This is a genomic window from Dickeya zeae NCPPB 2538 (genome assembly GCF_000406165.1).
Lineage (GTDB): Bacteria > Pseudomonadota > Gammaproteobacteria > Enterobacterales > Enterobacteriaceae > Dickeya > Dickeya zeae.
Genome location: NZ_CM001977.1, coordinates 402,216 through 517,558, shown reverse-complemented (window position 1 = coordinate 517,558; position 115,343 = coordinate 402,216). Strand labels below are relative to the sequence as shown.

Annotated in this window: 104 protein-coding genes, 1 tRNA gene, 3 pseudogenes and 1 CRISPR repeat array (2 of these 109 cut by a window edge); of the genes and pseudogenes, 38 read left to right on the top strand and 70 right to left on the bottom strand. The window is 54.2% G+C overall.

All coding sequences use genetic code 11. From position 1 onward, the window contains the following. A protein-coding gene (rhaS, locus tag DZE2538_RS02360) for an HTH-type transcriptional activator RhaS (protein ID WP_012883212.1) crosses the window boundary here: on the bottom strand, window positions 1–521 show its 5' portion. Its footprint begins 316 nt before the window's first position; the window shows 521 of its 837 coding nt (coding positions 1–521); its start codon is at window positions 519–521; the stop codon falls past the left edge of the window. Window positions 522–868: 347 nt separating this feature from the next. On the opposite strand from rhaS, the gene rhaB reads away from it, so the two are divergent. From rhaB to DZE2538_RS02335, 5 genes are all read left to right on the top strand, one after another. Beyond that, window positions 869–2,341 carry a rhamnulokinase gene (gene rhaB / locus DZE2538_RS02355; RefSeq protein ID WP_038915494.1) on the top strand — a complete coding sequence of 491 codons (1,473 nt, stop codon included), beginning with the start codon at window positions 869–871 and terminating at the stop codon, window positions 2,339–2,341. Beyond that, window positions 2,338–3,594, top strand: a complete 1,257-nt coding sequence (locus tag DZE2538_RS02350; protein ID WP_038915493.1) for an L-rhamnose isomerase — start codon at window positions 2,338–2,340, stop codon at window positions 3,592–3,594. Before rhaB ends, DZE2538_RS02350 begins: the two co-directional genes overlap by 4 nt. A gap of 23 nt (window positions 3,595–3,617) precedes the next feature. Beyond that, window positions 3,618–4,448 (top strand): rhamnulose-1-phosphate aldolase, encoded by an 831-nt coding sequence (gene rhaD / locus DZE2538_RS02345; protein WP_038915491.1) that lies wholly within the window; start codon window positions 3,618–3,620, stop codon window positions 4,446–4,448. A gap of 180 nt (window positions 4,449–4,628) precedes the next feature. After that, entirely contained in the window at window positions 4,629–4,943 is a 315-nt protein-coding gene (gene rhaM, locus DZE2538_RS02340) for an L-rhamnose mutarotase (RefSeq protein WP_012883208.1), read from the top strand. A 767-nt stretch (window positions 4,944–5,710) separates the two neighbouring features. Continuing rightward, on the top strand, window positions 5,711–7,306 hold the full coding sequence (locus tag DZE2538_RS02335) for a methyl-accepting chemotaxis protein (protein ID WP_038915490.1): 1,596 nt from the start codon (window positions 5,711–5,713) through the stop codon (window positions 7,304–7,306). 124 nt (window positions 7,307–7,430) lie between these two features. Here DZE2538_RS02335 and DZE2538_RS02330 read toward each other — a convergent pair whose 3' ends face one another. After that, a complete protein-coding gene (locus DZE2538_RS02330) occupies window positions 7,431–8,237 on the bottom strand; it encodes an IclR family transcriptional regulator (RefSeq protein ID WP_023638812.1) in 807 nt (268 codons plus the stop codon). Window positions 8,238–8,389: 152 nt separating this feature from the next. Beyond that, entirely contained in the window at window positions 8,390–9,100 is a 711-nt protein-coding gene (locus DZE2538_RS02325; protein ID WP_038915489.1) for a phosphohydrolase, read from the bottom strand. Between the two features lie 448 nt (window positions 9,101–9,548). Here DZE2538_RS02325 and DZE2538_RS02320 point away from each other — a divergent pair, with 448 nt between their 5' ends. The 3 genes from DZE2538_RS02320 (at window position 9,549) to DZE2538_RS02310 (ending at window position 12,429) form a co-directional block, all read left to right on the top strand. Beyond that, window positions 9,549–10,784: an MFS transporter gene (locus tag DZE2538_RS02320; protein WP_038915488.1), complete on the top strand. Its 1,236-nt coding sequence runs from the start codon at window positions 9,549–9,551 to the stop codon at window positions 10,782–10,784. A 391-nt stretch (window positions 10,785–11,175) separates the two neighbouring features. Then, window positions 11,176–11,706, top strand: coding sequence for a chorismate mutase (locus tag DZE2538_RS02315; protein ID WP_023638809.1), 531 nt, complete (start codon window positions 11,176–11,178; stop codon window positions 11,704–11,706). A gap of 222 nt (window positions 11,707–11,928) precedes the next feature. Beyond that, window positions 11,929–12,429, top strand: a complete 501-nt coding sequence (locus DZE2538_RS02310) for an Lrp/AsnC family transcriptional regulator (RefSeq protein ID WP_016943234.1) — start codon at window positions 11,929–11,931, stop codon at window positions 12,427–12,429. A 73-nt stretch (window positions 12,430–12,502) separates the two neighbouring features. On the opposite strand, the gene DZE2538_RS02305 is transcribed toward DZE2538_RS02310, so the two are convergent. The 19 genes from DZE2538_RS02305 to DZE2538_RS02215 form a co-directional block, all read right to left on the bottom strand. After that, window positions 12,503–13,519, bottom strand: a complete 1,017-nt coding sequence (locus DZE2538_RS02305) for a 1-aminocyclopropane-1-carboxylate deaminase (RefSeq protein ID WP_038903189.1) — start codon at window positions 13,517–13,519, stop codon at window positions 12,503–12,505. 243 nt (window positions 13,520–13,762) lie between these two features. Beyond that, window positions 13,763–14,695, bottom strand: coding sequence for a LysR family transcriptional regulator (locus DZE2538_RS02300; protein ID WP_038915487.1), 933 nt, complete (start codon window positions 14,693–14,695; stop codon window positions 13,763–13,765). A gap of 393 nt (window positions 14,696–15,088) precedes the next feature. Further along, window positions 15,089–16,507, bottom strand: coding sequence for a M20 family metallopeptidase (locus DZE2538_RS02295; RefSeq protein ID WP_038915486.1), 1,419 nt, complete (start codon window positions 16,505–16,507; stop codon window positions 15,089–15,091). Window positions 16,508–16,549: 42 nt separating this feature from the next. Further along, window positions 16,550–17,413, bottom strand: coding sequence for an ATP-binding cassette domain-containing protein (locus tag DZE2538_RS02290; RefSeq protein ID WP_038915485.1), 864 nt, complete (start codon window positions 17,411–17,413; stop codon window positions 16,550–16,552). Next, window positions 17,410–18,459: an ABC transporter ATP-binding protein gene (locus DZE2538_RS02285; RefSeq protein WP_038915484.1), complete on the bottom strand. Its 1,050-nt coding sequence runs from the start codon at window positions 18,457–18,459 to the stop codon at window positions 17,410–17,412. Before DZE2538_RS02285 ends, DZE2538_RS02290 begins: the two co-directional genes overlap by 4 nt. A 157-nt stretch (window positions 18,460–18,616) precedes the next feature. After that, a complete protein-coding gene (locus DZE2538_RS02280) occupies window positions 18,617–19,543 on the bottom strand; it encodes an ABC transporter permease (protein ID WP_038915483.1) in 927 nt (308 codons plus the stop codon). Window positions 19,544–19,552: 9 nt separating this feature from the next. Further along, window positions 19,553–20,470 carry an ABC transporter permease gene (locus DZE2538_RS02275; RefSeq protein ID WP_023638802.1) on the bottom strand — a complete coding sequence of 306 codons (918 nt, stop codon included), beginning with the start codon at window positions 20,468–20,470 and terminating at the stop codon, window positions 19,553–19,555. A 46-nt stretch (window positions 20,471–20,516) separates the two neighbouring features. After that, the gene (locus DZE2538_RS02270) at window positions 20,517–22,061 is read right to left on the bottom strand and encodes an ABC transporter substrate-binding protein (protein WP_038915482.1); all 1,545 of its coding nucleotides are present in this window, start codon (window positions 22,059–22,061) and stop codon (window positions 20,517–20,519) included. Between the two features lie 644 nt (window positions 22,062–22,705). Continuing rightward, window positions 22,706–23,617 carry an NgoMIV family type II restriction endonuclease gene (locus tag DZE2538_RS02265; RefSeq protein ID WP_038915481.1) on the bottom strand — a complete coding sequence of 304 codons (912 nt, stop codon included), beginning with the start codon at window positions 23,615–23,617 and terminating at the stop codon, window positions 22,706–22,708. Then, window positions 23,614–24,648, bottom strand: coding sequence for a DNA cytosine methyltransferase (locus DZE2538_RS02260; RefSeq protein ID WP_201765537.1), 1,035 nt, complete (start codon window positions 24,646–24,648; stop codon window positions 23,614–23,616). Before DZE2538_RS02260 ends, DZE2538_RS02265 begins: the two co-directional genes overlap by 4 nt. Before the next feature lie 144 nt (window positions 24,649–24,792). Further along, on the bottom strand, window positions 24,793–25,590 hold the full coding sequence (locus tag DZE2538_RS02255; protein ID WP_038915480.1) for an SDR family oxidoreductase: 798 nt from the start codon (window positions 25,588–25,590) through the stop codon (window positions 24,793–24,795). A gap of 10 nt (window positions 25,591–25,600) precedes the next feature. Continuing rightward, the gene (locus tag DZE2538_RS02250; protein WP_038915479.1) at window positions 25,601–27,112 is read right to left on the bottom strand and encodes an FGGY family carbohydrate kinase; all 1,512 of its coding nucleotides are present in this window, start codon (window positions 27,110–27,112) and stop codon (window positions 25,601–25,603) included. Continuing rightward, window positions 27,105–28,172, bottom strand: a complete 1,068-nt coding sequence (locus tag DZE2538_RS02245) for an ABC transporter permease (RefSeq protein ID WP_012883190.1) — start codon at window positions 28,170–28,172, stop codon at window positions 27,105–27,107. Before DZE2538_RS02245 ends, DZE2538_RS02250 begins: the two co-directional genes overlap by 8 nt. A gap of 16 nt (window positions 28,173–28,188) precedes the next feature. Then, window positions 28,189–29,751, bottom strand: coding sequence for a sugar ABC transporter ATP-binding protein (locus tag DZE2538_RS02240; RefSeq protein WP_050568719.1), 1,563 nt, complete (start codon window positions 29,749–29,751; stop codon window positions 28,189–28,191). A gap of 35 nt (window positions 29,752–29,786) precedes the next feature. Beyond that, on the bottom strand, window positions 29,787–30,410 hold the full coding sequence (locus DZE2538_RS02235; RefSeq protein ID WP_038915477.1) for a DUF2291 family protein: 624 nt from the start codon (window positions 30,408–30,410) through the stop codon (window positions 29,787–29,789). Window positions 30,411–30,454: 44 nt separating this feature from the next. After that, window positions 30,455–31,390, bottom strand: coding sequence for a D-ribose ABC transporter substrate-binding protein (locus DZE2538_RS02230; protein ID WP_012883187.1), 936 nt, complete (start codon window positions 31,388–31,390; stop codon window positions 30,455–30,457). Between the two features lie 119 nt (window positions 31,391–31,509). Then, window positions 31,510–32,313 carry a GolD/DthD family dehydrogenase gene (locus tag DZE2538_RS02225; RefSeq protein ID WP_038912988.1) on the bottom strand — a complete coding sequence of 268 codons (804 nt, stop codon included), beginning with the start codon at window positions 32,311–32,313 and terminating at the stop codon, window positions 31,510–31,512. Between the two features lie 13 nt (window positions 32,314–32,326). After that, window positions 32,327–33,250 (bottom strand): transketolase family protein, encoded by a 924-nt coding sequence (locus DZE2538_RS02220; RefSeq protein WP_201765536.1) that lies wholly within the window; start codon window positions 33,248–33,250, stop codon window positions 32,327–32,329. Further along, window positions 33,250–34,053 carry a transketolase gene (locus DZE2538_RS02215; protein ID WP_038915475.1) on the bottom strand — a complete coding sequence of 268 codons (804 nt, stop codon included), beginning with the start codon at window positions 34,051–34,053 and terminating at the stop codon, window positions 33,250–33,252. Before DZE2538_RS02215 ends, DZE2538_RS02220 begins: the two co-directional genes overlap by 1 nt. Before the next feature lie 334 nt (window positions 34,054–34,387). On the opposite strand from DZE2538_RS02215, the gene DZE2538_RS02210 reads away from it, so the two are divergent. Then, window positions 34,388–35,179 carry a DeoR/GlpR family DNA-binding transcription regulator gene (locus DZE2538_RS02210; protein ID WP_023638793.1) on the top strand — a complete coding sequence of 264 codons (792 nt, stop codon included), beginning with the start codon at window positions 34,388–34,390 and terminating at the stop codon, window positions 35,177–35,179. 91 nt (window positions 35,180–35,270) lie between these two features. Here DZE2538_RS02210 and DZE2538_RS02205 read toward each other — a convergent pair whose 3' ends face one another. Both DZE2538_RS02205 and DZE2538_RS02200 read right to left on the bottom strand, forming a co-directional pair. Next, window positions 35,271–35,702 carry a carboxymuconolactone decarboxylase family protein gene (locus DZE2538_RS02205; RefSeq protein ID WP_038903166.1) on the bottom strand — a complete coding sequence of 144 codons (432 nt, stop codon included), beginning with the start codon at window positions 35,700–35,702 and terminating at the stop codon, window positions 35,271–35,273. Continuing rightward, complete coding sequence (locus DZE2538_RS02200) at window positions 35,699–36,148, bottom strand: GNAT family N-acetyltransferase (protein WP_038915474.1); 450 nt, start codon at window positions 36,146–36,148, stop codon at window positions 35,699–35,701. The genes DZE2538_RS02205 and DZE2538_RS02200 overlap by 4 nt, the downstream gene beginning before the upstream one ends. A 107-nt stretch (window positions 36,149–36,255) precedes the next feature. Between DZE2538_RS02200 and pdxR the strand changes: the two genes are divergently transcribed. Beyond that, window positions 36,256–37,704, top strand: coding sequence for a MocR-like pyridoxine biosynthesis transcription factor PdxR (gene pdxR / locus DZE2538_RS02195; protein WP_050568649.1), 1,449 nt, complete (start codon window positions 36,256–36,258; stop codon window positions 37,702–37,704). Here pdxR and DZE2538_RS02190 read toward each other — a convergent pair. Next, complete coding sequence (locus DZE2538_RS02190; protein WP_019843671.1) at window positions 37,701–39,092, bottom strand: MFS transporter; 1,392 nt, start codon at window positions 39,090–39,092, stop codon at window positions 37,701–37,703. The genes pdxR and DZE2538_RS02190 overlap by 4 nt on opposite strands. A 218-nt stretch (window positions 39,093–39,310) precedes the next feature. Here DZE2538_RS02190 and DZE2538_RS02185 point away from each other — a divergent pair, with 218 nt between their 5' ends. Both DZE2538_RS02185 and DZE2538_RS02180 read left to right on the top strand, forming a co-directional pair. After that, window positions 39,311–40,096, top strand: a complete 786-nt coding sequence (locus DZE2538_RS02185) for an HNH endonuclease (RefSeq protein WP_038915473.1) — start codon at window positions 39,311–39,313, stop codon at window positions 40,094–40,096. A 147-nt stretch (window positions 40,097–40,243) separates the two neighbouring features. Beyond that, window positions 40,244–40,861 (top strand): LysE/ArgO family amino acid transporter, encoded by a 618-nt coding sequence (locus DZE2538_RS02180; protein WP_019843669.1) that lies wholly within the window; start codon window positions 40,244–40,246, stop codon window positions 40,859–40,861. A gap of 123 nt (window positions 40,862–40,984) precedes the next feature. Here DZE2538_RS02180 and DZE2538_RS21180 read toward each other — a convergent pair whose 3' ends face one another. The 4 genes from DZE2538_RS21180 to DZE2538_RS02160 all read right to left on the bottom strand — a co-directional run bounded on the left by DZE2538_RS21180 (window position 40,985) and on the right by DZE2538_RS02160 (window position 43,378). Continuing rightward, window positions 40,985–41,179 (bottom strand): hypothetical protein, encoded by a 195-nt coding sequence (locus tag DZE2538_RS21180; protein WP_236616990.1) that lies wholly within the window; start codon window positions 41,177–41,179, stop codon window positions 40,985–40,987. Between the two features lie 17 nt (window positions 41,180–41,196). After that, window positions 41,197–41,775 carry a type 2 periplasmic-binding domain-containing protein gene (locus DZE2538_RS02170; protein ID WP_019843667.1) on the bottom strand — a complete coding sequence of 193 codons (579 nt, stop codon included), beginning with the start codon at window positions 41,773–41,775 and terminating at the stop codon, window positions 41,197–41,199. Window positions 41,776–41,829: 54 nt separating this feature from the next. Then, window positions 41,830–42,687, bottom strand: coding sequence for a hypothetical protein (locus DZE2538_RS02165; protein WP_038915471.1), 858 nt, complete (start codon window positions 42,685–42,687; stop codon window positions 41,830–41,832). 310 nt (window positions 42,688–42,997) lie between these two features. Further along, on the bottom strand, window positions 42,998–43,378 hold the full coding sequence (locus tag DZE2538_RS02160) for a Dabb family protein (RefSeq protein ID WP_236616989.1): 381 nt from the start codon (window positions 43,376–43,378) through the stop codon (window positions 42,998–43,000). Between the two features lie 129 nt (window positions 43,379–43,507). On the opposite strand from DZE2538_RS02160, the gene DZE2538_RS02155 reads away from it, so the two are divergent. Then, complete coding sequence (locus DZE2538_RS02155) at window positions 43,508–43,990, top strand: Lrp/AsnC family transcriptional regulator (RefSeq protein ID WP_019843664.1); 483 nt, start codon at window positions 43,508–43,510, stop codon at window positions 43,988–43,990. 177 nt (window positions 43,991–44,167) lie between these two features. Here DZE2538_RS02155 and DZE2538_RS02150 read toward each other — a convergent pair whose 3' ends face one another. Beyond that, window positions 44,168–44,974, bottom strand: a complete 807-nt coding sequence (locus DZE2538_RS02150) for a hypothetical protein (protein ID WP_038915470.1) — start codon at window positions 44,972–44,974, stop codon at window positions 44,168–44,170. Between the two features lie 238 nt (window positions 44,975–45,212). After that, window positions 45,213–46,001 carry a hypothetical protein gene (locus DZE2538_RS02145; RefSeq protein WP_080638938.1) on the bottom strand — a complete coding sequence of 263 codons (789 nt, stop codon included), beginning with the start codon at window positions 45,999–46,001 and terminating at the stop codon, window positions 45,213–45,215. 379 nt (window positions 46,002–46,380) lie between these two features. On the opposite strand from DZE2538_RS02145, the gene DZE2538_RS02140 reads away from it, so the two are divergent. Together DZE2538_RS02140 and DZE2538_RS02135 are read left to right on the top strand one after the other, a co-directional pair. Continuing rightward, the gene (locus DZE2538_RS02140) at window positions 46,381–46,764 is read left to right on the top strand and encodes a hypothetical protein (RefSeq protein WP_019843661.1); all 384 of its coding nucleotides are present in this window, start codon (window positions 46,381–46,383) and stop codon (window positions 46,762–46,764) included. Window positions 46,765–47,336: 572 nt separating this feature from the next. Further along, the gene (locus DZE2538_RS02135; RefSeq protein ID WP_038915469.1) at window positions 47,337–47,675 is read left to right on the top strand and encodes a hypothetical protein; all 339 of its coding nucleotides are present in this window, start codon (window positions 47,337–47,339) and stop codon (window positions 47,673–47,675) included. A gap of 196 nt (window positions 47,676–47,871) precedes the next feature. On the opposite strand, the gene DZE2538_RS02130 is transcribed toward DZE2538_RS02135, so the two are convergent. Next, window positions 47,872–48,726, bottom strand: coding sequence for a pirin family protein (locus DZE2538_RS02130; protein WP_038915468.1), 855 nt, complete (start codon window positions 48,724–48,726; stop codon window positions 47,872–47,874). A gap of 413 nt (window positions 48,727–49,139) precedes the next feature. Between DZE2538_RS02130 and DZE2538_RS02125 the strand changes: the two genes are divergently transcribed. Continuing rightward, window positions 49,140–49,865, top strand: a complete 726-nt coding sequence (locus DZE2538_RS02125) for an SAM-dependent methyltransferase (RefSeq protein WP_038912973.1) — start codon at window positions 49,140–49,142, stop codon at window positions 49,863–49,865. Window positions 49,866–49,984: 119 nt separating this feature from the next. Here DZE2538_RS02125 and DZE2538_RS02120 read toward each other — a convergent pair whose 3' ends face one another. The 7 genes and pseudogenes from DZE2538_RS02120 to DZE2538_RS21345 form a co-directional block, all read right to left on the bottom strand. Further along, window positions 49,985–51,424: a sensor domain-containing diguanylate cyclase gene (locus DZE2538_RS02120; RefSeq protein WP_033581181.1), complete on the bottom strand. Its 1,440-nt coding sequence runs from the start codon at window positions 51,422–51,424 to the stop codon at window positions 49,985–49,987. 286 nt (window positions 51,425–51,710) lie between these two features. Further along, window positions 51,711–52,340: pseudogene (locus DZE2538_RS02115) on the bottom strand (tyrosine-type recombinase/integrase); the annotation flags it as partial. A 466-nt stretch (window positions 52,341–52,806) separates the two neighbouring features. After that, the gene (locus tag DZE2538_RS02110) at window positions 52,807–55,419 is read right to left on the bottom strand and encodes a DEAD/DEAH box helicase (protein WP_038915467.1); all 2,613 of its coding nucleotides are present in this window, start codon (window positions 55,417–55,419) and stop codon (window positions 52,807–52,809) included. Beyond that, window positions 55,419–56,363: a HamA C-terminal domain-containing protein gene (locus tag DZE2538_RS02105; protein WP_038915466.1), complete on the bottom strand. Its 945-nt coding sequence runs from the start codon at window positions 56,361–56,363 to the stop codon at window positions 55,419–55,421. Before DZE2538_RS02105 ends, DZE2538_RS02110 begins: the two co-directional genes overlap by 1 nt. Window positions 56,364–56,613: 250 nt before the next feature. Beyond that, complete coding sequence (locus DZE2538_RS02100; protein ID WP_038915465.1) at window positions 56,614–56,937, bottom strand: helix-turn-helix domain-containing protein; 324 nt, start codon at window positions 56,935–56,937, stop codon at window positions 56,614–56,616. A 65-nt stretch (window positions 56,938–57,002) separates the two neighbouring features. Beyond that, a pseudogene (locus DZE2538_RS20095) lies at window positions 57,003–57,107 on the bottom strand (type II toxin-antitoxin system RelE/ParE family toxin); the annotation flags it as partial. Between the two features lie 619 nt (window positions 57,108–57,726). Then, window positions 57,727–57,849, bottom strand: a complete 123-nt coding sequence (locus DZE2538_RS21345; protein WP_269077912.1) for a hypothetical protein — start codon at window positions 57,847–57,849, stop codon at window positions 57,727–57,729. 343 nt (window positions 57,850–58,192) lie between these two features. Here DZE2538_RS21345 and DZE2538_RS02095 point away from each other — a divergent pair, with 343 nt between their 5' ends. The 5 genes and pseudogenes from DZE2538_RS02095 (at window position 58,193) to DZE2538_RS21160 (ending at window position 61,848) form a co-directional block, all read left to right on the top strand. Beyond that, window positions 58,193–59,074, top strand: coding sequence for an integrase domain-containing protein (locus DZE2538_RS02095; protein WP_038915464.1), 882 nt, complete (start codon window positions 58,193–58,195; stop codon window positions 59,072–59,074). A gap of 2 nt (window positions 59,075–59,076) precedes the next feature. Continuing rightward, complete coding sequence (locus DZE2538_RS02090; protein ID WP_026357784.1) at window positions 59,077–59,277, top strand: helix-turn-helix transcriptional regulator; 201 nt, start codon at window positions 59,077–59,079, stop codon at window positions 59,275–59,277. Next, window positions 59,274–59,810: an ash family protein gene (locus DZE2538_RS21400; protein ID WP_071603548.1), complete on the top strand. Its 537-nt coding sequence runs from the start codon at window positions 59,274–59,276 to the stop codon at window positions 59,808–59,810. Before DZE2538_RS02090 ends, DZE2538_RS21400 begins: the two co-directional genes overlap by 4 nt. Continuing rightward, a pseudogene (locus DZE2538_RS21165) lies at window positions 59,773–60,693 on the top strand (primase-helicase zinc-binding domain-containing protein); the annotation flags it as partial. The gene DZE2538_RS21400 and the pseudogene DZE2538_RS21165, both read left to right, overlap by 38 nt. A 75-nt stretch (window positions 60,694–60,768) precedes the next feature. Continuing rightward, window positions 60,769–61,848: a helicase RepA family protein gene (locus tag DZE2538_RS21160; RefSeq protein ID WP_236617013.1), complete on the top strand. Its 1,080-nt coding sequence runs from the start codon at window positions 60,769–60,771 to the stop codon at window positions 61,846–61,848. A 275-nt stretch (window positions 61,849–62,123) separates the two neighbouring features. Here DZE2538_RS21160 and DZE2538_RS02080 read toward each other — a convergent pair whose 3' ends face one another. From DZE2538_RS02080 to lptF, 6 genes are all read right to left on the bottom strand, one after another. After that, window positions 62,124–63,458 (bottom strand): type II toxin-antitoxin system HipA family toxin, encoded by a 1,335-nt coding sequence (locus DZE2538_RS02080; RefSeq protein ID WP_038915462.1) that lies wholly within the window; start codon window positions 63,456–63,458, stop codon window positions 62,124–62,126. A 4-nt stretch (window positions 63,459–63,462) separates the two neighbouring features. Further along, window positions 63,463–63,768, bottom strand: coding sequence for a helix-turn-helix transcriptional regulator (locus DZE2538_RS20085; RefSeq protein WP_015848020.1), 306 nt, complete (start codon window positions 63,766–63,768; stop codon window positions 63,463–63,465). Window positions 63,769–64,088: 320 nt separating this feature from the next. Beyond that, complete coding sequence (locus tag DZE2538_RS02075) at window positions 64,089–65,345, bottom strand: tyrosine-type recombinase/integrase (protein WP_038915461.1); 1,257 nt, start codon at window positions 65,343–65,345, stop codon at window positions 64,089–64,091. Between the two features lie 219 nt (window positions 65,346–65,564). Next, window positions 65,565–65,649 (bottom strand) — tRNA-Leu (locus tag DZE2538_RS02070). A gap of 222 nt (window positions 65,650–65,871) precedes the next feature. Then, window positions 65,872–66,942 (bottom strand): LPS export ABC transporter permease LptG, encoded by a 1,071-nt coding sequence (gene lptG, locus DZE2538_RS02065; RefSeq protein ID WP_023638776.1) that lies wholly within the window; start codon window positions 66,940–66,942, stop codon window positions 65,872–65,874. 1 nt (window position 66,943) lies between these two features. Then, window positions 66,944–68,062, bottom strand: a complete 1,119-nt coding sequence (gene lptF, locus DZE2538_RS02060) for an LPS export ABC transporter permease LptF (protein ID WP_023638775.1) — start codon at window positions 68,060–68,062, stop codon at window positions 66,944–66,946. Window positions 68,063–68,344: 282 nt separating this feature from the next. Here lptF and pepA point away from each other — a divergent pair, with 282 nt between their 5' ends. From pepA to DZE2538_RS02045, 3 genes are all read left to right on the top strand, one after another. Continuing rightward, complete coding sequence (gene pepA / locus DZE2538_RS02055; protein WP_016943014.1) at window positions 68,345–69,853, top strand: leucyl aminopeptidase; 1,509 nt, start codon at window positions 68,345–68,347, stop codon at window positions 69,851–69,853. 114 nt (window positions 69,854–69,967) lie between these two features. Continuing rightward, window positions 69,968–70,417 (top strand): DNA polymerase III subunit chi, encoded by a 450-nt coding sequence (locus DZE2538_RS02050; RefSeq protein WP_012883138.1) that lies wholly within the window; start codon window positions 69,968–69,970, stop codon window positions 70,415–70,417. 13 nt (window positions 70,418–70,430) lie between these two features. Next, window positions 70,431–73,286, top strand: a complete 2,856-nt coding sequence (locus tag DZE2538_RS02045; RefSeq protein WP_038915460.1) for a valine--tRNA ligase — start codon at window positions 70,431–70,433, stop codon at window positions 73,284–73,286. Window positions 73,287–73,432: 146 nt separating this feature from the next. On the opposite strand, the gene DZE2538_RS02040 is transcribed toward DZE2538_RS02045, so the two are convergent. From DZE2538_RS02040 to DZE2538_RS02025, 4 genes are all read right to left on the bottom strand, one after another. Beyond that, complete coding sequence (locus DZE2538_RS02040; RefSeq protein ID WP_038915458.1) at window positions 73,433–75,052, bottom strand: methyl-accepting chemotaxis protein; 1,620 nt, start codon at window positions 75,050–75,052, stop codon at window positions 73,433–73,435. Window positions 75,053–75,387: 335 nt separating this feature from the next. Further along, window positions 75,388–76,455 carry an alpha/beta fold hydrolase gene (locus DZE2538_RS02035; protein ID WP_019843634.1) on the bottom strand — a complete coding sequence of 356 codons (1,068 nt, stop codon included), beginning with the start codon at window positions 76,453–76,455 and terminating at the stop codon, window positions 75,388–75,390. Window positions 76,456–76,759: 304 nt separating this feature from the next. Next, the gene (locus DZE2538_RS02030) at window positions 76,760–77,242 is read right to left on the bottom strand and encodes a GNAT family N-acetyltransferase (RefSeq protein ID WP_038915456.1); all 483 of its coding nucleotides are present in this window, start codon (window positions 77,240–77,242) and stop codon (window positions 76,760–76,762) included. Between the two features lie 23 nt (window positions 77,243–77,265). Further along, window positions 77,266–77,853 carry a helix-turn-helix domain-containing protein gene (locus DZE2538_RS02025; RefSeq protein WP_038915455.1) on the bottom strand — a complete coding sequence of 196 codons (588 nt, stop codon included), beginning with the start codon at window positions 77,851–77,853 and terminating at the stop codon, window positions 77,266–77,268. A gap of 274 nt (window positions 77,854–78,127) precedes the next feature. Here DZE2538_RS02025 and DZE2538_RS02020 point away from each other — a divergent pair, with 274 nt between their 5' ends. After that, entirely contained in the window at window positions 78,128–78,631 is a 504-nt protein-coding gene (locus DZE2538_RS02020; protein WP_038915454.1) for a GNAT family N-acetyltransferase, read from the top strand. A 143-nt stretch (window positions 78,632–78,774) separates the two neighbouring features. On the opposite strand, the gene rraB is transcribed toward DZE2538_RS02020, so the two are convergent. Further along, window positions 78,775–79,206, bottom strand: coding sequence for a ribonuclease E inhibitor RraB (gene rraB, locus DZE2538_RS02015; protein WP_012883127.1), 432 nt, complete (start codon window positions 79,204–79,206; stop codon window positions 78,775–78,777). A gap of 162 nt (window positions 79,207–79,368) precedes the next feature. Here rraB and argF point away from each other — a divergent pair, with 162 nt between their 5' ends. Beyond that, window positions 79,369–80,385, top strand: a complete 1,017-nt coding sequence (gene argF, locus DZE2538_RS02010; RefSeq protein WP_019843631.1) for an ornithine carbamoyltransferase — start codon at window positions 79,369–79,371, stop codon at window positions 80,383–80,385. A 94-nt stretch (window positions 80,386–80,479) separates the two neighbouring features. Here argF and DZE2538_RS02005 read toward each other — a convergent pair whose 3' ends face one another. Together DZE2538_RS02005 and DZE2538_RS02000 are read right to left on the bottom strand one after the other, a co-directional pair. Beyond that, a complete protein-coding gene (locus DZE2538_RS02005; RefSeq protein WP_038915453.1) occupies window positions 80,480–81,916 on the bottom strand; it encodes a 6-phospho-beta-glucosidase in 1,437 nt (478 codons plus the stop codon). 262 nt (window positions 81,917–82,178) lie between these two features. Continuing rightward, window positions 82,179–82,646 carry a NanQ anomerase/TabA/YiaL family protein gene (locus DZE2538_RS02000; protein WP_016943023.1) on the bottom strand — a complete coding sequence of 156 codons (468 nt, stop codon included), beginning with the start codon at window positions 82,644–82,646 and terminating at the stop codon, window positions 82,179–82,181. A gap of 411 nt (window positions 82,647–83,057) precedes the next feature. Between DZE2538_RS02000 and pyrB the strand changes: the two genes are divergently transcribed. The 7 genes from pyrB to DZE2538_RS01965 all read left to right on the top strand — a co-directional run bounded on the left by pyrB (window position 83,058) and on the right by DZE2538_RS01965 (window position 89,241). Further along, a complete protein-coding gene (gene pyrB, locus DZE2538_RS01995; protein WP_016943024.1) occupies window positions 83,058–83,993 on the top strand; it encodes an aspartate carbamoyltransferase in 936 nt (311 codons plus the stop codon). A gap of 16 nt (window positions 83,994–84,009) precedes the next feature. After that, window positions 84,010–84,474, top strand: coding sequence for an aspartate carbamoyltransferase regulatory subunit (gene pyrI / locus DZE2538_RS01990; protein WP_012883122.1), 465 nt, complete (start codon window positions 84,010–84,012; stop codon window positions 84,472–84,474). Between the two features lie 112 nt (window positions 84,475–84,586). Then, a complete protein-coding gene (gene ridA / locus DZE2538_RS01985) occupies window positions 84,587–84,973 on the top strand; it encodes a 2-iminobutanoate/2-iminopropanoate deaminase (protein ID WP_012883121.1) in 387 nt (128 codons plus the stop codon). A gap of 299 nt (window positions 84,974–85,272) precedes the next feature. Then, the gene (locus tag DZE2538_RS01980; RefSeq protein ID WP_038912954.1) at window positions 85,273–86,712 is read left to right on the top strand and encodes a circularly permuted type 2 ATP-grasp protein; all 1,440 of its coding nucleotides are present in this window, start codon (window positions 85,273–85,275) and stop codon (window positions 86,710–86,712) included. After that, window positions 86,706–87,635: an alpha-E domain-containing protein gene (locus DZE2538_RS01975; RefSeq protein WP_016943027.1), complete on the top strand. Its 930-nt coding sequence runs from the start codon at window positions 86,706–86,708 to the stop codon at window positions 87,633–87,635. Before DZE2538_RS01980 ends, DZE2538_RS01975 begins: the two co-directional genes overlap by 7 nt. Next, entirely contained in the window at window positions 87,632–88,450 is an 819-nt protein-coding gene (locus DZE2538_RS01970; protein WP_038915452.1) for a transglutaminase family protein, read from the top strand. The genes DZE2538_RS01975 and DZE2538_RS01970 overlap by 4 nt, the downstream gene beginning before the upstream one ends. 56 nt (window positions 88,451–88,506) lie before the next feature. Continuing rightward, the gene (locus DZE2538_RS01965) at window positions 88,507–89,241 is read left to right on the top strand and encodes a proteasome-type protease (protein ID WP_038915451.1); all 735 of its coding nucleotides are present in this window, start codon (window positions 88,507–88,509) and stop codon (window positions 89,239–89,241) included. Between the two features lie 118 nt (window positions 89,242–89,359). Here DZE2538_RS01965 and DZE2538_RS01960 read toward each other — a convergent pair whose 3' ends face one another. The 9 genes from DZE2538_RS01960 to DZE2538_RS01930 form a co-directional block, all read right to left on the bottom strand. Further along, window positions 89,360–89,740, bottom strand: coding sequence for a lysozyme inhibitor LprI family protein (locus DZE2538_RS01960; RefSeq protein WP_038915450.1), 381 nt, complete (start codon window positions 89,738–89,740; stop codon window positions 89,360–89,362). Continuing rightward, window positions 89,737–90,093, bottom strand: a complete 357-nt coding sequence (locus tag DZE2538_RS20010) for a lysozyme family protein (RefSeq protein WP_050568648.1) — start codon at window positions 90,091–90,093, stop codon at window positions 89,737–89,739. Before DZE2538_RS20010 ends, DZE2538_RS01960 begins: the two co-directional genes overlap by 4 nt. Further along, window positions 90,080–90,337: a lysozyme family protein gene (locus DZE2538_RS20735; protein ID WP_152486112.1), complete on the bottom strand. Its 258-nt coding sequence runs from the start codon at window positions 90,335–90,337 to the stop codon at window positions 90,080–90,082. The genes DZE2538_RS20010 and DZE2538_RS20735 overlap by 14 nt, the downstream gene beginning before the upstream one ends. Before the next feature lie 59 nt (window positions 90,338–90,396). After that, window positions 90,397–90,876: an Hcp family type VI secretion system effector gene (locus tag DZE2538_RS20080; RefSeq protein WP_071603547.1), complete on the bottom strand. Its 480-nt coding sequence runs from the start codon at window positions 90,874–90,876 to the stop codon at window positions 90,397–90,399. A 103-nt stretch (window positions 90,877–90,979) separates the two neighbouring features. Next, window positions 90,980–92,575: an ABC transporter ATP-binding protein gene (locus DZE2538_RS01950; protein ID WP_038915448.1), complete on the bottom strand. Its 1,596-nt coding sequence runs from the start codon at window positions 92,573–92,575 to the stop codon at window positions 90,980–90,982. Then, a complete protein-coding gene (locus tag DZE2538_RS01945) occupies window positions 92,568–93,389 on the bottom strand; it encodes an ABC transporter permease (RefSeq protein WP_012883113.1) in 822 nt (273 codons plus the stop codon). The genes DZE2538_RS01950 and DZE2538_RS01945 overlap by 8 nt, the downstream gene beginning before the upstream one ends. 27 nt (window positions 93,390–93,416) lie before the next feature. Then, complete coding sequence (locus DZE2538_RS01940) at window positions 93,417–94,415, bottom strand: ABC transporter permease (protein WP_019843623.1); 999 nt, start codon at window positions 94,413–94,415, stop codon at window positions 93,417–93,419. A 49-nt stretch (window positions 94,416–94,464) separates the two neighbouring features. Continuing rightward, window positions 94,465–96,006, bottom strand: a complete 1,542-nt coding sequence (locus DZE2538_RS01935; protein WP_038915447.1) for an ABC transporter substrate-binding protein — start codon at window positions 96,004–96,006, stop codon at window positions 94,465–94,467. A gap of 132 nt (window positions 96,007–96,138) precedes the next feature. Further along, complete coding sequence (locus DZE2538_RS01930) at window positions 96,139–97,047, bottom strand: homocysteine S-methyltransferase family protein (protein ID WP_019843621.1); 909 nt, start codon at window positions 97,045–97,047, stop codon at window positions 96,139–96,141. 383 nt (window positions 97,048–97,430) lie between these two features. Between DZE2538_RS01930 and nrdD the strand changes: the two genes are divergently transcribed. Then, on the top strand, window positions 97,431–99,569 hold the full coding sequence (gene nrdD / locus DZE2538_RS01925) for an anaerobic ribonucleoside-triphosphate reductase (RefSeq protein WP_038915445.1): 2,139 nt from the start codon (window positions 97,431–97,433) through the stop codon (window positions 99,567–99,569). A 100-nt stretch (window positions 99,570–99,669) separates the two neighbouring features. Next, window positions 99,670–100,134: an anaerobic ribonucleoside-triphosphate reductase-activating protein gene (gene nrdG, locus DZE2538_RS01920; protein ID WP_023638755.1), complete on the top strand. Its 465-nt coding sequence runs from the start codon at window positions 99,670–99,672 to the stop codon at window positions 100,132–100,134. A 120-nt stretch (window positions 100,135–100,254) separates the two neighbouring features. Here the strand turns inward: nrdG and DZE2538_RS01915 are convergent, their stop codons facing one another. Next, the gene (locus tag DZE2538_RS01915; RefSeq protein WP_019843618.1) at window positions 100,255–100,707 is read right to left on the bottom strand and encodes a YhbP family protein; all 453 of its coding nucleotides are present in this window, start codon (window positions 100,705–100,707) and stop codon (window positions 100,255–100,257) included. Window positions 100,708–101,438: 731 nt separating this feature from the next. Between DZE2538_RS01915 and DZE2538_RS01910 the strand changes: the two genes are divergently transcribed. After that, entirely contained in the window at window positions 101,439–103,115 is a 1,677-nt protein-coding gene (locus DZE2538_RS01910; RefSeq protein WP_038915444.1) for a methyl-accepting chemotaxis protein, read from the top strand. Between the two features lie 60 nt (window positions 103,116–103,175). Next, a CRISPR array of direct repeats spans window positions 103,176–104,545; the repeat unit is 29 nt; unit sequence CGGTTTATCCCCGCTGGCGCGGGGAACAC. A gap of 84 nt (window positions 104,546–104,629) precedes the next feature. On the opposite strand, the gene cas2e is transcribed toward DZE2538_RS01910, so the two are convergent. From cas2e to DZE2538_RS01870, 8 genes are all read right to left on the bottom strand, one after another. Then, window positions 104,630–104,923, bottom strand: a complete 294-nt coding sequence (cas2e, locus tag DZE2538_RS01905; protein WP_038915443.1) for a type I-E CRISPR-associated endoribonuclease Cas2e — start codon at window positions 104,921–104,923, stop codon at window positions 104,630–104,632. Beyond that, entirely contained in the window at window positions 104,920–105,843 is a 924-nt protein-coding gene (gene cas1e / locus DZE2538_RS01900; protein ID WP_038912948.1) for a type I-E CRISPR-associated endonuclease Cas1e, read from the bottom strand. Before cas1e ends, cas2e begins: the two co-directional genes overlap by 4 nt. A gap of 16 nt (window positions 105,844–105,859) precedes the next feature. Further along, entirely contained in the window at window positions 105,860–106,507 is a 648-nt protein-coding gene (gene cas6e / locus DZE2538_RS01895; protein WP_038915442.1) for a type I-E CRISPR-associated protein Cas6/Cse3/CasE, read from the bottom strand. Then, window positions 106,507–107,244 carry a type I-E CRISPR-associated protein Cas5/CasD gene (gene cas5e / locus DZE2538_RS01890; RefSeq protein WP_023638750.1) on the bottom strand — a complete coding sequence of 246 codons (738 nt, stop codon included), beginning with the start codon at window positions 107,242–107,244 and terminating at the stop codon, window positions 106,507–106,509. Before cas5e ends, cas6e begins: the two co-directional genes overlap by 1 nt. Window positions 107,245–107,251: 7 nt before the next feature. Continuing rightward, window positions 107,252–108,313, bottom strand: coding sequence for a type I-E CRISPR-associated protein Cas7/Cse4/CasC (gene cas7e / locus DZE2538_RS01885; protein ID WP_038915441.1), 1,062 nt, complete (start codon window positions 108,311–108,313; stop codon window positions 107,252–107,254). Further along, complete coding sequence (gene casB, locus DZE2538_RS01880; RefSeq protein WP_038915440.1) at window positions 108,310–109,029, bottom strand: type I-E CRISPR-associated protein Cse2/CasB; 720 nt, start codon at window positions 109,027–109,029, stop codon at window positions 108,310–108,312. The genes cas7e and casB overlap by 4 nt, the downstream gene beginning before the upstream one ends. After that, entirely contained in the window at window positions 109,022–110,557 is a 1,536-nt protein-coding gene (gene casA, locus DZE2538_RS01875) for a type I-E CRISPR-associated protein Cse1/CasA (protein ID WP_038915439.1), read from the bottom strand. Before casA ends, casB begins: the two co-directional genes overlap by 8 nt. A 262-nt stretch (window positions 110,558–110,819) precedes the next feature. Then, window positions 110,820–113,573: a CRISPR-associated helicase/endonuclease Cas3 gene (locus DZE2538_RS01870; protein ID WP_038915438.1), complete on the bottom strand. Its 2,754-nt coding sequence runs from the start codon at window positions 113,571–113,573 to the stop codon at window positions 110,820–110,822. 413 nt (window positions 113,574–113,986) lie between these two features. Between DZE2538_RS01870 and DZE2538_RS01865 the strand changes: the two genes are divergently transcribed. Then, a complete protein-coding gene (locus DZE2538_RS01865) occupies window positions 113,987–114,910 on the top strand; it encodes an aminoimidazole riboside kinase (protein ID WP_038915437.1) in 924 nt (307 codons plus the stop codon). A gap of 194 nt (window positions 114,911–115,104) precedes the next feature. After that, a protein-coding gene (locus DZE2538_RS01860) for a carbohydrate porin (RefSeq protein WP_023638745.1) crosses the window boundary here: on the top strand, window positions 115,105–115,343 show its 5' end (the start). It continues 1,378 nt past the right edge of the window; only the first 239 of its 1,617 coding nucleotides appear in the window; it begins with the start codon at window positions 115,105–115,107; its stop codon lies off the right edge, out of view.

Sequence of the window (115,343 nt, the reverse complement as noted above, 5' to 3'; positions counted from 1 at the left end):
ATTCCCAGCCGCTCGCTGCCGTCCCCCTGCGTCTGAAAGCTCTTTTGCCGCAACAGCACCAGAATCTGCAGGAACAGGCTTTCACTGGTCGCAATATCTTCCGGTCGTTCATGGCGCGCCAGCGCCGCCAGCTGCAGAATCAACTGCTTGACCTGCTGCTGCGTCCCGGCATTCAGTTGCCATTGTCCCAGCCACTCGCCATTCGCGCCATACGGCAGAAACGGCGCGATGTCCGACAGAAAGCGGAACCCACGCGGCGAGCGATACAGCACATTGGTCAGGTGCAGTTCCTCCACCTGTTCAAACAGATGGCGATCGTTGTCGCGCACGAAAAACACCGCCCCGCTACAAAGCGCGAAGGGTTGATCGTTGAACACGTGCACACCGGCACCTTGCTCGACCAGCACTATCTCCCAAAAGTCGTGATAGTGCTCGGGAAAGGCGTGCTGCGGCATCCGGGGTTCTACGGCTACTGTCGCCGCGGGTGAAACAAAAAACTCCTCGCCATGAAGTTGTGTCATGTCGCATTCCCCCTTCCACCTGACTGATTCGCCTGTCGGAGAGAGTAGTCTGAAGGGAGGCCCCTGCGCCTTAAAATAGCGCCGCGACATGGCCCTCGCGAGGTCATTTTTTCAAGATTCAGCCGTTAAATCACTGAAATGTGGTCAGGATCACAGGCGCTTATCGTCAATCTGAAGCGGGCCTCTCACCGGCTATCACCGCAAATCGTGAACCGCTTCACAGCCAACTTTGCCATTTTGCCATCCCCATTTTTCAGGTGGCACTCACCCAAAGGTGCCGCCGCCGCAACTTTCCTACACTGCCAAACACAGTCACCCACACCTTATCGATAACGGAGAGAACGGCAATGGCGGTCAGGCATTATGTAGCAGTCGATCTTGGTGCATCCAGCGGACGGGTCATGCTGGCATCGCTGGGGACCGAAACCCGCCAGTTAACGCTGGAGGAAATTCACCGTTTCAGCAACCCGCTGCGTCACTGGCAGGGGCATCACCTGTGGGATCTGGACGAACTGGAACGTCAGATTAGACACGGGCTTGAAACCATCGACGCCCGCGGCATTCACCCGGTCAGCATCGGTATCGACAGCTGGGGGGTGGATATGATCGCGCTGGATAAGCAAGGAAACCGGCTGGGCCTGACCTACTCTTACCGTGACCATCGTACTGACGGCCAGATGGCGCAGGTCACCGCCGAACTGGGCCGCGAGCACCTCTACCGCCAGACCGGTATTCAGTTTTTGCCGTTCAATACCCTCTACCAACTGCGGGCGCTGCGCCAGCAGGAGCCGGATGTTTGGGGTCAAATAGCGCATCTGCTGATGATCCCAGACTATTTTCACTACCGGTTAACCGGCCAGATGGCCTGCGAATACACCAACGCCAGCACCACGCAGTTGCTGAATCTACACAGCGGTGACTGGGACCACGGTCTGCTGGATTATCTGGGCATACCGCCCAACTGGCTTGCCACCCCGCATCAACCGGGCCAGACGCTTGGGGAGTGGGTCGCACCCAGCGGCCGTGCGGTACCCATCGTGAGCGTGGCGACCCACGACACCGCCAGCGCGGTGGTCGCCACCCCGCTGACCGATGCAGACAGTGCTTATCTCAGCTCCGGTACCTGGTCGCTTATCGGCATTGAAAGCCATACGCCGCTGACCGGCCCGGCGGCGCTGGCCGCGAACCTCACCAATGAAGGCGGTGTCGGCGGCCGTTATCGGGTACTGAAAAATATTATGGGGCTCTGGCTGTTGCAGCGGGTATGTCAGGAACAACAGGTCACCGACCTGCCCGCCTTGCTTGAAGCGGCGGCAGCACAACCGGGCTTTGTCAGCCTGATAAACCCAAACGACGAACGGCTGATTAACCCGCCTTCCATGAGCGATGCCCTGCGTGAACTCTGCCGTGAACACGACCAGCCACAGCCTGTCGGCACGGTGGCGCTGGTGCGCTGCATTCTGGATAGCCTGGCGTTGTCCTACCGTCAGGGCCTGCTGACACTCGGCGCGCTGCGCGGTACGCCGTTACGCCATTTGCATGTTGTCGGCGGCGGTAGCCGCAACCACCTGCTCAACCAACTGTGCGCTGACGTCTGTCAGGTGCCGGTGCTGGCCGGTCCGGTTGAGGCCTCTACCCTCGGCAATATCGGCTGTCAGTTGATAGCCCAGGGCGACGTGGCAAACCTGGAGGCGTTTCGTCGTCTTCTCACCGACAACATCCCGCTACAACCGTTTATCCCCCGACAGGATAGTGATTTTGCTGATCACTGGCGTCGCTTTCAGGCGCTGTGTCAGATTAATGAGGAGCTCACCGTATGAATACCGCACTAGAAACAGCCTGGCGTCTGGCCCAGGAACGTTACGCCCGCCTGAATATCGATGTGGATGCCGCACTGCGCCAGCTCGATCAGATTCCGGTTTCCATCCACTGCTGGCAGGGCGATGACGTCACCGGCTTCGAGCACAACGGCGGGGCGTTGACCGGCGGTATTCAGGCAACCGGTAACTACCCCGGCAAGGCACGCAACGCCAGCGAATTACGCGCCGACCTGGAGCAAGCCTTTCGCCACATTCCCGGCCCGAAACGCCTTAATCTGCATGCGATCTATCTGGAATCGGAGACGCCGGTGGCGCGTAATGCCATCGAACCACAGCATTTCAGCAACTGGGTCGCGTGGGCCAAAGAACAGCATCTGGGGCTGGATTTTAACCCAACCTGCTTTTCGCACCCCTTTAGTAGCGATGGGTTTACCCTGTCGCACCCGGACGAAAAGATACGTCGCTTCTGGATAGAACACTGTCAGGCCAGCCGCCGCATTTCCGCCTGGTTCGGCCGCGAACTGGGGACAGCCTCGGTCATGAATATCTGGATCCCGGACGGGATGAAAGATCTGACGGTAGACAGGCTGGCATTCCGTCAGCGGTTGCTGGCATCACTGGATGAAGTGATCGCGGAAAAACTGGATCCGGCCCACCACATCGACGCCGTAGAGAGCAAGCTGTTCGGGTTAGGGGCGGAAAGTTTTACCGTCGGCTCCGGCGAGTTTTACATGGGGTACGCCACCAGTCGCCAGACGGCACTTTGTCTGGACGCCGGGCACTTCCACCCCACTGAAGTGATTTCCGACAAGATCTCCAGCGCCAGCCTGTATGTGCCACGCCTGCTGCTGCACGTCAGCCGCCCGGTACGTTGGGACAGCGACCACGTGGTGCTGCTGGACGACGAAACCCAAGCCATCGCCCATGAAATCGTGCGCCATAACCTGTTTAACCGGGTGCATATCGGGCTGGATTTCTTCGACGCCTCCATCAACCGCATCGCCGCCTGGGTTATCGGCACCCGCAACATGAAAAAAGCCTTGCTGCGCGCGTTGCTGGAACCCACTGACACCCTGCGCACGCTGGAACAAAACGGCGACTACACCGCCCGTCTGGCACTGCTGGAAGAGCAGAAATCGCTGCCGTGGCAGGCGGTGTGGGAGCACTACTGCCAGCAACATGACGTCATGCCCGGCAGCGACTGGCTGCAATCGGTACGCCACTACGAAAACACCGTTCTCTGTCAGCGTTAATCTGTCAACGTTAAGGATTCACCATGCAATCAATTCTCTCCTCCTGGTTTGTACAGGGAATGATCAAAGCCACCAGCGATATGTGGCTCAAAGGCTGGGATGAGCGCAACGGCGGCAACATCAGCCTGCGCCTGACCACAAACGATGTGACGCCATTTGAAAGCGATTTCTATCCACACCCGCGCCATGAAACGCTGTCTCAGCCCATGCCGGAACTGGCAGGCTGCTGGTTTATCGTCACTGGATCCGGCAAGTTCTTTCGCAATGTGCAACTGGACCCGGCAGACAATCTGGTGCTGTTGCAGGTGAATGGCGACGGTCGTGGTTATCGTATTTTCTGGGGGCTGACTAACGGTGGCCTGCCAACGTCGGAGCTGGCGGCCCATTTCCAGTCGCACATCGTGCGTATGAAGGTCAGCGGCGGGCGGGATCGGGTGATCATGCATTGCCACGCCACCAACCTGATCGCGCTGAGCTATGTGCTGGAACTGAACAGCGCCACCTTCACCCGTGAACTGTGGGAAGGCAGTACTGAATGTCTGGTGGTATTCCCAGACGGTATCGGCATTGTCCCGTGGATGGTGCCGGGAACGGACGCCATCGGCGATGCGACAGCGGAACAAATGCGGCACCACTCGCTGGTATTGTGGCCGTTCCACGGTATTTTTGGCACCGGCCCCTCGCTGGATGATGCCTTCGGCCTGATCGACACCGCGGAGAAATCGGCGGAAGTGATGGTCAAGGTACGTTCGATGGGCGGCAAAAAACAGACCATCTCGACCGAAGAGCTGATCGCCCTCGGACAGCGCTTTGGGGTTACGCCAATGGCGGCTGCTTTGCACCCTATCGCGTAACAGGCAGGCTCGCCTCAGTCTCCAGGACACCCGGCGGGCAGCGACAACAGCCGGGTTCACCGTCAGGTGACAGCGGGTGAAACCGGGTGATTTCGCGCTGCCCGCCTGGGACACAGGGACGTTTCCCCCGCCTCATGCGGGATAACCGTTTTAGCGATCGCTCGCCACAGGATGACCATCATGTTGAGAAAAGCCTTTGTGATGCAGGTTTTTGCGCAATGCCACGACGAATATCAGCGTCGTCACAATCCTATCTGGCCGGAACTGGAGGCCGAGTTAAAAGCCCACGGCGCGCACCATTACAGTATTTTCCTCGACCCGACTCGCCACCTGCTGTTTGCGTATGTGGAAATCGAATCAGAGGAACGCTGGAATGCCATCGCTCAGACTGACGTCTGCCAGCGCTGGTGGAAATACATGACAGAGGTGATGCCTGCTAACCCGGACAACAGCCCCGTCAGCGCAGAACTCGCACCGGTCTTTTATCTCGACTAATTGCTATCAGATCGCTGACAAACACCTTGATTATCGGTGAGTGGAGTTTTCTGGCGTCCCAAACAGTGCTGAGGTGGATGACTTCGCCGGGTGAGCCGCTGGACGCGGCGAAAGCCCGTGCCGCGTCTGACAAAAACGCGAAAAGCGTTTTTGAACAGCGTTTACGCTGGCCCGTAGGGCGAGCCACAGCATGTGGCGAGTAATCGCGTCACGGGCGGCCCGAACAGCGAAGGCGAACGCCGAAGGTAGCGCGCAGCGCCACTGTTTAGCCACCAAGCCAGTGGTCAAGGAGAGGCGGCGTTTGAGCCTCTCATTGTCGTGCGTGCGATAAAGCAGCAAAGAAATTATACCGTTTATTCCGCACGAAACTGTTCACTGACCGGGCAAACTTCACCATTCATAAAACAACATCGCTGTTTGTCAACAGCCTCCCATCTCAACTAACCCGGCGGGCGCCGCGCAATAAGGCGAAACGCCACCGGGTGCCCGCTCCGTGGCGGTCGTTATCGACACCCATTCATACTATTATTTTTTTGTATGAAATGGCGTTATTGAAATACAACACCCTCTCGCCCCATGGCTTCACGCCACAAATATTTTGCTGACTCATAAAAACGACAAAAAATCACCCATTGTTGTCACAAAAACACTGTTCCAAAAATAAAAAACAATTTACCAAAATGATGACCTGACCCTATCACGGGAATAAATTTTTGAATTACCATGCCGTTACTAAAGATACCGTCCGTTAATAAAAGAAAGCAGCGATGAAAAAACTCTCACAATTAACTGTCTTCTCCAAGCTCCTGCTCGGTTTCTCCGTGCTCATCGTTATGATGTTGTTGTTAGGGGTTGTGGCTATCTACCAGCTCAATGCCAGTGATAATAATGTTGTCTCGTTCAAAAACAGCCGTATGCCAGGAGTACGCTATACGCTGGAAATGCGCGGTATGCTGTCGGAAATTCGACTGCAGCAGGTGCAATACATCGCCTCAAAAACACCGCAGGAAGTCGAGGGCCATCGGGTTGAATTATTACAGGACCAGGATCTATTTCTTAAGGCACAAGCCAACTACGCCAGCCTGCTGAAAAATGCACCGCAGGAAAAACAAGCCTTATTCAATCAGGTAGTGGATAACTTTAAGAACTTTGTCGATGTCAACGCCAAGGTTATTGAAGCAGTTAACGGTGGAAAACTGGACGAAGCCAGCAAGATCAGCGGTGCTGTTTCCTCCAAATACCGCACCCAGTTAATGAAAGATCTGGCGCAATTGGTGGATATGGAAATTGCCTCTGGCGATCAGGCTGGGGCAGCGTCAGAAGAAGGCTATCAGCATGCGCTGTATATGCTGTCCGGTCTGTTGCTGCTGGCGCTTATCGCCACTGCGGTCATCACCACACTGATCACCCGCAGCCTGTCGCGTCAGTTGGGTGGCGAACCTGACTACGCCGCGGCCATCATGCATCAGGTGGCATCAGGCAATCTGAGCGTGCCGATTGCGCTGCGTAACGGCGACACCACCAGCTTACTGGCGACCATGAAGTTCATGAATGACAAGCTGGCGGAAATCATCCGGGGGATTGTTGACGGCAGCGAGTCTATTTCGCTGGCTGCCAGCGAAATAGCCCAGGGTAACAGTGACTTGTCACAGCGTACCGAAGAGCAGGCGGCATCGTTGGTGCAAACCTCGTCCAACATGCAACAGATTACCGAAACGGTAAAACGTAACGCCGACAACGCCCATCAGGCCAGCGAGCTGGCGCGGCAAACCTCGCAGACGGCGGTGCACGGCGGTAACGTGGTGGATGACATGCTCAAGCGGATGCATGAAATCTCCCACAGTTCACAGAAGATCGTCGATATTATCGCGGTGATTGAAGGTATCGCCTTCCAGACCAATATTCTGGCGCTCAACGCGGCGGTGGAAGCGGCACGTGCCGGTGAGCAAGGTAAAGGATTTGCCGTGGTGGCCGGTGAAGTGCGTAACCTGGCGCAAAAGAGTGCCAACGCCGCCAAAGAGATCAAAACGCTGATCGAAGGTACGGTCGAGAAAATTACCGATGGCTCCCGCCATGCTGACACGGCGAATCAGGCGATGGAAGAAATCGTCAGTTCAGTCACCAAGGTGACCGACATCGTGGCGGAAATTTCGATGGCGTCCAACGAACAGCATCAAGGGATTAAGGAAATCAGCGTCGCTATCGATCAGATGGATCGCGTCACTCAGCAGAACGCGGCGCTGGTCGAGCAAGCGGCCACTGCCGCACAGTCCATGACGGAACAAGGTGAACAGTTGCGCGACTCCGTTCGCTTCTTCCAGTTAGGTACTCACACTCAACAATCCTCACTGCGTCTTAACTAACTGATACAAACGGGCCGTCTTACGACGGCCCGTTTGGTCTGTTTGTCCGTTCCTCGCTGTTCTTCGACTCCACCCACTCTCCTTTTCTCCTGACCTTTACCCCCACAACCCGAAAGGATGCGTTTCACTGCTCATCAGGCAGGGCTTTCAGCGCCAGCGAGAGCGCCTGTGCGGTCTGGCGTAATGGCGTTAACAAAGTTTCTTCATCGATTTGACGCAACTTGGCCGAAGAGAGTGACAACGAAATGGCATACTTCACCCGCTGATTCGCATCCAATACCGGCGCAGCCATGCAGGATACGCCGACCTCATGCTCTTCCCTGTCGAACGCCACCCCACGCTGACGCACTTCTTCCAGTTCCCGCTTCATGTGGTACGGATCGGTAATGGTATACGGGGTCAACTTGCGAATAGACGACTGTTGCTTGCCCCAGTAGGCAAAGAGCGCGTCTTCAGTATCATCGGCTAAAAACAGCTTCCCCATCGCCGAGCTGAACAACGTCATCTGTTGGCCCAGATACGCGAGGGTACGCAACATACCGATCGTCGGCTCCTGCTTATGGATCAAAATGCAGTGGTCGCCTTCACGTCTTGAAAAATTGACGGTCTCGCCGGTCTCCGCGTTCAACGCCTGCAGCGGCGGGGCAATCAGCCGCAGCACCTCTGGCGGTGCCAGTGATGTCTGCCCGACGGCAATAAACCGGGTGGTCAAACGATAGCTGCCCGCCGCCGGTGCCGGGGTCACGTAGCCACATGCCTGCAACCCCTGCAACAAGCGATGCACGGTACTTTTATTCAACTGGGCCAACCCGGCCAGGTGTGCCAGCGGGCAACCATTCGGGTAATTGCTTAAAATTTCAAGCAGCAAAAATCCCCGTAACAGGCTTTGATTACCCGCCGGTTTATCATGACTGCGCGACAACGCTCCCATCCATCCGTCCCTCTGACTGAATAGTTTCGCTTATCGATAACATGATTCGACATCATATGACGTGATCCCGGCCGCTCTGCGTTACATCGCGGCCATTCTTCGTCACAGAGACAGCAAAAAACCACGGATTCCAGTACCCAAACCGACCGTTATCAAACCAGCCAGGGATGCCAGGCGTTAAAGCGTTCGCGCACCTGCGGGTCAAGCCGCGTTGGGTCGCCGTTCACTTCCCCCGACAGTTTGGCAAGAAAATCCACCAGCCAGGACGCATTCGCTTCGGCAATGCGTTTCCCCTCTGCCGTATTCATGGTTTCTGGCAGGCGCATCAGTTTGACGCGGAAGTGATCCAACGTGTAGAGGCGATCGTCCAGCTCACGTTCGCAGGCAAACAAGTCTTGCGAGTCAAATAACGGACGCCCCATCATGCCCGCCACATAAAACACCCGCGCCAGCCCCAACGCACCAAGGGAATCGAGCCGGTCGGCATCCTGCACGATTTTCGCTTCCAGGGTTTCTGCGGCGATACCGGCGCTAAAACTGTGTGCTTCAACCGCATGGAACAGTGCTGACTGCAACTCATGGGGGAAATCAGGAAAATCCCGCGACACAATACGCACCGCTTCTTCAGCCGCCATACGTGATGCCCGACTACGATCCGGATGATTTTTCGGCACCAGCACAATGTCATGCAAATAAGCAGCGGCGATAATCACCCGCAGATCGCCACCTTCTTTTTGTTGAATGTGCCGGGCATGATTCGCCACCCGCACCAGATGGTGGTGATCATGCGCACCATCGGTGGAGTCCGCCAAATGACGGGCGACGTATTGACTGAGTTCCTGCTCAAAACCGGGTAAATCCATGCTGCACTCCTGTGTTCATCTGCCTACTGTGACAGAATAGTCAGAAAGTCATGACAACAACATGACTGATACATTCAGTGTTTTTCTGCAAATTTGATAATAAGCGGTGAAATTATTTAAACAAAAAATGTTTATTACTTGTTTTGTCAATAAATAAACATTTACTTTCTCAGCAACACATTATTATATTTGTCGTCTTACACGATGCCGTAGCGTTTATTTTCCACTTCCCGCTTACGTCATTTTTTTAATTTACAAAACATGACCTGATATACCCTAAATAATTGGGTAGCAGGACGCGACGGTGCAGCCCATCCTCAGCAGCGGATAGAACAGTCGATGCTGATAGAACGATCAACGCTGATAAAGCAATCGGCAAGGATGGCGAAAAAAACCGGCGTATCCGCCACCTGAACATGACGGGGAGACTGTCAGGGGTATTTATCCCATGAGTCCGGTTTTGCTATTTTTTCTCACATTGGTGTTTATCGCCGATGGCTTGATGGTGTTCCTTATTCCGGTACTGGTCTATGCCGAAACCCAAAGCCTGACCTATTCCGGCTTGTCTTATATGTTATGGTGGCTGCCACGTATCGTGATAACCCCGGCACTTGGCGTATTGATTGACCGTTTGGGGGTGCGCCCTGTATCCATCGCTTCCGATGCACTCAAGGCATTCGGTTGCCTGCTGCTGTGCCTGGTACTGAATTTTAACGAACAACCGTTGATCCTGGCCTTAACCTGTGGGTTGCTGGGGGCGGGGGTTTCCATCGGTAACGCGCAAACCATTACTGCCGTGGAAAAGCTGATCGCCGCCCACAGCCGTCATATTGACCGCGATGCCAATGTATTGACCCGATTAGATTTACTTGGCATGGTGCTGGGGCCGCTGATCGGTATGGTGTTATACGAATACGGTTTTCTGACGCTACTGTATATTGCCGCCACACTCTATTTATGCAACGCCTATTATTTTCTGACTTCTCGCCTGTTTACTTTCACATCAGACGATGTATCAGAAAATAAAATGAATACACCACAATCTGCCAAAATAAATTCATTTCCGTTACTAACGATCATCAAAAGTCCATTTATTATTTTGATGATCGTACTGGCGCTGGGAAATAATATGTTTGATGGGTTAGTGGAGTCCAGCGGTGCGGCATTGATTGAAAACCGAATGGGATTATCAGTGAAATATTTTGGTTTCATTGATATCTGCGCCGGTGCGGCAGGATTTTTATCCACGCTAGTTTATGGTGCCGCCCTCAACCGTCTGAGCCGGGAAACGCTGCTGGCGATCGGGCTGGGCCTTATCGTCATCGCGTCGCTGCTGCTGACCACGACGCTCGACCAGTTAGGGCCCTTCCTGACCTTCTATTCACTGGGCATTGTCGGCAAGGTATTTACCGGCAATATCATGCGCACACTGCGCCTGACGCTCATCCCCTACGAGCGACTGGCCAGCGCTTCATCGCTCATTGTGCTGCTGAATCAGTCAGTGCTGCCGTTGATGGGAGTCTTTCTGTTTTTGTCCGAGCACGAGGGCTGGCCACTGACCCGATTTATGCATATCGCTATCACGCTCTCGCTACTGGCAGGCATCGGGCTGTTGATTGGCCTGCGGCGTAAAAAACGGGAAAACACGCCGCTGTCCTCTCCCCACCCCGATATATCCCGTTGATACGATGCTTCGCTTCATCGGTGGGCGACCTGTATCAATGTATGTCCAACAGTATGAAAATTTTATAAAAATGAACCGGCGTTCACGGCTCGCTCTTCTGATTGCTGCCACCAGATACCGATGATTCTGCGGCGATGAAGGGCGTGCCACCAAGGCTGGCGGGACGGACAGATAAAACGGCAACACACAGTAACGCACTGAAACTACCGCACGAAATGCAAAAGACCAGGTACGTCTGGTTACGAATCCATACCCTTCACATGACGCGGAATGTCATGTCATGCACTTAAGATAGTCAGGCGTTACCACGGTGTTCGCTGCAGGCGGGCATCGTGACGACAGAGTCGATACTGTGGCTCTGCCTTTTTACTCTCAACCACCTGGAGACAATATGTTACGGACAATGTGTCTGGTAGCCTGCCTGATCAGCACCAGTGCGCTGGCAGCGGAAAGCGCCGATTTAGCCTCACTGGTTAACCAACGCCTCGGCTACATGAAAGATGTGGCTGGCTACAAAGCGGCTCATCATCTGGCGATTGAGGACCTGCAACAAGAGGATAACGTACTGAAAGCCAGCCGACAGCAGGCCACGCAGTACGGGCTGGATGCAGATTCCGTTACCCCCTTTATTCAAGCGCAGATGGATGCCGCCAAGGCGATTCAGTATCGTTACCGCGCTGACTGGCTGGCCGTGCCGGAGAAAGACTGGCAGCCCCGTCCGTTAGACGAAGTGCGCGCGCAAATCGCTAAACTGAACGGCGTTCTGCTGCAACAACTCGCCGATACGCTGCACAAACAAGGCGGCAGCCTGAGCCAGTTGAATCACACGGCGTTTATGCACGCCGTTACGCAGAAGAACCTCAGCGAACACGACAAGGCACGTTTGTACAACGCCCTGAAACAGGCCAAATTGCAGAAATAATCTCTGGCGGCGTGCCCGTTGCGCGCGCCGCTCTCTTCCTGCTTTCCCCCTCCCACCCCCTTGTCTTTAAGCGCACACGCCACAGAAACCTGTCGCGCCATCGAATCTCTGACGATAAAGTCCCGTGCCATGTTGAATACATTGCGTCATACTCAGTTTATGCGCAATTTTACTGCGCCGCTCACCGACATTAAGACAGATTCTTACTGAGACTCGACCATCATGAAAACCAACGCGACAGCCGACAGCCCAGACGACAAAGGCCTCAATCTTGACCGCTTTGATCTGGCGATTCTGCGTTATCTCCAGTCTGATTCCTCTATTTCCAATGTGGCGCTGGCGGAAAAGGTCAAGCTCAGCGCACCGGCCTGTCTGCGACGTGTGGAACGCCTGAAGCAGATAGGGTTAATCAAAGGCTATGTCGCGCTGCTGAACCCACAGGCGTTGAATGTCGGCATGGTGGTATTGATCGGTGTCGTGCTTGATCGCTCCACCCCGAAAAGTTTTGAAGATTTTGAAGCCGCGGTGCAGAAGATCAGCGGTTGCATGGAGTGCCACGTGGTCACCGGCGAGTTCGACTACATCCTGATGATCCGCACCAAAGACAACCAGAGCTTCAATAAACTGCACGCCGAACAGTTGCTGTTCCTGCCGGGTGTGCGTCAGATCCGCTCCTTTATCGGCTTGCGGGAAGTGCTCTCGACAACACAGTTGGTGTTTTAAAAGCCAAGTGGCAAACAATAACGCCGGGCAAGCCCGGCGTTATACGCGACAACAGCAATCGCCACAGCGGCAATCAGCCATTACGGAAAATATAGCTGTAAGCGCTCAGCGCTGGTGCGCCGCCGAGGTGGGCATAGAGCACTTTGGAGCCTTTCGGGAATTCGCCGTTGCGCACCATGTCTATCATACCGTGCATGGACTTGCCTTCGTACACCGGGTCGGTCAGTACCCCTTCCAGACGGGCGCACAGGCGGATAGCTTCCAGCGTGCCGTCATTCGGCAGGCCGTATTCCGGGCCGCCGTAACGGGTATCCAGCACCACGTCCTCTTCGGTAATCTCGCGACCTAATTCAACCAGACCGGCGGTGTGCTGCGCGATACGCAGGATTTGCGCTTTGGTCTTTTCCGGTTTGGCGGACGCATCAATACCGATAACGTTACGGGCGCGGCCATCAGCGGCAAAGCCCACCACCATCCCAGCCTGAGTACTGCCGGTGACCGAGCACACCACGATATAGTCAAATTTGAAGCCCAATTCTTTTTCCTGCTGGCGTACTTCTTCGGCAAAACCGACAAACCCCAACCCACCGTACGGATGCTCAGAACACCCTGCTGGGATCGGGAACGGTTTACCGCCATTTTGTGAGGCTTCTTCCATCGCCTGCTTCCAGCTTTCGCGAATACCGATATCAAAACCGGCCGGGTCAAGACGGACATCCGCCCCCATAATGCGCGACAACTCGATATTCCCCACCCGGTCGTACACCGCGTCGGCATAGTTAACCCAGTTTTCCTGCACCAGAATACATTTCATCCCCAGGTGTGCCGCCACCGCCGCCACCTGACGAGTCTGGTTGGACTGGACGCCGCCAATCGACACCAGCGTGTCGCACCCCTGCGCCAGCGCTTCCGGGATCAGGTACTCCAGCTTACGGGTTTTGTTGCCACCGAATGCCAGCCCGCTGTTGCAGTCTTCACGCTTGGCATAAATCTCCACATCACCGCCCAGGTATTCACTCAGGCGTTTCATCGGGGTAATCGGCGACGGTCCGAAAGTTAAAGGATAACGCGGGAATTTTTCCAGATTCATGGTCAGGCTCCGGGGTAGCTAACGTAGATTGAACAGGCATCAGATGAACGTTTTTCGCAGGGAAAACACCTCATCGCTGACCTTTGATACTACAGAAAAACCACTTAATTTAAATTGCGTTTTTATCTTCATTTTTTATTAAAAATTAATATATAAATTAAAAATGAAAACTTAAATTCAAATAAAAACCAATAAAAAGAAATAAAATTTCATTCAAAAAAACACTAAAATCCCGCACAGCGTTCAACGTAACGGCAGCCCAAAATCCAGTCGACTATGCTGGTCGTGCTGCTGTAGCGTCTGTCTGAGGAACGCAAAAAAGCTCTCCAGAAGCGCGGTACGTGGCCTGCCCATCTCGGTGTGTAATTGCAAGGTGCGCTGACTCAGTTGATCCAGATTGACCGCTTTCATCGTCAGTCCATCATGTCTGGCGCGGCATAGAATGGAGAAATGGCTACACACACTGACCGCTTCCGGCGTGGTGCGCACATAGTCATACAGGCTGGAGAAGTGGTTACAGGTAAACGCCGGCTCGATAAACACATTGTTCATTCGACACGAGAGATCAAACAGTTGCCGAATGGTCGAGGAGGGATCCGGCAGTGCCACCGGCCAGGCGTTCAAATCCGCCAGTTGAAAATCCCGGTTGGCCAGCGGATGGTCTTGCGCCATAAACACCAGTACCGGTGCCGGAAACGACGCCAGCACGTCCACGCCTTGTTCCGGCGCCAGACAGAACTTGAGGGCCGCGTCGCACTCGCCGTTACGCAACCACTCCGGCACCTGCCGGGCGCTGCCGACCGTCAGATAAAAATTGACGTAGGGATGCTGCTCACGAAAACGCGCCAGCAGGGTTGGCAGCAGGTGAAGGGCCAGCCCATCGGTACAAGCCACCCGCAATGTGGTCTGGCGTGCCGACTTCATCCCTTCCATTTCCGCTATCGCCAGTTCCATGTCGGCCATACTGCGCCGCACGTGATTCGCCAGAATATGCCCGGCATGGTTGAGCACCATCCCGCGGGTACTACGTTCAAACAGCGGCATTCCCAACCGGGTCTCCAGCCGCTGAATTTGCCGACTGATGGCGGACACCGCCACAAACAACTGCTGACTGGCGGCGCTAATGGAGCCGGTATTCACCACCGCCATAAAGTAACGAATTTCACTGTTATGCATAGAGGGTCTCCGAGAGACAGAATCTATCGGAAACGTCATGCCATCACATTCAGAATCCGAGAAGGTTTCGGGCGTATTAACCTCATATTTTATCTTTACTATTTTTCGCTCCGCCCGACACAGGGAGGCTCAAACGCCGCCTCCCTGTGAACCTGGGCTTGCTGGCTAAATTTTGCCGCTAGCGCGGTACCTTCGGGATAGGTGGCCGCTTAACGGGCCTCTCGTGACGCGCTCCCGGCGCGGCACGAGTTTTCGCCGCATCCATGCGGCTCACCCTACGGCCCCCCATCCCTCAGCAAAATTTTTTACGCCAGAAGGCAACACACGCCACTATCAAGATGTGAGTAATATCGGTGGGCACACAGTCATATGTGTCCACACAGTCATATTTGTTCACGCAATCACATGTTGTTCTCTTAACGTCTTCACCCCGTGGCCCTCTTGTGCCAAATCCCAAAACAGGCCACACATGATGTGCAGTGCTTCGCGCGCGACATCCGCCAGCAGGTGTTCGTTGGGGGCGTGCTGGGAGCAGGCGGGGTACGAGTGCGGTACCCACAGCGTTGGCAAGCCAAGCGTGCGCAGGAAACAGGCATTGGGCAGACCGCCGCCGAAGTTGGGTAACACCGCCGCCTGTTTGCCGACCGAACGTTCGATAGAGGCGACACCCCAATGTACCCAAGGGTCGTCCGGGTCGATGCGGGTGGCTTCAAAACAGTTCTCCGGGTCGATGATGTCCACATCCTCAAACCCGCAGGCATCAAGATGGCGACGCAGGTGTTCGGCAAAGTGTTCCACATCGCTGCCCGGCACATAACGCATATGGCACTGGGCGCGAGCCGTCGGCGGGATGGCGTGCGCCGGTTTATCCGGATTACCGGTGACATACGCCAGCACATCCAGCGTATTCCAGCCATACACCTTTTCGGCAGCACTCAACCCCGGTTCTCCCCAGTGTGGATCGATAGCCGGGTCGCCCGGCGCACCAGCCAGTTCCAGACCGGACAAGGCGTGGCGCATCGAGGCGGACAGCGGTGGCGGCAGCAGTTCCGGCACCAGAATGCGGCCGTTGGCATCCACCAGACAGCCGATCGCGTGCGCCAGCCGGATACCAGGATTACTGAGCAACCCGCCCCAGTTGCCGGAATGGTGCGCGCCGTCACGCAGCGTCAATTGCAGGCCAAAGTTGAATACACCGCGGGAACCCAGAAACAGGGTCGGCCGTTCCGCACTGACGCGCGGGCCGTCCGAAGCGATGAATAGGTCCGCCGCCAGCCAGTCACGGTATTGTTGGCACACGGCATCCAGACCGGGCGATCCGCACTCTTCGCCCATTTCCAGAATCAGCTTCACGTTGTAGCCCAGCTGGCCTTCACAGGCGCTCAGTACCACAGCCAGCGCCGCCAGATTGATGGTGTGCTGGCCTTTGTTGTCGGCGGTGCCGCGCCCGTACCAGCGGTTACCGTCCGCCGTCAGCGTCCACGGTGATAATCCGCTGCGCCAGCGTGCCGCATCGCCCATCACCACGTCGCCGTGGCCGTAGGTCAGCACCGTCAGTGCCGCCGCTGGCTCCATGCGGCGCGCCAGCAGAAAAGGCCCGCGATCCGCCACCGGATTCGGCACAATCAGGCACTCAAACCCCATGGCTTCCAGCAACGGGATCATCTCGTCAGTCAGGTAGCCCATCAGCGCCGGGGCGCGCTCTACGTTCTGGCTTTCCGTCTGGCAGGCCACCCGGCGTGCCAGCACGTTACGAAATACGCCGGAGTCAAAATACGCCGCCGCATGTTGCATCATCTCTTCACGTGTCATCGTTGATCCTTTTTTCTGTTCACGTTCTGCGGATTGCGTGGGTTACGCCACCTCAATCGTCGGAATTCCCAGCCCCGGCTCAGGCGTCAGTACCGATGCCAGCAACGCGCGGGTATAAGGGTGCTGTGGCGCGCCAAACACCTGCTCACGGGTGCCCTGTTCAACAATCGCGCCTTTACGCATCACCGCCACGTGATCCACCAGATATTCCACCACCGACAGGTTATGGCTGATAAACAGATAGGTCAGGCCCAGCTCTTTTTTCAGCATCAACAGCAGGTTGAGGATCTGTGCCTGTACCGACACATCCAGCGCGGAGGTCGGCTCGTCGCAAATCAGGATCGCCGGTTGCAGGATTAAGGCGCGGGCAATCGCCACCCGCTGACGCTGACCACCAGAAAGCTGGCCGGGGTACTGACCGTGGGTACGCTCTGGCATCCCCACTCTGTCGAGCATCTCGCGTACCCGCTGTTTACGCTCCGCTGGTGTGCCGATGTGGTGCAGCCGTAACGCCACTTCGACGATATCCGCCACCGTGCGGCGCGGGTTGAGTGAGGAGTAAGGATCCTGAAAGATAGGCTGCATGCGGCAGGCCAACTCACGGCGATCGCCCGCGTCTATCTCACGCCCTTCAATCAACACATTGCCGGATGTGGGCGGCAGCAGGCCGAGCAGCATTTTCGCCAACGTACTCTTGCCACAGCCGGACTCACCCACCAGCCCCAGCGTTTCCCCCCGGCGAATGCGTAAAGACACATTGTCCACCGCACGGATTTCACCGGGCGCTGAAAACATCCCGCGGTTGAGTCGGAACACCCGGCTGAGTGCACACAGTTCCAGCGCAATATCATCGTTGCCGGGAATAGGTGGCAACACACGACCGCCTGCTGCGGTTATCGGGTTCATACCGCTACCTCCGTCATCACGGCGTCCACACAACGTACCGCATGGTTTTCCGTCAGCGTCACATAGGGCGGCTCCTGCGCACAATCCTGGCGACACTGCTGGCAACGGTTGCGAAACGCACAGCCTTGTTGCGGCCCGATCAAACTCGGCACCACGCCGGGGATCGCCTGCAACGGCTCACCCGGCACGGTACGTCCGGCTACCGGAATACACTCCAGCAAGCCACGGGTATACGGGTGACAAGGCTGGTGGAACAGTTCCATCACTGGCGCGGTTTCCACCACCTGCCCGGCGTACATCACCGCCACCCGGTCAGCGATACGTGCCACCACGCCAAGGTCATGGGTGATAAATACCACCGCGGTGCCAAATTCCTGTTGCAGCTCGCGCAACATCCGCAGGATCTGCGCCTGAATGGTGACGTCCAGCGCGGTGGTCGGTTCATCAGCGATGATCAACTCCGGGCCGCACATCAGCGCCATGGCGATCATGATGCGTTGCCGCAGGCCACCAGAGAGCTGATGCGGATACTGCCGTAGTCGTTCCGCCGCCATGGGAATGCCAACACGATTCATCAGGTACACCGCTCGTTCACGAGCCTCGGCTTTCGAGACCTTACGGTGCGCCAGCAGCGTTTCACACAGTTGATCTCCCAACGTGAACGACGGGTTTAACGAGGTCATCGGCTCCTGAAAGATCATCGCCATCTGGCTGCCTCGCAACGCCGCTCGCTCACGTGGGCTCAGCGCCAACAGGTCAGTGCCACGAAACTGCAACGTCTCGGCACGACGCTCGGCATTACGTGGCAGCAGGTCCATCAACGCCAGCGAGGTCATCGATTTGCCACACCCCGATTCACCAACCAGACACAGCATTTCACCGCGCCGGACCGAAAAATCGATGCCGCGCACCGCGTGCAACGTGCCGCGCGGCGTCGTCAAATCGACCCGCAGGTTTTTCACCTCCAGCACGATCTCAGCCTGCCCCTTGCTCTGCTCTCCAACCGCCAGATTGGCCCCACCGGTAGTTTCAATCGTTGTATGCATAGCGTTCTCCTCAGAGCCTATCCCAATAGGCGTCATTGGCGCAGCCAGTTTGGACACGGACAGCGCGGAGAAACCGGAACGTACACGTAGTACGTGAGGATTTCGAGCACTGCCCAGGTCCAAAATGGCAAGTAAAATAGCCTAGTGGGGTAGGCTCTCAGTTGCGGCCATCCAGCGCAGTAACATCGCGCAACCCGTCACCCACCAGATTGATGCTCAACACCAACAGCGCCAGCACCACACCTGGGATCACAATCACCCACGGCTGAAAGAACATGTAGGCTTTGCCTTCCGCCACCATCAGCCCCCAGGAGGGCATCGGTGGTTGTACGCCAAGGCCGAGGAATGACAACGTCGCTTCCAGCAAAACGGCATGGGCGATTTCCAGCGTCGCCACTACGGTCAGCGGCCCCAGCAGATTAGGCAGAATCTCCCGCAGCATGATGAACAGCGACGACGCGCCGAGTGTCTGCGCCGCAGCGATAAATTCAGCCTCGCGTAGCTGACGCGTCACCGTGCGGGAGACAATCAGAAAACGGTCCCATAACAGTAAGCCCAGCAGCATAATCACCACCTTGACCGAGCCGCCCACCAGCGAGGCCAGTGCCAGCGCCACCAGGATCACCGGCATCGACAACCGCACGGTCAGCAGATAACTCACCACCGCGTCGACCCGGCCGCCGAAGTACCCCGCCAGTACCCCCAGCGCAATGCCAATGGTGCCTGCCAGCATCACCGACACCAGCCCGATGGCGAGCGACACCCGGGCACCGAACAGCAGGCGGCTCAGGTAATCCCGCCCCAGCTTGTCGGTACCGAGCAGATGCGTCCAACTGCCTTTGTCATGCCACACCGGTGGGATCAACCGTCGGCTGACATCCTGCGCATAGGGGTCGTGCGGGCTGATGAGCGGGGCCAGTAGCGCCAGCAACACGATAGCCCCCAGAATCAACAGCCCAATCGTCATGCCGTGGTGCCCCAGAATCTTGCGCTGCCAGCGCTGCCACGGCCCAGGTTCCGGCAACAGGCCAGGCTGCGGCGCGGTTTTCATTCTCACGGCCAGTCGTGCTATTGCAGTTTTCATCACGGCTCCTTATCTGCTGCGCAGTCGTGGGTCGAGTAGCGCGTTGAGCACATCCGCCAGAAACGTCAACCCGATGTAAAACACAGCAATGATCAACACGATGGCCTGCACTACCGGGAAGTCGTTGCGGGCGATGGAATCCCACGCCAGTTGTCCCAGCCCCTGCAACGAAAACACCGATTCGATCACCACCGAACCACCGAGCATGAACCCCAGTTCCACCGTCGCCAGTGCCACCACCGGGATGATGGCGTTACGCAAACCGTGCTTGACCACCACCTTAAAGGCGCTCAGCCCTTTGGCCCGAGCGGTGCGGATGTAGTCGGAGCCGAGCACGTCGAGCATGCCGGAGCGGGTCAGACGCATCAGCGATGGCATGGCGTAATACCCCAGCGCCACTGCGGGCAGCACAAAGTGTTGCCAGCTACCGTTACCCGCTACCGGCAGCCATTTCAGCCCGACGGCAAAAATGAGGATCAACACCAGCGCGAACCAGAAATTGGGCATCGCCTGCCCCACCACCGACACCAGCATGGCGAAGCGATCGACCCAGGTATCCCGAAAGACCGCCGCCAGCACCCCAAGCGGGATAGCCACCGTTAACGCCAGCAGCAACGACACCCCACCCAGCTTGAGGGTGACCGGCATACGCTGGCCGACCAGTTCCATCACTGTGTTTTCAAAATAGAATGAGCGGCCAAAATCCAGTTGCAGCGCCGACCACATCCAGTGAGAGAACTGGCTCAGCAACGGTTTATCCAACCCATTCTGTACCCGAATCTGGGCGATGGTTTCGGCGGTCGCATCCGGCCCGGCGATGGCGGTCGCCAAATCACCAGACAGATGCAGCAGCGAAAAACTGACCGCCGCCACGGTAAACAACACCGCCAGCGCCACCAGTAACCGTTGAAAAACGTACTTCACCATAAGCCCACTCCTTACCTCTCACGTGCGGTCAGTGTCCCGGCCACCCTTACTTCCAGCTCGCTTCGGCGAAACGCGGCAGTTCATCCGGCCAGTCCTGAAAGTTCAGGTCAGCGGTAAACGCGTAATGGGTGGAATAAGAGAACAGCGGAGCCATGTAGGCTTGCGCCGAAATGTGCCCCAACAGCGCGGCATACTGTGCGCGGCGCTGCTGCGGGTCTATCACGGTATCCGCCTGTGCCAGTTCGGCCATCACGGCGGGGTCTTTCCAGATATCACTGCCTTTGCCGCCGAAATAAGGGGTGACGAACGCGGTTGCGTCATTGATAGAGAACGATCCCCAGGTGCTGAACGCCAGTGGGGCCTGCCCCGACGCCAGCGCATTCGCCATCACCGGGTACTGCACAAAATGCAGCCGAGCACGGATGCCGACTTTGCGTAAATCGCCAATAATGGCCTCAGCGTAATCGCGCTCACGGTACGCCCACAGATCGGTATCAAACCCATTGGCATAGCCCGCTTGCGCCAGCAGTTGTTTCGCTTTGGCCGGGTCATAGGGATACTGGATTACCTGGCTGGCATCGCAGGCGGTCTGGGTACGAAAACAGGCGGAGTACACCGGTTTACTGCCGCCGCGCACCAGATTATCGACCATCGCCTGACGGTTAATGGCGTAGTTGATCGCCTGACGCACGCGCAAGTCTTTGAACGGCACGCCTTCCGGGCCGGTGGCGTTGGTGTTCAGAGCCAAAAAGCCGACACGCATGGTTTCACCGCTTTTCACCGCGATATTCGGCATGGCCGATAGCGAATCGACCTGATCCGACGCCACGCGCCAGATCCAGTCCACCTGGCCGGTCATCAACTGGGCCACACGCGCTTCCGGGTCGCGGATCACCACAAACTGTATCTTGCCGATTTTGGGCTGCCCGATGGGGCTGTCTTTGAAATAGTCCGGGTTTTTCACCATCATCACGCCTTGCCCCGGCATGACCTTAACTATTTTGTACGGACCGGTGCCAACCGGTGCTTTGCTAAAGCCTTCCAGTTTCACCTGCTGAAAATAGTGGGCGGGGTAAATCGGTGTCGGGCCGGATAAATATTCCAGCGCTGCCGGAAATGGTTTTTTCAGATGCAGACGCACCGTGTAGTCGTCTACTTTTTCCACCTTATCGATCCAATCCACGCTTTGTGGAATCACCGAGGCGGTATTCGGCCCGGCGATATTGTCGAAGGTGTACACCACATCATCGGCGCTAAAGGCATCGCCATTATGGAAGGTCACCCCTTTACGCAGATGCAGCAGTAATACTGTGGGCGATTCCCATTGCCAATCGGTCGCCAGCTCACCTTTATATTCCCCGGTTTTCGGATCGCGATAAATCAGCGTATCCCAGGCGAGGTGCGCCAGAATCACCCCTTCGCGCATGTTATTGTGGTACGGACTGACGTTTTCCACCTCACTGTCGGAGGCGTAAACCAGCGTGTCATTTTGTTTGCCGGCATAGCTGGTGCAGGAAACACCTGCCAGTAACGCGGTTAATGCATATTTCCGAACAGATTTCCGAATATGTCTTGCCAGATTACGAGCCATGCTGTTCTCCACCACCAGAAGGATGAATAAAAAGGATCTCTACCCCAAAGCATTCATCGGTGATATTGCAAGAGCAGCGCCAAATAAGGATTATTCTCGTTACCGATTTTCGATACATGCTTTCTCAAAAAGAGAAAGCGCCAATAAACAGGGGATGTATTACCTCTGGCAATAATAAAAATGAATGACAAAAACAGCGGGATAAATCACGCCCGGTGCCATTTCTACAGTAACGGGTCTATTTCAGTGCAAAAAACAATCGGACTGCACCATTTGCGTGATGCGTAATAAGGAGAGGTTATTTCTATTTTTGTGAAAGCATGATGGCAAATAAAGAATGCGGGAGCGATAGACGTACGATTACACCAGATTTATACAAAAATAACTTGCGTGGCATTGGACCTTTAGAGCAAAGATCATTTGAGCCTTGTAACGCGACAAGTGAGGAATGGGCCAGGTACTGCGACTTGTCGTATGACGGATATACTCGCTCAGATGCGCAACAACCTGATACACCCTACTCACCTAACAAGTTATAGGGCAAACTCCCTAAATAACCAACGCGCAACACTCTTTAACTCCGTAACATACAGCCCTGCGACGTCTATTCTTTGGGGCATATCTCAAAAATTATCCGGCAGAGCCTAGATAGCCAGATCAAACGGCAGGTCACTGATATCTCTTAACCGTTTCCCTTCAATCATACTCATGAGCGTATCAAGATAATCGTCACGATCCAGCTCTCGACAACACTCAATTAATTCATAGAGAGCAAAATGATAAACATAATCGAGATCACCTGTACCTAGAGCTAAAGAAGCCAGTCGATTCGGCATGGGCTCAGCGGTAACAGATGTTATATGCGGTGTTCTGCCTTTCCTGGAGCGAATCAGATTCAATGCTTCTGTACGCGTATTTTGTGCACGGTCAGAACGCATAGTGAACTTACAAGAAATGCTGGCATGCAGTAAGGGTAATGCCTTATCACCGGAATGGTTGCTTCGCCTCAGCATCGTATTTCTTGCCGTTAGATCATCAACAATGGGTGTTAATTGATTAATATCTGCATCAGATTCAGGCTCTCGGGTAATGATGACATCTGGTGATACCGTATAACCATCCCCGAGAAAATTCCGTAACTCTTTATGTTTCTCAGCCAGAGAAGTCAGTTCCGACAGATGTGAATATTGCTCGAAGCGCCCAAGAGTAGCATCATTATTCCGCTGTCTTACTTGAATAATATCCCATTTCCCAGGGCGTAAATTCTCTAACCGAGGAAACGTTTGCTGAAGAAACCAGGCACAGGCTTCTTCAAATTCATTCCCTGCTGTCTGTCCTTCTTTTTTTCTCTCCGTAATATCAGGGTTAATACCTAGCTGTTGGCATACCCTATCCAGCAACAAATTAGACAACTGGACACTCGTTTTCTGACCACTGTCTGCATTACTGGCTATTTTCTTGCACCCATATTTATCAAAACGGGAAAATCCCCATGTTCCCTGCTCGATAAGCCTGCGAAGAAATGCCTCTCTCTGGCTAGTGATTAATCCCTTCATGCAGCATGACTCCGTTCAGATTTAATGGAGGCAATGACCTCGCGTAAGCATTCACCTACCGCTTGTGCAACCGGGGGAGGGAAAGCGTTTCCTACTTGTCGGTAAGCATGCGTTTTCGCACCAACAAAGGTCCATTCATCAGGAAACCCTTGTAATCGGGCAGCCATTCGTACATTCAACAAAGGCATGCCCTCAAATCCGGCCTTGATGGTACCGTCCCGCAAACGTACTCCTTTAAAATCAACCCCTGGGATTTCATCGTCATTGCCAACACGATGCGCATAAACCCCTAACGATTGCCATTGCCGTTTTGCGCGACTGGGTCCCAAATCAGGCCCTCCATGCTTTTTCGAGCCCCCCACCAGTGTTGGAGCTATCGCATTAGCGTGTAACTTCCAATGCTCAGCGCCCGGCCACCCACCAGATGCCATCAAATCATAAAGCGCCTCTCCAACCGTCACCGGCGTTTTTGTTAAGGGGATAGGCCAGCTAAAGCGCTCAAAATAAGGTGACAGGATAGCGACAAGGATCGCCCTTGGTCGTAGTTGTGGGACACCAAAATCACTGGCCTGTAGCAATCGCCATTCTGATTGATAGCCCAACTTATCGAGAGAGCACTGAATTTCAGTACGGTAAGAGGAAAATTTATCCTCCAGTAGCCCGGCAACATTTTCGATCATGACGGCTATCGGTTTTACAGCCTCAACAATGTGCAGAGCAGCGGGAAACAAATCTCTCTCATCGTCTTTTCCTAACTGTAATCCAGCTTTGCTAAAAGGTGGACAGGGAACCCCACCTGCAACCAATTCGATTTGTCCACAGTATCGATGGGCATCCTCAATGGCGAAACGGCGCAAGTCCGCTTGCAGAATCTCTCCCCAGTTTAATGCCAGATGATGGTTGTTATGACGCAGAGTTGCACATGCATGCTCATCAATTTCAATCAGTACACGGTGTTCAAACCCCGCTTTATGCAAACCAAGGGCCTGACCACCAGCGCCTGCACACATTTCGATTGTCCGCATCATCATTCCAATACCGTTGCTTTAAAACACTGGCAATCTTAACAGGTATTACCGCAGCACAACAAAATACGTGATGCATTTGGAAAATAGCACGCAATTATCCTAATCGCGTGCGTCATGATGCCTGCATAACGGTATAGCACCGCCCCCTCACGACATGATCAACCCTCCGTCCACATTGATCGTCTGGCCGGTGATGTAGCGCGCGTCGCTTGATGCGAGGAACGCCACCAGCCCGGCTACATCTTCCGGCTTACCCGCACGTTTGAGCGGGATGCCTTGCACCCACTCCGCCATCAGTTCCCCTTTGCCGTAGTGTTTTTCCTCCGTGCTGAGAATTTCACCCCATACCCGGTCGTTGTAGTCCCACATTTCACTGTCGATGATGCCGGGGCAAAACGCGTTGACGGTGATGTTCCACGGGGCCAGTTCTTGTGCCAGGCTCTGGGTAATGCCGATGACGCCCATCTTGCTGGCGGCATAGTGCGGCGTATAGATAAACCCTTTGCGCCCCTGCCCGGACGAGGTATTGATCAGGCAACCGTGCTGCTGTTTCACCATATACTTCGCCGCCTCGCGGCAGCACAGCCACACGCCGGTGGTGTTTACCGCCAGCACCCGCTCGAAATCGGCCTTCGGCATCCGGTCAAAATAATCGATGGTGATTACCCCGGCGTTTTGTACCGACACGTCAATCCGCCCGAAGCGCTCTGCCGCCTGCTGATACAGCGTCTGCACCTGTGCCTCATCGGTGACATCCACCACCAGTGGCAACACCTCTGCGCTATAACGGCGCTGTATATCCGCCGCCGTCGACATCACCCGTTCCGAGTTGGACACCATTACCAGATGAGCGCCGTCGCGGGCGAACCGTTCGGCGATGCCAGCGCCAATCCCGCGGCAGGCACCGGTAATCACCACCGTCTTCCCATGAAAATCACGTTGCATCGTCTGCTCCTCACTTAGGATGATTCGCCTGCCACAAGGTACGCTGTACCGCCTCCTGCCACCCCCGCCAGCTCGCCTGATAACGCTGATGGCGCGCCTCGTCCGGTAGCCAACTGTCGTGCGTCGGCAGTAACGGTTCCAGTTGCTGATCGCTCAACCTGCCCAGCGTGCGCCGCGCCAGTAGACCAGCCCCCAGCGCTGAAAGCTCGGTGGTGGTGCTGCGCGCCACCGGGCAACCCAGCAGGTCGGCCTGAAACTGCATCAACCAGGCGTTGCGGGTCGGCCCGCCATCGACCATTAAGTGCGCCAGATGGAAGTCCGGGTGTTGCTTCATTGCGGTCACCACATCGGCTATCTGGTAGGCGATCGCCTCCAGAGCGGCACGCACCAGATGCGCCTGACCACTGCCGCGACTGAGCCCGCACATCAGGCCACGTGCGCGATCGTTCCACCAGGGCGCACCCGCACCCGTCAGCGCCGGGACGAAATACACCCCGTCGGTAGACTCGATACTGGCGGGCAACGTCTGCAACGCTTCACTCAGTGCCGTCTCTGGCAGGGCGTTCAGCCCGGTGGCCTGTAGCATCCAGGCCACGCCGTCGCCGGTGTGAGGAATATTCCCCTCCAACGCATAGACCGCCCGCTCGCCATCGTGCCAGGCCACAGTGGTCGCCAGGGTGGTGATACGGGTATCCGGCACGCCCAGCGGGGCCATCACCGACGAGCCGGTGCCGTAAGTCGCTTTCACCCCACCCGTACGCCCCAGCCCGTGTCCGTACAGCGCGGCGTGGGAATCGCCCACCATCGCCAGAATCGGGATGCCGTCCGCCACGCCGGGCACGCCGCAGGTCACACCGAACTCACCGGCCGACGGCATCAGCTCTGGCAACGCGGCGCGTGGAATGCCGAACAACGCTAGCATCCTGTCATCCCATTGCAGGTGGTGCAGATTTAGCAACTGAGTACGGGCAGCGTTGGAGAGATCGCATCGGAACTGCCGCCCGCCGGTCAGGTGCCACAGCAGCCAGGCATCAATGGTGCCGAGGCAAATCTCACCACGCGCCGCACGGGCGTGACCATCCGGTGTGTTATCCAGTAGCCAGCGCATTTTCGAGCCGGAGAACAGCGGGGCCACCGGCAACCCGGTCGCCGCGCGGATAGCGGCCTCCTGCTGGTTGTGCCGTAACTGTTCGCAAAACGGTGCCGAGCGGGAACACTGCCAGGTCAGTGCAGGGGAGATCGGCTGGCCGTTATCACGCCGCCAGCCGATAGCGGTTTCCCGCTGGTTGCTGATAGCCAGCGCCGCGACCCGCTCAGCCCCGACCTGGGCTATCACCTCGCGCACCACCACGAATGACCCGGCCAGCAGCGCCTCACCGTCCTGCTCCACCCAACCGGCATGCGGGGTCATCAGGCCAAGCGGGCGTGACGCACGCGCCACCACCTGACCGAGCGCGTCAATCGCCACCGCCTTGACGTTACTGGTGCCTTCGTCGAGTGCGATGATCACGTCTCTAGACATGGCTCACCTCCGACAACGGGTTAACTGACTGCTTTTTTTCATGGCGACGCATCATGACCACCTTATTTTGCAGCCGTTGCTGGAACTGGTCGATCACCACGGCGGTGACGATCACCAGCCCCTTGATCACCATTTGCCAGAAGTCGCTGACACCCATCATCACCATGCCATCGGCCAGAAACACGATCACAAATGCACCGATGATCGAACCGGAAACCCGCCCGCGTCCGCCCGCCAGCGCAGTGCCGCCCAGCACGGTGGCACCGATGGCGTCCATCTCGAACATATTGCCGGTCATCGGGTGGGCGGTTTGCAGTTGCGAGGCCACCACCAGCCCCACCAGCGCGGCACACAGGCCGGAAAAGGCGTAGACGAAGATTTTGACGTTGACGATCGGCACTCCGGCGAGACGGGCGGCGGACTCATTGCCGCCGATGGCATAGATATAGCGGCCCAGCGGGGTTTTACGCGTCAGATACAGGCCGAGCAGCAAAAACGCCAGCATCAGCCAGATCGGCAGAAAAATACCGAGCAGCGTGCCGGAACCCAGGAAAGCAAAACCGGTGTTGCCCAGTTCAGGCATGCCGTTGAGATTGGCGTAGGTGCTGCCGTCATTGAACAGCAGCGCGGCACCACGGGCGACATACATCATGCCCAGCGTACAGATAAACGGTGCCACCACCAGCCGGGTGATCACCACGCCGTTGACCAGCCCAATCAGCATCCCTAGCACCGAGACGACCAGGATCACCTCCGGCACATTGAGAAACAGGATATTGCCGCCCCACAGTGGAATACCGTTAGTGAGCAGCGCACCGGCCACCATGCCACAGATACCGGCGACCGCACCGACGGAAAGATCGATACCCCCGGTGAGTATCACCAGCGTCATGCCGATAGCCAGCAGCCCGGTGATCGCCACATGTTGGGTCATGATCAGCAGGTTGGATGGGGTGAGAAAATTCGGCACCATCAGGCTGAAGAAGGCAATCACGATCAGCAAAGCGATGAAGGTACGGGCCTTCAGCAGGTACATATACAACGTGTATTTTTGACTCATGATGAACTCCGGCCGGTTAGTCGTGAGGGGTGGAAGCGCTGATGAGGATTTCGCGGGTGACCTGACTGCGCGGCAGATCGGCGGTGATGCGGCCGTCAGCCATCACCAGAATGCGGTCCGCCAGCGCCATCACTTCGTCCAGTTCGGACGACGAAAACATCACCGATAATCCCTGCTGCGCCATACGCCCGATCAGGTGGTAGACATCGGTTTTGGCTCCCACATCGATACCGCGGGTTGGCTCGTCGAGCAGTACCACCTGCGGCCGGGTCATCAGCGCCTTGCCCAGCACCACCTTCTGCTGGTTGCCGCCGGATAGCGAAGTGATCGGCAGTTCGTCGTCGCTGACTTTGATAGCCAGCTGGCGCACCATCTCATCCACCTGGCGGGCCTCATCCGGTTCACGCAGCCACGTCCAGGCGCGCCAGAAGCCGCGCAGGCTAAACGACGACAGGGTCATGTTGGCGCGAATAGACATCAACTGCACCATGCCTTCGCCCTGCCGGTCTTCCGGTACCAGCGCGATGCCTTTTTCCAGCCGCTGGCGAAATCCCAGCCCGTCGAGGCAGTCGTCGTTCAGTTGCACGCGGCCCTGCTGGCACGGCATCAGGCCAATCAGCCCTTTGAACAGCTCGGTACGCCCGGCACCCAGCAGGCCGTAAATCCCCACCACTTCCCCTTTGCGCAGGCTAAAAGAGACGTCGTTCAGGCGATAACCGCCGCTTTGGTGCAGCGCCGTCAGCCCGCTCACCGTTAGCACGATGTCGCCCTGCGGCGCAGGCTGGTAGTCAAAATGCTTTTTCTTGTCGCCGACCATCTGTTCGATGATCCAGGGTACGCTGGCGTGGCGCACTTCACGCTCGCAGATGAAACGGCCGTCGCGGAAAATGGTGATGTGGTCGCCAATCTCCATCAGCTCTTCCAGCCGGTGGGAGATGTAAATGATGGTAACGCCGCGCCGCTTGAGCTGCTCTATCACCCCAAACAGCACCTTCACCTCCGACTGGCTCAGCGCCGAGGTCGGCTCATCCATAATCAGCACCCGGGTGTCTTTGGATAACGCACGGGCGATCTCCACCAGTTGCTGATGGCCGATGCCCAGCTCGCCCAGCGGGGTGTAGGGGTCGATATCCAGCTCCAGCCGCTCCAGCAAGGTTTTCGCCAGCGCGTACTGGAATTTTTCGTTGATGACGCCGCGCTGGAAAAACTCATTGGCGATGAAAATGTTGTCCATCACGTTCATGTTGGGGAACAGGTTCAGCTCCTGAAAAATGATGCTGATACCCTGTTGTTCCGCCTGCTGGGTCGAACCCAGCGTCACCGGTTTGCCATCCAGCAGAATCTGCCCAGAGGACGGCGTTTCCACCCCGGCCAGCATCTTCATCATGGTGGATTTACCCGCGCCGTTCTCACCGATCAGCACGTTGACCTTATTGCGATACACCCGGTAGTTGACCTGATCGAGCGCGGTCACCCCCGGATAAACGCGTGACAGGTCGCGGGTTTCGATAATCACCTCCGGCGCGGTCTCAGCCTGCGTCGTCGGCGATGCCGTGGTGACCACCGGGGTTACCGGCATCATCACCGCTCTCATCGGCATGCTCATATCGGCCATCATCCCCCCTTACCGTCACGCGTTATCTGCGCCGGTGTGATATCCGGCACCGCCTGCGGGATGTCCCAGCTACTGAACACCCCCACGACATCGAGCAGGTCGCCCACTTTCGGGTGCGCCGCCTGAATCATCGTCAGGGCCTGCTGATTGATGGCGCGGCCAAAATCGCCGTACAACACCTGGTCGTTAAAGTCCTGATAACTCGCGCCTTTATAGCTGTCGCGCAGGTCAGTACCGCGCAACGTCGGCCCCAGTTGCACCGGAATGCTCTGGCCGTCGGCGTCTTTAATCAGCATTTTGCCGCTGCGTGAAGCGGTATCGAGTTGTTCCACCGTGCCGGTGATACGCACCGTGAACACACAGGCGTTTTCATCCTGCGCACGGTAACCAAACTGCTTACAGGCAGCATCCATATCGTTGCTGCTTTGCAGGTCTTTCATCAGGGCGGCAAGCGGACGTGCTTCTTTAACCAGTTGCGGCACCAGCTTCTGTTGCCAGGTTTGCCCGATATTCGCCATATGAGGATTAGGGGGATGACGCAGGTCAGCCAGTTCCTGCTGCGACACGATGCGGCATCCGCCCAACCCAAGAATGGCCAGCGCCAGCCAGACTTGTCTGGACATACTCTTCTCCTTCTGCGCCCCCGCAGGGGCGCGACAGCATGGACTCAGGATTTGAAGTTGAAGTCTTGCACCTTGCTCGCGTTACCCTGTTGGATCAGGATGCCGCGGAACATGACGCGCTGTTTGGCGGGTTTCACGCCCTTCTGGAGATAGTTGTCGAGGTCGGTCACGCCCTGCGCGGCGATAGCCTGGGCCTGTAACATCACGGTGGCCTTCAGCGAGCCCTCTTTCACGGCGTCGCGCTCATCGTTACTGCCGTCGATGCCGACCACCACCACATCATTACGACCGGCGGCTTTCAGCGCGGCAATCGCTCCCAGCGCCACCGGGCCATTGCCGCAGATCACCCCTTTCACGTCCGGGTGCGCCTGCAAGATGCTGTCCATGATACGTTTGCCGTCGATCAACGTACCTTTGGCATCCTGACGGGCAACGCTCACCATGCCGGGGTACTGATCCAACACCTGATGGAAGGATTTGGAACGGGTCACACAGTTGTTATCCGCCAGGCTACAGGTCAGCTCGGCGTACTTGCCTTTCTCGCCCATCTTTTCGACGAACACGTTGGCGACATCGGAACCCGCCTGGAAGTTATTGTGGGTAATCTGTTCCAGCGCCACGTCATCCACTGGGATTTCGCGGTTGATCAGCACCACCGGAATACCGGCGTCCTTCGCTTTTTTGATCGCCGCAACGCTGGCGGTGGAATCAGCGTTATCCAGCACGATACCCTGTACTTTCTTGCCGATGGCCGCGTCGATAAGCTCGCTTTGTTTCTTCACGTCTTCACCGTGGGAAAGCACCGTGGTTTTATACCCCAGCTCCTGTGCTTTCTTGTCCGCCCCTTTCGCCTCCGACGCGTAATAGGGGTTATCCAGTGAATTGACCAGAATCATGATGGTGCCTTTTTCCGCCGCGTGGGCGGTCAGCGATAAGGCACTGGTGATGGCAGCAGTTAACAGCATTGAACGCAATTTCATGATGATATCTCTCTATCTTTCGTTATTGTCGGGGTACAGCGAAACAGCGTAATCAATTGTTTTTAAATCTATTTTTTTGAATCTATTGTTTTAAATCTATTGGTAGTGTGTCCCGGCCATCACCAGATGGTGAATCCGCCGTCGATCATCAAATCAGCGCCGGTGATCATGTCGCTGCCGTTACTGGCGAAAAACAGCACCGCAGCGGCAATTTCATCGGTGTAGGCAAAACGCCCGAGTGGGATCAGCTTTTTCATCGCTTCGCCTTTCTCACCGCGCCACGCTTTCTCGCCCATCGGCGTCAGCACCACCGTCGGCGACAGTGTGTTGACGTTGATGTGGTGCGGTGCCAGCTCTTTCGCCATCACTTTGGTCATGCCCAGCAACCCCGCCTTGGCAGAGGTGTAGGCGACATGGTTATCGATAGCGATAGACGCCGCTTGCGAGGCAATATTGATAATCTTGCCGCCGCGACCAGCGGCCACCATGTGACGCGCCGCCGTCTGCGAGCACAGGAACGGGCCAGTCAGGTTGACAGCAATCTGCTTTTGCCATTCGTCGAAATCGGTTTCCAGCACTGGTTGCAGCATCACGTAGCCCGCGCAGTTGACCAGGATGTCTATCTGGCCGTAGTGCGCCGCGACGGTGGCAAAGGCGTTTTCCACGTCGGCGGGCGCGGTGACGTCGCACTCGACCAGCAACACTCGCGTCGGGTCAAACTGTTCGGCAGCCTGCGCCGCTTTGTCACGCTCAAACGCGGGATACAGCAGCGCCAGACGCGCGCCTTTTTCCAGCAACATTTCGTTGCTCGCCATGGCGATACCGCCCAGCCCACCGGTGACCACCGCCACCTTGTCGTTCAGGCTGAGCCCGGTATCCACGCCATAACGCAAATTCACGTCATACTCGTTGTCATGACTCATCAGGTTGTTCTCCTCAGGCAATGGTGCGTAACGCAAGCTGTTCCAGGGTTAAGCGCAGTCCGGCGGCGTCGATATGGAACTGACGACGCAATGCGCTGCGGCTGCTGCTATGAGTAAATTCATAAGGTGGGACACCCAGTGCGGTGAAGCGCTGCCGCGCGTGGTGTTTATGCAACAATTCACCAATGATGCTGCCAAGGCCACCACTGAGTACGTGTTCTTCCATCGAGATCACATACCGGTGCTCACTAATAATTTCCAACAGTGATATTTCATCCAAAGGCCACAATGAAGGTAAGGATACGATGGTGGCATCCGTTGCGGCGGCCAGCGCTTCATGGACAAGGGTGCCAAGGCAAAACACCACCACATCACTCCCTTGCTGCACCACTTCCGGTTTGCCCGGCGTCAGCGACCAGCCAGGCTCATGCAGCACCGGCACTTTGTCGCTGTCCATGCGGATATACACCGGCCCACGATGATGAATGGCATAACGCGCGACCGCGCTGGCCTGCACCGCATCCGCCGGGGCGAAAATCTGCAAATTGCCGAACGAACGGGCAATCGCGATATCGTTCATACAGTGGTGGGTCGCCCCCAGCGGGCCGTAGGCGAACCCGGCGTTCAGCCCCAGCATTTTGACGTTAGCGTCGGTATAACAGATATCGTTCTTCACCTGTTCGTTAGAACGTGCCAGCAGGAACGGTGCCGCATTAGCGGTAAAGACCGTCGGGCCGCTCAGCGACAGACCGGTCGCCATCCCGACCATGTTTTGCTCGGCAATCCCGACGTTCACCACCCGTTCAGGGAAGGCTTTCTCGAACGGTGCGATTTTCGACGTGGAGGTGGAATCCGCCACCACAACGCACAGATTAGCGCCTGCGTTTTGCTCTTCGAGCAGCGTGGCGATTACGGCATCACGTAAGTCTTGCATCATCACTCCTCCAGCTCCGCCAGCCCCTGCGCCAGCTGTTGATCATTCGGCACCGCGTGGTGCCAGGCCGGTACGTTGGCCATAAACGAAATGCCGTGCCCTTTTTCGGTATTGGCGAGGATCACCCGCGGCTTGCCAACGGTTGGCGCATTTACCGCGTCGATGATGGCCGCCGGGTCATGGCCGTCGCACTCGATGACCTCAAAACCAAAGGCGCGCCATTTATCCGCCAGCGGCTCCAGCGGCATGATGTCTTCGGTTTTGCCCGCCAGTTGCAGACGGTTTCGATCGACAATGGCGACCAGGTTATCCAGCCGGAATTTGCTGGCGGCCATCGCCGCTTCCCAGTTGGAACCTTCCGCCAATTCACCGTCACCCATCAGCACAAAGACACGACGATGCGCACGGTTTGCCAGTTTGTTACCCAGCGCCAGCCCGGCACCGATCGACAACCCATGCCCCAACGCCCCGGAGTTAATCTCCACCAGATCCGGCAGTTTCTGATGAATCGGATGACCGGCCAGCAGCGTGTCGTCGCCCATAAACTGATCCAGTGTCGCCGGGTCAATCAGCCCCATCGCTGCGGCACTGCAATACAGCCCGCCTGCACCGTGGCCTTTCGACAAAATGAAACGATCCTGATTCGGCCGCGCCTGCGAACGATCCATCACCGCCATAAACAGGGTGCAGATAATATCTACCTCCGACAGGTCCGCGCCGGTGTGCCCTTTGCCCGCCCGATGATTCATCTGCAACACATAGCGCCGGGCTTGTCGCGCTGTCTGTCTGATTGTCTGTACGTCCACCCTATACCTCCTGATCGCTGACAAATCGCTCCCGATCACTTTCAATTGATTTTCGATCGAAAACATACACCCTCTATTTAGCCTATTCTGTGGACGAGATCAAATATCAAACAAAAGCAGATCAAAATAAAACCACCCAAAGAGGGTAACGATCCGCTAACCGTGGGCGTAAACAGCGTAAGAACCGGGGGATCGCATGGCGGGATCAGCGAAAATGTCCATGCTTTTTCGCCGCCTTTACCTCGCATTAAACGCAGGTGAAGGGTAAACTTGATATCAATTAGCGGGTTGACGGCGGAACATCGTCACCGGTTTCGGTACAGGAGAGTTTCGATTGAAAAGCAAAAGTGAACAACTGGCGGATATGCAGCAACGCAGGGAGAAAATTCTGGAGATGGTGCGCGAAGACGGCACCGTCACCGTGAAAATGTTGACCGAAACCTTCGGGCTGACCGAAGCCACGATCCGCACCGATCTGCGCGAATTACAAAAAGAGGGTTACGTTCAGCGTTATTACGGCGGTGCCACGCTGGTGACCGGCAAGCAGAATACCGGTGCCTTGCTGCTGGAACGACAGATCAATCTGGCAGAGAAAGACGCCATTGGTCGGCTGGCTGCCACGCAGATAGAAAACGGCGACACGGTGATTTTCGATTCCGGTACCACCACCACCGCTATCGTCGAACACATGACGGATATTCACCGGCTGTCGGTGATTACCACCGCGGTCAATATCGCGCTCAAACTGGGCGGCGAACCCGGCATCAATATCCTGCTCACCGGCGGCACCTTCAAGTTTCCTACCCTCTCCACTTCGGGTGAAAAGGCCGCCAGCTTTTTCGAAAACGTGCTGGCCGAAAAACTGTTCCTCGCCACCGCCGCCATCTCCCCGCGTATGGGGCTGAGCTTTCCCAGCGAAACCGACATCAAGGTCAAAAGCGCGATGATCCGCTCCGCCAAGACGGTGTATGTGGTGGCGGACTCCAGCAAGATAGGCAAGGTATCGATGTTTGCCCTGCCGTGTGACTGGAGCAACATCCACTACCTGATCACCGATGCCGGCATCAGCCAGGAGGCCGTCAACGCCTTCGAGGCGCTGGGGGTCACGGTGATGGTGGCAAGCTGATACCCGCAGCATCAGGTCGCAGGAATCGCTTTCACAGACCACCAGACGCTTGCCACCGGGACGCTCGCGCCAGCCCGGTGGTATCAGCTGGCTACTGGCGTGCTCCGATAGCCAGCCGATTGAACGCGCTCATCAGGGCGATGGCAAAGCACAGATCGGCGATCTCCGCCTCGGTGAAGTGGTCACGCAGCGGTGCAAAATCCGCATCCGGTGCATGGGTCTGCGCTACGTCGACCAGTGACTCCGTCCACGCCAGCGCGGCCTGCTCACGTGGGCTGTATAACGAACACACCCGCCACCCTGCCAGACTATCCACTTTTTCATTGCTGACGCCTGCGCGCCGCAACCATCCGGCGTGCATGTTTAAACAAAAGGCACAGCCGTTGATTTGCGAAATGCGTAAATAAACCAGTTCGATCAGTTCAAGACCGAGCGTGCTTTTCTCCAGCGCTTTTTTGGTCGTCAACAGCCCCTGGTAGGCTTCAGGTGACAGCGTGGCATACGGCAAACGTAATGTACTCATTGTGTTTCTCCACTGTGGATCGGCGCGTTAAAACGTAGGGCTCGCGCCAACAGCCCCTGACGAAAATAGAAACGGTGAGCTAACGCATTAGATAACGCAGAATCCAGCACCAGTTGGGCACACTGCTCGCGTGCCGCTTCCTGATACATCGCCTGCATCAGCCGATCGCCAATGCCCTGCCCGCGCACCTCGTCCCGGCATACCAGGTCATCAACGTACAGAAAGCGCCCATACACCAGATTTTCCTGCACCCGGTACCCAGCGAGCCCGAGCGCAACATCGGCCTGCCAGGCGACCAGCAACTGGTAGCCATGCTGTGCCTGCCGTTGCACCTGACGAACAAATTGCTCGCTGTCGGTTAAATGCGGTCGCAAGGCCTGCATCAGACTAAAACACGCCAGTTGTTCCGCCTGACTCGTGGCCCATGCCAGATGAATGTCAGCCATCATTTCAATCCTTACGCCATGAAGAGGGTTGCAATGCGGGTTACTGTAGGCCGACAATGGCCTACTCAATAGGGGCAAGAAATGTCATTTTGATAAGGACATAGCCGATGGATTTTCTGACCAGACCGTTTTCGTCAACGCCGTCCACGCCACTTCATCAACAGCTTTACCAGCGGATCCGCGATGCCATCGCCTCTGGGCAATTGCGCCCCGGCGAGCGTGTTCCCTCGGTGCGCAGCCTCGCCAGCGAGCTGAATCTGGCACGCGGCACGGTGGAAACGGCCTATCAGAGGCTCACCAGCGAAGGTTACCTGTTGCCGCGGGGTCCGGCAGGGACGATCGTTTCCCCCGGGTTGACCAACCTGACGCCGGGTCATCCCCCCACCGCTCCGTCGCCGTCACGGCAGCAACCCGAACCGCCGCCCCCGGCGATTCTGCCGTTCCAGTTGGGATTACCGGCTCTGGATGCCTTTCCTCGCAAAACCTGGAACCGACTGACGGGCCAATGCCTGCGAACGCTGTCCGGTGAGGCGCTGGCCTACCCTGACCCACAGGGATACCTGCCGTTACGCCGTGCGATTGCCGCCTATCTCGGCGTTTCCCGCGGTATCGCCTGCTCAGAGCATCAGGTTTTTATCACCGCCGGGTATCACTGCTCGCTGGATTTGATCTGTCGATCGCTGTTCACACCCGGTGATCTGGGTTGGTATGAAGACCCCGGCTACCCGCTGGCGCGGCGCTTTCTGCTGCATGCGGGTATGCAACTGGCTCCGGTATCGGTGGATGAAGAGGGGATCGATGTGGCGGCAGGCGAACAATACGCCGGGCACGCCCGCTTTGCCGTTGTCACGCCAACCCACCAAAGCCCGCTTGGCGTCGCGCTCTCGTTGCCGCGGCGTCTGGCGTTGCTGGCGTGGGCAGCTCGCCGGGAGGCGTGGATTATCGAAGATGATTACGACAGTGAATTCCGCTATCACGGTCGGCCATTACCGGCGCTCAAAAGTCTGGATAGCGACGAGCGGGTTATTTACACCGGCACCTTCAGTAAGGTGTTTTTCCCCGGTCTCAGGCTGGCTTATCTGGTGGTACCACAGGCACAGCTTAGGGTCTTTCGGCAAACGGCCGCTCTCCTGCACAGTAACGGGTTTATCCTGCCGCAGGCCACCGCCGCCGATTTTATGGAGCGCGGGTATTTCGCCCGACACATCAGAAAAATGCGCACACTCTACGCTGAGCGTCGCCGTTATCTGCAAGACGCACTCACCACGCTTGCCGACCACCGTTTGCAGCTTCACGCCAGTGCAGGCGGCATGCACCTGCTGGCCCGCCTGCCGCCGGGCAGCGCACACGATGCGGATATCGCGGCAGAAGCGGTCAGTGCCGGGTTATCCATTCAGGCACTGAGCCAATGGCGGCAACAGCCAGGCCACGAGGAAGGATTACTGCTTGGCTTCACCAATCTGGTGAGCGCGCAGCAGGCGCATCAGCTTACGCAACGCCTCTGCGCGTTGCCGTCGTTTCAACGCCTGCCCGCCATCAGGCAACAAGCTGACTAGTCCGTTTTCAGACGCGAAATCCGCTGGCCGCTGACAATGGCGGCCAGCGTCGCAAAAGTACCGGCCGTCATCAACGCTGCATGGGTCCCTAACCCGCCGAACAGGTTAAACATCAGTGCCACCAGTGCTGCGCCGGTGGTCTGCCCCACCAGCCGGGCTGTGCCCAACATACCGCTGGCACCACCGCTGCGATGACGGGGTGCCGCACTGATGATGGTGTGATTATTCGGCGACTGGAACAGCCCAAACCCAATACCGCACAACATCATGCGCAGGCAGATCTCCAGATAGCCAGGCTTCGCCGGTAACCAGGCCAGAGAAAACAGCCCGAGCGCGAACAGCGCCAGCCCGATGGTACACAAAATCCCAGCGTTAAAACGCTCAATCAAGCGCCCCGCCAGCGGTGCCACCGCCATGATCGCCAACGGCCAGGGTGTCAGCAGCAAACCGGTCTCGATTTCATTCATCCCCAATGCACTCTGGAAATAGAACGGCAGCGAGACCATCGCCAGCATCTGGGCGCAGAACGAACTGACGGATGTGCCCATCGACAACGCAAACACCGGAATACGCAGCAGATCCACCGGCAGCAGCGGATAAGGCTGGCGCAGCTGGCGACGGAAAAAATAGCCGCCGACCAGCAAGGTCAGCAACAATTCGCCCAGCACCAGCCAGCTATTCTGTTGGTGGGCAAAGCCCCCCAACGCCACGAAAAACAGCCCGAAGGTCAGCGCATTCAGTACCGCGCTTGGGGTATCGAAGCGCTGTGTTCTCATGCCATCGTTACGCGGCAGGAAACGCCAGCCCAGTATCATGGCCACCACGCCGAATGGCACATTAATGGCAAACAACCACTGCCACGACGCCACGCCCAGAATCCCGGCGGCGATGGTCGGCCCGGCCGCGGTGGATACCGCCACCACCAGCGAGTTGATCGCCATACCCCGCCCCAGTCGATCTCTGGGGTAGATAAGCCGGATCAACGCCGTGTTGACGCTCATCAACGCGGCCGCCGCCAGCCCTTGCAGAATGCGCGCCAGCGTCAGCGTTGCGAGCGAATCTGACATCGCGCAGACAAACGACATCAGCGTAAACAGCACCAACCCCACCAGATACACCCGACGGTAACCGACGATATCGCCCAGCGACGACAGCGACAGCAGCGTCATGGTGACAGCCAGTTGATACGCGTTAACGATCCAGATAGAAGAAGCCGGACTGGTGTTAAAATCGCCCGCGATGGTCGGCAAAGCTACGTTGACGATCGCGCCATCCAGCACCGCCATGGAAATACCGCATGCAATCGCGAAAATGGCGCCGAGACGCGCCGGCATCGGTAATCCGTCAGTAACGGATCCCGCACCCTGAGAAGTGACAACAGCGTTCAAAGTAATACCCGAAGATGAAAAGCGTGGCAGGCACGGCAGGCTATCCGCCGCACGTTTTTTGTACCTGTTACCCTACTGGGTTTGGCTGGCAGGCGCAATTGAAGCACTCGGCAAATCGTGCTCCATGCTGCTGATGAACCCCATGATTTTTCTATCGCCACCTGGCATAGTTAACGCATCAACTAACGTGATGCGTTAACTTACTAGCAAGTGCTGATATGGCCGAAAGAAGACTCTGGACACGAGACGAATTATTGATCGCGTTTACGCTATACGACGTATTGCCGTCGGGTAAACAAGACGCCAATAACCATTTGATTAAGTATTATGCGGCCAAAATCGGTAGAACCCCCGCAGCATTGGTTATGAAGTTGGGGAACTTCGCTAGCCTTGATCCTGTAGTGATTAAATCAGGCCGAGCTGGGCTAAGCCAGGTATCCAAAGCCGACAGGGAACTGTGGCAGGAACTGGAGCGTGACCCACAAGCCTTTGAGCAGCAATGCCAACAGGCTGTCACGGCGTTAACCGCGCCGGATGACACCTCGCAGCACGCCCTCGACGTCACGCCGCCCGACTATTACGGACACGAACGTATGGCCATCACCACCGTGCGTGTGGGTCAGCAACAGTTTCGCAAACGGGTGTTGAAAGCCTACGACGAACGCTGCTGCATTACCGGGCTGGAAGAACCGATTTTATTGATTGCCAGCCATATTCGGCCGTGGAAAGACATCGCCGAGCACCGTTTAGACCCCTGCAACGGGTTGTGCTTGTCTGCGCTGCACGACAAAGCCTTTGACAAAGGGTTGATCGGGTTTAACGACCACCTGGAGTTAATGCTCTCGCCGCGCCTCAAAATGCTGAGCAGCGAGATAGTACAAAACCAGTTCGAGCAATACGAAGGCAAGCAATTACACTTGCCAGCAGACCCACACCATCACCCCAAACTTGAGCACATTCGTCACCACCGCAAACATCTCTTCGGGAAACACGAACAGATGTAATGTATTAGCCTGACTAATTACAGATTAAATCTATTCATTGGCCTTATCGCCGAAAGTTATCCATTATCCCCCCCGAGTACAGGGCTGGGCGGCCATGCCGCTCAACCTATTGTTATTATTTGATTTATCTGTGATGAAAGAGAAGCCATGCCGTTACCTATTTTTATTACCGGTTTTATGACCGGTGCCGGTTTGATCGTCGCGATCGGCGCGCAAAACTCCTTTGTATTACGTCAGGGGATGCGTCGGGAGCATGTGTTTTGGGTCAGTACGGTGTGCTTTTTATGCGACCTGGTATTGATGACGCTCGGCGTGCTCGGTCTGGGGAAAATCATTAACGACAGCAAACCGGCGATCACCACGCTGACGCTCGCCGGGGTGCTGTTTCTGCTGTGGTATGGCTATAACGCGCTGAAAAGCGCCTGGCGCGGCGGCAACCAACTGACGATCACCACACCGACGAAGGGTCTGCGCCGACGCACGGTGATCAGCGCCAGTCTGGCGGTTAGCCTGCTAAACCCGCATGTCTATCTGGATACGGTGGTGATTATCGGCGGGATTTCTTCCGGCATCGCCCCTGACCTGAAGCCGTTTTATCTGGCCGGGACGGTCAGCGCCTCGTTGCTCTGGTTTTACACCATCGGCTACACGGCCGCTGCTTGCTCGCGTTATTTCGCCAGGCCCGTCACCTGGCGCATCATTGACTCACTGATCGGCTGCTACATGATTTTTATGGCGTTTCAGCTATGCCGCTTTCTGTATTAACGCCGCCGTCAATCATGCACTGCGGTCAGGCCCCCATCAGACTCGGCCTCTCGGGCACACCGTTATGCAATGCAATCCAGCGACTGCACCGTATAATCGCACCGAGTTGATTCCCACTATGCTCTACACGATGGCCCGCTCCTGCTCGTTCAAAGGACAGCACCAGAAACGTTCATGCGCATACGGATAAACAGACAGCAACACCGGGGATTCAACCAGATGTCGAATCTGGCCGAAATTATCGCCCGAGCGTTGCAGCAATGCGTTACGCGTCTCAGGTGCTGTCTCAATAGTATGAAGCGCCAGATATATCATCATATATCCTTATCAATCGGTCAGTGTGAGGGACTGAATACCGACCAGAGCATATGAATCGGGCGCGTGCGAGAAATAAACTGTAGACAGTGCAGATTCACAGCCACTTCTGTCGTCAATGCGACATCAACGTCATGGTTGGCTACCGCCTGGGCTGCCGCGCTGGTGGATGACATCGTAACGACACGATCCACATGTAGACCGTCTGGCAAGAGCTCCTGAATAAGTGGGACAGGCGCAGGGTGAGAAGCGACAATCAACGGGCGATTGGGTAGTGTTTCCTTGATCGCCAGTCCATAAAGCGGTGTATCAAACACAAAGGCCCCCGTTAACGACAATCGGGGGTCCATATAGAAATCATTAATCTGAGGGTATGCATTTGCCACAACCAATAACCCGTTGTTTTGGTTTAATTTTTCTCTAGCCTCTTCATAAGTATTGTTCAGGTAAACCTGGTGCGTACTCCCCTCATATGCCGACGCCATCCAGTGACCAAAATAACGCGATGCTGACTCACTACTTGTCCCTGATGGTCCAAGAGTAAAAACGGGTAAATTAATTACCTGATGCAGGCCCATATCCATGAAATACATATTCATCACTTTATCTCTCCTTAGATAGTGAATAAGCTAATATGAATTAACAGGGATTAACTAATCAGCATATTCATTATGCTGACCTCGCACTGCTTTCATATATAGCTCGTATATTGCCAGACGCACGCTACTCTCATCGTAGCTTTTTAATAACGGGTGTTCGATCTGCGGTATAGGCGCAATTTCAACCCCTGCGCCAGAAAGAAAGCATTCATCCGCAGCCAACCACTCTGATGGAAAAATATTTCGCTTATCCACATCCAGAGCGAGATATTCTTTCGTTAGAGTGATCACAAGTTCCCGCGTAATCTGTTCACCAATGGTATCAACCGATACGCCAGTATAAGGATCGATAACGTCATAGAAATTATTGCAAGGTATAACAGAAAGAGCTCTTTCATCAGCACTGACTGCCAGAATAGATGACTCCTGAGAGGCATACTTGTAGTGATAGACTTTGGTATTCCACACTTCGCTAATACTTCTCATTAACGCCGGTGTAGTCAATTCCCCAAGTGTAATAATCTGTTGGAAAGGGTTATCCGCAGGAGAAATATTTGCCTTCTTCATATGGCGGGCAATACAGAGGACGACAACGGGGATATAAAGCAGTGCCGTAATATGTAGCGCTTCTATCGGTACCATAGCCCGTTTCATGCCAACTACTGATGAACGCAGCCACATTTTTACTACACGATGCCCCAGACCGCACAAGACATCATTAATAGCTAACCCTGTTAAATGTTTTTTACAATATATAGAATAATTAATAACACAATCCAGCATTAATATTAACGATATATTCTTATTCTCGCGAAAAATAGATAACGTGAACCCACCTCGTTCAAAACGAAAATATTCTTTATATATTTTTTGAGCCTTTTTCATCAGCCCTGGTTTAAAAATAGCATACATGTCATTTCCCTTGACCAGTATGAAATGAATAGGTGAGGCAATTGTAAATATCAAATTAAAACGATAGCGTTATAATACACAAACATTATCAGTATATTAGCCATCATTAACAAATGAATTATATATTACTGAAAGAGTGGAGGATTACCCATTAGCAGAGTAATTAATTAACCAAACTGATACCAATGACGCTGGCTGCACTAATCGAAAGACCCATATTTGGGTCTTTATCTATAATAATCATGCTATTATGCAAAGCCACATCAACTCCATGATTAATCCCCCGAACCCTCAGGGCAACGCTTTTCCATTATTTTATTCCCAGCGACTGTAACAGGCCATAGGCATGTGATAAATCACTCTTTAAATCGATATCCACGACGTTCCATTCAGCGATAGCCTTCCACTTTCCCACCCCAACCTGATGATTATCATGGACAAGATAAGTAGCAACATCCTGCTGGCTATCGAACATGCCTAACACAACGAAATCGGCAGCCACCGCTCTGTCGGCAACATTTCTTCCACATACCCAACCACGAATTTCACTGATATGAAGCGGATGGTTTCGTGTAATTTCTTCTGCTTCCAATGCCACCGGTGATGACCAGTCGTAAGGCTTTTTAAATGTGAACAAAACAATATGCAGGATCATATTTCGCTTTACCGCTCCCTTAATCACTAACCGCATCCTTTATTAATTTCAGGAAACATTATGAATCATTAAAAAGGAAATGTTTTATCTATAATCGTTGAAAGGTTAACCAATAAAGGTAAGATTTCCCTCAATCAAGCCATAAAAAGAAAGAGAATCACCCTAATGAAACTCAGTCTGACGGACATTAAGATTCTTACTTTATTGCAAAAAGATGCCCGCATTACTAACCAGACATTGGCGGAAAAAATAGGTATGTCGTCCTCGCCCTGCTGGCGTAAGGTCCGCAAACTGGAAGAAGATGATGTGATTCAAGGTTATCGCGCCATACTGGACCGCCGGAAGATTGGCCTTGGTGTCATGGTGTTTGTTCGTATCACCATTGATAACCACAGCGAAGCGCAGGCATGCAAATTCGAGCGGGAAGTCACTGACCTGGAAGAGGTCGTCGCGTGCTACAGCATGGGGGGTGACTCTGATTTCTTGTTGCAGGTGGTTTCACGTGATCTGGATTCCTATGCGGAATTCGCTATGTCTGTTATCCGACGCCTGCCTGGCATCAAAGAGATGCAAAGCATGTTTGTGCTCGAAGAAATCAAACCGTTCACCACCTTTCCGATCAAAAAACCGATAAGTATCTCAGAGTGATAATGAAATAAGATTTCTGGCAGCCGGTATCGCGATACAGAAAAGCCCGGTTAAGCAGGCCAGACAGGATCGACTGTCATTAATAATAAAAACCTCTTGATCAGGTAGCCTGACCAAGAGATGCCGATGAAGCTGTAGGATGCGATACGAGCGACGGATAAAATCAACCGACTAGCGTCACTCGCGCCCCCGATAGGCGGTATTGGCTCCCATACTGCTGACGTACACATTGTGCGCCAACCCGGTTTCCTTCATTGCCTGCCAGAAATGCGCGTCTTGCGCCAGCATCGACAGGTTTTGCCACTGCAAGGCCTTTCCTGTGACCTCTTTACGCTGATACAAACCGAACCAGCCGCTAAACCCAGACACTTCAGCCACCGGGGCCAATAGCACCATGGTTGAGGACGGCTGACCGTGCACCTGCCGCATGCGATCCAGCCACCCCAGCAATTGCTGCGGCGACAACGGCTGGCCAGCATCACCGTGCAGCACACCCGCATAAAGGCAAACCGGCCGGGGTTTCAGTTCCAGAAACTCGCTTGCCGACATATCCTTACCGGTCAGGTGGTTGTCCCCCCAGCCTTGCGGCGAAAGGCGAAGCTCACCCTGCTCGACGGCGGAAAACAAATCCAACCCCAGCAACAGATAATGGTTGTCAGACACCAGGTGGTTTTCCTGCGCCAACACCGGCAACGCCAGATCGGCACCCGGCACCCACTCCGGCGTAAACGCCTCTTTAACCGAAAAGATCTTCTCAATTTGATGGATGTTTTGCCGGGCATTGAAATCACACCGGTAGAGAATATCGAAAAAGGTTTCCCCCTCAATGTCACGGGTGATCACCGACGGCGGTACCGGCATCGCCAGCCCCAATGCGCTTAGCAATTCAGGCAGATAAGTCAGTGATGCCACTTCCGCATCGGTGTTGGTGTCACGCACCCAGGATTTACGGCGATGCTGTTCTTTTACATGGTAGCCTTTCATGGTGTTCTCCCGACAGATAGATGTCTTCACACCATAATTCGGCACGGGAAAATCCCCCCGGCGGCGAATAGGGAAAAACGGGTGGGGAATGGGGAGTTACAGAGATTCACGCCTGAGTTAAGCATGTGCAGTCATAACCGAATAGGCAATGCTTTTTTAAGGCATTGCCTAAACTTCAGAGACAGAATCTACCCATGCGATAGAAGTAAACCATCAGAAACAGGTTCTTTACCGCATCTTATTCGGAAAACAAATCTCCAATTCCCTCAACCGGTTTATTGCGGGCCTCACCGGTTTCTTTCAATGCTTCCCAGAAGTTATCGTCATTTACTAATGTAGTGAGAGGCTCCCATTGCAATCCGATACCAGTCCCTTTCGCACGCTGAAACAAGCCAAACCAGCCAATAAACGCTCCCGACACTTCAACCGGTGCCAACACCACAAATGTCTCATTAGGCTTACCATACGATTGCAGTATTTTTTTAAGCCAGCCATCAAGTTGCTGTCTTGATAACAATTGCCCTTCATTACCGTGTAACACGCCAGCATATAAATAAGTAGGTTTTGGCTCACCATGCAAGAAATGGCTTGAAGTCATATCTTTGCCAGTGAGGTGGTTATTACTCCAGTCGTTATCGACACGGATCTCATTATTATCACCGACTACAGCAAACGGATCTAACCCCAGCAGCAAGTAGTCTGTTTTCTTAAAGTCATAAATATGGAACTCTCTAGCCTTAACAGGCAATGCCAAGTCACAGCCTGAAACCGGCTTTGGCTCAAACGCACAGGGCTGGGAATCGTTTAAACTAACAGGTTTATCCTGAGCGCTGAAATCACACCGATAACGAATATCAAAGTAGGTCTCACCATTAACTAACGATGTTATCAATGATGATGGAGTATTCATGAAAAAATCTAACGAAGTCAGCAACTCCGGAAAATATTTTATTGATGTTGCTTCTGCATCGGAATGCTCATCTCGAACCCACGTTTTCCCCTTAAAATAAAAGCCTTTAATGTACATGGTCAATCTCCCGTATGTGGTGTAGAGACACATACCTTAATCCGATACAGTCAAATAACCTCGGTTGCAAATAGGGAAAAATGAGTGGGGAATGGGGAGTTAAGCAGGAGTGTTCTGGTTATTACCTACACCATACCACCGCCATAGCAGAACTCCTTATTCTCATATTGAATACAGGAAACCGATTAGGTTATTCACTTGAAGCAGGGCTGATCCTTCACTGTATACAATCTAATAATCAAAATAGACTTATCGATTGACAAAAATATATACTTTATACTTTAACTTAGGCTTGATTCGATTAAAACAATGATGCATTATGATAGCTGCAGCACTATAATCAAAAATAATTGAAAAATCAGAACATGTGACTAAATAAATGGGTAAGACCCGTTCATTTTTAATCCCAAAATCTCTGAGCCGTGTACTTGATGATCTTGAAAAAGAATTTGGAAAAAGAGAGATAAATTTCGATATGAAAGGCTCATTCTATGATCTACTCGTTACGGAATGTACTTCCCCTATGGAGCTCGTTACTGGAGCACGGAAGAAAAAGTTCACGATATTCAGTGATGCAGGAAAACTGTATGTACTTAACTCAAAAGGAAACACACGTTTTCTCGAAGAAAAAGCGACTAACGAGTTTTTTGAATTATTTAAAAAAATAGGTAGCACTTCACCTAATGCATATAATCATATCACCTTCAACGCTTCTTACTTCCTTGCTGCAATTCAGGAACTCATACGCAGAGGAAATCTTTAATAGAGGTGGCTATTGCCACCTCTATTAAAGAATAAGCCCATCATGCTATTCCCGGCATACACTCGATGCGTTCAGGTTTCACTATCCCCGAAAAATTAAAGTCCCAGCCAAAAGCACCCTAGGTAATTTTCCAGTAATACATGGTGGAACATATCTATGAATGATTCTGATTACACTTAGAAAGAGCAGTATGACCCATGATTTAGATAAAGTATGCCGGAAAGCCAGTACGTTCAGCAATGGAGTTTAGCTCGTTTTGCGCCCCTCGTTCCAAAACGCGCCGCAACTATACTGTAAATTCATCCAGCCTCTTTTACCCGATTAGCGGCTGGCATAGAGTGTCTGTGCTGCGGCAACATCCGCAGCCGGGCGTGGAACCCCGAATATCTGGAACTGGAAAACACTTTGTTTTTTCAGGGGCTGCGTGCACACTCTTTATCCGTGGCTCAGGCAGGGCAACCGCAAGGTTGGCCGGTCGCTAGATCCGGTGTTCCAACCCTGTCTGGGCCACATCTTTAGCTTGGAACCTGAAGGTGTGGCGACATAAACATCTAGCAATGGAAGACTTAATCATGACGGACAACCACACCACTCCCACTGACAGCAGTATCACTCTTTTCCGCGAGCTGATCGCCAGCCTGCCACTCCACCAGCTTGATGAAGTGCAGCTCTGTGACCTTGGCGCTATCGCTGCGGAATCCGTTTCCGGGTTGTGCCACGGGCTGAGTGAACTTGGCGACCGGCTGCAAGACGGTGCTGACATCAGCCCCGAACAGCGTTATCAGTTGGGCGCCAGCCTGAATGCCGCCGCGCACCTGATCCCGGCACTGCTGGAAATCTGTGAACAGGCGGAACGCCACGCCCACGCGCTGCCGCAGGCAAAAGAACCTGTCCCGCTCTACGCGGTGTAACAACATGTCACGCGTAACGTCGCAGCGCATCTGCTGCCCTGCGTGATGCAACGGCTCTGGCATCCAACAAGCGCCATGCCGGGCCGTTTACCTTAATCGCTTACTCTGATACAGCGGTGCATCGGAACATCACCGCTGTTATTGGCAGGGCACATAACGGGTTGTGAGCCGTTGTTTGGGGTTATCAGGCGGCCATTCAGGCCATTTCCCCATCAAACTTACCGGCGTGGTAATCCGCTATCGCTTGCTGGATCTCTTCACGCGTGTTCATCACGAACGGCCCGTAAGAGACGACAGGTTCCTCTATCGGCTCCGCATACCCAAACAGCAGCACCGCCCCTTCTGTCGCGTTGATGACAACGGCATCACCATCATCATGCATTTCCACCAAATTCCACGGTGAAACCGGGGTTCCGGCGATGTTCACCGCACCGCGCACCACGTATAAGAACACGTTGTTTCCCTGTGGCGCAGGTAACGCGACCTCCGCCCCCGCATTCAAGTGCACCACCGACATAAACACCCCGGTCAGCGAGGGGATAGGGCCCGTCACCCCGGCATACACCCCGGAAATCAACTGCATATCTCCCTGCCCTGATGCCAGCGGCACACGGGGAATCTCGTCCCGTTGCAGCCCGATATAACGGGGTGAGGTCATTTTCAGGCGAGCGGGCAAATTCACCCACAGTTGCAGGATCTCCATCGCACCGCCCTGACGTTTGAAGTCATCCGGCGACAGTTCCGAGTGAACCAGCCCGGAACCGGCCGTCATCCACTGCACGCCACCCGCGTTGATGATGCTTTCATGCCCGCCGCTGTCGCGGTGCGCTAAGCACCCTTCCAGAATAAAAGTGACGGTTTCAAACCCTCGGTGAGGATGCGGCCCGAACGGTAACCCCTGGTTATTGGGGGAATACACTTGTGGACCGTGGTGATTCAAAAACAAAAAAGGATCCACCTGCGGTACGCCCGGGCCGGGCACCGGACGGCGGGTTATCAGGTCGGCGATGTCATCCCGATAGGCCGCATGACAGGCTGAGACAGTACGCATAATTTCCTCTCTACATTGATTCGATAATGGCAACGCTCCCCTGTGGGCCGCAATATGGCAGGGTGAGCGACAGCACCGCACCGGGTAACCTTACCTGAAATCACATTTTTGTGCTGTGGACGCCTTTTTTAACCATCCGCAGATGTTAGCGTTTAGGCGTAACCCCCTTCCCACTCTACCGAGTCAGACCGAGGCGTTGATGCTGGAGAATGTCATCATCCGATAATCAGCCTACCGGCCATTGCAGGCTCGGCTGATTATCGCAGTGCTACAACGTGACGCAGACACCTGCGGGTGTTGGCGTACTTTTGCCGATGATGAGTAACAGGTTGCCAGTATGCATTTATCCCGTCACGAACAACGCGCCTTACACGTTCGCCCAACCCGATAACCGCTAAGGTACAGGTAATATTATGTCTATAACGACGCCATTAACTACTCCGTTTACCGATAGCTATGACAGCGCTTTTCTTCTGGACACCATGATGGGGCCAAATGCCATGCGCATTACGGAAGAAATGGCCGCACAGCTCCCCATCACCCCCGGCATGCGCATCCTTGATTTGGGTTGTGGGAAAGGCATTTCATCCATCCTGCTGGCGAAAAAGTACGATGTCACGGTGTTTGCCGCCGATTTATGGATAACCCCGACCGAAAACGCCAGGCGCTTCGCGAGTCAGGGGGTTGATTCCCACATCATTCCGCTGCTGTTGGACGTCACAAAGGAGATCCCCTTCGCGCAGGAATACTTTGACATGATCATCAGCGTCGATGCCTGGCAATACTTCGGCAGTAACGACAGTATGCTGGCGAAAATGCTGCCGTTTGTGAAACCCAACGGGCTGATTGCGGTGGCGGTTCCCGGATTTATACAAGACTACTCGGAAGGGAACCTGCCCGAGGTCGTCAAACCATTCTGGACACCGGACTGGTACTTCTATTCCTGCCACTGGTGGAGAACGCTCTGGGAAAAAGAACCCGGCATAGAAATTCTCCAGCTACGTGAAATGGACTCATGCCAGCAGGCCTGGGATGACTTTATGCCATGCACGCTGGCTCAGGAAATGATGGTTCCTATTATGGAAGCCGGAGCGGGGGCGTATTTCAACATGATTCAAATCGTGGGACGAAAAGTATGAGCAGGCGGGCTAGCCTGACCGGTTGACCCGGCGGGCTATTGGGACATAGAGCCAGGCGTTAAGGTGTTGTCACGCCTGGCTCTGATTACCATTACAGCCCTGATTTTTCAGCCGGTTATTCACTCAGCCATCACCGCCTGATCACGCCCCTGACGCTTGGCCTGATACAGCGCCTTGTCGGCACGTTGTACCAGATGGTCGATACTTTCACCGGGATTAGATTCCGCGACACCGCAACTGATGGTCAGGTTAATCACCTGATGGCGATGCGACACCAGCGCAAAGTGAACGGCCTGACGAATCTTCTCGGCGACGCGATGAGCCTGATGCAGCGAACAATCGCCCAGCAGCAGCACGAACTCTTCGCCCCCCCAGCGGCAGGCGGAATCTGTTTTACGAATCGCCCGCTGGATCAATCGTGCAGTTCTCACCAACACCCGATCACCGATGTGATGCCCGTACTGATCGTTAATTTTCTTAAAAAAGTCCAGGTCGATCAGAATGATCGAGAACGTACGTTGCTGCGCCGATTGTTTCATCCGCAAGGTCCGAAAAATGTATTCGAACGCTTGTCGGTTCATCAGGCCGGTCAGTTTATCGGTGGTGGCCATCAGCTCAAGCCGCCGCTGGTATGCACCGATAGTCAGCCAGATCAGCAACAACATGGCGATGCTGGCCGTAATACTGATACCGGTATTTTTCAGTAGCGTGATCCACAGTTGTCGGTCATGCGGCCCGCTGTTCTGCTCCACCATCAGCTTCCAGCCGAACTCCGGAATAACGCGGGTGTTCAAAAAGATATTTTCACCATTCAACGAGTAGCGATAGCTGCCGCCCGGCGAGGTCAGCACCTGGGTTGCCAGCGACTGTAACCCCGGCTGTTGGTGAATATTCGACGCACGATGAAACGCCTTGCTGTGCAACATCACATCGCCATCTTCATCAATAAGGTAGATGGTGCGGTTATAGCGCTGTTCGTAGGTTTCGATCAATTGGGTAACCCGCTGCACCGGCAAGCCCACACCGGTCACCCCAATAAAGTTACCGCTATAATCAAACACCTTATAATTGATAAAAATATCCATCCGGGTGCGATTTTCTGGATCGACACCGATCTCAATATCGTAAGGGTCGCCATCCTTTTCATCCCTGATATCAAAAAACCACTTATCTTCAGGAGACGTTTCTAAAAGCGTATGACTTATCTTCTCTGGGTCGTAATAGCGGTGGGTATTATTGGAAACGAAAAAGGACACCACCGTATTAAAACGCCGATCGATCTCCCGAAGATAGCGAGTCATCGCCTGCGGATCCGTTTCATTGGACAGCACCCAGTCTTTCACGAAGGTGTCGTGCGCCATCAGCGATGAAATAAAAATGGGATTAAGCAGGTCGCGCTGAATTTCGGAATAGACATTATCACTGGTCAGCGGCAGCGAGCTTTCTGAAATCTCATCGAACAGCGAATGGCGCGCCACCTGATAACTGCTCCAACTGATCACCAAAAATGCGCTCAGCAACATGCAGGAAAACAGGATCGCCGCCCGTTTTTTGTTCATCCAATAGGTCTGGGAAGTGTGAGAAGGAGACAACACGGTTCCTCTGGCTGACGCCCGCCGGCCCATCGCCGGAAGCTACGAATACAAAGTGCCGACATGGTAATGAAGTTAGTCCATAACGCAAACCACTGCATGCTATCTGCGGGGGATTTTTGGTGGGGTTGGTCAGATTGTTTCGCGGCAGACATTCTTGACGGTATGTCCGGCTTCAACAGACTTCAGAACGGCGATGATCTAGTGCTCAGTAAATCGTACCTTGCGCATAGCGATCCCCTCAGAGGGACATAGCCAGTATGTCGGAAAATCTATAAAAGTGAATGGCTCGGTTTGCAGGGATACTTACAATGTCACTGGCCGGGTTAGAGTCAATATAATCGTTCTGCACGGCATAGCGCATAATCGCCGTAACACGCTGTTGCAGGCGTTGTGCTACATCATGCTTGCCGCTGGCATCCACCGCTTTTATCGGCGCTAACAGATGGCTGGTTTTGAGTTTACGGATATCTGCCGTGCCAATATGTGGAAAAATGTACAGTTCAAGATAACGCATCACCCGTGCGCGGTGATAATCGCCCCAGCGCTTGTTGCTGGCGTGCCACTGCCGGGCGATACTCTCAAAGGTATACGCCCCCGCAGTTTCAGCCTGTGCCTCTTTTTGTCCAGCCTTTGGGTCAATACCTTGCACCAGCAGCTTTTTAGCTTCATCACGTTTAGCGCGAGCATCCGCCAGGGTGACTGTCGGCCAAACACCAAAAGCCAGCCGGTCTTCTTTCCTGTCATCTGGACGCCGATACTTCATGCGCCAGTATTTTGAACCGCGTGGGGTAATCTCAAGGTATAAGCCGCCCCCATCCGCCATCTTGTAGGTTTTCTCTTTGGGCTTGGCAGTCTCGACCTGACGGGCATTGAGCTTCATTTTGGGGGCACATATCTTATCAAAGTGGAGATGCCCCCGATTATGCCCCCCAACAACCGCTGGATTACAACGGATGCAAAAAGACCACTGTGGAAAAAACGCACAATCCACACAGGCAATAAAATTAGATTAAATCTTTATTTAACAATGATATATGGAATTTAGTAGACGATGACGGACAAAAAAAGCCACCCAAAGGTGGCTTGATTTTTGAATTTTGGTGCGAAGGCCGGACTCGGGATAACCTTTTAATTTATTGATTTTAAAAAAATTTATTTTACACATGGTTTTATTGACCACCATTTTGACCCCAAAATACATATTTTTACCTATCCACCTGCCAAGCTCGACATTGGTGATTGATTGTGTCCATCCCTATGCAACCAAGAGTCAGACCTGAGAAACGGACACATTAATACAAGACACGATTTAAAACTTATGAGGTATAAAATATATGTACATTATATTATCGATAAGCATCTATAATAATTCCATTTTTTCGGCAATAATTTTCCAGAGCAATTTCAATTTCATTTTTTACGAGCTCGGGCAAATCATCTTTTTGCCAAGAGTTCCCCAACAGCCATTTAACACATTCAGATTTTTCAAAATTCTCATCAGGAATAAGCTCTGATAACATAACAGATGCTGTTCTAGACATACCGAGTCCCATTAGGGAGATTTGTGTTTTTTGATTAACACCAAGTTCAAGGTATACAGTAATATCTATAACCTCATTCTTCAGATCAACCCTACCGATGCTATCAAAATAAGCAACCAAGAGATCATTATAACAGGACAACAACCTTGGTGCTTGATATCTAGCAATTTCTTCGACATCCTTCATGACTTCCCTAATGAGAGATGCTTCATTGATTGATGTTTTTTTATTTTTTTCAAACTTGATTCTATCAGTAATTAATCTGGCTAGCTGGAATCCTCTGACCCACCTTACAACCAATAGAGCTCTAACATATGCTTGTTTGGAAGTGAAACCTAATTTTGTACTTAAATTATCTGATATTCTAGTAAAAGCAGCCACATAGGAAGATAACGCGTCATCGCTACTTGGGTCAGCAAGCAACAATCTTTCAGGTTTTTTTTGGGGATCAGAAGAGAAACGATTATATAACTCTTGCATAAGTAAAGGACTTATACCTGGGTTACGAATTATCACCTCAAGAGGAAATGTTAGTGTACCAATCACATCTATTATTATTTCCTCTAAATCTTCCAAGTCCATCCTAGGAATTCTTTTCAAATAGGGGCTGGAAGCTAAAGAACCATACTTTATTTGTGACATAACTAAATAACTAAATACATGTTCCAACTCAGGAGTATTCATTGAGATGGTTAAATGGTTATCAGAATATATATAACCAACTATACTTGATATGTCATTTGATATTTTATCTATCGTTCTACTTATTTTTATACCAGATTTGTTCTTTGGAGGCTCTCCATTGAGCCAAAGATTTTCTATATTAGAATCCACGCATATAACATTCCCTTGGAACTCTTTTCCCCATCGACCAGCTCTACCAGCTAAATTCCAAAAATCTTCTGTACTCATAAGAGTTCTATTACCTTTTTTGGGTCCTCTTATGAAAATATTTTTGCAAGACATATTTACACCCTCTACGAGAGTAGAGGTACAGATTAAGTATCTTATTTTATTTTTGCTAAATAATCTTTCTATCTCTGTCTTTACTAACAAAGGCATATTTCCATAGTGAAACGCGACACCTCGAGAAAGAGTTTTATTCAACTTAAAATTTTTATGTATGGTTTTTTCGCAAAGTTCAATTAGGCGAGATATTTCATCATCAGTCTTATCTGAATCATCAAGCATATTATAAATCTGAGTTGCAGTTTTCTCTGCCTCTGCTGCACCATTAACGTAGATAATATTCCCCGGCCCTCCATTTGACAATGCCATTGCTACAAATGGAAGTCTTTTACTTTCTGATGAGGGTGAATTTTTTAAGGAAAATTCACCCACGGAGACTAACTCGTCCTGAAAACACAACCCCATATTCCATTCTTTTGGCTTTCTTGGTTTTTGTGTTACCCAAATTAAATTTTGATTTACCGTAATGTCTGAACTTCTTAGAGACTTGCTGCTTTTATTAAAGGGTACGTCTTCCAATAACACTTCTGGATTTGCAGTAAACGGACTAGCGAATATTACTTGCACATCCCGATTATTCTCAGTGACACTTTCTATAACTTGTTGTAAAAAAACGCCTCGATAACCATCTCCGATCTTATGTGCTTCATCCACGATGAGCACATCTATTTTGGGTGGTGATGTAAAAGAGTTAAGAAAGATATGTAACCTTTCCTGAGTAAAAACTAAAGCATTTGGTTTACCCTCAATATATGAGGAATTCAAAGGCATGGACGCAACATTTACACTACCATTTCCTAAGGGGTCTAAACGACTAATAAGGTCATTCTCTACCTCAGATATCAGTGCTCTAGTAGGAACTAAATAAATAACGAGATTGTTTTTATAATTAATTAAATATTCTTGAATCCAAATTTCAAGTATAAATGATTTACCTACTGACGTAGGAGCAGAAACGCTGATCCAAGAATTTTCAATAGCACTATCCCAAAATTCACTTTGAAACTTATTTGCAATGATTTTACTTTCATCAGATAAATTTATCGTATGCAATATTCTTCTTTTTGTAGATTCTAATTGAGCGCTAAGTGGAATTCTTTGCTCATAGCCACTATCTAGCATATTTCTTTTTTCTGCCAGCCTAATAGTTGCATTATTAACTAAAGCATCTAATATTAATGCAGCCCCATCTTTTTTATTCTTAGGAACTTCACTCTGTAAGCAGTATTGTGCAATTCTTAAAGCAGCCTCTTGACATTTATTTTCATTCGAATAAGCCAATAAACTCGCACATGTAAGCATGTAACTTATATCTATCTCTCCTTCTTCCTCTCCATTTTTCCTAACAGAATCAAACTGAGATCTTACCGAGTCCATTGTTAACTCTCTCAGTTTTTTCTTAAACCCCTTATTTTCAATTAACCACTGAGGTAATTCTTTCATTGACATTAGTTTACCCCTAAAGCAGCCTTAAACGACGATCTGAAATTATCAACCGATGGAAATGGTATTAAAAAAACATGCAATGAAAATTTTTCAATTCTTTCTTCAGAGACTCTTTTTTTTACTGTCCCTTGCCAACTTTCCAACTCTTCAGACAAAATACTCTTAACCTGTTCAATATTTAATTCATTTGCTTCTTTAGGATATTTATCAGAATCAAATCCTACTAAACATAATCCTCTGAATTCAACTGAATTAAAATTTGGGCTATCAGGATCAAGATATCTTTTTAGTGCATTTTCAAGAGCGGGGTCTTCTACATTCATAAACTGACCTAACAATTGTAAATCTCGTTCCTCTGGGCTTCCAATCCCTCCAGTCCCCAACAATAATGGGGCAATACTTTTCATGCACTCATAAACACCATTGCTAACACTTGAAAACAACTTAGACTCGCCCCAATATAAACAAAGCCTCTCTTTATCTTTATCTACACCAACATGTAAGCCATCTGCACCGTGATAATGCATTTGCGTGCTTGTTTTGAGATTCATCTTACAAATTAGTTGTGGTAATCTTAAAAAACGTTCAGCCAAGATAAATAAAATTAACTCGCCACCCTCACCACTTTTTGCAAGTCGGCTAAATAGCCCCATAGCTTCAATAAGTAATTGTACAGTTTTTACAGTAGAGCCTGTCTCACTCTGAAACGCCATTGCCTCTAAAATTCTTTTTCTTGGAATCGTATAATCGACAAGATGACATATAAGGTGCTTTACTAATGCATCAACTCTAGGCCGACCATTTCCATCGAGATTTATGCAATGAAAATGACATGTGGCAGCAGTTTCAGCAACAGAGACACCTGTATCAACAACATGAAAAAATGCGTTCAAACTAGTGTCGTCACCTCGAACGAGTTCCTCTAAAGCTGAGCATAACAAATCCATTTCACCCTCGAAGTTTATGTGTAAAAAATATAATTACAATACTAATTATTCGCATTAAATTAATAACAGCTAAATCTATGCGGAAATTTTTCTAAAAGGCTCACCAAAAACTCTTGTGCTTAAAATTTTTACGAGGAAGTCTAATGATACTGCAAAAATTTATATACTTGAGAACATATAGTTAAAATTTTTTATTCTTCTACGAAGATATTTTTATAGGTCAACATAACTACTACTGCTTATAACTCAATCAAACCAACACCTTCAACCCATGCTTCTGCACGACTGTAAGCAGTTTCAGCGATAACCCGCAGGGGCGTTTTGCGCCGCTTTCCCATTTCTGCACTGTCGAAACACTGGTGTTCAGGTAACGGGCGAAAACTGGCTGACTGACGTTTAACTTCTCACGCAGCGCTTTAATTTCCAGAGGCTGAAGAGACTCGACACTATTAAGGCACGCGTTGTCAAAATTGCGCATCGTTTCTTGTGGGATAGCATCAACGCTGAATAAGCCAGACGCGGCACTGTGAATGGCCTCAAATGCCGGGCTTTTGAATTTACTTTTTGCAGTCATGGCAAATCTCCCCCCGTTCTTTATGCTTAATAGTGCCGTAACCTTTTCATCGGCAAGGGCAGCATGGCTTTCCCCTGAGTCACCGCCTCAATGGCCTGACATAACTCACTATCCTTGATAGCGTGGGATTTAGCCGCCTTAGTAAACCATTTGGTTTTGAATACACGAATCAGGTCAGTATTCCATCCCTTAACTATAGCACCAAGTGCTAGGTTACTCCCTTTTGATTAATATTCAAACTACTTGAAGTCTGCAAAATTCTGTCGTAATTTTATCCGCGTAATCCGTTGTCTTAGACAACTGCCAATGTTTTCAGTGTCAGGATGATACGAGTGACCTGAGAGAAACGCCTTCGGGTGGTCACCCCTTCAATGCTGTACGGTTCCAGTATCTGGTGTGTGTGATTGTAGTGAACTGTATGGCCCTTTCTTCAGAGCCAGGGAAAAAATGCCATCGTAGCCTGAAAGATGGCGCTATTACCGTAGCGGTACCTCCGTTAATCCTTTGAGAACGGAGATCACCACGCTATATGATGGTGATAAAGGAATATTAACTTTACACAAAAGCCAGAATGGCTTGTTTTTACTTGCAAAAAACGGCGTTGCTGTCTGTTGATCTATGGCAGGCGGGCTGTCGTATACTTTATGCCGCATTGAATGTCTTTGCTGGCAACGGGCTGCTTTTATCTACTATCGGCTTCCAGATTCAATGACAGACATTTATGGCTGTCCTGTTAGCCTATGTTTTAACTTTTTGTTTTTTTTAAAGCAATAAGCGTTCTCAGCGCGCTTATTGACTCAGGGTTAGCGTTTTATCGCGTAACCCCACCTTCTTCATAGCAACGACAGGCGTGTGTTTAGTGTTGTCATGTAGTTTTGCTTTGTCATCAGACAACGGCAGGGATTCGCTCATGTCAACGCTTTCACCCGGCGTCACTTTTACCGCGCAAGCAGGTGAAAGTGACGCCGCGCACTGACGTCTTTCTCGACTTTACTCATGGCCGTTTGCGCTGCGTGTCAACATTCTGACACCACCGTTTTCGCGCCTCATTGTGTTTAAAAGCATTCTGGATCGATACCGAGGCAGGCGATTTGCCTGGGGGTATGACTGTGTGAACAGCGGTTGCACTGTGTGCATCACCGAACCCCCGATACCTCAACAAAACCCAAGCCCTCCGGCGCACAGGTATCGTTCAGGCAGAGCACCGACTCTGCATAGCAGCCATGCGCCGAAGGGCTGAAGTCGAGATAAGAGCATGACAAAACTCAGTCGTGAAATGAAAACATGGGCGAAACAGGCGGGTGGCAGCCATAAAACGGTTCATGATCGCCTCCGTATTGTTGAGCGTTTGTGCCGTCATCTGCTGACACTCAACATTCAGGTGCGCAGCGTACAGCACGTTAAAGCCCGGCATATCGAAAGCTATGTGGCGGCCCGCCGCTCTCAGGGCATGGCTTTGCGCACGTTGCATAACGAGATGTCCGCCTTGCGCAGCGTACTGCGTCTGGCAGGCCGGGGAAAACTGGTGGATGACCCCCGCCTGAGCAATCAGGCGCTGGGGCTGGGTGGTGCCAGCCGGGCAGGCACTAAATATGCCATCCCGGATGCGCTCTATCAGTCCGTGCTGGAGTCCGCCCGCCGGGAAGATGCCGGTCTGGCCTGTGCGCTCCAGCTTGCCCGGTTGCTGGGGTTGCGTTCGCAGGAAGCGGTGCAGTGTTGCGCCTCGCTCAAGCGCTGGGAGCAGCAACTGACCCGGCAGGCTGACCGGCTCACTGTCGTGTTTGGCACCAAAGGCGGGCGACCGCGTGAAACCCGCGTACTGGACAGCGCAGCGGTGCTTGCCGCTGTGCGTGAGGCACTTGTCATCGCCGACAACCGCAACGGCAAACTCATCGATAAACCGGATTTGAAAACCGCCATGAATTTCTGGCGTGCCCGGACTACCCGCCTTGGCCTGACCGGCCCGCACTCCCCCCACAGCCTGCGCTATGCATGGGCGCAGGATGCCATGCGTTTCTACCTTGCCGACGGGTTTAGCCGTCAGGAGGCACGGGCGCTGGTGTCGATGGATTTGGGTCATGGCGATGGCCGTGGCCGTTATGTTGAACGTGTCTACACCCGTCAGGAGGAGGCGTAATGATGTCCAATCTCACTTTGTTGCGTTTGCCCGATGTGATGAAAAAAACCAGCCTCAAAAAATCCTGGATCTATTACCTGATCGATCGTGGCGAGTTTCCCCAGCCGGTGAAGCTGGGCGCACGTTCTGTCGCCTGGGTGGAGAGTGAAATTAACGACTGGATTGCCGAGCGTATCCGTCAGCGGGCGGAGGGGCGCAAATGAGTCATTCAGCTTTTCTTCTGGCGGGCAAATTGGGCTATACTGCGCGGGCTACGGCAAAATCCGTAGCCGGAATTGGCGTTCCGAACAATAGTCTGGTGCCTGAATACGCACATTGTGCGTATTTTTTTGCAGGCAAGCGTCGAGCTGTACCTTCAATGGTGGCTCGTGCGGGGCTTCCGCAAGGAAGGCCGGTAGCCAGACTGTCCGGTAACGCCAACCTCGCACGGGCTACCACCCACGAGATTGGCGTCTCTGGTGGTAGCTATCACAATTGCTACAGTCTGGAGGCTGCCTTATGGCTACGACCCTTAGCTATTCCTGCCTGCAATCTTTCACCTCTCTTGTGGAGGTGCGCTATGTATAACCCCACACCGCTGTTACTGGAAGAGATCGCCGATCACTGCCGGGTGCTGGCCTACGCCATCATTGAGCTGGAAAACCCCGTTGCCAAAGAGCTGCTGATGTTCATCTTATGGGAGCGGCTTAACCTGCTGAATGACACGCTGGATGCGGAGGTGCCGGACAATGAGTAAGTTTGTCTCGGAAAGTGTTGCGCAATCCCGCCACCGCTGGCCATCGATTCTGGCGGCATTAGATATCTACTTTCCTGCCGGGGGCCAGCACGGCCCTTGCCCTGTCTGCGGTGGAAAAGATCGCTTCCGCTTTGATGACAAGCGTGGACGTGGCACATGGTTCTGCAATCATTGCGGCCACGGTGATGGTCTGGATCTGGTCGCCCGCGTCAGGCGGTGTGACATCGCGGAAGCGGCCAGAGTGGTGACGGCACTGGCGTCATCAGCCAGTGAAACACCGCCCGCCAGAGAAAAGGCGGTTGATCCCCGCCCGCTGGCAGAGCGCATCAAGGCGCTGATGGCAGCCACAAGCACCGGGGAAAGCCCATATCTGAAAGCCAGAGGGCTGATGACACCGGCTATGCTGCTGACTGCCACACAGGCGATGACCATCGGGCGTGTCCGGTTTGGCGAAGGATCGCTACTGCTGCCGATGTTCCGCGCCTCCGGTGAACTGGCAGGGGCGCAACTGATCACGCCCGGCGGTGAAAAGCGATTGTATCCTGGCACACAGTTGAAAGGGGCGTTTATTCCGGTCAACCACGGCCCGGAGCCGTCTAAGCTGATTATTACCGAAGGGTATGCCACGGCACTCACCCTGCAACAGTGCTCGTCATGCCATGTGGTGGCGGCAGTATCGGCCAATAACCTGCTGAACGTGGCGCAGGCATTCAGGGCGCGTTATCCCCATTGCTGCCTGATTCTGGCCGGGGACAACGATATTCACCCGGATTGTGCGGCCAACACCGGCAAACTGATGGCGGAGAAAGCGGCGCTGGCCGTTGACGGCTGGGTATCCCTGCCGCCGACCGATACCGCCTGTGACTGGGATGATTTTCGCCAGCGGCACGGCATGGAAGCCACCAAAGCCGCATTCCGGCGTCAGCTTACCCAGCCTGCCGTTATCAGCCCGGCCCCATTGCCTGACGCCGGGCCATTTCCTGTCACGGCATTTTCCTCTGCCTTGCCACTGCGTAAAGGCTCGGAAGGGTTTGATACCCGGCAGGATTATCTGATCAAGGGCTACCTGCCGAGCGGCGCGGTTGCCAGTGCTTACGGTGCCAGCGGGTCGTATAAATCCTTTCTGGCTGTTTCCTGGGCGTGCCATATCGCCACCGGAAAGCCGTGGGCCAACCGACCAGTCACGCAGGGTGCGGTGATTTATGTGGTGGGCGAAGGCGGGATCGGCGTGCCGCGCCGCATTCGGGCGTGGGAGGAAACGCTGAATGACCGTAGCCCGATTGATGCGCTCTACCGCGTTGACTGCCCGGTATTCCCGGCCAGTCCCGACAGCGTGGAGCAGGTGATCAAGGCCGCCCATGACGTACAGGCTGCCTCCGGGATGGCGGTACGGCTGATCATTCTGGATACACTGGCCCGCTGCTTTGGCGGTTCGGATGAAAATGCCGCTAAAGACATGGGGGCGTTTATTCAGGGTTGCGACTACATCAAGGCGGCCACGCAGGCCACGGTACTGATTATTCATCACTCCGGTAAAGATCCGGACAAAGGCGCTCGCGGCTCCAGCGCCTTCCGGGCTGCGCTGGACGTGGAGTTTAATGTGCGCCGCGAGGCCGATGGGCAGGCGCTGATCCTGACCTGCACCAAGATGAAGGACGCCGAAGAGCCGCCACGCCGTGCCTACGACCTGACGGCGGTAAATCTGTACGTGGACGATGATGGCGACCAGATCACCTCGCTGGTGCTGAACGATGAAGGCCGTGAAGTCAGAGAGGATGAGGCTGCCAGCGATCCCGACTTAGCCGGTATCCCACGGCTGACGGAAAATCATTTTGCGCTGTGGCAGGCTATTCGCTCACGCACAGCTAACGGTGAAGGATGCACCCGCTCATTAGTACGGGATGATATGCGGGCAATGGGCTTTGATGTAAACAAGAAGTTTAGCCGCTGGCTGGACAAGCTGGAAAAGGATGGCCTGATCGCCTTTGATGGGGAAAGTATCACGCCGCTATCGCAACGGAATAAGGTGGGGGATTAAACGGGGGAAAGTGGGGGCGAACGGATAATGAGTCCCTCTATCCGGCATTTTCCCCCACTTCCCAAGCATATATAGGCGCAAAGTGGGGGAATGATTTAACTCACTAATAAATAATTACTTTTAATCTAGCCATGAAAATCAGGTGGGGGAAACCGTGATCCCTGAGTAAGTGGGGGAAAGGTGGGGGATGTTTATGATCGCTTTCCCTAGTCACTCAACGTTCTATGGCTACCCCTGCCTGAAAGGTGAATTGCTTCAAGACGTTCTTCAATATCCTATTTACGGTGCAATTCTTGTAACCGACCACACTGTTGTCGCATACCGTCAAAAACACATTCCGCAAGCTCTGGTGAGAATGACTCAGGCAGCAACGAAGATACACGTTCAATAACCTCAGGTGTCCTGAAGATAATATCATCCATCATGGCTTCAACCTGTCGTCTACCCAGACCAGTTAATTCACCATGATTGACCCAATGCCGCCGTTGAATTCTGTACAGATGGTAATAATTACTACTACCCCGAACAGCCATTGCCAGCTTGCACTTCTGCCAGGAAATCTGGTTATTACGCGGACCAATGACCGGCCATGCCGATAAAACATCATAAAGAGGCGTAAGGTGATAGCGACCTTGTGGCTCAATAGCGATACTGAAATTTTTGGCATGCCCATCAGTAGCCGCTATCAGCCAGAAAATAATTTGCGCCCTGAAAAACTGCGCTTTGTCCTGCTCTGCCTGCTCTGAATGACTCAGTATGGTCATAATATCGGAAATCCCCGGCCCACCATCAGACTGGTATTTTCGTAGCGGGGAAACACCCAGAGCCTGACACATATCCTCTTGTGGCAAGCGAATGATCCATTGCTGATCGCTTGACCATCTTCTGTCAAAACGCTCAACAACCAATACTTTCTGATCTTCAAACTGCGCAATCTGTGTTTTTGCAACAGGAATTCCATATTCCTTAAGGATCAAAGAACACAGCCATTCATTTTCAACCGACGTACTCATATCCGCTTGCATATTACCCACTAGCCCGAGTGGTAACTTGAAAATATGCGTCGTAGGGGTACTCCCTTCTGGCAAACACCATTGCCTTTCATGCCAGAGTAAAGCCGTTTTTTCCTGCGCACCGGCAATCGATAAACGTAAATCGTCAGTATCATCCTGCCGACCTGGCAACAATGCCGCTGTTGTATTACGCAATATAGCGGCAATCTCTGCGTCACAAAGCGGGCGATACTTTACGGAAAAGAGATCTGTAGGCTCCTCATTACCATTCAGCAACTGTATCGCACCAACACAGTCTCTCCCCAGCTCAGCCAACAGATCAAAAGGCTCAAGGCTATCAGCGTGGTAACGCGTCGCTAAACGCCTGCGTATACCTTCGCTGTCAGGCAATAAATTATCAAAATAGTCGCGTACCACATTGCCCCGCCAAATCTGATTACCGGGGGTGAAAAGCAAAGAAAGCGATAAAGGTCTTCCTTGTTCATCAGCGATCCATTCGGGAAGATATTGCAACCTATCTTCGCCTCGGCTCTTTTCCCAGAATCCCACTTGAATTCCATTCATCCATATTGCTAAACGCTGTTGTGTTCGAGGCATAGTGTCACCATTTTTCCCGTCTGGCGGGTGAGTCTATTGGCTTTTCTGGCTCTTCCATTGTTGAGGACGACATCGAGAAATGTACTCTTGGTCCAGAAGACAGCACCACCTCAACCCCCAGAACGGTGAGCACTTTAAACAAGCGCTCAATACTGGCACTTCCGGGGTTTGCTTCCAAACGGGCATAGGTTTGTTGTGTTACACCTAACCTTTCAGACACGTCTTTTTGCGTCAGTCCTTTAGCTTTGCGAAAGCCAATCAGCAATGGGCGCAACTGATTCAAGGTTTTCAACGGATAGACTGTATTCATAAGGCACTTACCCTTATTTTAGATATTTATACATACTATAGGCTGTTTTTACATAATACACCCTATAAGCTGTAAAAACAAAATACATCAAATAGGCTGTAAAATAACAAAACAGCTTATATGCTGTAAAAAGGTAAACTTATAATGGTGGAAAACGATCTAGTGGAAATAATACTTGGGTATGATGATCCTCAAGAAAAATCATCCACATAAGAAAAATGAGCACCAGCCCCCCACAAAAAGGGGCTGGTGCGGAACTTAATACATACACCTTCGATGCAGGATACGCCCGGCATCAACATCGCCAACTCTCTAACGAATCAGATATTTCTAAACTCATACGGCACAACATGCTCTTCCCGGTTGGCATCCAGATAATCCGCCCACCATTGCAGCATCAGCTTGCGCTCTTCAAGATGTTCCGCTTTGTGGATATAAGCAGCACGGACGCCATTGCGCTCCTGATGGCTCATTTGCCGCTCTACGGCATCCCGCGACCACTGACCAGACTCAACTAACGCGCTACAGGCCATAGTACGGAAGCCGTGTCCGCATACTTCGGTGGTGGTGTCATAGCCCATTGTTCGCAATGCACTGTTGATGGTGTTTTCACTCATCGGTTTGGTTGGCCGGTGGTCGCCGGGGAAGACCAGTTCGTGAGCGCCGCTGATAGCCTTAATCTCTTCCAGCAGCGCTAAAGCCTGTCGGGATAACGGCACCAGATGTTCAGAGCGCATCTTTGCACCACGCTGTGAGTGTTTCACTCCGGGGATGGCTTCACGTTCGGGCGGTATCGTCCACATCGCGCGTTTAAAGTCGATTTCCGGCCAACGGGCAAAGCGTAGCTCACTGGAACGGATAAAAACGCACAGGGTGAGTTTTAAAGCCAATCGGGTTAACGCTCGCCCTTTGTAGCGTTCAATCCGTGCCAGAAAGTCAGGCAGTTTATCGAGCTTCAGGGCTGGCCGATGCGTAGCCTTTGGCGCGGCTATCGCCCCGGAGAGATCTTGCGCCGGGTTGCGCTCTATCAGGTCATTTTGTACCGCGTAACGCATGATATCGGTAATGCGCTGGCGTAACCGCGACGCCAAATCAAGATGGCCGTTTTGCTCCACGGCTTTAAGCGGTTCAAGCAGATCTTTGGTTTTCAGGTCAGCGATGTGGCGCTGGCCGATGGCAGGCAGAATATTACGTTCCATGTCACGCCATACCCGTCCGGCGTGCGTTTGTGACCATCGGTTTTGGCTGATGTTTCGGTGCCAGTCCTTTGCCACCTTTTCAAAGGTGTTCAGCGCATCCTGTGCCTGTTCTTTCTCTTCTTCCCGCTTTTCCGTTGGGTGGATGCCTTCTGACAGCAGTAATCGCACCTCGTCGCGTTTCTCTCTGGCCTTCGCCAGCGAGATCAGCGGGTAGGCACCGAAAGCAATCCGGCTTTCCTTACCGTCAAAACGGTACTTGAGATACCAGCGCTTAGAACCGTTAGGGCTCACCAGAAGGTACAGGCCATGTGCATCCGCAAGCTTGTAGGCTTTCTCGCGAGGCTTAGCGGTACGGGCAACAACGTCAGTCAGGGCCATAATTGGGGGTCAACTCATAATCGAAGCGAATTGACCCTTATCTTGACCCCCAAATAATCTGGATGTCAACGGATGCAGAAAGACCACTGTGGAAAAAACGCACAATCCACCCAGACAATAAAATCAAATTAAATCTTTATTTAACAATGATATATTGAAGTTAGTGGACGATAGCGGACACAAAAAAAGCCACCTAAAGGTGGCTTGATTTTTGAATTTTGGTGCCGAAGGCCGGACTCGAACCGGCACGTATTTCTACGGTTGATTTTGAATCAACTGCGTCTACCGATTTCGCCACTTCGGCACGAAGTAGTACTTTGCGGAAAACGTGGTGGATTATACCGTTGTGCGGGCTCGGTGCAACCCTAATCCGTCGTCTGGCGTTGCAAGCGCTGAAAAAATCGCCGTTAGGGTGTTTTTAGCACAGTAATGTGTTGCCGTGGCAGCAGTTTTACAGCGTCGGACATGTGATACAGATAAAAAAACGGGCGCGCTGATAAGCCCGCCCGTTTCGTGAAAAGAGAGATCAGCGCCGTTTTAGCAGCAGCATAACGCTAATGAACAGGAACAACGCGCTCGGCAACAACGCCCCCAGCACCGGCGGAATGTGATACACCAGACTGAGTGGGCCGAAGATCTGGTCCAGCACGTAAAACAGAAAGCCGAAGCTGATACCGATGACGATTCGCATACCCGCCGGTACGCTTCGCAGCGGGCCGAAGATGAACGACAATGCCATCAGCATCATTACCGCCACAGACAGTGGCGCAAACAGTTTGCTCCACATGTTGAGCTGGTAACGGTTCGCTTCCTGCCCGCTCTGGCGCAGGTACTTAATGTAGTCGTACAAGCCACGGATAGAGAGCGCGTCAGGATCGAGCGCCACCACGCCGAGCTTGTCCGGCGTCAGGTTGGTTTTCCATTCGCCGCTCACCGTCTGGCTGCCGCCAATCTGTTTACTGTCGTTCAGGTCGGATTCTTCAACCTGAGACAGTTTCCAACTGCCGTTTTCATATACAGCCGAGGCAGCATAGCGCACTGACAACAGTTTGCTGTGCTTATCAAAATGATAGAGGTTGACGCCCTGTAGCTCATTGTCTCCCGCAACGCGCTGGATATAGACAAAGTCGTTGCCGTCTTTAGCCCACAAGCCGCTTTGGGTCGACAGCATCGAACCGCCGTACATCATCTGTGAACGGTAGTTACGCGCCATCTGCTCACCTGCCGGAGCAACCCATTCACCGATAGCCATCGTCAGCAGCACCAGCGGAATGGCGGTTTTCATGACGGAGCCCGCAATTTGCAACCGGGTAAAGCCGGAAGCCTGCATCACCACCAGTTCACTGCGGGTAGCCAGTGCGCCCAGCCCCAACAGCGCGCCCAGCAGCGCCGCCATCGGGAAGAAGATCTCGATGTCTTTCGGCACGCTCAGCAACGTATAGAGCCCGGCGCCCATTACCGAGTAGCCGCCTTGCCCCACTTTGCGCAGCTGATCGACAAATTTGATGATGCCGGAGAGGGACACCAGCATGAACAGCGTCATCATGATGGTGTTGAAAATGGTTTTACCGATATAGCGGTCCAGTACGCGAAACATATCAGGCCGCTCCTTCTACGTTCTGGCGATGGCCCGATTTCAGGCTGGCGCGGATTTTACGCAGCGGTACGCTATCCCACAGGTTCAGCAGGACGGCCAGCGACAGATAGACCAGATTGGTCAGCCACATCCATACCATCGGGTCGAGCTTGCCCTTGCCCGCGTTAGAACGCAGCGAACTCTGCAACAGGAAAAACACCAGATACAGCAGCATGGCTGGCAGCATACTCAGCACACGCCCCTGACGGGGGTTCACCACACTCAGTGGCACCACCATCACCGCCATCATCAGCACGGAGAAAATCAACGTCAGTCGCCAGTGGAACTCAGCGCGGGCGGTAATGTCGGATGAACGCCACAGCGTTTTGAAGCTCATCTGCTCAACGTTAGTGGGGTCAACCGCCACTTGTTGATAGCCGACAATCGCCTGATAGTTGATAAAATCGGTGATACGGAAATCACGCAGCATCGCCGTGCCTTCATAACGGGTGCCTTTGCTGAGCGTTACCACCTGGGAACCGTCGCCACGTGCCGCTACCGTACCTTTATCCGCCACAACCACCGACGGGCGAGTGTTCTCACGCGGGTGCAGTTGCGCCAGAAAAACCCGTTCGAAATCGCCGCCGTTGACCTTGCCGACAAACAGCACCGAGTTGCCGTCTTGCGTCTGCTGGAACTGGCCTTCCGCCAGCGACGCCATGCCGGGGTTGGCACGCGCTTCTGCCAGCACCTCGTCCTGATGGCGTGACGACCAGGGGCTTAACCACAGCACGTTGGCGGTAGCCAGCGACGCCGTCAGCAATGCCAGCACCAGTGCTGCTTTCAGCAACACGTTTTTACTGAGCCCGCAGGCATGCATCACGGTGATTTCACTTTCAGCGTAAAGCCGACCGAAGGTCATCAGCAGCCCGAGGAAAAGACTCAGAGGCAAAATCAGTTGCGCCATCTGCGGCACACCGAGCCCCAGCAGGGATAAAACCAGATTGGTCGGGATGTCGCCGTCCACGGCAGCGCCCAGTATCCGCACCAGTTTCTGACAGAAAAAAATCAGTAACAGGATGAACAGAATGGCCACCTGGCTCTTGAAGGTTTCCCGTACCAGATATCGAATGATGATCACGCTTAATTACGCCTGTGAAAACTTGTATTTTTGCAGGAAAGTCGATAGTTTTTTCGCTAACTCGCCATTTACACTCATTTGTGGCAACCTTCGTAGCTAAAGCGTTATTAAAACATCCCTGTTTGTGGGATGTTTATCAGAACCTGCTGAGTATCCTCGCACAGATTCGCTACGTCGTTTAGATTAACACAGGTTATGTTAACGCAACGGCGGGAAAATATTACGGAATGTCACATTCTAGCCGTAGATCCCACCGTTGTCTTTAAAGATTCAGGAGAGTTCATGGAGTTCAGCGTAAAAAGCGGTAGCCCGGAAAAACAACGCAGTGCCTGCATTGTCGTCGGCGTGTTTGAACCGCGTCGGCTGTCCCCTATCGCAGAACAACTCGATAAAATCAGCGATGGTTACATCAGCGCGTTACTTCGCCGTGGCGAACTGGAAGGTAAGGTGGGGCAATCTCTGCTGTTGCACCATGTCCCCAATATCCTTTCCGAGCGTATTTTGCTGATTGGCTGCGGTAAAGAGCGCGAGCTCGATGAGCGCCAGTACAAGCAGGTTATCCAGAAAACCATCAACGCCCTCAATGAAACCGGCTCGATGGAAGCGGTCTGCTTTTTGACCGAACTGCATGTAAAAGGCCGCAATACCTATTGGAAAGTGCGTCAGGCGGTCGAAACAGCCAAAGAAACGCTGTATACCTTTGATCAATTAAAGACCAACAAGGTCGAGCTGCGTCGCCCCTTACGCAAGATGGTGTTCAATGTGCCGACCCGCCGTGAACTGACCTCCGGCGAGCGTGCCATTCAGCATGGTCTGGCGATTGCGTCCGGCATCAAGGCAGCCAAAGATCTGGGCAACATGCCGCCGAATATCTGCAACGCCGCCTACCTGGCCTCGCAGGCGCGCCAGTTGGCCGACGGTTATAGCCAGGTTACTACCCGCGTCATCGGCGAACAGCAGATGAAAGAGTTGGGGATGAACGCCTATCTGGCTGTCGGTCAAGGTTCACAAAACGAATCGCTGATGTCGGTTATCGAATACAAAGGCGCGCCGGACAGCAACAGCAAACCTATCGTGTTGGTCGGCAAGGGCCTGACGTTTGATGCAGGTGGTATCTCCATCAAACCCGCCGACAGCATGGACGAAATGAAGTACGACATGTGCGGCGCCGCATCGGTGTATGGCGTCATGCGTGTAGCGGCGGAACTGGCATTGCCGCTCAACATCATCGGCGTGCTGGCCGGTTGCGAAAACATGGTGGATGGCCGCTCCTATCGGCCCGGCGACATTCTGACCACCATGTCCGGCCAAACCGTGGAAGTGCTGAATACCGATGCCGAAGGCCGTCTGGTGCTGTGCGATACCCTCACCTACGTCGAGCGCTTCGAGCCGGATGTGGTGATTGACGTCGCCACCCTGACCGGTGCCTGCGTTATCGCGCTGGGGCATCACCTGACCGGGTTGATGTCGAACCACAATCCGCTGGCTCACGAACTGCTGGGTGCCTCGGAACAAGCGGGTGACCGCGCCTGGCGTCTGCCGCTGGGCGATGAATATCAGGAACAGCTGGACTCCAACTTCGCTGATATGGCGAACATCGGTGGTCGTCCGGGCGGGGCCATTACCGCGGCGTGCTTCCTGTCGCGCTTTACCCGCAAGTACAGTTGGGCGCATCTGGATATCGCTGGTACCGCCTGGCGTTCCGGCAAGGCGAAAGGCGCGACCGGCCGCCCGGTGGCGTTGCTGTCGCAGTTCCTGTTAAACCGCGCCGGGTTGAATGACGCCGAGTAATCATCGGCAATCGCCGCCGCCCGCCGGTGGCGTATTCATCCCCTTCCGGCCTGATCCCCGCGCTTGCGGGGATTTGTTATTCTGTCTGTAACCCTCATCGGTATGCGGAGCACCATGAAAAACGCGACCTTCTATCTCATTGAGAGCGACCGCTCCAGCGGTGAGCTGAACGCCTGTGAAGTGCTGGCCTGTGAGCTGGCCGCCGCGCGCTGGCGCGCGGGTCAGCGCGTACTGATCGCCTGTGAAGACGAGCAACAGGCACTCAGGCTGGACGAAGCGTTGTGGCAGCGTGAACCCCACGCGTTCGTGCCGCACAATCTGGCGGGTGAAGGGCCGCGGCAAGGCTCACCGGTAGAGCTGGCCTGGCCGCAAAAACGCGGCAACGCACCACGCGACCTGTTGATTAGCCTAATGCCGCAGTTCGCAGATTTTGCCACCGCTTTCCATGAAGTGATAGACTTCGTCCCTTACGACGAATCTCTGAAACAGTTGGCGCGCGACCGCTACAAAGCCTATCGCAGCGTCGGCTTCCAATTGACCACGGCGACGCCGCCAACTCACTGACTTTTTGAGCATAATGGAAAAGACATACAACCCGCACGATATCGAGCAGCCGCTGTACGAGCACTGGGAACAACAGGGTTACTTCAAACCCAACGGCGACACCAGCAAAGAAAGTTTCAGCATCATGATCCCGCCGCCCAACGTGACCGGCAGCCTGCACATGGGCCATGCTTTCCAGCAAACCATTATGGATACGATGATCCGCTACCAGCGCATGCAGGGTAAAAACACCCTGTGGCAGGCAGGTACCGACCATGCCGGTATCGCCACCCAGATGGTCGTGGAACGTAAAATCGCCGCTGAAGAAGGCAAAACCCGCCATGATTACGGCCGCGATGCCTTCATCGATAAAATCTGGCAGTGGAAGGCGGAATCCGGCGGCACCATTACTCGTCAGATGCGTCGCCTGGGCAACTCAGTAGACTGGGAGCGCGAGCGTTTCACCATGGACGATGGCTTGTCCAACGCGGTGAAAGAAGTGTTTGTGCGCTTGTATCAGGAAGACCTGATCTACCGTGGCAAACGTCTGGTGAACTGGGACCCGAAACTGCGCACCGCCATCTCCGATTTGGAAGTGGAAAACCGCGACGTCAAAGGCTCGATGTGGCACCTGCGCTACCCGCTGGCAGACGGCGCGAAAACCGCCGACGGTAAAGACTATCTGGTGGTCGCTACCACCCGTCCGGAAACCGTGCTGGGTGATACCGGTGTGGCGGTCAACCCGGAAGATCCGCGCTATAAAGATCTGATCGGCAAGTTTTTGATCCTGCCGCTGGTTGGTCGCCGTATCCCGATCGTCGGTGACGAACACGCCGATATGGAAAAAGGCACCGGCTGCGTGAAGATCACCCCGGCGCACGACTTCAACGACTATGAAGTCGGTAAACGCCATCAGTTGCCGATGATCAATATCCTGACGTTCGACGGCGATATCCGCCAGGAAGCGGAAGTCTTCAACACCAACGGCGAATCCAGCACCGTCTACAGCAATGACATTCCCGACGCGTTCCGCGGGCTGGAGCGTTTTGCTGCCCGTAAAGCGGTGGTCGCGGCGTTTGACGAACTGGGCCTGCTGGAAGAAATTAAAGCGCACGACCTGACCGTTCCTTATGGCGACCGTGGCGGCGTGGTGATCGAGCCGATGCTGACCGACCAGTGGTACGTCCGTGCCGCGGTGCTGGCCAAACCGGCGGTGGAAGCGGTGGAAGACGGCCGTATCCAGTTCGTGCCGAAGCAATACGAAAACATGTACTTCAGTTGGATGCGCGACATTCAGGACTGGTGTATCTCCCGTCAGCTGTGGTGGGGTCATCGCATCCCGGCGTGGTACGACGATAACGGCAAGGTCTACGTCGGCCGTGATGAAGAAGAAGTGCGCCGCGAGAATAATCTGGCGGCAGATGTGGCGTTGCGCCAGGACGACGACGTGCTGGATACCTGGTTCTCCTCCGCCCTGTGGACCTTCTCCACGCTCGGCTGGCCGGAGCAAACCCCGGAACTGAAAGCCTTCCACCCCAGCAGCGTGATGGTCAGCGGCTTTGACATCATTTTCTTCTGGATCGCCCGCATGATCATGATGACCATGCACTTCATCAAAGATGAAGACGGCAAGCCACAGGTACCGTTCCATACCGTCTACATGACCGGCCTTATCCGCGATGAGGAAGGCCAGAAAATGTCCAAATCCAAGGGCAACGTGATCGACCCGCTGGATATGGTGGACGGTATTTCGCTGGAAGCGCTGTTGGAAAAACGCACCGGCAACATGATGCAGCCGCAGCTGGCGGAAAAAATCCGCAAGCGTACCGAAAAACAGTTCCCGAACGGCATCGAACCGCACGGCACCGATGCCCTGCGCTTTACGCTGGCGGCACTGGCTTCCACCGGCCGCGACATCAACTGGGACATGAAACGTCTGGAAGGGTACCGCAACTTCTGTAATAAGCTGTGGAACGCCAGCCGTTTCGTGCTGATGAATACCGAAGAGCAGGATTGCGGTTTTAACGGTGGCGACAAAGTGCTGTCACTGGCAGACCGTTGGATTCTGGCGGAATTCAACCGCACGGTGAAAGCCTACCGCGAAGCGCTGGACAGCTACCGTTTCGACCTGGCAGCCAACGTGCTCTACGAGTTCACCTGGAACCAGTTCTGTGACTGGTATCTGGAGCTGACCAAGCCAGTGATGAACGGCGGCAGCGACGCTGAACTGCGCGGCACACGTCATACGCTGGTCACGGTACTGGAAGCGCTGTTGCGTCTGGCTCACCCGATCATCCCGTTCATTACCGAAACCATCTGGCAACGGGTGAAAGTACTGAAAGGCGTGAGCGCCGATACGATTATGCTGCAGCCGTTCCCGGCCTTTGACGCCGCGCTGGAAGACGAGCAGGCGTTTAACGATCTGGAGTGGATCAAGCAGGCGATCATCGCGGTGCGTAACATCCGTGCCGAAATGAACATCGCGCCCAGCAAGCCGCTGGCACTGCTGCTGCGCGAAGCGTCCGCCGATGCCACCCGCCGTGTGCAGGACAACCTCGGCTTTATTCAGACGCTGGCGCGTCTGGAGAGCATCACGCTGTTACCGGCTGGCGATAAAGGCCCGGTCTCCGTCACCAAGCTGGTAGAGGGCGCTGAGCTGCTGATCCCGATGGCAGGCCTTATCGACAAAGTAGCCGAACTAGACAGGCTGGCCAAAGAAGTGGCGAAACTCGAGGTGGAAATCGGCCGCATCGACAGCAAGCTGTCCAACGAAGGCTTTGTCGCGCGCGCACCAGAAGCCGTGGTTGCCAAAGAGCGTGAAAAACGCGACGGTTACGCCGCCGCTAAAGCCAAACTGCTGGAGCAGCAGGCGACTATCGCCGCACTGTAATCAAGGCTCAGGCTAACACCGGCAAACACGATATTAGCCTGATTGATAACGGTTTGATGAAAAGAAAAAAGCCCTGCGTATTACCGCGGGGCTTTTTATTTGATGTGCGGTTATTTGATGCAACGCTGACCGCTATCCGGTGCGGCTTACCGTGAACCAACCAGCGCAACGCGCGGCTGTGTTCCGAGGTTGTCGCCCAGTCGGTGTTGAGGCTCGTTATCCAGCCGGAAACTGGCTATCGACTGTTGCAGGTGCGTCACCTGTGCCTGTAGCGAGCTTGCCGCCGTCGCCACCTCAGCCACTAGGGTGGCGTTCTGCTGGGTCACGCCGTCCATCTGAGTGATCGCGATATTGATCTGCGAAATTCCCCGGCTCTGTTCGCCGGAAGACAGCATGATCTCACCCATGATATCCACCACTTTGCGGACATCCGACAGGATCTCATCCATAGTCTTACCGGCCATTTCCACCAGCCCGGCACCTTTTTCAATGCGGCTTAGCGAGTTATCGATCATAGAACCGATCTCTTTCGCCGCTGTGGCGCTACGTTGCGCCAGCGTACGCACTTCAGATGCTACCACCGCAAAGCCTTTACCCTGCTCCCCTGCCCGTGCCGCTTCCACCGCGGCGTTCAGCGCCAGCAGGTTGGTCTGAAAGGCGATTCCATCAATCACACCAACGATATCGGAAATACGGGCCGAGCTCTGCTGGATAGAACGCATGGTATCAACCACTTCCGTCACCACATTGCCACCGCGAGAAGCGGAATCCGACGCTTTCTGCGCCAAATCGTTGGCTTTGCGCGTGTTGTCTTCATTGTTGCTGACAGTGGACAGAATCTGCTCCATGCTGGACGCCGTTTCATCCAGCGATGCCGCCTGCTGCTCAGTACGGCTGGAGAGATCAATGTTGCCGGAAGCAATCTCTTCAACGCCGACGCTGATGGCGTCGGTGCCGTTACGTACCGCCCGCACCATGTTTTCCAGCCCGTCGCGCATATGCTGTACCGCACCGAACAACTGAGCAATTTCGTTATTGCCGCGAATCTCAATGTTGGCGCGCAGGTCACCTTGCGCAATACGACCAAACACGCTAATCGCCTGATTGAGCGGTTTCACCACCAGGTTGGTCAGAATCGACCAGGCCAGCGCCGCCAGCACCAACGCACAGACAATCACCACCGACAAAATGACCTGCATGCGGCTAACACGTTCGTTAGAATCGCTGTAAGCCTCGTCAATGCTCTGACGTTTGTACTGCACCAGCTTTTTCGACGCGTTGTCAAAGTCGGCGTACAGCGTGGTAGATTTCCCGGCACGCTGCCGGTAATCATCCAGGTTTCCGGCTTCCAGCGCGGTAAACGCCGGGTTGATGAACTCATTCATCAGGGTGTCGCGTTTGCTAGCCATGTCGGAAGAAATGACTTTTTCCGGTTCAGACTGCGGGTAAGTCAGGTACTCCTGCCACTTTTTACCGGCATCATCAATTTTTCCTCTGGCACGTTTAAGCGCCACGGAGGCCGCCTCTTTATCCCCTTTCCCCATCAGGGATTCGTACAGCCGTAAATCCAGGCGGGCGCGCAATAGCAATTCCGAGCTTTCATTCAACGCCACCAGCCCCGGCAGCACCACCGTATCCACATGTGCGAACGATTTATTCCCCGACTGAACGGCAACCAGCCCCAGCACGCCGACAATTAACGACAGTACTGCCAAAGAAAACACCATAATACTGAGTGTTGTGCGGATCTTGATCTTACGAAACATAATTGTCCCTGCTGTTTGGTCAATGAAAAACCATGAGCTTCAACTCACACGTAACCCCGTCATACTTCAAGTTGCAGGTGTGTTGGCTGCGTTCCCTCACCCGAATCACTTACCTGTGTAAGCTCATCGGGATTCACTCACTTGCCGCGTTACAAGACTCATTATGAGTCTTGCCCTGAGGGCCAACGCTTTGCGTTGTTCAAAACGCAAAGCGTTTTGTCCTACAACTCGAATTATTTAGGGTATAAACCGCAACAAAAATGAAAAGGAAATATCATGAAAGGAAGGGCCGACATGATTATGTTTAGGCGTCGGCCCGGTACGGTTAATTTCTGTTATTGCTTATGGGCGGGTACCGCAGCCAAAAATTCACCCAACTTATTTTTATAAAACTTCGCCGACATCATGGTGGCATGACCGCTGGTTTCCTGACTTGCCGGAATCAAAAACAATTCGGCATGCTTCACTTTCTTAAGCTCACTTTCCAATATTCCTGTTTCAACCGGATTACGCTCATCATCGGCAGAGTTAATCACCAGCAATGGCGCTTTGATGCGGCCCAATTCCGGTGAGGCGTTGTAATCCGCTGAGGAATTCCAGATGTAAATAAAGTCGTTAGCATCGGCAGTAACCGGTGCAGCCAGACGCTCATCGACCAGCTTGTCCGCCAGTGCACGCGTCGGAGCTTTGCTCTGATAGCCTAACGTACCGCCCGTAGTGGCGATGCTGAACATGATGTTGGCTGTCTGCAATGACGGTGGCTGCGTGGTGTAGTCACCGTTTTTCCAGGCCGGATCGCGCTTGATGGTTTCAATTAACATCCGGCGCAGCATCCAGTTACGGCCAGATAATTCATTCGGCTGTGAGGCCATTGGCACCAGCGCATCCATCATATCCGGGTATTTTTCACCCCACATCCAGGTTTGCATCCCGCCCATGGAATAGCCCATCACCAGACGTAGATGGGTAATACCAAGCCCTTCGGTCAACAGCCGATATTGCGCCAGTACCATATCGTCGTAGTCGTATTGTGGGAATTTTGTGCGCAGGCCGTCAGACGGTTTGGCGGATTTTCCCGAACCAATGCTTTCAGGAATAATGATGAAATACTTGCTGGCATCCAGCGGTTGGCCGGGGCCGAATAACTCACCGCCAAAACCCGCCGCCAATAAGGCGCTCACCGGCTGATTCGTCCCGTGCAGCAATAAAACTGCCGGCTTCTTACTGTCACCCAAGGTGTAATAATGGATACGGAGATGATTGATGGTTTCTCCGGTATGGAATCGGAATTCAGGTGCGACCCAATTCCCTTCTTGTGGCTGTAATGTTTGTGCGGTCGCAAAAGAGGAAAAAACGAGCAACAACATCAGAGCAGCCAGCCGAGACAACAAGCGGTTAACCATAAAGCAACGCTTCCGTAATCATAGACGAGGGGCTTCGATGTTAATATTTCCCGTAAAATATCCCAATAACGCTTGTTGACTAATGATTAAAAAAATAATTATATGCCGACGATTTTAGTTATATCGGCACATAATTTAGCCTTAAAGAATAATCACAAAATAATCCGTGTCACCGTTCTGCTCAGACACGCCATGCGTTGCATCATGGGTAGTATAAAGAGCGCCTGGCGTTCCCTACTGGTTGTCGATATTGTCGTCTGCGGACAAAGAAGTACAGAAATCAGGCGTCAAAACAACGCCGCCATCACAGCGATAAATGCAGGAATTGATTGAATTCGCTGGCCGTATACTCAGCGAACACACTGCCATTAACAAAACCGTGTTTACGGTACAGCACCAGCGCGGGTTCAAACGCCGGGCCACAGCCCGTTTCCAGACTCAGGCGTGGCAAGCCACGTCGACGGGCTTCATTCACAATGTGCGCCAGCAGGTAGGCTGCCACACCCTGACGTAAGCACTGCGGATGGGTGCGCATCGATTTCAGTTCGCCACCGCCATCCGCCAGCATTTTCAACGCGCCGATACCGGCTATCTGTTCACCTCGCCAGACGCTCCAGAACGTAATATCCGGTGACTGTAAGCCAGATAAATCCAGTGCGAACACACTTTCTGGCGGCGAATTATCGTGCATTCCCGCCAGATGCAGGGCCACCAGCGCTCGGGTTGCCTCACCGGTCAGGTCATCAATGCGAATCGTCAGCGGCTCCTGTCGGGATGTCTCTGTCATCATTCAACTCCTTAGCAAAATGGTCAGGGGGTACAAATCGCTATCAGGTAACGAACCGGGTCAGGGCCGGGATTATGAAACCCCGAACTGCCATACAGGCGATAACGCAGGCTGTCTTGTGGGCCCAGTGTGTGGATAACCCCTTCCAGCGTTATTGTCAGTTGACCGTCCAGCACATACAGGTGATGTTCCAGCCCCGCCAGCGGCGGCGCGTTATAGTCGATACGCGCACCCGCCGGTAACTCGCCGTGAATCATTTCGGCCCGAAAACCAGCGGAAGATGGGGAAACGACACGACGGATAAACCCGGTTTCCGGGTCAACCCACACCGGCTGCTGGGTGACGCTCAGTTTCTGGGGCAACGGGAGTTCGACTTCAGCCAGCAGACCCGACATCGTACAGCCGTATACCGCACACAAGCGGCCCAGCAATACCGCCGTCGGGCTCGACTCCAGACGCTCCAGACGCGACAAGGTCGCCCGGCTAATGCCGCTGCGCTGCGACAATTCGTCCAGCGACCAGTCGCGCTCACGGCGCAGGGCCGCCAGCCGTTCAGCCAGACGACGATCCGTTTCGCAAAGGCGATCGGTTTCAGAAAGAGAAGGTTCCATCGCGTATCCTGAATATCAATTTTGATAAAAAATCTCATATATGAGAATTAAGATCAAGATCTGAACGAAGAGAAACCGCATCAAACCGTAGCCTCCGGGTGACAACCTGTTGCTTCCCCCTCGGGTTGCTCTTTTCACAACAGGCCGTTATCAATAACAGGTTTTGAGGTGGCACGTCGGTGCGTATAATCGCCGATGCATATCACATCGGAGCACGTCAGCCTGTTGCCGACGTTTTCGACCTGACCGGATTCTGCCGATAAGAGTGAGCAACATGACAACTTCAGCGCCAATCTCCCTGCTGACCCGCCCAATTACGGCCACCGACAACGCGGCGATAGCCCGTGTTATTCGACTGGTTTCTGCTGAATTCGGCCTGACTGCCGACAAAGGGTATACCGTCTCCGACCCTAACCTGGACCAGCTGTTCGAACTCTATTGTCGTCCGGCCAGCGCCTATTGGGTGGTGGAATGTAACGGTGAAGTGGTCGGCGGCGGCGGGCTGGCCCCGTTGTCAGGCGGCGAAGCAGATGTCTGTGAATTACAGAAAATGTATTTCCTGCCGCTGGCGCGTGGTAGAGGTATCGCCCGGCAGTTGGCTGAACAGGCGCTGGCATTTGGCCGTGAGCAAGGGTTTCGCCGCTGTTATCTGGAAACCACCGCGCACCTGACCAGTGCTATCACGCTGTATGAAAAGTTGGGTTTTCGACACATTCCGCATGCCATGGGCAACACCGGCCATGTGGACTGTGAAGTCAGGATGTTAAAAATACTGTGACGTTAAAAATGCGGTGATAGCAAGAATGCGGTAATCGTAAAAACGCGGTAAAGACGCAGGTAGCATCACGACACACCACGCAGAAAACATATCGCCCGGTACAAACCGGGCGACAGGTTCACAAGATAGTCATAGACCAGGCATTAATGACGTTTGCCGTCATCGTCCTCGTCATAAAAATCTTCGTCTTCACCGAACTCGTCTTCATCGTCTTCGCCGTTCGGGTCTTCAAAGTAGGTGCCCCAGCCGTCATAGTTCACCCCATGACGTTCGGCCAGCGACAGCAGTTGTTCCACCTGCTGGTCGATAAGTTCGGCGTTCAGCGCCACTTCACTGATAGCGTCGCAGCACATCAGCACCACGCCGTCTTCCATTTCCATTTCTTCAGCGTCGGTCACTTCGTAACCCAGCTTGAACGCGTCTACCGCCACTTTCTCCAGTTCTTCAAACTTCTCGGCTGAGAAATGGTGTTCAATGGTGTAGAGCGCATCGGGGTCGCTGCCGTCCTCCAGCAGTTCTTCGATGATCAGGCGGGTCTCTTCACGTTGTTCTTCCAGCAGTTCGCGGTTTGCCATGTCTCAGTCCTCATCAAAGCGGCAAAGATGACAGCCATTTTCCCACAGGCCAGCCTCTCTCTCCACCAGAAAGTTTGAACACGACACTTGAATTTGAATATTTACACATATAAAGTGAATTTTAATTCAACCGAAGTGTTGAGCCACATGGAGAAGACAACGATGAACCCGTTCTATAAACGCCATTTTTTACGGTTGATGGATTTCACCCCCGCTGAAATCAACAGCCTGCTGACTCTCGCCGCTACACTCAAAACTCATAAGAAAAACGGCTCCGAGACCCGCCACCTGCAAGGTAAAAACATCGCACTCATCTTCGAAAAAGATTCGACCCGCACTCGTTGCTCTTTCGAAGTTGCTGCATACGATCAGGGCGCACAGGTCACTTACCTCGGCCCGAGCGGTAGCCAGATAGGCCACAAAGAGTCCATGAAAGACACCGCCCGAGTGCTGGGCCGCATGTATGACGGCATCCAGTATCGTGGCTACGGTCAGGTGTTGGTGGAAACGCTGGCGGAGTTTTCTGGCGTGCCGGTGTGGAACGGGCTGACCAACGAATTTCACCCAACCCAGTTGCTGGCGGATTTGTTGACCATGCAGGAACACCTGCCGGGCAAACCGCTGTCAGGTATGAAGCTGGCCTACGTGGGCGATACCCGCAATAACATGGGCAACAGTATGCTGGAAGCCGCCGCCATCACCGGGCTGGAGCTAAGATTGATCGCGCCGAAAGCCTGCTGGCCGGATGCAGGGCTGGTGGCGGAATGCCAGGCTGCCGCAGCTAAAACCGGCGGTTCTATCACGCTGACGGAAGATGTCGTGAGCGGAGTCAACGGCGTGGACTTTATCTACACCGACGTGTGGGTTTCGATGGGTGAGCCGAAAGAGGTGTGGCAACAGCGTATCGACCTGCTGCGGCCGTATCAGGTCAATGCCGCGATGATTGCCGCCACCGGCAACCCACAGGTGAAATTCCTGCACTGCCTGCCGGCATTTCACGACGATCACACCACCCTTGGCAAGCAAATGGCCGAACAGTATGGTTTGCACAACGGCATGGAAGTCACTAATGACGTGTTTGAATCAGCCCATAGCATTGTATTTGATCAGGCGGAAAACCGCATGCACACCATCAAAGCGGTGATGGTGGCGACGTTAAGTCAGAGCGTCGAGATGTAAACGGCGGAAATAATGAGCCACATCCAATCACGATGGGCTCAATAATGGGCCGAATAACCTGAGTTATCGGCCCACTCGTTCACCCTGACACGGGTTACAGTTCCTCACCGTTTGAGGCGATCACCCGCTTATACCAGTAGAACGATTTTTTCGGCGTACGCGCCAGCGTTCCGGTGCCGTCATCGTGCTTGTCAACGTAGATAAAACCGTAACGCTTCGCCATCTCACCGGTGGTGAACGACACCAGATCGATGCATCCCCACGGCGTATACCCCATCAGGTCAACGCCATCTTCCCATACCGCCGCCTTCATGGCTTCAATATGCGAGCGCAGGTAATCGATACGGTAATCATCCTGACACACGCCATTCGCATCTGGCTTATCCACCGCACCCAGCCCGTTTTCGACAATAAACAGCGGCACTTCATAGCGTTCATACAAGGTCGTCAGCGCATAACGCAGACCGGTCGGGTCAATCTGCCATCCCCAGTCGCTGGCTTTCAGGTGCGGGTTCGGAATCGAGTATTCTGAGCTGCCGTCCATACTCGCGTCGATGCGGTTCTGCACATCGTGTTTCACCACATTCGACATGTAGTAGCTAAACCCGATGTAATCCGACTTGCCTTCCCGAAGGATCTGCTCGTCTTCCGGCTCCATGTGGATGTGGTAACCTTTGAGCGCCCACTCGCGCCGGGCATAGGCCGGGTAATGGCCGCGCACCTGCACGTCGGTAAAATAAAAGCGGTCATGCATCGCTTGCGCTGCGAGCATCACGTCCTGCGGATGGCAGGAATACGGGTAGTAAGGCAAAAATGCGCACATGCAGCCCACTTTGATATCCGGGTTGATATCGTGCGCTTTTTTGACGATCAACGCGCTGGCGACGAACTGGTGATGCACCGCCTGATACATCGCTTCTTCCGGCTTCGCCTTCTGTGGGAACTTCACCCCGGAACACATCCAGCCGAAAATCTCTGCCGATACATTCTTCTGGTTATTGATCTCGTTGAACGTCATCCAGTATTTCACTTTGTACCGATAACGTGTGATTACCGTCTCGGCGAAATGCACAAAGCAATCCAGCGTTTTACGGCTCATCCAACCGTCGTACTGCTGCACCAGATGCAACGGCATCTCAAAGTGGCTGAGAGTGAGTACCGGCTCAATGCCGTGTTTGAGTAACTCGTCGATTAGGTCGTCATAAAACTGAAGCCCGGCCTCACACGGCTCGGCCTCATCACCATGAGGAAAAATACGCGTCCAGGCAATGCTGGTACGAAAACACTTGAAGCCCATTTCCGCAAACAGCGCAATGTCATCCTTGTAGCGATGATAAAAGTCGATCGCTTCGTGGTTCGGGTAGGACTCGCCGGGGATCACCCCGTCGGTAATACGGCGCAGTGTGCCGTGTGCACCGGCGGTAAGCACATCCACCACGCTGGGGCCTTTGCCGCCCGCATTCCAGCCACCTTCCAACTGATGCGCGGCTACCGCACCGCCCCATAAAAACCCTGCGGGTAATTGACTCATCTCTTTTCCTCTCACAGAAACTGAAACCGGTTTCAGAGTGCATCAACTTTATCGCCACTGCAACCGGTTTCAGTCATGAATCACGATGAAGAGAGGAGCCGATACCGGGCAGGATCAGGCAAAGGAGGAAAGAGACAGCACGGCGAGAAAATCAACGACAGAGGAATTGAGGATATTGAAATCAACGAGCCAGGGAGAGCGCATAGCGCACTCCCCCATTACCGGTATCCCGTTACAGGCATGACGGCTTGCGGCGGTCGGGTTACCGCACCAGTGTGGCGTCGATTTTCACGACCGCCTTGCGCACATGCGCTGGCTCGCCCACGGCACACAGCGGTTTATGTACTTCACCGGGGAAGAACACCACAAAATCGCCGGTCTGCAGTATCACCTGCTTTTCCTGCTCACCAGACGGCAGGAAGGCGATATCTTTATCCGCCAGCCAGTCCACATCCGGTTTGCCTGCTGGCAGGTTGCTGAAGGTCATCCCTTCCGTGCCGTTTAGCACAATCTGGATATCCAGGTATTTAGCGTGGTACTCGGCGCGGCGTTTCTCAAACGGTTCCGTACTGTCATTCGACACCAGTACAAACACCTTATTGCCGTCGATATCGTGCTTGCCGAGCGGGGTATCGGCGTTGATATGCTGCTTCACATACTCAATCGCCTCGCGCAGTTTGGCTGGCAGATAGGGGAATAGATCCAGATGGTCGACATTACCGGTAATCATGACTGCTCCTATAAATAAACAAACTGAAACAATGTTTTGATTCCTTATACTCCTGTCGGCATTACGCTGCCAGCCAGCAAGCGTAAAAAAGTGATCCGAACCGTGCGTTTGAGCGAATGGTGAAACACCTAACCGCAACCGATTGCTCACCGCGAAAAGACAGCGTTTTTCTGCTTGAATTCACCTCTTCGGCGCGTATAATTCCGGACAATTTGCCGGGAGGGAACATGTCTAACGCTGCTGTTTTTGTGGGTGTCTTACCGCAACTGCCTGTTGGCAGCATGACGGCGTTTTTCCTTCCGTTGCCTGACAGATTTATAAAAAAACGCCCCTCGTTGAGGGGCTTTTTTTTGCCTGTCGCCGCCAGCCATCCGTTTGTTTACCGGGCCTAACCGAGGGGAGCATAGACACATGGTCAATCCGCTATATAAAAGACACATTATCTCAATCAACGATCTCAGCCGGGACGATCTGGAACTGACGCTCAAGGTGGCGGCCAGCCTGAAAGCCCACCCCCAGCCGGAACTGCTCAAGCACAAGGTGGTCGCCAGCTGTTTCTTTGAGGCTTCTACCCGCACCCGTCTGTCGTTTGAAACCGCCATCCACCGCCTGGGCGCTTCGGTGGTGGGTTTTGCCGACAGCAGCAACACCTCGCTCGGTAAAAAAGGCGAAACGCTGGCCGACACCATTTCCGTCATCAGCAACTATGTGGACGCCATTGTGATGCGCCACCCGCAGGAAGGGGCAGCACGGCTGGCGACCGAGTTCTCCGGCGGTGTGCCGGTGTTCAACGCGGGCGACGGTGCCAACCAGCATCCCTCACAGACATTGCTGGACCTGTTCACCATTCAGGAAACGCAGGGCCGCTTAAGCAACATCAATATCGCGATGGTCGGCGACCTGAAGTACGGCCGTACCGTCCATTCATTGACCCAGGCGCTGGCCAAATTCGACGGCAATCGCTTCTACTTCATCTCCCCCGATGCGCTGGCGATGCCGGACTACATCCTCAACATGCTGAAAGAGAAAAATATTCCCTACAGCCTGCACACCAGCATTGAGGAAGTGGTACCGCAGTTGGATATTCTGTACATGACCCGCGTTCAGAAAGAGCGTCTGGACCCGTCGGAATACATCAATATCAAATCGCAGTTTATCCTGCGTGCCGCCGACCTGGGCAACGCCCGCGATAACCTGAAAGTCCTGCACCCGCTGCCGCGTATCGATGAAATCACCACCGATGTGGACAGCACCCCTTACGCCTACTACTTCCAGCAGGCAGGTAACGGCATTTACGCGCGCCAGGCTCTGCTGGCGTTGGTTCTGAACAGCGAACTGGTTCTGTGAGAGAGGAGCACACAGCATGACTCACGACAACAAATTACAGGTAGAAGCCATCAAACGCGGTACGGTGATCGACCATATTCCGGCACAGGTTGGCTTCAAATTACTGACACTGTTCAAACTGACCGCCACCGACCAGCGCATCACCATCGGCCTGAACTTGCCTTCCAACCATCTGGGCCGCAAGGACCTGATCAAGATTGAAAATATCTTTCTGACAGAAGAGCAGGCTAACCAACTGGCGATGTATGCGCCGCAAGCCACCGTCAATCAAATCGACAATTACGAAGTGGTACGCAAACTGCACCCGCAATTGCCGTCGCACATTGAAGGTGTGCTGACCTGCCCTAACAGCAACTGCATCAGCCGTATCGAGCCGGTCAATTCGTCCTTCAGCATCAAGCAAGTCGGCGCTGACGTGCACCTGAAGTGCAAATACTGCGAGAAAGAATTCGAACGTCAGGCAGTGTTAAACAGTCATTGATGCCAACACGCCGTCAGGAAAACGCCGACTGTGGTATGCAGCATTGGCCTGACGGCAGGCTTTTTGGAATAATGCGGGAGTCGCATCGTTTCAGACATAATCAGGAGAAAACATGTCACGCATTATCAGTACGGAACAGGCACCGGCCGCTATCGGCCCTTACGTTCAGGGTGTTGACCTGGGCAGCATGATCATCACGTCCGGTCAGATCCCGGTGGATCCGAAAACCGGTCTGGTGGCAGACGACGTTACCGCGCAGGCTCGTCAGTCGCTGGAAAACGTGAAAGCCATCGTGGAAGCGGCAGGTCTGAAAGTGAGCAATATCGTTAAAACCACGGTGTTCGTGAAAGATCTGAACGACTTCGCCACCGTGAACGCGGCTTATGAAGCCTTCTTCACCGAGCACAACGCGCCGTTCCCGGCCCGTTCCTGCGTGGAAGTGGCTCGTCTGCCGAAAGACGTGAAAATCGAAATCGAAGCTATCGCCGTTCGCGGTTAAGCCAGACCACCCGGCTGCGCGCTACCGCGTGCCGGGTATTTCACTGTATCGAGTATTTCGCTGTATTGAGTGCTTTACTGTGCTGAGTGTTTCACGCTGGTGCTTCCCTTGCGCCATCGCACCATCCGTTATCACGTTATTCGCGGCATAACCCCGCCATAGCGCACCGCTTGCCATCATTTGCACCAACGAAGTGCAGTTTTTCTCACCCACCTGCGATAAGTACCTCATTTACCACGCTGGCATGCTTTCTGCATTTCCTCTTGTATCTTCTATCAAGCGGAATGCAGGGGATGACAATGATAAAAATGACGCTTCCGGCCGCGCCTTACTACGATGAGATGCTCAACGCAGAAGGCCAGCAACGTCAGCACTACGACGCCTATTGGCAATGGTTGCAACAGACTGACCAACATGCCATCCGCCAGAAGAAAGAGCAGGCTGAGTTACTGTTTCACCGGGTGGGAATTACCTTTAATGTCTACGGCGAAGAAGGCGGCACCGAACGTCTGATCCCGTTTGACAGTGTGCCGCGCATTATCCCGGCCCACGAATGGAAAATGCTGGACCTCGGCATTCGCCAGCGCGTCAAAGCGCTCAACGCCTTCCTCTACGACATCTATCATCAGCAGCACATCCTCAACGCCGGTATCGTGCCCCGCGAACAGGTGCTGGCGAACGAGCAGTACCAGCCTTGCATGCAGGGTGTTGATCTGCATAACAATATTTATGCACACATCACCGGTATCGATATGGTACGCAATAGCGACGGCCACTATTACGTGCTGGAAGACAACCTGCGCACGCCATCCGGGGTCTCCTATATGCTGGAAAACCGCAAAATGATGATGCGGCTTTATCCAGATTTGTTCGCCAGCCAACACATCGCACCGGTAGAGCGTTACCCCAGCTACCTGTTACAAACCCTGCGCGAAAGCACCCACATTGACGACCCGACCGTGGTGGTCATGACGCCAGGCCGCTTCAACAGCGCCTATTTCGAGCACAGCTTCCTCGCTCAGCAAATGGGGGTGGAACTGGTCGAAAGCGCGGACCTGTTCGTCAAAGAGGGTGCGGTGTATATGCGCACCACTGAAGGGCCGTGCCGGGTGGATGTGATCTACCGCCGTATTGACGACGCCTTCCTTGACCCGCTGGCGTTCCGTGCTGATTCCATGCTGGGAGTGCCGGGACTGCTGTCGGTATACCGCGCTGGCGGTGTGGTGCTGGCAAACGCTATCGGCACCGGTGTGGCGGACGACAAATCCATCTACCCTTACGTGCCGGAGATGATCCGCTTTTATCTGTCTGAGGAGCCGATCCTCGGCAATATCCCGACCTGGCAGTGCCGCAAATCCGACGATCTCGCTTATGTGCTGGCGAATCTCGCCAGCATGGTGGTGAAAGAAGTACACGGTGCCGGGGGCTACGGCATGCTGGTCGGCCCCAAATCCACCCGCCAGCAAATCGAGGATTTTCGTCAGCGTCTGCTGGCTAATCCCGGTAACTATATTGCCCAGGACACGCTGGCGCTCTCCACCTGCCCCACTTTCGTTGAGGAGGGATTAGCGCCCCGCCACATCGACCTGCGCCCGTTTGTGCTCTACGGCGAGGAAATTCGACTGGTCCCCGGCGGGCTAACCCGCGTCGCGCTGACTGAAGGCTCACTGGTGGTGAACTCCTCGCAAGGCGGCGGCACCAAAGACACCTGGGTGATGGAGGAGGATGAATCATGCTAAGTCGTACCGCCAGCGAGCTTTATTGGATGGCCCGTTATCTGGAACGGGCGGAAAGTGTCGCCCGCGTGCTGGACGTCACCTACAAACTGTCGATGATGCCGCGCCACAGCCAGCAGCAGCACGATCTGGCGCTGCCGCTCAACCTGACGTTCACCCATGAACTGTTTCAGGAACGCTACGCCCGCTTTACCATGAATAACCTGCTGAATTTCTTTGCGCTGGATAGTCACAACCCCAGTAGCATTTACAGCTGTATCGAAATGGCGTGGAACAATGCGCATGCGGTGCGCGGCAGCTTGTCGTCCGAGGTGTGGGAGTGCATCAATACCACCCGTATTGATATTCGTAACCTGCGCCAGTCCGGGGTGGATAAAATTGGTATCGACGCCTTTTTTGACTGGGTGAAAGAGCGCGCCCATCTGTTTCGCGGTGCCATGTTCGGCACCTTGCTGCGTAACGACGCCCAATGTTTTATTCGCATCGGCACCTTGATCGAACGGTCGTTCGCTACCGCTCAGTTGCTGACTGTCAAGGATCAGCAGCTCAATAATGACCTGGACCCGGTGCGCGAATACTACCGGCTCGATACCCTGCTACGTGCGGTGAGCGCCCGCGAAGCCTACCACAGCCTCTATCGTCAGCCCATCAGCCGGGAAACGGTCACCGAACTGCTGGTACTGCGCAATGACGTCCCCCGCTCGCTGCATGCCTGCGTGGGCGATCTGGTACAGCAACTGGAGATGATCGGCAGCGAACGGGCGCGTATCCCACAACGTCTGGCGCATTTGCTGCACGTGGAACTGCGCTTCGGCTCGCTCGACGATATCCTCGCCGACGACCTGCAACACTACCTCAACCGTTTCCTCACCAAAATCAACGAACTGGCTGATAGCATCCGTCACACCTATCTGGAGGCGCTATGAAACTGACCATCAATCACCTGACCCACTACCGTTACGATGAAGAAGTGAAGTTCAGCACCCAGTACCTGCGACTGACGCCGCAAAGTTCTGCCCGCCAGCGCATTCGGGAATGGAAGCTGACCTTGCCCACGCCCGCCGTCGCCACCACCGATGCCTATGGCAATCTGATGCATGTGCTCACGCTGGATAGCCCGCACCACGATATTCTGATCCACGCACAGGGGGTGGTGGAAATTGCCGAGGGCGTGGAAGAGGTGCCGGAAGAGGAAGACGGATTATCGCCGTTGATTTTCCTGCGCGGTACCACGCTGACTGAAGCGGATGATGCCATCCGCCACTTTGCCCGTCGCTATTATCAGGAGGCTGACCCGATTGGCAGTCTGGAAACCCTGATGGCAGAATTGCAACTGAAAATGCCGTATACTCCCGGCGCCACGCAGGTGCAGGATACCGCCTGCATTGCCTTTGCCAAAGGCAAGGGCGTCTGTCAGGATCACACCCATGTGTTTCTGGCCTGCTGCCGCAGCCTGCGTATTCCGGCGCGTTACGTCAGTGGTTACGTGTATAGCCGGGATACTACGCATGTCGCCATGCATGCCTGGGCTGAGGTGTGGCTCAACGAGCGCTGGCACAGTTTTGACATCACCAACAACACCCGCAAGCTCAATCAGCATTTGCGCCTTGCGGTGGGGATGGATTACCTGGATGCCTGCCCGGTGCGCGGCAGTCGACTGGGTGGCGGGTGTGAAGAGATGTTTTCAGAAGCGGCAGTGAGCCTGTTCGAACGCCAGCAACAGGTGCAACAGCAACAATGACAGGAGCGACGACTCCTGTTTTCGTCTAGTCGGTAAAATCGGTAAAAAGGTACTGTATGACCTACTGTGTGGCCATGCGTCTGTCTGACGGGCTGGTTTTTGCTTCCGACTCCCGCACCAATGCGGGGGTTGATCACATCGCAACCTTCAGAAAGCTCCACGTATTCCATCAGGAAGGTGAGCGCGTCTTGGTTATCCAGTCGGCGGGTAATCTTGCCACCACCCAAAGCATTATCAGCCTGCTCAAGGCGCGTATCCACGCCCAGCATACGCCCAACCTGATGCAAACCAGTACCTTGTACGATGCCGCCACACTGGTGGGTGAAACCGTGCGTGAGGTTATCCACCGCGACAGTCTGGCCCAGCAGAACGGTAGCAGCACCAATTTCGGCTGCAACCTGCTGCTTGGCGGCCAGATTGGCGACGAAGCCCCGCGGCTGTTCCATATCTATCCGGAAGGCAACTTTATCGAAGCGACCGGCGACACCCCTTACTTCCAGATAGGCGAGAGCAAATACGGTAAACCGATTATCGACCGGGTGTTAACGATGGATACGCCGCTGGAGCAGGCCATGTGTTGTGCACTGATTTCGATTGACTCAACATTGCGCAGTAACCTGTCGGTCGGCTTGCCGCTGGATGTGATGATATACCGTGCTGGCAGTTTCGATATCAGCGAACAGCACCGCATCACCGAAAACGACCCTTACTTCGCCACCATTCGCAAAGCCTGGTCGGAAGGGTTACTGAATACCTTTCGGCAGTTGCCGCCATTTCCGGTGCAGGGGTAAAACCTACGCTATCGTCGGCGGAGACTTAAGGATGACATATATACCCTGACTCATTCGAGTTACCGAAATGAGTTAGGGTATAAAACCGCCCAAGGCACGTCTTATTTTTTTATAAATATCAGAAAGGGTATTTGTTATAAAAGGCCACTCTCTCCCTGTAGGCTTTAATCATACACTCGTTATATGCAATAGAGTATGCAGGTGAATCCTTAATATTTAGCAATCCTTCCGCCTTACATTCACTAATACTATATTTCTCCCAGAATAATTTCGCCTCATCAATGGAGGCGATAAAATCATCATAATTAGCCAAATCTTCACGGCGAATACTTTTTATAAAACTATGATATATATTGTTATATTCTTCAGACTCTTTATGAGACAACTGCTCCATACAATTCTGAATATAGGCTGTCACTTTTTTATCATAGCAGGATTGAATCTCATCTGCTTGAGATGAAAATGATAAAAATAAAACAAAAAACATCAACCCTCTCATTTCGCCTCCTTCAGATAGACTATTCTTTTCCTACTTTTATCATAAGCAGCCAAGCTGGGTGTATTTTTTATCAACAGAATAACATCTTCAGGCGTGTTCCTCTCAAAAGAAGGAACATATCTCACTCTCATTGCGCCTTGATAAATCATATCAATAAATATATCTTTCATCCTGCTATTCATATCATCCCAAGAGACTGCATTGGAATTTTTATACTTATTATAAAATCCTTTAGCTCTTGTAATATACATAGCAAATGATAGTCTAAACAGATTAGCTTGCTGAGAATGTGTTATTTCACCAACTTTATCTCTGTTTTTTATAACAAACGCTGAGGCATCACATCCACGCATCCCTGCACCTTCCTGAGATCGCAATAGCCTTATTTTGTGGAACGCCAGCACTCACAAGATGATAATATGACTCAGTTTGAGTTCTTTGACCAAGATCGAACCCTCTTCCTATTGTCACTCCAGAGGCAATATCCTTACAAATAGATGGATTACCTGGCCAATGGATTTTTCTTGAGAAATAGAGACTACCAGGGATATCATCCCCCTCGGCATTGAAGGTAAAAGCCCCCTCTTTAATATCCATTTAACTTCCCTATACATTCCCTATTAATTATAAAAAACCAGACTTAACTCTATTAGGCATCATTCATAACCATCATTCCATATACTATACCCGGACGTCCCTGCTGTTTTATGTGACCACTCTATTGATTTGTACTTCAACCGAACTACTTCATATGGTAAAGCTTCATTACTATTAATAGAGTGAGGGTAGGAAGATGATACATCCACAATTCTTGCATCTATTAGCTTCAGCTCATAGAAAATCTCTAACTGCCCGGCAGAATTCGTTCTATAAAAAAAGAAATTAGCAGTAAGCTTCTCATTGGAGGTAATAGACATACCGAGTAATGGTGATGACTTATCTATCGGTTTAGTTAGTTGTATTGGATGATGAGCAATATTATCTTCTCTAGTTATAGAGTGGCTTAATCCTAATACTTGTATCTGGTCCTCATGCCCACTTTGATAGCGATTCCCAATAGAGTCAAAGGTTGAACAACCGGAAGAGATTAATCCCTGTTGACTTCCTTCCAAGGTTAAATAAATAAGGTGTGACATACAAACGCTCCTTGTCTACTTAGATAAGTATAGAATCCATAATAAGAAAACTACCCCAGTATATCCTTCAATATATGGCGCGCAAAGCAAACAAAACCGGATATTACCGCTCCCGCGCCATCACATCCCGCAACCAGCCGCAGCGCATTTCCGGCACCGCCAGCAGCAGTTGCTGCGTGTAGTCATCCAGCGGCGGTGACAGGGCTTCCGTCACCGGGCCTTGCCGGACAATATGGCCGTGACGCAGCACCGCTACGCTATCGGCCACTTCGCGCACTACGTGTAAATCGTGGGTGATAAACAGATAAGCCACGCCGGTTTCCTGCTGGATCTGACGCAGCAGCGCGAGCACGTCACGGGCGACCAGCGGGTCCAACGCGGAGGTTGGCTCGTCGCAGACGATTAGCGACGGCTGTGCCGCCAGTGCTCGGGCAATACAAACGCGTTGCTTTTGACCACCGGACAGCGCAGTGGGGTAACGCTGCGCCATCTCCGCTGGCAACCCCACCTGATGCAACAAATCGCTGACGCGCAAGCGTCGTGCGGTGGCGTCCAGTTGGGTCAGGCACACCATTGAGCGCTCAATCTGCACACCGACGGGCAAACGCGGGTTGAGCGCGGTGTCCGGGTGCTGGTGAATCATCTGGATCGATTGCAACTGAGCACGATTACGCTGCGCCAGTTTCGCTGGCAGTGCGTCGCCGTTGAGCCGGATCTCGCCGCCTGCCGGTGCCAGCAACCCACACAGGGTTCGTCCCAGCGTTGACTTGCCAGACCCCGATTCGCCGATCACCGCCAGCGTGCGTCCACGCGCCAGTTGCAGCGACACGTCCTGCAATACCGGTTGTTGCTGATAACGTGCACCAAGATGACGGATATCCAGCAGGATGTCGTCTGTCACCGCTTGCGGTACTTTGGGCTCGCCGCGCGCCTGTAACAGGTCACGGGTGTAGGCTTCAACAGGGCTAGCCAGCAATGACGCGGTGTCGCCGGTTTCCACCTGACGACCATGCCGCAACACCATAATACGGTGGCTGATTTGCGCCACCACCGCCAGATCGTGGCTGATATACAATGCAGCCACGCCCGTCAGCCGGATAATCTCATCGATGGCGTTGAGTACCCCGAGCTGGGTGGTCACGTCCAGTGCAGTGGTCGGTTCATCAAAAATGATCAGGTCGGGGCCAGCGCACATCGCCATCGCGATCATCGCCCGCTGCAACTGACCGCCGGATACCTGATGCGGATAACGTTGGAAGAAGGTTTGCGGTTCCGGCAACGACAGTTGGGTAAACAGTTCTATCGCCCGTGCCACCGCCTGCTGGCGTGACAACACACCGTGACGCACCGCCGTTTCAATCACCTGCTCGCCGATACGCTGCGCCGGGTTAAACGAGGCACTGGCTGATTGCGCTACATACGCAATGCGAGCGCCACGAACAGCGCGCAGTTGGCGCTCTGATAGCGAGGCCAGATCACTGCGCTTATCACCGTTCTGAAACCAGATATGCCCGCTTTCAATACGCATGCCGTGACGACAGTGCCCAAGAATCGCCTGACCGATGGTGGATTTCCCTGCGCCGGACTCGCCAATCAACCCCAACACTTCCCCTTTATGAAGGGTAAAGTTGATGTCCTCTACCAGCGCCCGGCCGCCTGCCGTCACGCACAACTGTTCGACCCGCAGCAACTCACTCATGACGGCCTCCACGCCAGTTACGACCGTCACGGCTTAGCAGCCAGTCCGCCACCACATTGAGCGACACCGCCAGCAGGGCGATAGCTGCCCCCGGCACCAGCGCCGCCCACACTCCAAACAGGATGCCGTCTTTATTGTCACGAGCCAGCCCCCCCCAGTCGGCGGTAGGTGGCTGAATCCCTAACCCCAGAAAAGACAACGCCGACAGGAACAGCAAAATAAAGATGAAACGCAGCGCGAATTCCGCCACCAGCGTGTTGCGCGCATTCGGCAAAATCTCACGCCACAGGATCCACCCCATCGACTCACCGCGCAGTCGCGCGACCTCAATGAACTCCTGCGTGGCGATATCCACAGCCAGCGAACGCGCGACCCGCAGCACACGAGTGGCTTCTAACACGCCCAGAACCAGAATGATGATGAAGGTGCTTTTCGGCAGCATCGCCAATACCACCAGAGCCAGAATCAGTGTTGGGATCGCCATCAGCACGTCATTAACGCGGGAAATCAGTTGGTCCACCCAACCGCCGCATACCCCGGCCAGAAAACCCAGCCCGGCGCCCAGCGCAAACGCCAACGCTGCCGCCAGTGCCGTCACCGCCAGCGAAGTACGCGTTCCCCAAATCAAGCGGGAAAACAGGTCGCGACCGATATTGTCAGTACCCAGCCACGCCTGCGGCATGGGCCCCAACCAGGCACCCGCCACCACCTTATCGGCCGGGTAAGGCGCAATCCAGGGCGCGAATAACGCGACCCCAATAAACAGACCCAGCCCCAGCAGACCGAGCACCACGGAAGGTTTTACAGCAGGCATGTACAGATATCCATTCGGTTGACGGCATTACCGCCGGGCATGACGCAGACGCGGGTTCGCCATCAGCGATACCACATCTGCCAGCAGATTCAGCAGGATGTAAATTGTCGCCAGCACCAGCGCGCAGCCCTGAATCACCGGCATATCGCGTTTACTGATGCTATCGACCATGTACTGACCAAGCCCAGGGTAAACAAACACGCTTTCGACAATCACCACACCTACCATCAGGTACGCCAGGTTAAGGACAATCACGTTGATGATTGGCCCCCAGGCGTTGGGCAGCACGTGGCGCAGCAGGATAACCGAAGGCGACATCCCTTTCAGCAATGCCGTGTCGACATAGGCGGCGTTTTGCGCACCTATCAGCGCCGCACGGGTCATATTGCTCATGTGGCCCAATACTGCCAGCACCAGCGTCAGACAAGGTAGCGCGATAGCCGTCAAATGCGCACCGAGCGGCATATGATCGCTCACATTGCTGTTGCTCGGCAGCCAAAACAGGGTGATGGAAAAAATCAAAATCAGCAGGTAGCCGGAGAAAAACTCCGGCAACGCCACCGCGACGCGGGTAAACAGATTGAGCAGCCGGTCCAGCCAACTGCCCTGATAACGCACCGACAAAAAGCCTATCAGCAACGCCAACGGCACCGCCACCACGGCGGTACACCCGGCCAGAAACAGCGTATTTTCCAGCCGCCATGCCAGCACCGGCGCAATCGCCTGACGGCTGGTAAAACTTTGACCGAAATCGCCGCCGATCATGCCCCACAGCCAGTGGAGATACCGCGATACTGCGGGCTGATCCAGCCCTAACTGGGCATTCAGCGCACGTACCGCTTCCGGCGTTGCCGTCTGCCCCAGAATAGCGGTAGCGGCATTGCCCGGCAGTAGTTGAATACCGGCAAAAATCAGTACCGATACCACGGCAACCATCGCCACACCCGCCAGCAGGCGCCGCAAAATCAACATCAGCAGCGGGTAGCGACCAGCCCATTGTTCAAGCACCGTCCTTCGGCGAAACATCGTCACATTACCTGCCTTTTACCTGCATCTTTCCCGCCCTTTATCTCTCTCAGGCCAGCCACACTTTTTCCGCAGCACGGTTGCCGCTGAGTGGGAAACCTGGAATGGCATTCAATCCCTTCACTTTGGTACTGCAGGCGTCGAGCGCGTCAGCATACAGCGGAATGATTTCACTGCTCTGATCCACCAGCATCACCTGAATGTCATGGTAGATTTGGCGGCGCTTGTCTTCGTTGGCTTCACCACGTGCCGCACGTACCAGTTGGTCGAACGCATCATTCTTCCAGCCAGATTCGTTCCACGGTGCCTGACTGGTGAACACCAGCGACAACAGCGCATCAGCGGTAGGGCGAACCGACCAGTTAGAGGACACGAACGGTTTTTTCATCCACACATTGTCCCAGAACGCGTCGTCCGGCACACGCTCTACATTCAGCGTAATGCCTGCTTTCTGCGCAGACGCCTGATACAACTGACCGGCATCCACCGCGCCGGGGAAACCAGCATCAGCGACAGAGAGTGTCAGCGGGCCGCTGAACCCGGCTTTCTGCCAGTGCCACTTGGCTTTCTCCGGGTCGTAAGGACGTTGGGGAATGTCTTTGGCGAAATAGCGGTTGGACGGGAAAATCGGGTTATCGTTCGCCACGCTGGCATAGCCGCCCAGCACGGTATCGATAATCTGCTGGCGATCAATCGCGTATTTCAGCGCCAGTCGGCCATCTTCATTATTAAACGGCGCAACATTGCTCAAACCCGGGAAGGTGAAAATCTGGCTGTCACGCGAGCGCAGCAATTGCAGCGTCGGCATGTTCTGAATGCGCCCGACAATACGCGGGTTCACACGGTTGATGATATGGGCCGATCCACTCACCAGCGCTGCCACACGGGCAGTAGAGTCGTTCATCGCCAGCGTTTCGACCGAGTCGACATGGCCGCGTGCGCTGTTCCAATGATTCGGATTGCGTTTTACCAACGTGCGCACGCCGGGCTGGAAGCTCTCCAGAATAAAGGCACCGGTACCGATACCTTTGTCGAAATTCTCATTTTCCGGGGTAATGGCAAAGTGCACATCGCTCAGCAGTGCGATGAATTCTACGTTCGGTTCGCTCAGACGAATGGTGACTTCATGGCTACCGGTGGCGTCCATCGCCACCACCGGGTCGAGATAGCCTTTCACCGATGAACTGGATTTCTCACCACGGTGGTGATTGAGCGAATAAATAACGTCTTTAGCGCTGAGCGTGCGGCCATCATGGAACTGAACGCCTTTGCGGATAGCCAGCACCCAGGTGCGCCCGCCGTCCTTGCTCTCCCAGGATTCGGCCAGCGACGGCACCAGCTCGCCTTTTTCATCCAGCTCCAGCAGGTTATTAAACAGCTGGGACCCCACGAAGTACATATAGGTTTCAAACCAGAATGCCGGGTCGAGACGGTCGGTGCTGGAGGCGTTATCCACCCCGACTATCAAATGACCGCCTTTTTTCGGTTGTTCTGCGGCATCGGCACCCCAGGCGGCGCTCAACGGCCAGCCGGTAGCGGCCGCTGCGACGGATAAGGCGCAGGCACTTTTAATAAAATGACGACGATTCATGTTGTGTTCCCTTCGTGAGTGCTTATCCGTTACGGATAGTTATTATCCCCGTCATACTTCAAGTTGCAGGTGCGTTGGCTTTCCTGCAGCTCGAATTATTTAGGGGACATATCGTTATATTTTTCGCCGCCATCAGGACTGACGGTGGAATGCCTGTGCCAGACGGGCGATATGCTCCGGGCCGATACCACAACAGCCCCCAACCAGCGATGCTCCCTGCGATACCCATTCTTGTGCCCATTGCAGGTAGCCTTCTGGGTGCGTATCGGTGCGCAGTCGGCTCAACCCTTCGTTCGCACCGCGCTGGTTATCATCCGGCTCGAACGCGTTGGCGTACACGCCCACACCAATCGGAGCCGACAGCGCACTTAACGTCGCGCTGGCCTGTGCCACGGCAGAGGCCATCACTTCCGGGCGGCTACAGTTGAACAACAGGTTCGCGGCCCCCAGACGAGCGGCCTCCTGTGCGGCGGCAGCCACAGATTCACCGGAGCGCAGGCGGGCATGACCGTCAGCATCCAGTTCATCCTGCAACGTAAATGACAGCCACAGCTCGCGCGGGTCATTCGCCAGCAGTTCACGCACCAGCGCCACTTCCGCCAGCGAGCTTTGGGTTTCCGCCAGCCAGACATCCACATAAGGGTTAAGGGCATCGATCAACGTTTTCAGGATCGGCGTCGCCGCCTCGGCGTTAAAAAGATCAGGACGATATGAGCCCAACACCGGCGGCAGTGAACCGGCAACTCGCACCGGGTGCGAGGCGGCATCCGCCGCCTGACGCGCCAGCTGACCGGCCAATTCGGCCAGAGCCTGGCCCCGTTCGCTAAATACCGCTTCACCGATATGGAAAGGCACCACAGCATAACTGTTGCTGGTAATCACCTGTGCACCGGCAGCAATAAAGCTGTCATGCACCTGGCGCACATGCTGTGGCGACTCCATCAGCGCCAGCGCCGACCACTCCGGCTGACGAAAAGGAGCGCCGATGCGTGCCAGTTCACGCCCCATTCCCCCGTCCAAAATCAGAACGTTGTCTGCCATTGTCTTTCCTTAATCAGGTCATCGTATAAAAGAGAGTTCCCGCCACCATACAAAAAGCCTATATGGATGTCTAGATGCCTTGATAGCTAAAAGCACAGACTGCCATCAAGTCAGTGATGACGGGGCCAGGTCGCCCTCATTACGTTTTGATCGTTATTTAACCAAGACTGATTTCTCTACGATGCTCAAATTTCCTTGAGCCAGGTCAATTTTAGCGCAATAAAACTGCCCCCCCTTCCAGGCGAATTCAATATATAGTGTCTATCCTTTTACAGAAACCTACATATTGTGTTTATCCACAAAACCATCCACAGCCTCCACGTCCGTGGTCAGACGTGGAGGCTGTGGATAACCTCAACAAAGGAAACACACCGAGGAATAACATGAAACCAGTAGTGATTAAGCGGGACGGATGTCAGGTACCTTTTGACGAAAACCGAATCAATGACGCGGTCATCAAAGCGGCTAGCGCTGCAGGTGTGGATGATGCGGACTACTGTGCCACCGTCGCCGCCGCCGTCGCTCAGCAAATGCAAGGGAAAGCGCGCGTTGATATTCGTGAGATCCAAAACGCGGTAGAAAACCTGCTGATGGCCGGCCAATACAAACAACTGGCGCGCACCTATATCGAATACCGTCACGATCGTGATGTCGCTCGCGAGCGTCAGGGCCGGTTAAATCAGGAAATTCGTGGGCTGGTAGAGCAGAGTAATATGGCGCTGCTCAACGAAAACGCCAATAAAGACAGCAAGGTCATTCCCACCCAGCGCGATCTGCTGGCGGGGATCGTCGCCAAGCATTACGCCAAACAGCACATCCTGCCGCGCGACGTGGTACTGGCACACGAACGTGGCGAGATTCACTACCACGACCTCGACTATTCGCCGTTCTTCCCAATGTTCAACTGCATGCTGATAGACCTCAACGGCATGCTGACGCAAGGGTTCAAGATGGGTAACGCGGAAATCGAGCCGCCGAAGTCCATCTCCACCGCCACGGCGGTTACCGCGCAGATCATCGCGCAGGTCGCCAGCCATATCTACGGCGGCACCACCATCAACCGCATTGATGAAATTCTGGCACCGTTTGTTACCGCCAGCCATGAAAAGCACTGCGCCGTGGCTCGCGAATGGCAGATTCCCGATGCCGAAGGTTATGCCCGTAGTCGTACGGAAAAAGAGTGCTACGACGCCTTCCAGTCACTGGAATATGAAGTGAATACGCTGCATACCGCCAATGGCCAGACGCCGTTCGTCACCTTCGGTTTCGGGCTGGGCACCAGTTGGCAATCGCGGCTGATTCAACAGTCCATCTTGCGTAATCGTATCGCCGGACTGGGTAAAAACCACAAAACGGCGGTGTTCCCGAAACTGGTGTTCGCCATCCGTGACGGCCTCAACCACAAACCGGGTGACGCGAACTACGACATCAAGCAACTGGCGCTGGAGTGTGCCAGCAAGCGCATGTACCCGGATATCCTCAATTACGACCAGGTGGTGGAAGTCACCGGTTCGTTCAAAACGCCGATGGGTTGCCGCAGCTTCCTTGGCGTATACGAAGAAAACGGAGAGCAGGTCCACGACGGGCGTAATAATCTGGGCGTGATCAGCCTCAACCTGCCGCGCATCGCGCTGGAAGCCCAGGGTGACGAAGTGCGTTTCTGGCAATTGCTGGACCAGCGCTTACTGTTAGCCAAAAAAGCGCTGATGACGCGAATTGCCCGGCTGGAAAATGTAAAAGCACGTGTAGCGCCTATACTTTATATGGAAGGGGCATGCGGAGTACGCCTGAAGGCGGACGACAATATCGCCGAGATTTTCAAGAACGGCCGCGCGTCTATTTCGCTGGGTTATATCGGGGTGCATGAAACCATCAACGCCTTGTTCAGTAATCAGGTTCATGTGTTTGATGATGAAACCCTACGCCAAAAAGCGGTGGAAATTGTCGCCCGCTTGAAGGCCGCCACCGAAAGCTGGAAAGAGGAGACCGGTTACGGTTTCAGCCTGTACAGCACGCCAAGCGAAAACCTGTGCGACCGCTTCTGCCGTCTGGATACTGCTGAGTTCGGCGTCGTAGCTGGCGTGACTGACAAAGGTTACTACACCAACAGCTTCCATCTCGACGTGGAGAAAAAGGTCAATCCGTACCAGAAGATCGATTTTGAGGCCCCTTACCCGCCGCTGGCGAATGGCGGTTTTATCTGTTACGGCGAGTATCCTAACTTGCAGCACAACCTCAAGGCGTTGGAAGACGTATGGGACTACAGCTACACCCGGGTTCCTTATTACGGCACCAATACGCCGATAGACGAGTGCTACGAGTGCGGCTATACCGGTGAATTCACCTGCACCAGTAAAGGCTTTACCTGCCCGCAGTGCGGTAACCACGACGCGGCACGTGTGTCGGTCACACGTCGGGTGTGCGGTTATCTGGGTAGCCCGGATGCACGTCCGTTTAACGCCGGTAAGCAGGAAGAAGTCAAACGCCGGGTAAAACACCTTGCCAGTGGGCAACTGGGCTGATGAGTCCGCGCCGTGCGCCTGATTGCGCGCACGGCCTTATTCACGACTGCAGCCTGAGGCTGATGCCGCCCGGCGGGCGGCCTTTTGGACGGTCATCGCTATGAACTACCATCAATACTACCCGGTGGATGTGGTCAACGGTCCGGGAACACGCTGCACCCTGTTTGTGGCAGGCTGCGAGCACCAGTGCCCCGGTTGTTATAACCAGAGTACCTGGCGTCTGAATTCCGGACACCCATTCACACAGGAAATGGAAGATCGCATCATCGCCGATCTGCAAAATATCGACCTGCCGCTACAGGGGCTGTCGCTGTCAGGCGGCGATCCACTGCACCCGAAAAACGTGCCTGACGTACTACGGCTGGTACAACGGGTACATGATGAGTGTCCCGGCAAAGATATCTGGATGTGGACAGGCTACCAGTTGGATGAGCTGACGCCAGAACAGCACCAGGTCGTCGACTTGATTAACGTACTGGTGGACGGGCGTTTTATACAGGAACAGCGGGATTTAACGCTGGTGTGGCGCGGCAGCCGCAATCAGGTGATTCACCATCTGCGCTGATAACTGGCATCTACGCTCATAACTGACGTCCGGGCTGATAACGGGCACCGGCGCAGGCAAACCGTGTGGCGCTTTCGCGCCACCGGCAACCGACATCACCGCACCCTCATCGATGATGAGTTAACACGCCTCCGCTACAGCATCACGACGCCAGAGGTGTTTCTTTCCGAACCCCAGCGCGTTGTCGGTCATTTTCATTTCGTTGAGCGACAGTTTCCAGACCGGTGCGCCGCTACTGCGCGCAATGGGAAACCGAACGTTATAACGATTACGTGCCTGTGCTTCTTCCTCACCGCTCAAGCGGCTGATCTCCCCCAGAAACTGCACGCCTCTGATCAGCAGCACACTCTTAGGCTGGCCGTTGACCGTACCCGCCACGCGCGGACAGCGTCGCATGATCTCACCATGCCGCGTATCCGGCTCCGTCATCAGATAAAAAGCAATCTTTTCATCATCAAATACATAAAAGCAGTTGGCGCACCATAAATCGTCATCGTCACTGACACACAGCGTCAACACATGCAACTTCTTCAGATAGCGGGAAATGACTCCCAAGGTATTCTCTGCTTCCACGGCCTCTCTCCGGGTGGAACGTCGTTAATCCTTGCCTGACCGGATAGCATCAGTCCCTGTCATTGTGAACTGCACATAATGCCACTTCCCGGGCAAAATAAAGACCTGTCGCGCCGGTATTTTGCCCGCAGATAATAGAAAAAACGGATAACATCTTCACAGAAAGGGAATTTTTAGGTGGTTTGACCAGTTAAGGGGCATGAACCCTCGCCTAAAACCGACAATTATGCTGTTTTCGCCCCATCAATACATCTTGCCATTCTTGCTGGTCTCTCATCACCGCCTGCGGGGACATGACATGCCCTAATCTCACCAGCACACGGCAATATACCGTGAATCATCTACAATTATTCTGGCTATCCGGCTGGCCTTGCCACGGCTGGCAGCAGATTACTCAAAATAATGTGAGGTGAATAAAACATTACTCAATAAAACTTTGATTTCCACCACTGTCTGTACCCTAAATAGCATCATGATGCAGGAGCGGAAAAGAGGACATAACCAAACAGTTACGTTGACATGCACCTACGTGATAATAACCTTTTATTGTTAATAAAGATGCGTCTTAATACATTGAATGTTAATTAAATTGATCGGGAAGTAGCCATATTTAGACACTCCGTCGTACCTTCTACATTATTCGCGTTGCGAAAATAAATGACTAAACATATCCGTTATGTCGAACATAGGGGAAATCTGACAACCAGTGGCAGAGAAACCCGGGAGAAAAAATGAAAAACTACAAAATCGGTACTCGGTTATCCGTAGGGTTTGGGATACTTATCGCGTTTTCGTTGATTATGCTTGCCAGCGGTATTTATCAACTCAACCAGATAACCCGGAACGCAGAGCAAATCATGCTGGTACCGCTGCGCAAAGAACGACTGGTCGCCGACTGGGCGGCGACGCTCTCCGCCGGGATACAGCGGACCACCGCCACAGCACGCAGCAGCGACCCTTCGCTGGCGCAGGTGTTCGCGGCAGATAACGCCAACGCCACCAAAGAGAACAACGAACGTGTGGCAAAATTTACCGAGCTGGTGTCGTCAAAAGAAGAACAGGGGCTATTGGACCAACTCAACGCCGACCGTCAGGCCTATATCAAAGCGCGGGATGAAATTTTCAGCGCGAAAGCCGCGGGGAACGCGGAACAAGCCAAGCAGGTCTTTGAGCAGAGATTATTGCCGGTCTCCGTTCAATACCAAAAAAGCATGAGCATACTGCGTGACTACCAGCGTACCAATATTGACCGCATGCGAGAGGAGATTTCGGCGCGGGCACAGAGCAGTTACCTGTTCCTCGGCGTGCTCGGTCTGATGATTACCCTAGTCGGCTCACTGCTTGCCTGGATGCTAACCCGCAGTATTGTGCGCCCGCTGCAAACCGCCGTTCAGGTGACGAATTCTGTCGCCAGAGGGGACCTCACCGCAGAGATTTCACCACAAGGTCGTGATGAACTGGCACAGTTGCAACATGCGCTACGGGAAATGACTGGCCAGTTGCGTACCGTCGTCGGGGAAGTGCGCGAAGGGGCTGAAGCGATCGCCGGAGCATCATCTCAGCTCTCTGCTGGCAATCAGGATCTTTCCGGCCGTACTGATGAGCAGTCCAGTGCGTTGCAGGAAACCGCGGCATCGATAGAGCAACTCACCTCCACCGTTCGGCAAAATGCGGATAACGCCAGACAGGCAAACCAACTGGCGCAGGATACCGCCAATCAGGCGCAATCCGGTGGGCAACTGGTTAGCGAAGTGGTGCAAACCATGGGCGCTATCGACAGCTCCTCCAAGAAAATTGTCGATATCATCGGTGTTATCGACAGCATCGCGTTTCAAACCAACATTCTGGCACTTAACGCGGCGGTTGAAGCCGCCCGTGCCGGTGAACAAGGCCGCGGGTTTGCGGTGGTAGCAAGCGAAGTGCGTAGCCTGGCGCAACGCAGTGCTTCCGCAGCCAGAGAAATCAAGGAGCTGATCGGCCATTCGGTAGAAACGGTGGACGCCGGGAACCGGCTGGTGGAAAAAGCCGGGGTCTCCATTCAGGGGATTGTGGATGGCGTGCGCAAAGTCAGTGAACTGGTTGGTGAGATCAGCGTCGCCAGTCAGGAGCAGTCACTGGGCATCGAGCAGGTCAACCTGGCGATTAATAAAATGGAACAAACCACACTGCAAAATGCTTCGCTGGTCAGAGAAGGCTACAATGCCACGCAATCCCTGCAACAGCAGGCTGAGCAGTTAAAACAGGTGGTCAGTATTTTCCATCTCGAAGAAGCAAGGGGCGGCTCTTACAATCTGGCGGGCAACCGACCGATGATTGCGCCCTCATCCGCACAGGCAGCGAAGACACTGGCGCTCAAAAAACCCGCCGCCAAAACATCAGCCAGCGCAGACGACTGGCAGTCGTTTTAACCCTGTCTGACGGTCCAACATCGGGCACGCGTAATCACACCGCGTGCCCGATTTATTTTCTGTCTTATCCCCGCTGGCGTGGGGAATACGTCATAGTAAATTCCGCCGCGCTGCGCTGGAGCGGTTTATCCCCGCTAGCGCGGGGAACACAGGCCCGCAGAAGCGAGCCTTTGAGTTTTGAACGGTTTATCCCCGCTAGCGCAGGGAACACACTCCTAGAATTGTCTGGAATAATCCGGCCTGCGGTTTATCCCCGCTGGCGCGGGGAACACGAGATCATAGTACATCGAGATGACCCTGAATTCGGTTTATCCCCGCTGGCGCGGGGAACACGCCTGATGTGGTTTCCCGTTGAGTTCAGCGCGCGGTTTATCCCCGCTGGCGCGGGGAACACGCCTGATGTGGTTTCCCGTTGAGTTCAGCGCGCGGTTTATCCCCGCTGGCGCGGGGAACACTCGCCATCGGATTAAGTGATAAGTTAGCCATGCGGTTTATCCCCGCTGACGCGGGGAACACGCCAACATGATGGGCTTGAGCACTCTGCTGCCCGGTTTATCCCCGCTGGCGCGGGGAACACAAGCGCGGGAAATTCTGGACATCCAGAGAGCACGGTTTATCCCCGCTGGCGCGGGGAACACCACCACCCGCAGACACTGAAACGTAATGTCTCTGGTTTATCCCCGCTGGCGCGGGGAACACATCACACCACCCCATCACACCTAAAAGACCCGCGGTTTATCCCCGCTGGCGCGGGGAACACCTTTCAACAAACAGTTGAACATTCAACGGTAACGGTTTATCCCCGCTGGCGCGGGGAACACTCATTCAGCCAGTAAACAGCCCGGCTTCCCGTCGGTTTATCCCCGCTGGCGCGGGGAACACAATTTTGTTAACCGGCCATCCGAGGCTTTCTCCGGTTTATCCCCGCTGGCGCGGGGAACACTTTTCTTTTGCGTCAGAATCAACGCAACTTGCGGTTTATCCCCGCTGGCGCGGGGAACACGAGGATGGCAGAGGACAATATCGGAGTATGGCCGGTTTATCCCCGCTGGCGCGGGGAACACGCATTAATCAACGCCGCTATCAAACACGTTTTCGGTTTATCCCCGCTGGCGCGGGGAACACTCGTCTTGAAACCACGACATGGGCATTAAAGACGGTTTATCCCCGCTGGCGCGGGGAACACATTAAGCGTGCGGCGGGACAAACTGATACGGACGGTTTATCCCCGCTGGCGCGGGGAACACGCAAGCCGGGTTTTTTATTGTCATCCCAATACCGGTTTATCCCCGCTGGCGCGGGGAACACAGATATTATCAGCAAACAGATGACATGTTTGTCGGTTTATCCCCGCTGGCGCGGGGAACACATTCGTGGTATGGCAAATGACCAAGCAGCTGACGGTTTATCCCCGCTGGCGCGGGGAACACTCTAAAAGTATATACCTGTTTTATAAGGTATTTTTAAGGCCGTAAAATTCTACCGATTTTACCCGGTTGTTAAAGAGCGCTAACTTACTGATTTTCAACAGGGTGAAAAGAGACTAACCGCAAACCATCGAGGTCCACCGGCATCCGGCGGTTTTCACCGTAGGTTTGGAACTCAAAACCGGATTCGGTGTTGGTGGCCCAGGCCATCACCACATTGCCCTGTTCGGCCAGTTCCACCACCTGCTGCCAGATCATCTCCCGTACCCGGCGCGAGGTGTCGCCCACATAGACGCCAGCGCGTACCTCCAGCAGCCAAACCGCCAGCCGACCGCGCAAGCGCGGCGGCACGTTTTCCGTTACCACCACCAGCATGCTCATCCGCCATGCCCCCGGTGCCCGGCGTCACCAAAGGGTGCCGGTTCGGGAATGGCGGGCGGTTGTGCGTCTGGCGGTGCCTGCGGTGGATCAATCTCACCGGCGGCCAGCACGTCTTCAATCAGGGGAATCAGTTTGGCTAGCGTTTGCTGGCTGCGGAAAATATCACGGCAGGCCACCCGCACCTCACGATCGGGCTCCAGCGGGTTGCGGGCGGCAATCTCGAACGCTTTGGGCACCACACCGTCAAACTTGATGATGTCGGCAATGTCGTAGACAAACGACAACGGCTTGCCGCTATGGATAAAACCGATAGCCGGTGCGTAGCCCGCCGCCAGTACCGCCGCTTCGGTAATACCGTAAAGGCAGGCGGTGGCGGCGCTGATACACTGGTTGACTTTATCGCCACGCGCCCAGTCTTTCGGGTCGTAGCGGCGGCCATCCCATTTCACGCCGTACTGTTTTGCCAGCAGGCTGTAGGTTTGGCGCACCCGCGCGCCTTCAATGCCGCGCAGTTGCTCGACAGAGCGGCGGCTCGGTGCCGGTTCGCCAAAGCGCAATTCGAACATGCGCCGCACCACTTTCAGCCGCAGTTCTTCATCCAGCGCCAGCCGCGCCTGATACAACAATCGGTCAGAACGTGCACCGCCCGGCTGTCCGGCAGCGTATAGCCTTACCCCGGCCTCCCCCACCCACACCAGCAGCGTGCCGACGGTCGCCGCCAGCTTAGCCGCCGCATGGGAGACTCGGGTGCCCGGCTCCAGCATAATGCAGGCCACCGATCCAACCGGAATATGAGTGCGCACACCGGTTTTATCGATCAGTACAAACGCGCCGTCCACCACATCAATCTGCCCGTATTGCAGGAAGATCATCGAGGTGCGGTCTTTAAGCGGGATCGGGTTTAACGGAACGAATGACATAGCAGCCTCCCGCTGATTATGCCCGACGCAGCAACAGCAGCCCACACCCCAGTGCCCGGCTTTTCCCCAGCCCGTTCCTGACTGCCTGCGCAAAACGTTCAGCGTCGGTAATGCGTAGCAGACCGTCAAAATCCACCGAGCTGAAGCTCACCGGCTCGGTTTGCTGCGGCTTATACCAACGCTGGCGCTGATAACCGTCAACACGACAGGCATTGACCTCAAACCCCCACTGCTCGCCCTGACGCACCAGCCAGTCGGTCGCCGCCTGCTGCTGGCGCGGCCAAATCTCCGCCGCGTCCGCCCCTTGTGCTTTGGCCTGATACTTGGCATCCATCAGCACATCGCTACGCTTTTTCTGGCGCGTCACCACCGGGTTAGCACGCAGGGAAAACGCCAGTTGCATCCCGGCGTTCAGTTGCGGTTGCCACGGTTTGGTTTCCACCTCGAACAGGTTGTGATCCTGCCGGGGTGCACAGGCCGAAAGCAGGTAATAGCGGCTGACATCGGCATGGGAGTCCTGCCGAAACAAAAAGCGGCGCTGCTGCTCATGCGGGAACAATTGCCACAACCACTGGTGGCTGGCATACACTGGCGATGTCAGCCATTTCTCCGCCATCGCCGACGGCAGCGCCGCCGGTTGCAGCGTGACACGGGAAAAGAACATTACTGACCTCCTTTCAGTACGCCGTGGCACTGTATCCGAGTGGTGAACTGCCAGCGCCGACGGCTGGTGGGCTGGTCGCTACGCTCCACCGCCATCATCGCGTCACTTTCAGCAACATCCTCACCCGGTTCCCAGTAACAACTGCCGTCGGGTTGGTTGATAAACGCCAATGCCGGGTCGTTGAGCAATGGCGTATCGTCAACCTGTCGCCACACCTCGACCAGAGACCCACACAGCAGATGCGGTGCCAGCGGCAACGCCAGCGGGCAACTTTTGCGACCGAGATAGAGCGGGAACACCGGGGTGCGCAACGCCTGCACCAGTTGTGAAAGGGTGACGGGTGCGCCCTCAGTCGCACTCACCGCCACGTGGTAATACGCATCACAGCGGTATTCACGGGCGGTCAGCAGCGTTTCCAGCCCTTGTTCCGGGTCAGAACACAGCTCATCACGCCGGGTATAGCGCACCCGTTTGCGCTCTTCACGCGGCATCTGCACAGTGTGGTAATCACGCAGCCAGCCTTCCCGGCGGGAAAGTGCTCGCACCGCAAAACGGTAGTGTGCGTTAAATTGAGCCAACCGCGCTTCTTCATCACGGCGGATACCGAGTGCCGCCGCCAGCAACCCCAACAGCGCAGAACGGCTCGGCACGGGTGAGGTATGGCGCACCTCACCCACCGCCGGTTCCCCCCAGGAAGCCAGCGGCGCATACAGCTGAAATACCAGATACTCGGTCATGCCACCCTCACTGGCTGATGAAATCCAACAGTTGCGGCAGGCTGCCAACACCGGCTTCAACATTCAGCACGTAATCGCTCATGCCGTCAGCGCCGTAAGCACGGTTGAACTTCTCCTGTTGGCTTTTCAGCGCGGTGATGGCGGTTTCCAATGGTTCATTGCCACGCACCGGTTTAAAGAATGCCACCGACAGCGCCCGTGGCTGTGCGGAGCCTCGCTCTGCAAGCACGTAAGAGGCATAGGCACGGGAAGCAAAGCTATTTTGCTTGCCGGTCGGCGACACGGTAAGCGCCGTTTCGCCTAGAGCCCGCAATGTGCGCTGCACCAGCGCTTCATCACCGCTGAGGTTTTCCAGCAACCGATCACGGTCGATGCAGATGTACTGATAGAACAATGCCGAGGCAAAGCCCTGCTCACCCATGTGACCAGAACCACTGTTGTCATCACCAGTGTTAAGGTCATCGACTGCGGTGAAAAAGTCATCCTCCACCGTGACCGCACTGACACCCAGCGCGTGCGCCACCTGACAGGCCGCCTCCACGTTGAATTCCGGGCTGGAAGCCAGCATGCGGCCAAACAGGGCGATGTCGACGCTCGCCACCGCTTTGCGCAGCAGTTTCAGCTCTTCACTGTTGGGTTCACGGGTTTCAGCAATCAGTGTCGCCACCAGTTGGTCTATATGCGCCCGTTCCGGCACGCTGATGTGCGCCAGTTGCTCGATGTCGAACTTCTCCAGCGGGTCGGAACTGTTTTTCTCTTCTTTCTTCAGCTTGCCGAACTGCCCGGCAATCTTCTTCGCCGCTTCCTCGGCAATTTTCGTTGCTACGCCACCATCAATCAGTTGCTGATAAACCTCGCGCCCCAGCCGCCGGGTGCGCTTGCCGATATGTTCACCCAGCGCGTTTTCAAACACCTCCGAAGTACGCCAGGCACGCTTAAGGCTCTGGGATGACACCCGTAGCCGTTCTACGCCGCCGACCTGCGCGGTTTTCGGGCGGCCGGTGTCGTCACGGTTCAGGTTAGCGGGTGCGTAAGCCGTCAAAAAATGCAATTGAATAAAGGTAGTCATGCCGGTTCCTTGTTGTCGGTCGGGTGGTTTCCGTGAGCGTCTTGCGGGGCGGAGGGTGCCTCGTCCGGTGCCGGTTCCAGGGTTGTCTGGTTGTATTCGCACGCCCAGCGCACCGCGTTACGTTTCAGTGGATTCGGGGGAGCGGGGAGATTGTGTTGCCGGGCATGCCATTCCTCCATCCACAGCAGGATGCCGTCAGCCAGCGACGGCAGATTCACACCTGCACTGCCGCGAATCGTCACCGCCCGAATCAACAGGCGGCACAATTCTTCCGGCGTTTGCGCACGCAGCAGCCGTTCAAAACGTAATTCAGACAGGTAACGCCGGTCGCTGCCCGCACTGACCTTTTCCCCCAATTGCGCGGCGAAACTTTTCTTGTCGTTGTTCACGTCGGCATGGGCTGCCACCGCCGCGAATATCGCCACACCGAGCAGACGATGTTGCTTGTCGCCAATCATCCCGGCCAACATATTCGACAGCCGCATAAACCCCTGGCAGGTCAGCGCGCCATAAGGGGCGGCGGCGCGCCGCAACGCCGCCCGATCCGCCCGGCCATTATGGGTGTTGTTATACCGGTTCTGTAATTGCTTAAACCAGGTGTTTATTTTCTCCGCTGCTGGCGGGTCTATCACCAGCAGCGTTGCGGTACTATTCTTGTGACCATTCTCCTTACGACCGCACTCCTTGTTACCGTTCTCTTTACTCCCTTTATCCATTCGCCGGTTCCTCTTGAGGTTGCAATCCTTTGAGCTGTTTTATTGATTTCTGGCCGTGGAATAGCTTCACCATGTTGCTGCGCGCTTCGACCGCCCGAGTCAGGTCACCTTGCTGGTCCGGGTTGCCGAATGTCAGCCGATCAAAGGTGCCGATAAGATACATGTAGAGCTGATTCTGCCAGGCGTTAAGCGCCGCGACGGGGCAACCTCCCCCGGCAATAGAACGATAAAGCTGCCGGAAAAACTGTTCGGTCTCCTGCCAGAACGACACATCGATGAAACTGAAATCTCCCCCCACGTCTTTCGGGCGGCTAAACCAGGCCGCTTTCACCGACTGACGCAGCAGTTGCTGGGCGTCGTGCGCCATCTGCAAGCCCAGTGGCAGGTAGTCTTTTACTGCCGGGTTAATCTCTTTCCACACCGGCACCCGGTGCTCGTACCAGCAACGGGCTTTCATGTTGTCCATGTCGTAGCCAAAGCACCACAGCCCGACTTTATAACGCAGCGGTACTCGCTGCTGATTGAGGCTCACTACACGTGCAGGCAATGTCTGGTTAAGCGCATCTTGTGTGCCGATAACCAACCCCAGCCAGTCGCGGTAAGAAAGCCCGCCAGGCTGGCCTTTGAGCGATAGCAACGTGCCATCCTTCAGTGACTTGCGATAAGGTGTCAGCGGATGTAACCAGTGTTCGTACTGTACGCCGTAGTTTTTGGTGCGGTACTGCGTCAACAACTGGTCCGAGCGATCGCCACACAGGTCGCAATGCCCGGACTCGGTATGACTAAAATCGAGTTCGATGCGACGCGGCATGCCCCAAAATGCCTGCAACGGGTGCGCGTTCTCTGGCGTCACCTTATCTTTGTCGCCTTCGCTGGTACGGGTGGCCTTGAGCCAGGGGAACACCGACGCATCGCAACGCCCCCGCTCGCCGGGGATGACGTTAGCCCACAGTTTGCGCCACAGCGGCACCGGCCGGTGCGCGTCGTAAGGCATCAACAAGGTAGTTATCGGGCCACCACCACGTAAGCCGACGCGATGGCCAACACCACCCGACGGTGCATTGGTTTGCAGCGTGTAAAGCGCCAGTGCGGCGCAGTGCGGGCAGATGGCGTTTACCGTACCGCGTTTGACGAAGTGGTCTTTGTTGAGTTTGAGGGTGTTGCCGCCCGGCGCATCGATCAATAAACCGGAAATCGGGTTGTTATCGGCATCCAGCGATGAGAAATCCTGCATAAATGCAGGTTTATCCGTGCCGAACTGAAATGCCGGAGCCAGACTATCCAGCGCCTGTATCCAGCCGTCGCCCAATCCTTCTCGCCAGATATCTTCCCAGCCTTCATCATCCGGTGGTGGGTAGGCAGTTTGCAGCAAACCGATCAGCAACTGCCAGGCTGCGCCCTGAAAATCAGGCCGCGGACACGCCAGATCGATAATCCGGTCGTCGGCCAGTTGCCGTGGAGAAATATGGGTGCGGTGCCCGTCCGCGCCCACTACCGGTAACCAGGGTGTGTCAATCAGTGAAAACATGAACCTACCTCTTCAGTAAGGCCTCATCCGTGAGGTCGTCATGATTCCTGTTATTGTTTTCTGCCTCCGCGCAGCCAGAGTCCGCGCCAGCGGCACCGATGTTTCCCGGTGAACAAAACTGCCTAAGCAGCAAAAAGTCCTTGAAAAACAGTCCTATTACTTTGAGGCTGTGACCAACAGCTCCATGGGTATAAAGATAAATTTATGTCGGTAACGATGAAGCGTTTCCTGTTTACAACCTTAAAAGCGACCCGTTACCCGGCTACTTTGCTATCAAGTCCGTTGCAACCAACCCCGTGTCAGCACGGTAGTAATGCGCCACCTCACCCGGCGTCAGCAGCAATACCTCCGCGCTGGGGCGGTGCAGTTGTTGCCGGAAGCGTTCCAGTAAATCACCCTGTAACGTCGGCCACCCGTTTTGGTGTTGCTGCCACCAGCGCTTGCGTACCGACAGGCGGCTTCTCTCCCAACTAAACTCGCCTTCTGCGGCATAGGGCTGCGGTAACGCGTCATCACTCTCAGCACGCCAGGCCAGATAGACATCCTGCGATTCCTCGCCTGCGCGGGTAAACAGCTCGGCGTCATCACTCCAGCCGCGCTGTGCTGCAGCCACGCAGTACCCCAATGAAAACGTCAGCGAGGATTGCGCCGCAACGGTGCGATCACCCAGTTGCTTTCCTTGCGCCTGATAATCCCCCTCCTCCAATGCGGCGGGGGCCGCAATACGCTGCTCATACACACTGTCTATCAGCAAACGCGCCTCTTCCGGCATGCGTAACGCCCCTCGCTCACGCAGTATTGCCTGGGTGCGCCACAACACCGCCTGATGCGAATACACCGCACCGGTACCACGCAATTCCGCGCCCAACCAGTCGCGTCCGGCATCCGGTTGCCACGCCGGTGCCAGCACCCACAACACCGGCGCGGCGCGCTCGTCCCGCGCTGGCGCGTCATCCCCCGGCTGTTTACAGCTACCGTCGGCCCGGCGAATATGCCGTTGCAACCGCCCCGCACGCTGGATCAACAGATCCACCGGTGCCAGGTCGCTTATCATCACGTCCACATCGATATCCAGCGACTGCTCTACCACCTGCGTGGCAATCAGCACCTTGCCGCGTCGTGTCTCCCCGTCGCTGTGTTTGCCAAAACGTTCAATTGCCCTGTCTTCAATCGCCATACGGTCACAAAACGCAAACCGGCTGTGAAACAGCAACATGTCATCTGCGGCTATCTCACCGCTCTGACAAAGTTGTTGCCAGGCGGCTATTGCGTCATCCACCGTGTTGCGGATCCAACACACGCACTGCCCGCTCGCTACCGCCTGACGAACTCGTTCAATGGCGTCAGCACGGTGGGATAACCACGCCACCTCCACGGTACGGCGAACCTCAGCACGGGTTTCTACTGGCCATTCATGCAACGCCTGCGCATTCACCTGGGTAAACCACGGATAGTCGGCCTGTTCCGCCAGTTCACCGGCGGGCTGCTGCATACCCCGGTAAAATGCCTGAACTAACCGCTCCCGCTGCGATGCCGAAAGCGTAGCCGTCAGAATGATCGCGCTGCCGCCCTGACTGGCGTGGAAAGCCAGCAGGTTTTCCAGCAAGCGGCTGGTGTAGGCGTCGTACGCATGTACCTCATCCAACAGCAGGATTTTGCCGCTCAGCCCCAACAGACGCAGCGACTGGTGCCGAAACGGCATCACCGCCATCAATGCCTGATCGAGCGTGCCGACGCCCACATCTGCCAGCAGCGCTTTCTTGCGCGAATCGGCAAACCACTGGTTGCATGCGGCACTGCCACTACCTTCATCCGGGCCGTAGCGCACCGGCCCGGTTTGCTCCGCGCCCCATAACGACAACCGGAAATCCGCCACCATATCGCGGGCACCGTGCGCCAGCATCAGCGAAGGCAAACCGGATTCGCTAAACAGTGTGCGATAGGCTTTCGATAACCGGCGGTACATGGCGTTAGCGGTCGCCATCGTTGGCAGGCCGACATACAGCCCGTCACCATACCCGGCGCTTAATAAGCGATGTGTCAGCACCAATGCCGCTTCGGTCTTGCCCGCTCCGGTGACGTCTTCCAGTAAAAAAAGCTGTGGGCCGGGCGTACTGATATCCACCGTCATGGCCTGTTGCTGTAACGGTGTCGGTTGGGTAATAAAAGGAAACAGAGCCTGCATTCCCTGAAACGGCGCGACGTCGCAGGCGGCGGGCAGGCGCAACACGGCATTTTCCGCCTGCGGTAACGCATATTCACGCCAGTAATCCGCCAGTGCCATGGGCTGTGAGCAATAAGGGAAATCGGCCTGGGACGAGCCAGCCCAGTCGGCCAGTACCACACAACCAGCCAACGACCAGCTTCGCTGCTGCAGCAATGCCCGCCAGCGTCTATCGCTAAATTCGTCAGGAAACGCGGTTAATTGCGGAAAAACTGTGCGCAAATCGGTCAGGTAAGCCTGCGCAGCCAGAATATCATCCGGGTGAAACGCCAGCGCACTGTTATCTTCCTCCAACGGCGGCTGGCCGTGGTGACCACACATCAACCGTAGCCACAGGTCCATCACATAATGAAACTTGTCGGCATGAGAAACCGTCGGTAACCAACTGGCGTCATGCTCCCAGCGCTCATAGAGTCGATAACGCCACAGCCATAACCCTAACGAATCATGCCGCACTGGCGATGCCTGCCCTGCGGCACGCACCAGCGGCGCATCGGGGTTCTGGTATAACCGTTGGAAACTGCGGGCAAATTTACCGATATCGTGCCAGGCCAGAAACCATGCCAGCCATAATGCTGCACTCTCTTCCTCTAATCCGAGCGACTGCATGTGATCGCGGACATGAAAACGATTATGTTTCACCAGCCAATACCCACAAGCCGCCACATCCAGACAGTGATAGGGCAACAAATGGTACGGCGCATCGTTTTCATTTTCAGAAGACGACTGTGCTTTACCCCAATAATAAAAATAGGGCGCAGATAACCGTTCCAAATCGGCTGCCTCGGGCATGACGTACCTCATCGGTTGATGAGTGATTTACTATAAAGTATGGAAAATTAATATTCTGTGACAAGATAATTTTTATAAATAAAAAAGCGACTTATCGCACAAGCAATATTCGTTAGCCGGAAAATAATAATCGGAAATAAATATAATATGACCGTGATAATAATTATAAAAAAATATACCCCACATCATCAGGATAATTATTTTTTATAATGCCGTGCTATCTGATTTTTTTATCCCCTGACATTCAGCCAACTGCCATGTGTGATTCCATCGAGATAAGCCACCACATAACGGTGATTAAGTTGCGCTTCTGATGCGCTTTGCACGCCTGTTATCTATCAACATGTTGATTAGCTAAACCGTTTCTTCTATGTTAGCTAGCAGTTTAGTAATCCCCGATAAAGAGTGTAACTATGTCTCACAAAGTATGGGTAATGGGTGATGCTGTGGTCGACCTCATTCCAGAAGGCGAAGACCGCTACCTGAAATGCCCAGGCGGTGCCCCCGCCAATGTCGCCGTAGGCGTTGCCCGGCTGGGCGGCCACAGCGGCTTTATCGGCCGTGTTGGCGACGATGCATTTGGTCATTTCCTGCGCGATGTGCTGGCCCGTGAACGGGTGGACGTTCGCCACATGCAACCGGATACAGAGCACCGCACCTCCACCGTGGTGGTAAGCCTGGACGCACAAGGTGAGCGCACCTTCACCTTTATGGTACGTCCCAGTGCTGACTTATTCCTCCAACCCTCTGATCTACCTGAATTTCAGCGTAGCGAATGGCTGCACCTGTGTTCTATCGCGCTGTCTCGCGAACCCTCTCGCAGTACGGCGATCGATGCAATACACCGAATACGCGCAGCACAAGGCTGGGTGAGTTTTGACCCGAATATCCGCGTCGATTTATGGCGTAGCGAGCAGGCGTTGAGGGAGAGTCTGGATCAGGTGCTGGCGCTGGCAGATGTGGTCAAACTATCGCAAGAGGAATTTGTGTTTCTGAGCGGCAGCGACGATATCCGCCAAGGCAGTAGCACGTTGATGGCCCGCTACCCTATCAAACGATTGCTGATTACTCAGGGTGGCGATGGCGTCTGGCTACATGATGGCCACCAGTTGCACCACTTCCTGGCACAACGCGTCACCCCCATCGATACCACCGGTGCCGGAGATGCCTTTGTTGCCGGTATGCTCGCCGCACTGGCTGGCTACGATAGCCTGTATCAGGTTGATGATTGGCATGCGGTACTGGCGCAGGCGCAACGCTGTGGTGCGCTGGCGACCACAGCCAAAGGCGCGATGACTGCCCTGCCGTTCGCTCATCAGCTCACTTCCGCGTTATAACGCGCCACCGAGACCGTTCCCGACAACCGAACGTCGCCGTCGGGAACAGGTTTTGTTGTCACGATCACAGTTAGCACAGCAAGAAAACAAAATTCCTTGTCAATTCGTGCCTCCCCCATTTAGCTTTCTTTGCATAACCGGTTTAGCAATTTAGCAAAACAAAAAATCATCTTACCATCCAAGGGAAACCTAACATGATAAAGCCAGGTTATCTTGCCGCCGCCGTAGGACTTGCACTCTGTGCGTCTCCCGTATTGGCAGCGCCTTCTGACAGCATCGAAGCGCGTCTGAACGCGCTGGAACAACGCTTATTACAGGCAGAGCAACGTGCTAAACAGGCGGAAGCCCGTGCCGATGCCGCCGAAAAACAAGCAAAACAACTGGCGGCACGCACGACGCAGGTCGAACAGAAAACCCAGCAGGTGGAACAAAC

Bases quoted from the DNA above. Each gene is read 5' to 3' on its own strand.
- nrdD (WP_038915445.1), top strand. From the start codon at position 97,431: ATGAAACCAGTAGTGATTAAGCGGGACGGATGTCAGGTACCTTTTGAC.
- rhaB (WP_038915494.1), top strand. From the start codon at position 869: ATGGCGGTCAGGCATTATGTAGCAGTCGATCTTGGTGCATCCAGCGGA.
- DZE2538_RS02045 (WP_038915460.1), top strand. From the start codon at position 70,431: ATGGAAAAGACATACAACCCGCACGATATCGAGCAGCCGCTGTACGAG.
- rhaM (WP_012883208.1), top strand. From the start codon at position 4,629: ATGTTGAGAAAAGCCTTTGTGATGCAGGTTTTTGCGCAATGCCACGAC.
- DZE2538_RS02255 (WP_038915480.1), bottom strand. From the start codon at position 25,590: ATGCAACGTGATTTTCATGGGAAGACGGTGGTGATTACCGGTGCCTGC.
- DZE2538_RS02140 (WP_019843661.1), top strand. From the start codon at position 46,381: ATGGGTAAGACCCGTTCATTTTTAATCCCAAAATCTCTGAGCCGTGTA.
- DZE2538_RS02135 (WP_038915469.1), top strand. From the start codon at position 47,337: ATGACGGACAACCACACCACTCCCACTGACAGCAGTATCACTCTTTTC.
- DZE2538_RS20080 (WP_071603547.1), bottom strand. From the start codon at position 90,876: ATGTCACACCTTATTTATTTAACCTTGGAAGGAAGTCAACAGGGATTA.
- DZE2538_RS02330 (WP_023638812.1), bottom strand. From the start codon at position 8,237: ATGGGAGCGTTGTCGCGCAGTCATGATAAACCGGCGGGTAATCAAAGC.
- DZE2538_RS02030 (WP_038915456.1), bottom strand. From the start codon at position 77,242: ATGACAGAGACATCCCGACAGGAGCCGCTGACGATTCGCATTGATGAC.
- DZE2538_RS02145 (WP_080638938.1), bottom strand. From the start codon at position 46,001: ATGTACATTAAAGGCTTTTATTTTAAGGGGAAAACGTGGGTTCGAGAT.
- DZE2538_RS20085 (WP_015848020.1), bottom strand. From the start codon at position 63,768: ATGAATACAGTCTATCCGTTGAAAACCTTGAATCAGTTGCGCCCATTG.
- DZE2538_RS01865 (WP_038915437.1), top strand. From the start codon at position 113,987: ATGTCTCACAAAGTATGGGTAATGGGTGATGCTGTGGTCGACCTCATT.
- DZE2538_RS02235 (WP_038915477.1), bottom strand. From the start codon at position 30,410: ATGTCCAGACAAGTCTGGCTGGCGCTGGCCATTCTTGGGTTGGGCGGA.
- pdxR (WP_050568649.1), top strand. From the start codon at position 36,256: ATGGATTTTCTGACCAGACCGTTTTCGTCAACGCCGTCCACGCCACTT.
- DZE2538_RS02050 (WP_012883138.1), top strand. From the start codon at position 69,968: ATGAAAAACGCGACCTTCTATCTCATTGAGAGCGACCGCTCCAGCGGT.
- DZE2538_RS02240 (WP_050568719.1), bottom strand. From the start codon at position 29,751: ATGCCGGTAACCCCGGTGGTCACCACGGCATCGCCGACGACGCAGGCT.
- cas7e (WP_038915441.1), bottom strand. From the start codon at position 108,313: ATGACTACCTTTATTCAATTGCATTTTTTGACGGCTTACGCACCCGCT.
- DZE2538_RS02270 (WP_038915482.1), bottom strand. From the start codon at position 22,061: ATGGCTCGTAATCTGGCAAGACATATTCGGAAATCTGTTCGGAAATAT.
- DZE2538_RS02180 (WP_019843669.1), top strand. From the start codon at position 40,244: ATGCCGTTACCTATTTTTATTACCGGTTTTATGACCGGTGCCGGTTTG.
- DZE2538_RS01960 (WP_038915450.1), bottom strand. From the start codon at position 89,740: ATGAGAGGGTTGATGTTTTTTGTTTTATTTTTATCATTTTCATCTCAA.
- DZE2538_RS02090 (WP_026357784.1), top strand. From the start codon at position 59,077: ATGTCCAATCTCACTTTGTTGCGTTTGCCCGATGTGATGAAAAAAACC.
- pyrI (WP_012883122.1), top strand. From the start codon at position 84,010: ATGACTCACGACAACAAATTACAGGTAGAAGCCATCAAACGCGGTACG.
- cas5e (WP_023638750.1), bottom strand. From the start codon at position 107,244: ATGACCGAGTATCTGGTATTTCAGCTGTATGCGCCGCTGGCTTCCTGG.
- rhaD (WP_038915491.1), top strand. From the start codon at position 3,618: ATGCAATCAATTCTCTCCTCCTGGTTTGTACAGGGAATGATCAAAGCC.
- DZE2538_RS01930 (WP_019843621.1), bottom strand. From the start codon at position 97,047: ATGGCAGACAACGTTCTGATTTTGGACGGGGGAATGGGGCGTGAACTG.
- pepA (WP_016943014.1), top strand. From the start codon at position 68,345: ATGGAGTTCAGCGTAAAAAGCGGTAGCCCGGAAAAACAACGCAGTGCC.
- DZE2538_RS01975 (WP_016943027.1), top strand. From the start codon at position 86,706: ATGCTAAGTCGTACCGCCAGCGAGCTTTATTGGATGGCCCGTTATCTG.
- nrdG (WP_023638755.1), top strand. From the start codon at position 99,670: ATGAACTACCATCAATACTACCCGGTGGATGTGGTCAACGGTCCGGGA.
- DZE2538_RS20735 (WP_152486112.1), bottom strand. From the start codon at position 90,337: ATGGATATTAAAGAGGGGGCTTTTACCTTCAATGCCGAGGGGGATGAT.
- DZE2538_RS02105 (WP_038915466.1), bottom strand. From the start codon at position 56,363: ATGGATTTGTTATGCTCAGCTTTAGAGGAACTCGTTCGAGGTGACGAC.
- DZE2538_RS02310 (WP_016943234.1), top strand. From the start codon at position 11,929: ATGAAAACCAACGCGACAGCCGACAGCCCAGACGACAAAGGCCTCAAT.
- DZE2538_RS01910 (WP_038915444.1), top strand. From the start codon at position 101,439: ATGAAAAACTACAAAATCGGTACTCGGTTATCCGTAGGGTTTGGGATA.
- DZE2538_RS02305 (WP_038903189.1), bottom strand. From the start codon at position 13,519: ATGAATCTGGAAAAATTCCCGCGTTATCCTTTAACTTTCGGACCGTCG.
- DZE2538_RS02025 (WP_038915455.1), bottom strand. From the start codon at position 77,853: ATGGAACCTTCTCTTTCTGAAACCGATCGCCTTTGCGAAACGGATCGT.
- DZE2538_RS02095 (WP_038915464.1), top strand. From the start codon at position 58,193: ATGACAAAACTCAGTCGTGAAATGAAAACATGGGCGAAACAGGCGGGT.
- DZE2538_RS02315 (WP_023638809.1), top strand. From the start codon at position 11,176: ATGTTACGGACAATGTGTCTGGTAGCCTGCCTGATCAGCACCAGTGCG.
- DZE2538_RS01980 (WP_038912954.1), top strand. From the start codon at position 85,273: ATGATAAAAATGACGCTTCCGGCCGCGCCTTACTACGATGAGATGCTC.
- DZE2538_RS02205 (WP_038903166.1), bottom strand. From the start codon at position 35,702: ATGAGTACATTACGTTTGCCGTATGCCACGCTGTCACCTGAAGCCTAC.
- DZE2538_RS02170 (WP_019843667.1), bottom strand. From the start codon at position 41,775: ATGAATATGTATTTCATGGATATGGGCCTGCATCAGGTAATTAATTTA.
- DZE2538_RS02220 (WP_201765536.1), bottom strand. From the start codon at position 33,250: ATGATGCAAGACTTACGTGATGCCGTAATCGCCACGCTGCTCGAAGAG.
- DZE2538_RS02200 (WP_038915474.1), bottom strand. From the start codon at position 36,148: ATGGCTGACATTCATCTGGCATGGGCCACGAGTCAGGCGGAACAACTG.
- DZE2538_RS01940 (WP_019843623.1), bottom strand. From the start codon at position 94,415: ATGTTTCGCCGAAGGACGGTGCTTGAACAATGGGCTGGTCGCTACCCG.
- DZE2538_RS02285 (WP_038915484.1), bottom strand. From the start codon at position 18,459: ATGCATACAACGATTGAAACTACCGGTGGGGCCAATCTGGCGGTTGGA.
- DZE2538_RS02230 (WP_012883187.1), bottom strand. From the start codon at position 31,390: ATGAAATTGCGTTCAATGCTGTTAACTGCTGCCATCACCAGTGCCTTA.
- DZE2538_RS02165 (WP_038915471.1), bottom strand. From the start codon at position 42,687: ATGTATGCTATTTTTAAACCAGGGCTGATGAAAAAGGCTCAAAAAATA.
- DZE2538_RS02275 (WP_023638802.1), bottom strand. From the start codon at position 20,470: ATGGTGAAGTACGTTTTTCAACGGTTACTGGTGGCGCTGGCGGTGTTG.
- DZE2538_RS02035 (WP_019843634.1), bottom strand. From the start codon at position 76,455: ATGGTTAACCGCTTGTTGTCTCGGCTGGCTGCTCTGATGTTGTTGCTC.
- ridA (WP_012883121.1), top strand. From the start codon at position 84,587: ATGTCACGCATTATCAGTACGGAACAGGCACCGGCCGCTATCGGCCCT.
- argF (WP_019843631.1), top strand. From the start codon at position 79,369: ATGAACCCGTTCTATAAACGCCATTTTTTACGGTTGATGGATTTCACC.
- DZE2538_RS02040 (WP_038915458.1), bottom strand. From the start codon at position 75,052: ATGTTTCGTAAGATCAAGATCCGCACAACACTCAGTATTATGGTGTTT.
- DZE2538_RS01950 (WP_038915448.1), bottom strand. From the start codon at position 92,575: ATGAGTGAGTTGCTGCGGGTCGAACAGTTGTGCGTGACGGCAGGCGGC.
- DZE2538_RS01945 (WP_012883113.1), bottom strand. From the start codon at position 93,389: ATGCCTGCTGTAAAACCTTCCGTGGTGCTCGGTCTGCTGGGGCTGGGT.
- DZE2538_RS02350 (WP_038915493.1), top strand. From the start codon at position 2,338: ATGAATACCGCACTAGAAACAGCCTGGCGTCTGGCCCAGGAACGTTAC.
- DZE2538_RS02075 (WP_038915461.1), bottom strand. From the start codon at position 65,345: ATGGCCCTGACTGACGTTGTTGCCCGTACCGCTAAGCCTCGCGAGAAA.
- DZE2538_RS02185 (WP_038915473.1), top strand. From the start codon at position 39,311: ATGGCCGAAAGAAGACTCTGGACACGAGACGAATTATTGATCGCGTTT.
- DZE2538_RS02280 (WP_038915483.1), bottom strand. From the start codon at position 19,543: ATGAAAACTGCAATAGCACGACTGGCCGTGAGAATGAAAACCGCGCCG.
- DZE2538_RS02320 (WP_038915488.1), top strand. From the start codon at position 9,549: ATGAGTCCGGTTTTGCTATTTTTTCTCACATTGGTGTTTATCGCCGAT.
- cas6e (WP_038915442.1), bottom strand. From the start codon at position 106,507: ATGTTCTTTTCCCGTGTCACGCTGCAACCGGCGGCGCTGCCGTCGGCG.
- DZE2538_RS02155 (WP_019843664.1), top strand. From the start codon at position 43,508: ATGAAACTCAGTCTGACGGACATTAAGATTCTTACTTTATTGCAAAAA.
- DZE2538_RS02250 (WP_038915479.1), bottom strand. From the start codon at position 27,112: ATGTCTAGAGACGTGATCATCGCACTCGACGAAGGCACCAGTAACGTC.
- cas2e (WP_038915443.1), bottom strand. From the start codon at position 104,923: ATGAGCATGCTGGTGGTGGTAACGGAAAACGTGCCGCCGCGCTTGCGC.
- DZE2538_RS02020 (WP_038915454.1), top strand. From the start codon at position 78,128: ATGACAACTTCAGCGCCAATCTCCCTGCTGACCCGCCCAATTACGGCC.
- DZE2538_RS20010 (WP_050568648.1), bottom strand. From the start codon at position 90,093: ATGCGTGGATGTGATGCCTCAGCGTTTGTTATAAAAAACAGAGATAAA.
- DZE2538_RS01870 (WP_038915438.1), bottom strand. From the start codon at position 113,573: ATGCCCGAGGCAGCCGATTTGGAACGGTTATCTGCGCCCTATTTTTAT.
- DZE2538_RS02325 (WP_038915489.1), bottom strand. From the start codon at position 9,100: ATGGATTTACCCGGTTTTGAGCAGGAACTCAGTCAATACGTCGCCCGT.
- DZE2538_RS01935 (WP_038915447.1), bottom strand. From the start codon at position 96,006: ATGAATCGTCGTCATTTTATTAAAAGTGCCTGCGCCTTATCCGTCGCA.
- lptG (WP_023638776.1), bottom strand. From the start codon at position 66,942: ATGTTTCGCGTACTGGACCGCTATATCGGTAAAACCATTTTCAACACC.
- DZE2538_RS02080 (WP_038915462.1), bottom strand. From the start codon at position 63,458: ATGCCTCGAACACAACAGCGTTTAGCAATATGGATGAATGGAATTCAA.
- DZE2538_RS21400 (WP_071603548.1), top strand. From the start codon at position 59,274: ATGAGTCATTCAGCTTTTCTTCTGGCGGGCAAATTGGGCTATACTGCG.
- DZE2538_RS01970 (WP_038915452.1), top strand. From the start codon at position 87,632: ATGAAACTGACCATCAATCACCTGACCCACTACCGTTACGATGAAGAA.
- DZE2538_RS02260 (WP_201765537.1), bottom strand. From the start codon at position 24,648: ATGATGATGCGGACAATCGAAATGTGTGCAGGCGCTGGTGGTCAGGCC.
- DZE2538_RS02150 (WP_038915470.1), bottom strand. From the start codon at position 44,974: ATGAAAGGCTACCATGTAAAAGAACAGCATCGCCGTAAATCCTGGGTG.
- DZE2538_RS02110 (WP_038915467.1), bottom strand. From the start codon at position 55,419: ATGTCAATGAAAGAATTACCTCAGTGGTTAATTGAAAATAAGGGGTTT.
- casB (WP_038915440.1), bottom strand. From the start codon at position 109,029: ATGGATAAAGGGAGTAAAGAGAACGGTAACAAGGAGTGCGGTCGTAAG.
- DZE2538_RS02100 (WP_038915465.1), bottom strand. From the start codon at position 56,937: ATGACTGCAAAAAGTAAATTCAAAAGCCCGGCATTTGAGGCCATTCAC.
- DZE2538_RS02005 (WP_038915453.1), bottom strand. From the start codon at position 81,916: ATGAGTCAATTACCCGCAGGGTTTTTATGGGGCGGTGCGGTAGCCGCG.
- DZE2538_RS21180 (WP_236616990.1), bottom strand. From the start codon at position 41,179: ATGATGATATATCTGGCGCTTCATACTATTGAGACAGCACCTGAGACG.
- DZE2538_RS02000 (WP_016943023.1), bottom strand. From the start codon at position 82,646: ATGATTACCGGTAATGTCGACCATCTGGATCTATTCCCCTATCTGCCA.
- DZE2538_RS02300 (WP_038915487.1), bottom strand. From the start codon at position 14,695: ATGCATAACAGTGAAATTCGTTACTTTATGGCGGTGGTGAATACCGGC.
- DZE2538_RS02295 (WP_038915486.1), bottom strand. From the start codon at position 16,507: ATGACACGTGAAGAGATGATGCAACATGCGGCGGCGTATTTTGACTCC.
- DZE2538_RS21345 (WP_269077912.1), bottom strand. From the start codon at position 57,849: ATGAGCGAATCCCTGCCGTTGTCTGATGACAAAGCAAAACTACATGAC.
- cas1e (WP_038912948.1), bottom strand. From the start codon at position 105,843: ATGTCATTCGTTCCGTTAAACCCGATCCCGCTTAAAGACCGCACCTCG.
- DZE2538_RS02290 (WP_038915485.1), bottom strand. From the start codon at position 17,413: ATGAACCCGATAACCGCAGCAGGCGGTCGTGTGTTGCCACCTATTCCC.
- pyrB (WP_016943024.1), top strand. From the start codon at position 83,058: ATGGTCAATCCGCTATATAAAAGACACATTATCTCAATCAACGATCTC.
- casA (WP_038915439.1), bottom strand. From the start codon at position 110,557: ATGTTTTCACTGATTGACACACCCTGGTTACCGGTAGTGGGCGCGGAC.
- DZE2538_RS02130 (WP_038915468.1), bottom strand. From the start codon at position 48,726: ATGCGTACTGTCTCAGCCTGTCATGCGGCCTATCGGGATGACATCGCC.
- DZE2538_RS02265 (WP_038915481.1), bottom strand. From the start codon at position 23,617: ATGAAGGGATTAATCACTAGCCAGAGAGAGGCATTTCTTCGCAGGCTT.
- DZE2538_RS02225 (WP_038912988.1), bottom strand. From the start codon at position 32,313: ATGAGTCATGACAACGAGTATGACGTGAATTTGCGTTATGGCGTGGAT.
- DZE2538_RS02335 (WP_038915490.1), top strand. From the start codon at position 5,711: ATGAAAAAACTCTCACAATTAACTGTCTTCTCCAAGCTCCTGCTCGGT.
- rraB (WP_012883127.1), bottom strand. From the start codon at position 79,206: ATGGCAAACCGCGAACTGCTGGAAGAACAACGTGAAGAGACCCGCCTG.
- DZE2538_RS02245 (WP_012883190.1), bottom strand. From the start codon at position 28,172: ATGAGTCAAAAATACACGTTGTATATGTACCTGCTGAAGGCCCGTACC.
- DZE2538_RS02120 (WP_033581181.1), bottom strand. From the start codon at position 51,424: ATGAACAAAAAACGGGCGGCGATCCTGTTTTCCTGCATGTTGCTGAGC.
- DZE2538_RS02125 (WP_038912973.1), top strand. From the start codon at position 49,140: ATGTCTATAACGACGCCATTAACTACTCCGTTTACCGATAGCTATGAC.
- DZE2538_RS02160 (WP_236616989.1), bottom strand. From the start codon at position 43,378: ATGCGGTTAGTGATTAAGGGAGCGGTAAAGCGAAATATGATCCTGCAT.
- DZE2538_RS01965 (WP_038915451.1), top strand. From the start codon at position 88,507: ATGACCTACTGTGTGGCCATGCGTCTGTCTGACGGGCTGGTTTTTGCT.